Raw genomic sequence first — 111,907 nt, 5'->3', positions numbered from 1 at the left:
GTGACCTGCGCGGAGCTGACGGCCAGACCGCTGCCGTCCTCGGCGAGCCGGCTCGCGATGTTGCCGACGGTGGTGACTTCCAGGCCGTCCAGGATCCAGACCGTGCCGAGGCCGATGACGATCATCCAGTGCCAGCGGGACCAGGGCAGCCGGTCGAGACGGGCGGGCACGGCGGTGGTGACAGTGCCCTCGCTCGGGGCTTGAGGCGTGGCCGGGGCGTCTGGCATGGGTCCTCCTGGGGGATCCTTCACCGAGTCCCCCGCAGAGGCCGGACTACGCCGCCCCGTGCACCCGCTCAAGCCCCGTGCGCCCCCCTCAAGCCCAGCGCACCCGCTCAAGCCCCGTGCGCCCCCTCAAGCCCAGCGCAGCGTCACGCCCCCAACGCCCGCGACACCGCATAGATCGCGAGCCCCGCCAGCGAGCCGACCACCGTGCCGTTGATCCGGATGAACTGCAGGTCACGGCCGATGTGCGCCTCGATCTTCTTCGAGGTGTGCTCGGCGTCCCAGCCCGCGACGGTGTCCGTGATGAGCGAGGTGATCTCGTCGCGGTACGTCGTGACCACGTAGACCGCCGCGCCCTCGACCCAGCCGTCGACCTTCTGCTGCAACCGGCCGTCCGTCGCCATCCGGGAGCCGAGCGAGAGCAGCGAGGCCCGCACCCGAAGGCGCAGCTCGCTGCGCTCGTCCTCGGCGGCGGCCACGATCATCTGGCGGACCGCCGACCAGGCGGACGCGATCAGGTCCTGCACCTCGCCGCGGCCGAGCACCTCGCGCTTGAGGCGCTCGACGCGCTCGCGGGTGTCCGGGTCGGACTGGAGGTCGCTCGCGAAGTCGGACAGGAAGCGGTCCACGGCGCCGCGCGCGGGGTGCTCGGGCATGTCCCGCATCTCGGTGACGAAGCGGAGCAGTTCCTTGTAGACGCGCTCGCCGACCCGCTTGTCGACGAACCGCGGCGTCCAGCCGGGGGCGCCGCCCTGCACCGCGTCCATCACCGAGTCGCCGTGCTCGACCAGCCAGTCGTGGGCGCGTACGCAGACGAGGTCGACGACCCGCTTGTGGCCGCCGTCCGCGACGACCTTCTCCAGCATCTTGCCGATGCCGGGGGCGATCTCCTGGGCGTCGGCGCGGCGCGTGATGGCCTCGCCGACGACCGCCTGGACGTCGGAGTCCCGCAGCACGGTGAGGGCGCCGCGCAGCGCCGTGGCCAGCTCGGCGGTGACCCGGTCGGCGTGCGCGGGCTCGGCCAGCCAGGCGCCGAGGCGCCCGCCGATGCCGACGGCGTGCAGCCTGCCCCGTACGACGTCGGCGGAGAGGAAGTTCTCGCCGACGAACTCGCCGAGGGACGCGCCCAGTTGGTCCTTCTTGTTCGGGATGATCGCCGTGTGCGGGATGGGCAGGCCCAGCGGGTGTCTGAAGAGCGCGGTGACCGCGAACCAGTCGGCGAGGGCGCCGACCATGCCCGCCTCTGCCGCGGCCGCGACGTATCCGGCCCAGGCACCGGCGCCCGAGTTCTGCGCCCACTTCGCCAGGACGTAGACGACCGCGACGAAGACGAGCAGGCCGGTCGCGGTGATCTTCATGCGGCGCACCCCGCGCCGCTTCTCCTCGTCGGCGGCGCTGTAGGTGAAACCGCCCGGCGTCACCGGCCCCGCGGGCCCGCCGCCCCTTGCGCCATTGGTGGAACCCCCTACTCCGAACGGGGCGCCGCTTGAAGGGCGAACCTCGCGGGCATGCTGCCCCGCGTCCCTCTTGTCGGGTTCGGTCGCTTCCTCCGCGTTCATGCGTTCCACTGGGTCCACCTGGCCGTTCGCCTAGTCCTCATCCGCATTGTCCCCACGTCCTGTGTCGTACGCCCCACATGACCGACTCCTGGAACGGACGACAAGTTCCCGGCGTCTCACTGGGCGGAGGGGGGCAGTGTCGGCCGCCTCACGGCCCATGACGCATCATGGGGTGATCACATCGGAGCCTCGGGGCTCCCCCTGCCCGAGGAGAAAGAGCCCGCATGACCAAGCGACACGGTTATGCCCTTCTCGCCGCGGTCCTCGCGGTAATAGTGGTGATTTCCGGTGCCATATACCTCGGTGTCTCCGGCACCGACGACGGCTCGCAGGACACCATCAGCGCGAGTCCGCGCAGCCCTCGCAACTCCGCCGCCCCCGCCTCGTCCGGCGCCTGGGTCGGCTCCTGGTCGGCCTCCCCCGCGGGGTACGAGCCGGGCACCGAGCGCAAGGGATTCGCGGGCCGCTCGATCCGCAACGTCGTGCACACCAGCGTCGGCGGCAGCAGCGCCCGCATCACCCTTTCGAACCTGTACGGCACCACGCCGCTGAGCATCACGCACGCCTCGATCGCGATCGCGTCGGCCACCAACAACCCGACGGCCGCGCCCGGCACGCTGCGCCGCCTCACCTTCGACGGCAACACCTCGGTGGTCATCCCGCCCGGCGGCCAGGTCCTTAGCGACGCGGCCCGCGTGCGCGTCCCGCACGACGCCGACCTGCTGGTCACGACGTACTCGCCGACCCCGTCGGGCCCGGTCACCTACCACCCGCACGCGCGCCAGATCAGCTACGTCGCCGACGGCGACCGCACCGAGGACGAGCGCGGCGAGGCGTACACCGAGCAGAGCCCGTACTGGCGCTACCTGGCCGCGGTGGACGTACTGAGCAACGAGTCGGACGGCACCGTCGTCGTCTTCGGCGACTCCATCACCGACGGCATCTCCTCCACGATGGGCGCCAACCGGCGCTGGACCGACGTCCTCGCCGACCGCATGCGCGACGAGGCGGGCGCGCCCCGCTACGGCGTGGTGAACCAGGGCATCAGCGGCAACCGCATCCTCTCCGACGGGCAGGGACGGCCCGCGGTCAACCCGAGCGGCCTGTCCCGCTTCGACCGTGACGTCCTGACCCGCAGCGGCGTCAAGGCCGTCGTCATCGCCCTCGGCGTCAACGACATCCTGCGCAACCCGCACCAGAACAACCCGGACCGCATCGTCGAGGGCCTGCGCGAGCTGACCCGCCAGGCGCACACGCGCGGGCTGCGGGTCGTCGGCGCGACGCTGATGCCGTTCGGCGGCCACCGCGGCTACGAGCCCGCCCTGGAGACCGTGCGGCAGTCCGTGAACCAGCAGATCCGCTCCGGCCAGGTCTTCGACGACTACGTCGACTTCGACAAGGCGCTGCGCGACGGCTACGACCCGCGCAAGCTGCGGACGCAGTACGACTCCGGGGACCATCTGCACCCCAGCGACGCGGGCTATCGCCGGATGGCGGAGACGTTCAACCTCTCTCACCTGAAGGGGTCCGCCGCCGCGGAGCTCTGAGGCCTTCGTCCGGCTGCGGGCGCGTGGGGGCTGGTCGCGCAGTTCCCCGCGCCCCTTACGGGGCCCTCAGCCCCGGTCCCCCCGCTCCAGCCGCCGCTCCTCGCGCGCGTCCAGGCGCGCCTGGCGCCGCTCCTCCTTCATCCGCAGCTTCTCCATCCGGCGGATCTTGCGGTCCACGCCGACGCCGCCCATCAGGGCGAAGCCCTTGACGACCACGCGGGGCGAACCGGGAGTGCCCTCGCCGGTCGCCTTGTCGTCGAAGCCGCCCATGATGCCGAAGCCCTTGACCACGACGGTCATGTCCGGCGGCACGATGACCTGCATGCCGCCCATGATCGTGAAGCAGCGGATCTCGACCTCGGGCTCGGTGAACCGCGCCTCGCGCAGGTCGATCTCGCCGCCGCCCCACATCGCGAACGCGTTGAACTGCCGGCCGACGGTCCAGCTGCCCTTGCGGCTGAATCCGCTCCAGAAGGCGAAGCCTCCCGAGGACGAGGCCTCGCCGCGCACCATTCGCTCGGACCAGTCGATGACGGCCGGATCGTCGCTCACCGGGCGCTTCACCATGGACACCTTGGCCGCGTGGTGGGCGGGCAGGTCACGGGTGATGGGCGCCAACTCGCCGTACGTACGCGCCTTGTAGGTGGCGTCCAGGCGCTCCTCGAACTCCGTCATGTCGAGTCGGCCCTCGGCCATCGCGTCCCGGAGTTGCTCGGCGACCCGCTCGCGGTCGGCGTCGGAGGCCCTCAGGTCGGGGAGTTCGTCACTCATACGTGCACTTTACGAGGTCGCCTTCTCCGCGTACATCTTGGCGATGACCGCTTCGATGTCCGGCTCCCGCACCGAGAGGTCGACCATCGGGTACTCGGCGGCGATCCGCGCCACCAGCGGGGCGGCCGACGCCGCGGCGGGGAAGGCGAGCCACTGCCGGGGGCCCGCCACCTTCACCACCCGCGCCGACTCGATCTCGATGGGCGGCAGTTCGCGCTCCAGGTCCACCACGAGGGTGCGCTCGGACTCGCCCACCTCGTGCAGCCCGGAGAGCGCGCCGTCGTACATGAGGCGGCCGTGGTCGATGACCATCACGCGCTCGCAGAGCTGCTCGATGTCGGTGAGGTCGTGCGTGGTGAGCAACACCGTGGTGCCCGCCTGGGCGTTGAGGTCCCGCAGGAACCCCCGGACCTTCGCCTTGCTGATCACGTCGAGGCCGATGGTCGGCTCGTCCAGGTAGAGCACCTCGGGGTCGTGCAGGAGCGCCGCCGCGATGTCGCCGCGCATCCGCTGCCCCAGCGAGAGCTGGCGCACCGGCACGTCCAACAGCTCGCCCAGTTCGAGGAGTTCGACGCACCGGTCGAGGTTGTCGGCGAACCGCTTGTCCGGGATCCGGTACATGCGGTGCATCAGCCGGTAGGAGTCGATCAGCGGCAGGTCCCACCAGAGCGTGGTGCGCTGCCCGAAGACCACGCCGATGCGCCGGGCGAGGCGCGTGCGCTCGCGCGAGGGATCGATCCCCGCGACCCGCAGCCGCCCGCCGCTGGGCGTCAGGATGCCCGTGAGCATCTTGATCGTCGTCGACTTGCCCGCGCCGTTGGGCCCGATGTAGCCGACCATCTCGCCGCGCGGCACGGTGAAGGAGATCCCGTCCACCGCCCGCACCTGATGCTTCTCACGGCGCAGGAAGCCCGTCTTCTTGCGTACGTCGAAGACCTTCTCGACGCCGTCGAGCTCGATGAAGGCACTCTCCACTGCGGTTCAGCTCCCTGTGCTGCGGTACGAACGGAGGCCGGCGCGCCAGGCGAGACCGGCCAGGGTGAGACAGCAGGCGGCGACCAGCGGCGGCGTGAACGCCACCCACTGCGGCAGGTCGAGGGGGTAGGGCCGCCCCAGGACGTACAGCGCGGGCAGCCAGTTCACGAAGGCGAGCGGCAGCACGAACGTGACGCCGCGCACCAGCTCCTTGCTGAACAGCGTCGGCGGGTACTGGAGCAGCGTGTTCCCGCCGTACGTGAAGGCGCTCTGCACCTCGGCCGCGTCCTGCGCCACGAACTGGAAGGCGGCGCCCGCCACCCACACGGACGCGTAGATCCCCGCGCCGCAGAGCAGCATCAGCGGGATCATCGCGGCCTTCAGGAGCGTCCAGTCGATGTCCAGGACCACCAGCGCGTACGCCAGGACGACGGCGCCCTGGAGGACGCGGCCGATCCGGTGCAGTCCGAAGCGGTCGGCGGCGACCTGCGCGAGGACCGGCGCGGGCCGCACCAGGAGCGTGTCGAGCGTGCCGTCGCGCACCCGCCTGCCGAGCCGGTCCATCGAGCCGAGGGCGAGGTCCGTGAGCCCGAAGGCGGTGCCGGACGCGCCGTAGAGGAAGGCGATCTCCGCGAGCGAGTAGCCGCCGAGGCGGTCCACCTGGGAGAACATCAGCAGGATCGCGGCGAAGTCGAACGCGGTCACCGCGAAGTTGCCGAAGGCGGTCAGCGCGAAGGACACCCGGTAGGCCAGCAGGGAGCGGATCCACATGCCGGAAATCAGCCGGTAGGTTCGCCACCCTTCGCGCACCTGTGCCAGTTCAGCCACCCTGGACCACCACCCGTCGGGTCGCCGCGTTCTGGAGCAGCCGCCCCGCCGTGAGCAGCACCGCGGCCCAGCCGATCTGGAACGCGTACATCCGGACGAGGCCCGTGCCGGACCGGGTGCCGAGGAAGACGTCGACGGGCACCTGGAGCAGCGCCGACCAGGGCAGCGCGCGGGCGACCTCGCCGAGCGCGCCGGGGAAGACGTTCAGCGGCAGGAGCATGCCGGAGAAGAAGACCCCGGCCAGTGAGGCCAGTTGGGTGGTGCCCGCGCCGTCCATCAGCCAGAACGCGGAGAGCGCCACCAGGAAGCGGATCGCGAAGCTGACCACCACGCCGAGCAGGACCGCGACCAGGAACGCCACCCAGCGCAGCGCGTCCGAGGGGAACGCCAGGTCGAAGACGAACGCCCCGACCACCAGGGGCACGACGCCGCGCCCGAGCAGCTGGAAGCCGGCGCGCCCGATGTCGGCCGCCAGCCACCAGCTCTGCAGGTCGGCGGGCCGGTACAGGTCGACGGCGATGTCCCCGGTGCGGATCCGCTCGATCAGCTCGTTCTCGAAACCGCCGCCCATCAGGGCCATCACCGTGAGCAGCCCCTGGCCGAGCCACACGAAGGTGAGGGCCTGCGACTGGTCGTACCCGCCGAGCCCCGGCCGCTCGTCCCAGAGGGCGATGTAGGTGTAGGCGAGGATGATGCCGAAGACGGTGTTGGTGAACACTCCCGCCGCGGTCGCCACCCGGTAGGTCGAGTACCGCCGGAACCCTCCCCTGGCGACGGCCGCGTACAAACGGAACCGTCCTGCGCGCACGAGCATCCCTTTCAGCGTGAGCCTCGCCCCGAACCGGGCCAAAGCGCTGGAGCCTAGTGCGATCGGGGTCGCTCGTGCCAGGCATTTTCGGCCCGGGGGCGCGTGCCTGGTCGGGAACGGGTGTCACGACGGTGTGCAATGGGGGTTTACGAGGCGTACTGGACGTACGACGCTAACCGGGAGTTCCGCGAGACATGAGCGACGAGCCGCAGCAGCAGGGTTCCGCAGGGCACCAGGGCTGGGCGCCCCGGGAGCCCGGGGACACGCCCGCTGACGCCCCGAAGGGCACCCAGGAGGGCGCTCCTGAGGGTGGTGCTCCCGCGGGTTCTCCGGCCGGGGCGACACCGGGCGGCGCCGACGGCAAGGGCGGCAAGGGCAAGAAGCCCAAGCGTCCCAAGCGCAAGGGCTGGCGGCGGATCTTCCCGACCTGGCGCATGGTCCTCGGCGGATTCATCCTGGTCATCCTGCTCGGCGTGGGCGCGTTCATGACGGGCTACTTCCTCGTCGACATCCCGCCGGCGAACGCCGCGGCGACCAAGCAGAGCAACGTCTACCTGTACGCCGACGGCACCGAACTCGCCCGCGACGGCAAGGTCAACCGCGAGAAGGTGCCGCTCAAGCAGATCCCCCTGCACGTCCAGCGCGCCGTGCTCGCCGCCGAGGACCGCGACTTCTACAGCGAGTCCGCGGTCGACCCGAAGGCGATGATCCGCGCGGCCTGGAACACCGTCACCGGCAAGGGCAAGCAGTCCGGCTCCACGATCACCCAGCAGTACGTGAAGAACTACTACCTGGGCCAGGAGCAGACCGTCACCCGGAAGGTGAAGGAGTTCTTCATCTCGATCAAGCTCGACCGCGAGGTGAGCAAGGACGACATCCTGGAGGGCTACCTCAACACCAGCTACTTCGGCCGCAACGCGTACGGCATCCAGGCGGCCGCCCAGGCGTACTACGGCAAGGACGTCCAGAAGCTGAGCGTCGCCCAGGGCGCGTACCTCGCCACGCTCCTCAACTCCCCCAACGCCTACGACGTCGCCACCCACCCGGAGAACAAGCCGCGCGCGGCGGGCCGCTGGAACTACGTCCTGGACGGCATGGTCAAGGAGGGCTGGCTCGCCAAGTCCGACCGGAAGGGCATCGAGTTCCCCGTGCCCGACGAGGCCAAGGGCACCTCGGGCCTGTCCGGGCAGCGCGGCTACATCGTCAAGGCCGTCGAGGAGTATCTGACGGCCAACAAGATCATCGACGAGGAGACCCTCGCCAAGGGCGGCTACCGCATCACCACCACCCTCCAGAAGGACCACCAGGAGTCCTTCAAGAAGGCCGTCGAGGACCAGGTGATGTCCAAGGTCGACAAGAAGGCGCGCAAGGCCGACCGCAACGTCCGCGCGGGCGGCGCCTCCATCGACCCGGCCACCGGCAAGGTCGTCGCGATGTACGGCGGCATCGACTACACCAAGCAGTACGTCAACAACGCGACGCGCCGCGACTACCAGGTCGGCTCCACCTTCAAGCCCTTCGTGTTCACCTCGGCGGTCGAGAACGGCTCGGTCACCCAGGACGGCCGCACCATCACCCCGAACACCATCTACGACGGCACCAACAAGCGCCCCGTACAGGGCTGGAGCGGCGGCACCTACGCCCCCGAGAACGAGGACCAGGTCTCCTACGGCAACGTCACCGTCCGCGCCGCCACCGACAAGTCCGTCAACGCGGTCTACGCGCAGATGGCCGTCGACGTCGGCTCCGACAAGGTCAAGGACACCGCGATCGAGCTCGGCGTCCCCGACACCACCCCCGACCTCACCGCGACCCCCTCCATCGCGCTCGGCCCGGCCACCGCGAGCGTCCTGGACATGACCGAGGCGTACGCGACGCTCGCCAACCACGGCAAGCACGGCACGTACACGATCGTCGAGAAGATCACCAAGAACGGCGACGAGGTCGAACTGCCCGAACAGAAGACCCGGCAGGCCGTCACCCGCGAGGCCGCCGACACCACCACGTCGATCCTGCAGAGCGTCGTCGAGGGCGGCACCGGCACCGCGGCGCAGGGCGCGGGCCGCCCCGCCGCGGGCAAGACGGGCACCGCGGAGAACGACACCGCGGCCTGGTTCGCCGGCTACACCCCGAACCTCGCCACCGTCGTCGCCGTCATGGGCCAGGACCCCGACACCGGCGCCCACACCCCGCTCTACGGCGCGCTCGGCGAGCAGCGCATCAACGGCGGCGCCTACCCGGCCCGCGTCTGGGCCCAGTTCACCAAGGCCGCCCTCAAGGGCAAGCCCGTCAAGGACTTCGACCTGGAACTCGAACAGGGCGCCGACGTCCCCGAGGTCCCCGACCCGACGACGGGCGGCGTCGGGACTCCGGGCACCGGCGGCACCACGGACGGCGGAACCACCGACGGCGGCACGACGGGCGGCCCCACGACGGGCGGCCAGAACACCGGGGGCACCGCCGACGGCGGCCAGGACAACGGCGGCCAGACGGGGGGCCAGACCGGCGGCCAGAACGACGGAGGCGCCACCAACGGCGGCCCCACCGACGGAGGCACCACGGACGGCGGGGCCACCGACGGCGGGCCCACGGACGGGGGCGCCGCCCAGGGCGGCCCGACAGGCGGCGGCACCGACACGGGAGGCAACGGAGACCCCGGCGGCGGGGCGACGGACGGCGGGGCGCTGGGCGGACTGACGGACGGCTGAGGGGCGGGCGGGGCGCCCCTCAAGGGGCGCGGGGAACTGCACGACAAGCCCCCACCGGCCCGCGGCTCCCCGTCCCCGTCCCCGCCCCCGTCCGTCAAGGCCTAGTGGCCAGAGGTCGCCTTGAGGCCGACGACGGCCACGAGCAGCAGGCACACGAAGAAGATCCGCGCCGCCGTGACGGGCTCACCCAGAATCACCATGCCGAGCACCGCCGCACCCGCGGCGCCGATGCCGACCCACACGCCGTACGCCGTACCGATCGGCAGCGTCTTGGCGGCGTGCGACAGCAGCATCATGCTCGCGACGATCCCCGCACCCGTGAACACACTGGGCCACAGCCGGGTGAATCCCTCGGTGTACTTCATCCCGATCGACCAGCCCACCTCGAGCAGACCGGCGATGATCAGCAGAACCCAGGCCATGACGGCACCTCCGACACACGGAACGCGGAACGCGTTGCTTGAAAGGGGGTGCGTCGTCTTTGCGGAAGCCCGGTACGGCGCGTCTCGTCGGGGTCCCCCCAAGGTAGCAAAGAACGCGCAAAAGGGGCTGGTGACCATGGTCACCAGCCCCTCAGACGTACCGCTGCCTAGAGATAGAGCCCCGTCGAGTCCTCGGAGCCCTCGAACCGGTCGGCCGCCACCGCGTGCAGATCGCGCTCGCGCATCAGGACGTACGCCACGCCCCGCACCTCGACCTCGGCCCGGTCCTCCGGGTCGTACAGGACCCGGTCGCCCGGCTCCACCGCGCGCACGTTCTGCCCGACCGCGACCACCTCGGCCCAGGCGAGCCGCCGGCCCACCGCCGCGGTCGCGGGGATCAGGATGCCGCCGCCGGAGCGGCGCTCGCCTTCGCTGGTGTCCTGCCGCACGAGCACACGGTCGTGCAGCATGCGGATCGGCAGCTTGTCGTCGTGGTGGGTCTTCTCGCTCACGCCCCGAAACCTACCTGTCCCCCGCCCGGCCATGGGCCGCCGGGTCCGCCGTTGCCACCCGCCCGGTCAGCCGCTGCGGCGCCGCGAACTCACCACGAGGAGCCCCACGAGGCCCACCGCCACCAGAGCCACCGGGACGATCCGCTCGATGCGGGGCGCGCCGTCCTCCGTGACGAGCTGGCCCTTCACGTCCGAGACGAAGCGGTTCGCCCCCACGTACGCACGGCCCAGCGAGTTGTCCACGCTCGCGACGACCTTCGCCTTCGCGTCGCCGACGATCGTCTTCGGGTGGACGCGCACACCGATCTCGTCGAGGGTCTCGGCCAGCTGGCCGCGCCGGCGCTTGATGTCCGCCTCGATCTGCGCAGGGGTCCTGGCATCCGCATCCGACACCGCGCTGCCTCCGTGGTCGTGTCCGGGAGTCCGTGGAGATGTGCCCACGGTCTGTTGTCCCACAGTCTGTCAGCTTCGCGGTCCTCGCACCCCACGGCACCCCCATTACGCTCATGACGTCACTGCACCCCTTGCGAGGAGACCGAGAGACATGAGCGAGCGACTCACGCCGGGCGACACCGCCCCCGCCTTCACCCTGCCCGACGCCGACGGCAAGGACGTCTCGCTGGCCGACCACAAGGGCCGCAAGGTCATCGTGTACTTCTACCCGGCCGCCCTGACCCCCGGCTGCACCAAGCAGGCCTGCGACTTCACCGACAACCTCGACGTGCTCGCGGCCGCCGGGTACGACGTCATCGGCGTGTCCCCCGACAAGCCGGAGAAGCTCGCGAAGTTCCGCGAGCAGGAGAACCTCAAGGTCACGCTGGTCGGCGACCCCTCCAAGGCGACCCTTGAGGCGTACGGCGCCTTCGGCGAGAAGAAGCTCTACGGCAAGACGGTGACGGGCGTCATCCGCTCCACCGTCGTCGTGGACGAGGAGGGCAAGGTCGAGCACGCCTTCTACAACGTCAAGGCGACCGGACACGTCGCCAAGATCATCCGGGACCTCGGCGTCTGACCGGCGCGCGGCCGCCTTTCACCGTGTGACGAAGCCCCCCTCGCGGGGGGCTTTCGTTTGCGTCGGCCATCTTCGAGCAAGTGATCTCAGGGGGATCTGCCCGAAGAACGAAAGGAACCACTCCATGGCGGCCCACGAAGAGACCGAGGCCGATACCGAGGCGGTCAAGCGCCACCGGGCCCTGTTCCGGGCGGTCAGACGGCGCAAGAACCCGCCGCTGCGGCGCACCGACATCACGGTCACGGACGAAGCCGCGGTCAAGCGGGCGGTCAAAGCGGCCTCGCTCGGCAATGCCATGGAGTGGTTCGACTTCGGCATCTACAGCTACCTGGCCGTCACCATCGGCCACGTCTTCTTCCCGTCCGGGAACGACACGGTCCAGCTGGTCTCGTCCTTCGCCACCTTCGCGGTGTCGTTCCTGGTCCGCCCCATCGGCGGCATGGTCTTCGGACCCATGGGCGACAAGATCGGCCGCAAGAAGGTCCTCGCGCTCACGATGATCATGATGGCGATCGGCACGCTCGCCATCGGCCTGATCCCCTCCTACGCCACGATCGGCTTCTGGGCACCCGTCCTGCTGATCTTCTTCCGCCTGGTCCAGGGCTTCTCCACGGGCGGCGAGTACGGCGGCGCGTCCACCTTCATCGCCGAGTACGCCCCCGACAAGCGGCGCGGCTACTTCGGCAGCTTCCTGGAGATGGGCACCCTCGCCGGCTACACCGGCGCAGCGGGCCTCGTCCTCATCCTCAACTCCGCCCTCGGCTCCGACGCCATGGAGTCCTGGGGCTGGCGCGTGCCGTTCCTCGTGGCGGGCCCGCTCGGCCTCGTCGGCCTCTACCTGCGGCTCAAGCTCGACGAGACCCCGGCCTTCCAGAAGATGGAGGACGCGACCTTCCACGCGGCCTCCGAGGGCGCGTCCACCGTGGAGACCACGGCCAAGGGCGACCTCGCGAAGATCTTCCGCGACCACTGGCCGACGCTGATCCTCTGCATCGCCCTGGTCGGCGCGTACAACGTCACCGACTACATGCTCCTGTCGTACATGCCGACCTACCTCTCCGACGAGCTCGGCTACGACGACTCCCACGGCCTGCTGATCCTCATCGGCACGATGGTGATCCTGATGCTGATCATCACGCAGGTGGGGCGCCTCTCCGACCGCTTCGGCCGCAAGCCGCTCCTGATGACGGGCATGGTCGGCTTCCTGGTCGTCTCGATCCCCGCGTTCCTGCTCATCCAGCAGGGCAGTCTGCTCGCGGTCTCCGGCGGCATGCTGCTGCTGGGCCTCTCCCTGGTCTGCCTCCTCGGCACGATGTCGGCGACGCTCCCCGCGCTCTTCCCCACCTCGGTCCGCTACGGCTCCCTCTCGGTGGGCTACAACCTCTCCGCCTCCCTCTTCGGCGGCACGGCCCCCCTGGTCATCACGTCCCTGATCAGCATCACGGGCACGGACATGATCCCGGCGTACTACTCGATGGCGGCGGCGGTCGTCGGCGTCATCGCGGTGGCCTGCATGAAGGAAACGGCCCAGAAGCCCCTGTCGGGCTCGCCCCCGTCGGTGGAGACGAAGGAGGAGGCGGCGGAGATGGTGGAGGCACAGGCTCCGGCGCCGAGGTTCTGACACTCCCGCTCCGTCGCGGCCCGCCCCACTCCCCAGTGAGGCGGGCCGTCCGCGATCAACCGGAGCCGCCTGCCCGGTACGATGGCAGGCGACTAGCGGCGGTGGCGCAGTGGCGACGCAGCAGACTTAGGATCTGTGGCCCTTGATCGGGCTTGAGGGTTCGAATCCCTTCCGCCGCACAGTAAATGGCCTGCGAATCGAAGGATCGATCGCAGGCCATTGCCGTGCTTGCGTCAGCCCAACAACTCCCGCACCACCGGCACCAGCCCCCTGAACGCCTGCCCCCGATGACTGATCGCGTTCTTCTCGGCCGGGGAGAGCTCCGCGCAGGTGCGGGTCTCGCCGTCCGGCTGGAGGATCGGGTCGTAGCCGAAGCCGCCGGAGCCCGCCGGGGTGTGGCGGAGGGTGCCGGAGAGGCGGCCCTCTACGACGCGTTCCGTGCCGTCGGGGAGGGCGAGTGCCGCCGCGCAGGCGAAGTGGGCGCCGCGGTGGGCGTCCGCGTCGATGTCGCCGAGCTGGGCGAGGAGGAGGTCGAGGTTGGCCTTGTCGTCGCCGTGGCGGCCGGCCCAGCGGGCGGAGAAGATGCCGGGGGCGCCGTTCAGGACGTCGACGCAGAGGCCCGAGTCGTCGGCGACCGCGGGCAGGCCGGTGGCCTGGGCGAGGGCGTGGGCCTTGAGCAGGGCGTTCTCGGCGAAGGTGATGCCGGTTTCCCGGACGTCGGGGATCTCGGGGTAGGCGTCCGCGCCGACGAGGTCGTGGGTGAGGCCTGCGTCGGCGAGGATCGCCCTGAGTTCCGTGATCTTGCCGGCGTTGCGGGTGGCGAGGATGAGGCGGGTCATGTCCCCAGTATCCCGGGAGCGGACCCCGCCCGTTACGGCGTGCAGACCTTGGTGAGTTCGCCCGCCGCGTCCGTGACCGGCGAGACGTCGGGCGTCGCGTCGCCCTTCCTGATGGAGTCGCGGACGTTGTCGACGGCCTTGTCGAGGTCGTCGACCGCCTTGTTGACGTCGGTGTTGTCGGTCTTGTCGCCGATCTTGTCGAGGTTCTTGCCGATGTCGTCGAGTGCCTTGTCCGCCTCGGCCGGGTTGTCCCCGGCGTTCTCCACGGCTTGCTGGAGGTCGGTGACGCTGTCGGCGATCGTGTCGGCGGTCTGGACGCAGTCCAGGGCCTTCGACACGGCGTCGCAGCCGACGAGGCCGATGCCGCCGGGCACGGCGATCAGGACGGTGGCGACAGCGGTGACGATACGGCGGTGGCGCGCGGCCATGGTTCGGTCCCCTCCCCAGGGTGGTGCCGGGCGCGCGGCATTGCCCGCGCGTCCGTACTCATAACAACGCCCGGCGAGGGGCGGTTGGTTGCTTCCGTGGCCGACGTCGCCGCCGTGGCCCTCAGAGCGTGGCGTCGAGGGCCGCGCGCTGGAGGGCGGCGAGTTCGTCGCAGCCGCCGACGGCGAGGTCGAGCAGTGCGCCCAGCTCCTTGCGGTCGAAGGGCTCGGCCTCGGCGGTGCCCTGGACCTCGACGAAGCGGCCGTCGCCGGTGCAGACGACGTTCATGTCGGTGTCGGCGCGCACGTCCTCCTCGTAGCAGAGGTCGAGGAGGGGGGCGCCGTCGACGATGCCGACGGAGACGGCGCTGACGGTGCCGGTGAGGGGCTTGCGGCCGTGCTTGATCAGCTTCTTGCCCTGGGCCCAGGCGACGGCGTCGGCGAGTGCGACGTAGGCGCCGGTGATGGCGGCGGTGCGGGTGCCGCCGTCGGCCTGGAGGACGTCGCAGTCCAGGACGATGGTGTTCTCGCCGAGCGCCTTGTAGTCGATGACGGCGCGCAGGGAGCGGCCGATGAGGCGGCTGATCTCGTGGGTGCGGCCGCCGATCTTGCCGCGGACGGCCTCGCGGTCGCCGCGGGTGTTGGTGGAGCGCGGCAGCATGGAGTACTCGGCGGTGACCCAGCCTTCGCCGCTGCCCTTGCGCCAGCGCGGGACGCCTTCGGTGACGGATGCGGTGCAGAAGACCTTGGTGTCGCCGAAGGAGACGAGGACGGAGCCCTCGGCGTGCTTGCTCCAGCCGCGCTCGATGGTGATGGGGCGGAGCTGTTCGGAGGTGCGGCCGTCGATGCGGGGCGTAGGAGACATGCGTTGAGCCTAGCCTTTGCGCGGGGCCGGATTCTGCCGCACGTGGGGGCTTCGCCCCAGGCCCCCTGTCGCGCTTCGCGCTCGTCCTCAAACGCCGGACGGGCTGGATCACTCACGCCGAGGGGCCCCGACCTGATGTCAGGTCGGGGCCCCTCGGTGTGAGTTCAGGAACTCACATCATGTCTTCGATGTCCGCGGCGATCGGGTCGGCGTCGGTGCCGATGACGACCTGGACGGCGGTGCCCATCTTCACGACGCCGTGGGCGCCGGCGGCCTTGAGGGCGGCGTCGTCGACCAGTGCCGGGTCCTTGACCTCGGTGCGGAGGCGGGTGATGCAGCCCTCGACCTCTTCGATGTTGTCGATGCCGCCGAGCCCGGCAACGATCTTCTCAGCCTTGCTGGCCATGGTGTTTCTCCCTGGTTCTTAAAGGATGCGGCCTCGACGCACCGCAGGTCCGCTTTGTCACGGTAACGCACGGTTGGACCATCTTCGCGGGCGGTTACGGCAGTCGTGCCCAATGATGACGATCAAGGTGCCGTCCCTCATCGGGCGGCTCCCACCCGTTCCGCAACTGGTCTACACCAGTTTTCAACGACCGCCAAACCTGGCTTGTTCCGGGAGGGAACGCCGATGAGTTCCGATGCCGCAGCGGTGCCACAGAAGAAGTGGTGGAACGGCCTTTTCCAGGGCCTCCAGAAGATGGGCCGCAGCCTTCAGCTGCCCATCGCGGTGCTGCCCGCCGCCGGTATCCTCAACCGGCTCGGCCAGCCCGACGTGTTCGGCGACGACGGTCTGGGCTGGACGAACGTCGCGAAGGTCTTCGCGGCGGCGGGCGGTTCGCTGCTCGACTCCTCGCTCGGCCTGCCGCTGCTGTTCTGCATCGGCGTCGCGATCGGCATGGCGAAGAAGGCGGACGGCTCCACGGCGCTCGCCGCGGTCGCCGGCTTCCTCGTGTACTACGCGGTCCTGCGCGCCTTCCCCGACGACTGCCCGGCCGGCGCCGACTTCGCGGGCGCGGGCATGTGGAGCGGCCTGTGCGTGAACGAGGACGGCACGTCCGCGCAGGCCGGGTACCAGAATCCAGGCGTGTTCGGCGGCATCGTGATGGGTCTGCTCGCCGCCTGGTTCTGGCAGCGCTACCACCGCGTGAAGCTGGTGGACTGGCTCGGCTTCTTCAACGGCCGCAGGCTCGTACCGATCATCATGGCCTTCATCGGCCTGGTCTTCGCCGGGGTCTGCGTGTGGATCTGGCCGCCCATCGGTGACGCGCTGACCAGCTTCTCCAAGTGGCTCGTCGACCTCGGCTGGCTGGGCTCGGGCATCTTCGGTGTCGCCAACCGCGCGCTGCTCACGATCGGCCTGCACCAGTTCCTCAATACGTTCGTGTGGTTCCAGTTCGGCGACTTCACCAAGCCGGACGGGACGGTCGTGCACGGTGACATCAACCGGTTCCTCGCGGGCGACCCGACGGCGGGCCAGTTCACCTCGGGCTTCTTCCCGATCATGATGTTCGCGCTGCCCGCCGCGGCCCTGGCGATCACGCACTGCGCCCGGCCCGAGCGCCGCAAGGTGGTCGGCGGCATGATGCTCTCGGTCGGCCTGACGTCGTTCGTCACGGGCATCACCGAGCCCATCGAGTACTCGTTCCTCTTCATCGCGCCGCTCCTGTACGCGATCCACGCGGTGCTCACCGGTGTCTCGATGGCGGTGACGTGGGCGCTGGGCGTGAAGGACGGCTTCAGCTTCTCCGCGGGGCTGATCGACTACGTCATCAACTGGAGCCTGGCGACCAAGCCATGGATGATCATTCCGATCGGCCTGTGCTTCGCCGCGGTGTACTACGCGCTATTCCGCTTCGTCATCGTCAAGTTCAATCTGGCGACTCCGGGACGTGAACCGGAGGAGGAGGCAGAGGCCTTGGACAGGGAGCAGACCAAGGCGTAAATCATCGGTACGGGGAGGCTCCCCGCACCCTCCACAAGGCCCTCGGACCTCAGGTCCGGGGGTCTTTGGTCTGCCATATACGGATATGGCTCAGCCCACAGGAATCGCGGGTTCCTTACGTCACCTTCACCGTGCTACAACAGGTCTACACCACTAATTGGTGTAGACCACGCGGCCTTCTCGCCGCGTCCCCCGGAGACGCCGCCGTCCCCCACTTCCTTGTCCCAGGCGGCGCCTTGCCCACTGGAGGAAGTTGTGTCCACGGCCAGTGCCGCCCCCGCGGCCGCCAAGAAGAAGGGCTCCGGCGTGATGCCGGTCCTGCAGCGCATCGGCCGCAGCCTCATGCTGCCGGTCGCCGTGATGCCGGCCGCCGCGCTCCTGGTGCGGCTCGGCGCCGACGACATGCTGGGCCGGGAATCGTTCCCGACCTGGATCACCAAGATCGCCAGCTACATGTCGGCCGGCGGCGGCGCGATCATCGACAACATCGCGCTGCTGTTCTGCGTCGGCATCGCGATCGGCTTCGCCAAGAAGTCCGACGGCTCCACCGGCCTCGCGGCCGTCGCGGGCTACCTGGTCTTCCAGAAGGTGCTCGCCACCTTCACCGACAGCAACCTGCCGAAGGTGCAGGCCGTCGTCGACGGGAAGATCGTCGAGAACGCCGCCCCCGTCAACGCCGGTGTGCTCGGCGGCGTGGTGATGGGCATCGTCGTCGCCCTGCTCTACCAGAAGTTCTACCGGACCAAGCTCCCCGACTGGGCGGGCTTCTTCGGCGGCCGCCGTCTGGTCCCGATCCTGTCGTCCTTCGCGGGCCTGATCCTCGGCATCGTCTTCGGTCTGATCTGGCCGGTCCTCGGCGCCGGTCTGCACAACTTCGGTGAGTGGCTGGTCGGTTCGGGCGCCGTGGGCGCGGGCATCTTCGGTGTCGCCAACCGTTCGCTGATCCCGATCGGCATGCACCACCTCCTGAACTCCTTCCCCTGGTGGCAGGCGGGCGACTACAACGGCAAGCACGGCGACATCCCGCGCTTCCTGGAGGGCGACCCGACCGCGGGCCAGTTCATGACCGGCTTCTTCCCGATCATGATGTTCGCGCTCCCCGCGGCCTGCCTCGCGATCACGCACTGCGCCCGTCCCGAGCGCCGCAAGGTCGTCGGCGGCATGATGTTCTCGCTCGCGCTCACCGCGTTCGTCACGGGCATCACCGAGCCCATCGAGTTCACGTTCATGTTCATCGCGCCGGTCCTGTACGCGATCCACGCGGTGCTCACCGGTGTCTCGATGGCCCTGACCTGGGCGCTCGGCATGAAGGACGGCTTCGGCTTCTCGGCCGGATTCATCGACTACGCGCTGAACTTCGGCGCGGCCACCAAGCCGATCGGCCTCGCCATCGTCGGCCTCTGCTTCGCGGCGCTCTACTACGTGGTCTTCCGCTTCGCGATCACCAAGTGGAACCTGCCGACGCCGGGCCGCGAGTCCGACGAGGAGCTCGCCGAGCTCCAGAAGGCCGAGGCGAAGTAGTCTCCGCACGCATCTGGTGACGTAAGCCCCTCGCCGCAGGTACCAACGGCGAGGGGCTTCGTCATGTTCTGCGGCATACGGTCGAGGCATGACCGATATGACAACCACCCGCATCCTCGACCTCGACCGCGAACGCCTCGCCGCCCTGCGCGGGCGCGAGCTCACCGCCTCCGTCGCCGCCGCGGAGGGCCGCACGATGGTCGCCGAGGTCTTCGCCGACCGGGCCGCCCTGATCCCGATGCCGGGCCAGCCCGGTGTGCACAACGCCGAGCTGGTGGCGTCCTTCGGCGCCGACATCGTCGTCCTGAACCTCATCGAGCGCGCCTGGGACGGCGAGCGCCTGGACCTGCCGGGCCTCGGCACCTTCACCTCGATCGCCGACCTCGCCGCGTTCATCGGCCGGCCCGTCGGCATCAACCTGGAGCCCGGCGACGTCCCCGAGATCCGCCGCGCCAAGCCCGAGTACGCCAAGCGGCTGATCGACATGGGTGCGGCGATGCTCTGCCTGACGGCGAACCCGGGCACGGGAGGGTCCTACGAGGGGCTCGCGCGCGTCACCGAGGAACTGCGGGCCGGGCTCGGCGACGACGTGGCGCTGTGGAGCGGCAAGATGCACCACGCGGGGCACCCGGAGCGGGTCACCGTGGACCGGCTGACCTCGCTGGTGGACGCGGGCGCCGACGGCGTCGTCATGCCCCTGCCCGGCACGCTGCCCGGCGTCACCAAGGAGCTGGCCGCGCAGGCGGTGGCCGCGGTGCAGGACGCGGGCGCGGTGGTGATGGGCGCGATCGGCACCAGCCAGGAGGGCAGCCACGCCAACGTGGTGCCCCAACTCGCCCTGACCGCCAAGGAAGTGGGCATCGACGCCCATCACTTCGGCGATTCGTTCCTGCCGGGGATGTGCGACCCGGAGGTCATGTACGACTACTCGGTGGCGATCCGCGGCCGCCGCCACACCTGGAACAGGATGGCGCTCGGCGGCCGCGGGTACCGGCGTACGGCCGGGGCCTAGATCTCGTAGCTGGCGCCGGGGGCCGCGAGGGCGGTGGGTCCGCCGTAGGCCGCGCGCGCGTCGGCGAGGTTGACCTGCGGGTCCGTCCACGGCGGGATGTGGGTGAGCAGCAGCTTGCCCACGCCCGCGCGGGCCGCGGACTCGCCCGCCTCGCGGCCGTTGAGGTGCAGGTCGGGGATGTTCTCCTTGCCGTGCGTGAACGCCGCCTCGCAGAGGAACAGGTCGGTTCCCGCGGCGAGTTCGTCCAGTACGTCGCAGGTGCCGGTGTCCCCGGAGTAGGTGAGGGAGCGGCCCTCGTGCTCGACGCGGATCGCGTACGCCTCCACGGGGTGGCGGACCTTCTCGGTGCGCACCGTGAACGGGCCGATGTCGAACGAGGCCGGCTTGACCGTGTGGAAGTCGAAGACCTCGCTCATCGAGGACGCCGAGGGCGTGTCCGCGTACGCGGTGGTCAGGCGCTGCTCGGTGCCCTCGGGCCCGTAGACGGGGATGGGGGCGCAGCGGCCGCCCTCGTGCCGGTAGTAGCGCGCCACGAAGTACGCGCACATGTCGATGCAGTGATCGGCGTGCAGATGGCTGAGGAAGATCGCGTCGAGGTCGTAGAGACCGATGTGGCGTTGCAGCTCGCCGAGGGCGCCGTTGCCCATGTCGAGCAGCAACCGGAAGCCGTCGGCCTCGACGAGGTAGCTCGAGCAGGCCGATTCCGCGGACGGAAACGACCCCGAGCAGCCGACGACGGTGAGCTTCATGAAGCTGGAACCTCCGCGCTGGCAGGAGAGCTGGGGGGTGTGCGGTCCGTCGAGCGTAAGGCGCAAAAGCCCTGGTCGCTCCTCCGTCGCGGGCCGTTGTGGGGGAACTCACCTGCGGTGTCACCGGTTCGGGGGGCTTGTGGGGCGCCCGGGATGCGGTGGGCGGCGGGGGGCGTGCGCCGGTACCGTCGTCGGTATGGACACGTCCTGGTGGCTCGCGCTGGCCGCCGTGGTGGTGCTCGCCCTGGTGGTCACCCTGGTAGACGGGTGGGGGCGCGGGCACCGGAAGCGGAGTACCCGGCCGCCCGGCCGGACCCGCCCGCCGCGGGGGCCGCGGGGACGGCTGCCCGCGCCCAGGGCCGCGGAGATCTGGTGGGCGAACGTGCCCTACGAGGACGGGCCCGGCGGCAAGGACAGGCCCTGTCTCGTCCTGTCGGTGCGCGGGGAGAGCGCGCTGGTCGTGAAGATCACCAGCAAGTACCACGACGAGCGGCCGGGGGTGATTCCGCTGCCGCCGGGCGTCGTGGGCGACGCGCGGGGGCGCCCTAGTTTTCTGGAGACGGATGAGCTCCGTGATGTCCCTTTGTGGGAGTTCCGGCGCAGGGCCGGGGTGGTTGATCCGGCTCTCTGGGACCAGGTGCGGTACTTGGCGGACTGACCCGCCGCTCCGCCCCGGGGCTCCGCCCCGGACCCCGCTCCTCAAACGCCGGAGGGGCTGAAATTTCCCCACCCGGCGGGGGGAATTTCAGCCCGTCCGGCGTTTGAGGACGAACTCGGCGGAGCCGGTGACAGACAGTTCTCCGGGGCGGCTAAGCCCAGAGCTGCCCCTGCAACGTTTCGATGGCCTCCTCCGTGGTGGCCGCGGTGTAGACGCCCGTCGACAGGTACTTCCAGCCGCCGTCGGCCACGACGAAGACGATGTCGGCGGGCTCGCCCGCCGCCACGGCCTTGCGGCCCACGCCGATGGCCGCGTGCAGCGCCGCCCCCGTGGAGACGCCCGCGAAGATGCCCTCCTGCTGAAGGAGTTCGCGGGTGCGGGTGACCGCGTCCGCCGAGCCGACGGAGAAGCGGGTGGTCAGGACGGAGGCGTCGTACAGCTCGGGGACGAAGCCCTCGTCGAGGTTGCGCAGGCCGTAGACGAGGTCGTCGTAGCGCGGCTCGGCGGCGACGATCTTGACGTCGGGCTTGTGCTCGCGCAGATAGCGGCCGACGCCCATGAGCGTGCCCGTGGTGCCGAGGCCCGCCACGAAGTGGGTGACCGAGGGGAGGTCGGTGAGGATCTCCGGTCCCGTCGTGGCGTAGTGGGCGCCCGCGTTGTCGGGGTTGCCGTACTGGTAGAGCATCACCCAGTCCGGGTGCTCGGCCGACAGCTCCTTGGCCACCCGGACCGCGGTGTTGGAGCCGCCCGCCGCCGGTGAGGAGACGATCTCGGCGCCCCACATGGCGAGCAGGTCGCGCCGCTCCTGCGAGGTGTTCTCCGGCATGACGCACACGATGCGGTAGCCCTTGAGCCTGGCCGCCATGGCGAGCGAGATGCCGGTGTTGCCGGAGGTCGGCTCCAGGATCGTGCAGCCGGGCGTCAACCGGCCGTCCTTCTCCGCCTGTTCGACCATGTGGAGGGCCGGCCGGTCCTTGACCGAGCCGGTCGGGTTGCGGTCCTCCAGCTTGGCCCAGATGCGGACGTCGTCGGACGGGGAGAGGCGCGGCAGGCGGACGAGCGGCGTGTTGCCGACCGCGGCGAGCGGGGAGTCGTAGCGAGGCATCCCGGATCGGGCCTAGACCATGCCGCCGGCCACGGCCGGCAGGATCGTGACGCTGTCGCCGTCGGCGAGCTTGGTGGTGATGCCGTCCAGGAAGCGGACGTCCTCGTCGTTGAGGTACACGTTCACGAAGCGGCGCAGCTTGTCGCCGTCGACGATGCGCTCGGCGATGCCCGCGTGCCGCGAGTCGAGGTCGGTGAGGAGCTCGGCGAGGGTGTCTCCGCTGCCCTGGACGGCCTTCTCGCCGTCGGTGTAGGTGCGGAGGATGGTCGGGATGCGGACCTCGATGGCCATGGCTGAGGGCTCCTGTCGGGAGTCGGTGATGCGGGTGGCGGGCGCGCGGCGGCCCTGATCCTTGGGGTGCTGCGTACGAGGGTGCGACGCCGCGGCACACGGCCGTGCGGCGGAACGGTTCAGCGGGAACAGATCGCGCTGGCGAGGCGGCAGAGGTCGACGTGCAGGCGCGCGACAAGCAGCACGGGCGGCGCGCTCTTCGTCTCTTCGCTCACGTCATGGGGAACCATGCGGTCATCGTATCGATTCCCGGTCCGGATCCCGGAATGTGATCTCAGCTAGTGGACGGAATCCGTTCAGGATGCGGGCGGCGGCAGATAGACGACGGTCGGGGCGCCGGTCACCGGATGGGTGCTGACCTCGGCCGTCACTCCGTACACGGTGGCCAGCAGCTCGGCCGTGAGCACCTCCTCGGGCGGCCCGGACACGACGAGCCGGCCGCCGTTCAGGACGTAGAGGCGGTCGCAGTAGTAGGCGGCGAGGTTCAGGTCGTGCAGGGCGAGCAGGTTGGTGGTGCCCAACTCCCTGACCAGCGACAGGATTTCGAGCTGGTAGCGGATGTCCAGGTGGTTGGTGGGCTCGTCGAGCACGACCAGGGTGGGGCGCTGCACCAGGGCGCGGGCCATCAGCGCGCGCTGGCGTTCGCCGCCGGAGAGCGAGGGGAAGGAGCGGTGGGAAAGCGCCGCGACGCCGACCCGGTCGAGGGCGGCCCGCACCAGTTCCTCGTCGGCGGCGGTGTCCGCCTCCCAGAAGCGCTTGTGCGGGGAACGGCCCATGGCGACCACCTGCTGGACGGTCAGCTCGAAGGCGGCCTGCCCGTCCTGCGGCACGGTGGCCAGGCGCCTGGCGCGCGCCTTCGCGGGCATCGCGCCCAGGTCGTCGCCGTCGAGCAGGGCGCGGCCGCGCGAGGCGCGCAGGGTGCCGTACACGCAGCGAAGCAGCGTCGTCTTGCCGCTGCCGTTGGGGCCGACGACGCCGACGGTCTCGCCGGGCGCCGCGGTGAGGTCGACGCCGTCCACCAGGAGCTTGCCGTCGATCTCGTACGAGAGTCCCTCGGTGCGCAGCGCTCCGGCGGGCGCGGGGGTCTCGGGGATCTCGGGGGTCTCCAGGGTCATGCCGGGACTCCTTCGGTGCGCCGCCGCAGCAGCCAGAGGAAGAACGGGCCGCCGGTCAGCGCGGTGAGCACGCCGACGGGGATGTCCTGCGGGGCGGCGATCGTGCGCGCTGCCAGGTCGGCGGCGACGAGGAACACCGCGCCCATCAGGGCCACCACGGGGAGCAGCGGGCGGTGCGCGGCGCCGACCAGCATGCGGGCGGCGTGCGGCACCATCAGGCCGACGAACCCGATGGCCCCGCTGTAGGCGACCAGGACGCCGGTCAGGAGCGAGGCGAGGACGAAGACCGCGGCGCGGAAGCGCGCGGTGTCCAGGCCGAGGACGGTGGCGCCCTCCTCTCCGACGAGCAGCAGGTCCAGGGGGCGGGCGAGCGCCATCAGCAGGGCCGTGCCCGCGACCAGGGCGCAGCAGGGCAGGGCGAGCATGTCCCAGCGGGCGCTGCCGAGGCCGCCGAGCGTCCAGTACAGGACTTCCTTGAGGTGGTCCGCGCTGTCCGCGGTGACCAGGATGAGGCTGGTCAGGGCGGTCAGGATGTACGAGACGGCGACACCGGCGAGGATCAGACGGCCGGTCGCGAAGCTGCCGCCGCTCCTGGCCAGGGAGTAGACGAGGACCAGCGAGACCAGGGCGCCCGCGAAGGCGGCCGCCGGGATGGTGACGGTGGTCGCGAGGGCCGAGCCGACGCCGAAGGTGCCGCCGAGCACGATGGCGCCGACCGCGCCGACGGAGGCGCCCGAGGAGACGCCGAGCAGGAACGGGTCGGCGAGGGGGTTGCGGACGAGGGCCTGGAGGACGGTGCCGATGACCGCGAGTCCGGCGCCGACGGCTGCGCCGAGCAGGACCCTGGGGAGTCTCACGTCCAGCACGATGGTTCTGAACGGGGAGGGGTCGGCGCGGCCCGTGAGGATCTCCACGACGGTCCCTGGCGGGACGCGGACGGAGCCCAGGGCTAGGCCCGCGATGACCGCTGCCGCTAGGGCTGCGGTGAGTGCCGTCAGGATCAGTAGGCGCTGTCCCCGTGACCTGCGCCCATCGCCCTTCGGGCTCGTCCTCAAACGCCGGACGGGCTGAAGATCCCGCCCCTCGGGCTGAGGATCCCGTCCCTCGGGCCGAGTCCTCCGCGGCCGAGTCTGCTCGGAGTTCACAGCTGCGCCGCCAGCTTCTTCACCGCCTCGGGTGCTCGTACGCCCGTGACCATGTCCGACAGCGGCAGTACCGCGAAGCTCTTGTTCCTGATGGCGGGGACGTCGGCGAGGGCCGGGTCGTCGAGGAGGCGCTTCTTCTTCTGGGCGACCGTCGTGGCGCCGTAGTCGAGGATCACGATGGTCTCGGGGTGGCGGTCCACGACCGTCTCCCAGGAGGCGTCGGCGAAGGACTTGTCGACGTCGGCGAGGACGTTGCGGCCGCCCGCGCGCTTGATGATGTCGTTGCCGATGCCGCGGCCGCCGACCGTGAACGCCGTCTTGTCGCCGCTGTCGTAGACGAAGACGGACCGGGCCTTCTTGCCCTTCAGCTCCTTCGCCGTGGCGGCCAGTTCGCGCTCGGCGCCGCCGACCCACTTGTCCGCGCGCCCCCGCACCCCGAAGGTGGCGCCGACCTCGCGGACCTCGCGGAAGACGTCGTCCATGGTGACGGGGCGCTTCGCGCAGCCCTCGATGTTCAGGCGGCTCTCGATGCCCGACTTGGCGAGCGCGGGGCGGCCGCGGCCGTCGCCCGCGAGGAAGGCGCTCGCGTAACCGCCGTACACGAAGTCGGGGTTGGCGGCGAGCAGCTTCTCGTAGGAGGGGTACTCCTTGGCCACGACGGGGACCGACTTGTAGGCCTTGGCGTACTTCGGCAGGACCTTGTCGTCGAGGTAGGCGGTGCCCGCCATCCGGTCCTGGAGGCCGAGTTCCAGCATCACCTCGGTGGCGTGCTGGTTCATGGTGACGGCGCGCTCCGGCGGTGCGTCGTAGGTCGTCTTCACACCGCAGTTGGTGACGGTGTACGGGAATCCGGCGGCCTTGGCGGCGGGCGCGGAGTCACCGTCGGAGTCCGAGGCGGAGCACGCGGCGAGCGGGACGAGCAGGGCCGCGGCGGCCAGGGCGCGTATCGGGCGGGACATGGGGGTGCTGCCTCCTCCAGGGGATTTCCGCGTCCCCTGCGTTGCGTGGAGCAAGGCGGCAGGTCAGTTCCTGACTCCCCCGCCCCCGGTGGGGGTGGGGTCACAGTGGCGGGACCGCGCCGGATTCGCACCGGCTTCCTGGCTCCTGCCGCCTCGAGGTCGTGGAGGTCAGTATGCCTCTACGACCTGCACCTCTTCCTCGGTGACCGTGCCCTCGACGATCCGGTACGAGCGGAACTGGAAGGGACCGGCGTCGTCGGTGTCCGCCGTGGAGACCAGGACGTAGTGCGCGCCGGGCTCGTTGGCGTAGGTGATGTCGGTGCGCGAGGGGTAGGCCTCGGTCGCGGTGTGCGAGTGGTAGACGATCACCGGCTCCTCGTCGCGGTCGTCCATCTCGCGGTAGAGCTTGAGCAGGTCACCCGAGTCGAACTCGTAGAACGTGGGCGAGCGCGCGGCGTTCAGCATGGGGATGAACCGCTCGGGCCTGCCGGTGCCCGCCGGGCCCGCGACCACGCCGCACGCCTCGTCGGGGTGGTCCTGGCGCGCGTGCGCGACGATCTGGTCGTGGAGGGCCTGGGTGATGGTCAGCATGGCAGCCAGGATAAGCAGAGGGGCTCCCGCGTACCGAAGTGTGGTACGCGGGAGCCCGCATGCTGGACAGGGCCTGGGGAGGCCCGGCTGTCAGTCCTTGTCGATGCCCTTGGCCGGGGCCTCGTCGGCGGGGGCGGCGCCGGAGGCACCGACCTTCTGCCGGTTGAAGGCGGCGGCCTCCGGGTTGCGGCTCTTGAGGACCAGGTAGCAGACCGTGAGGATCGCGGCCCAGACCGGCGCGGCGTACAGCGAGATCCGCGCGTCCTTGTCGACGCCCATCATCACGATGACCATGCCGATGAAGGCGAGCGCGAACCAGCTGGTGAACGGGGCTCCCGGGGCGCGGAAGGTGGACTGCGGCAGCTCGCCGCGGTCGGCCTTGCGGCGGTAGCGGATCTGGCAGCACAGGATCATGATCCAGGCCCACATGCCGGAGATGGTCGCGAAGGAGACGACGTAGTTGAACGCCTCGCCCGGCCACTGGTAGTTGATCCAGACGCCGACCAGCATGAAGGCGGCGGAGACCGTGGTGCCGATCAGCGGCAGGCCGTTCTTCGTGAGCCTGGTGAAGAACTTGGGGCCCTGGCCGTTCATCGCCAGGTCGCGCAGCATGCGGCCCGTCGAGTACATGCCGGAGTTGCAGGAGGACAGCGCGGCGGTGAGCACCACGAAGTTCACGATGGCCGCGCCGACGCCGAGGCCCATCTCCTCGAAGGCCTTCACGAACGGGGAGACGCCCGGCTGGAAGGACGTCCACGGCACGACCGAGAGGATCATGATGAGGGCGCCGACGTAGAAGACGGCGATGCGCCACGGCACGGTGTTGATGGCCTTGGGCAGGACGGTCTTCGGGTCCTTGGACTCGCCCGCGGTGACGCCGACGAGCTCGACGGCGAGGAAGGCGAACATCACGATCTGCAGGGTCATCAGCGTGGAGCCGATGCCGTTGGGGAAGAAGCCGCCGTCGTCCCACAGGTGGGTCACGGAGGCGGTGTCACCGGCGTCGGAGAAGCCGATGGTGAGAATGCCGAGACAGATCAGGATCATGCCGATGATCGCGGTGACCTTGACCATCGAGAACCAGAACTCCAGCTCACCGAAGAGCTTCACGGAGATCAGGTTCGCGCCGTACAGAATGACCGTGAAGACCAGCGCGTACGCCCATTGCGGGAATGAGTCGTGTGTCCAGTACTGCATGTACTGGGCGGCCGCGGTGACTTCGGTGATGCCGGTGACGACCCAGAAGAGCCAGTACGTCCAGCCGGTCACGAATCCGAAGAACGGGCCCATGAATTCGCGCGCGTACTCCGAGAAGGAGCCGGACACGGGCCGGTACATGAGGAGCTCGCCGAGCGCCCGCATGATGAAGAAGATGACGAGGCCCGCGATCGCGTACGCAAGGATGAGGCTGGGCCCGGCCTTGTGAATGGCCTTGCCCGCGCCGAGGAACAGGCCGGTGCCGATGGCACCGCCGATCGCGATCATCTGGATCTGCCGGGCTCCGAGCCCGCGCTGATAACCCTCGCCCTCGCCGGACTGACCGGCGGCGGTCCGCCCGGCCTCATTGCCGTCGTGATGCTCTTCGACCTGCACTGAGGTCATGGTGACGCCTTTCTCCATGCTGATCCGCGCCCGCACATCTGCGTTGTGGCAGCGGGTCAGGTCCTGATCCCCCCGGATATGGAATGGAGTGCTACCGGCGGTCTGCCGGCTGGAGCGCCCTCGGCGACATGGGTGGCGTCACCGAGTGGTCGTGAAGATTTATCACGGCGGCAACAGTGATGCTTTGCGCCACATGTGGCGCACACCACTGGGAGAAGCGGACAAAGTTCTCTTGCGTCGCCATAAACGGGCATTGGCTTGACGCGATCGTTATTCGGATTTGAGCGTCCGCTGAGCGAACGGGCGCTGGGCGCCGCGGAATGCTGCTATATACACCGACTGTCGTCGTCGCGGCGACTCCACGGGACCCGCTACGGCTCCAGCAACGTCTCCACCAGGGTTTCCTGGAGTCCGCCGAGCCACAGATAGGCCATCACCATCGGCTTGCGCGGGTCGGCGTCGGGGAGGCGGTAGAGCAGATCCGCGTCCTCCTCCTCGGTGATCTCCAGGCGCGTGCCGATCGCGAGACGCAGGTCGTTGAGGGCGCCGAGCCAGTTGCGCGACTCCTCGACCGACAGTTTCAGGACAGCCCCGCCCTCGCCCGACGACGTCATCGCGTCGAGGGAGCGGATCACGACCAGGGCGTCGTCACGCTTCTTGGCCCGCAGGTCGTTCTCCGTGAACCGCCTGAACTCGGCCGAATGGGCGCGCAGTTCCTCCGGATCGCCGGCGGTGTCGTCCGTGCTGCCCGGCCCTCCGTAGGCGTCGGGCAGCAGCCGCATCATCACCGGGTCGCTGGGCGGCTCGCTGGGCCCCTCGGCGAAGAGCTCGGCGAGCGGGTCGTCGGAGGGCTCCCCGCCCGGCCCCGGGCCGATCAGTTCGAGGAGCTGCACCGCGAGGGAGCGGATGATCGAGATCTCGACCTCGTCGAGCGCGACGGCGGCGCCGCCCCCGGGGATGGGTTCGAAGTGTCCTGGCATCAGATGCGTCGCTGCTTCCGGTCCGTGCGCTGGCGGCGGTCCGCTACTTGCGGTCCTGCTGAAGGGTGGCCCACAGGCCGTAGCCGTGCATGGCCTGGACGTCGCGCTCCATCTCCTCGCGGGTACCGCTGGAGACGACCGCGCGGCCCTTGTGGTGCACGTCCATCATCAGCTTCGTGGACTTCTCCTTCGAGTACCCGAAGTACGTCTGGAACACATACGTCACGTAGCTCATGAGGTTCACGGGGTCGTTGTGCACGAGCGTGATCCAGGGGACGTCCGGCTCGGGGACGACGAGCGCCTCTTCGTCCGATTCGGGTCGGGTGATCTCTGCGGGAGCCGTACTCACACGCCCCATGCTGCCACCCGCAGGGGGGCCTCGCACAAATGGCCTCCCCCGCGCGCCTCGAAATCGTCAGAGTGACGAAATGCGGGGTAGCATCCTTCCTATGAACACAGCGGACCTTGGCCTGCCGGTGGATGTTCCGTCGACAGCGCTCTTCACGGACCAGTACGAGCTGACGATGTTGCAGGCCGCGCTGAAGGCGGGCACGGGCGACCGGCGTTCGGTCTTCGAGGTCTTCACCCGCAGGCTGCCCGAGGGCCGCCGCTACGGAGTGGTGGCCGGAACCGGGCGGGTCCTGGACGCCGTCGAGAACTTCCGCTTCGACGCCGACGTCATCAAGTTCCTGCGCGAGCGCGCCATCGTCGACGAGGCGACGCTCACCTGGCTCTCCTCCTACCGCTTCAGCGGCGACATCTGGGGCTACCCCGAGGGCGAGGTCTACTTCCCGGGATCGCCGATCCTGCGCGTCGAGGGCTCCTTCGCGGAGTGCGTGCTGCTGGAGACCGTGATCCTCTCCATCCTCAACCACGACTCGGCGATCGCGGCCGCCGCGTCGCGCATGTCGTCGGCCGCCGGTGACCGCCCCCTCATCGAGATGGGCGCGCGCCGCACCCACGAGCTGGCCGCCGTGGCCGCGTCCCGCGCCGCGTACGTCGGGGGCTTCGCGACCACGTCGGACCTGGCCGCCGGGTTCCGCTACGGCATCCCCACCGTCGGCACCAGCGCCCACGCCTTCACGCTGCTGCACGACAACGAGCGCGACGCGTTCCGCGCCCAGGTCGACTCGCTCGGCCGCGGCACCACGCTGCTCGTGGACACCTACGACGTGACCGAGGCCGTCCGCACCGCCGTCGAGGTCGCGGGGCCCGAGCTGGGCGCCGTCCGCATCGACTCCGGCGATCTGCTGCTCGTCGCCCACCGGGTGCGCCAGCAGCTGGACGAGCTCGGCGCCACCGAGACGAAGATCGTCGTGACCTCGGACCTCGACGAGTACGCCATCGCCTCGCTCGCGGCCGCGCCCGTCGACGCGTACGGCGTGGGCACCCAGCTCGTCACCGGCTCCGGGCACCCCACCTGCTCCATGGTCTACAAGCTGGTGGCCCGCGCCCACTCGGCCGACCCCAAGGCCCCCCTGGAGCCGGTCGCCAAGAAGTCGCTCGGCGCCAAGTCCTCGCTGGGCGGCCGCAAGTGGGCCGCGCGGCGGACCGACGAGCACGGCGTCGCCGAGGCGGAGGTCGTGGGCACCGGGCCCGTGCCCGCGGCGCTCGCCGACCGGGAGCTCCTGGTCGAGCTGGTCAAGGGCGGCGAGGTGGTGGCCCGCGAGCCGCTGGACGCGGTCCGCGACCGGCACGCCGCGGCCCGCGCGGGCCTGCCGCTCTCGGCGACCCAGCTGTCCCGCGGCGAGGCCGTGATTCCCACGGAATACATCTGACACGGGTGGGAAGGGGCGTCACCCTGGCCCCGTGGGCCCGCCATCCGCCCCCTCCCGCAACGTACGTGAAGTCTCTACGCTCGGTTCATCCGGCCGAGTCCCCCAACGATTCCCCGCCCTGCCGAGCCGAAGGAAACCCGTCATGCGCCGCGCACTGATCGTCGTCGATGTGCAGAACGACTTCTGCGAAGGCGGCAGCCTCGCGGTGGCCGGCGGCGCGGACGTGGCCGCCGCCATCACCGAGCTCATCGGCCAGGCACCGGCCGGCTACCGGCACGTGGTGGCCACCCGCGACCACCACGTCGACCCCGGCGGCCACTTCTCCGACCACCCGGACTACGTCGACTCCTGGCCGCCGCACTGCGTGGCGGGCACCGAGGGCGTCGGCTTCCACCCGAACTTCGCCCCGGCCGTCGCCTCCGGCGCGATCGACACGGTCTTCGACAAGGGGGCCTACTCGGCGGCCTACAGCGGCTTCGAGGGCGCGGACGAGAACGGCGTCCCCCTCGCGGAGTGGCTGCGCCAGCGGGAGATCACCGAGGTGGACGTGGTGGGGATCGCCACGGACCACTGCGTGCGTGCTACCGCTGTGGATGCGGCGCGGGAGGGGTTCAGGACCACCGTCCTGCTGGACCTCACGGCGGGGGTCGCCGCGGCCACCACGGAGGCGGCTGTCGCCGAGCTGCGGGCCGCCGGGGTCGAGCTCATCGGGAAGCCCGTCATGTGACCCGGGGTCCTGACTCGGGGCTCCGCCCCGGACCCCGCTCCTCAAACGCCGGAAGGGCTGGATTCATCGAGCGCCGGAGGGGCTGGATTCGCCTCTGGCGACCTGCGGTCGCGTCTGTCTCTTCAGTGCCCTGATCGGATGCCACAGCTCCCGCGCGTCATCCGGTGCCGTGCGCCATATGAGGCCGTCCGGGTGGTGCAGGACCGCCGTGACCTCGTCCGGCGTGGGGGGCTCCGCGTTGCCGCGGAGGTACACCGCCCGCATGCCGAGGTTGCGCAGCCGGGTCAGCGCCCTGGCCCGGTTCACGGCGTGCACGATCATGCGGACCGTGCCGCCGCCCGACGGGCTCGGCAGGGTCAGTGCCACCACCACGCTGCCGTTCGGCAGCTTGCAGAAACCTCCTGCGGACATGCTTCGTCACACCCCCGTGAGACATCGCGCGGGACCCCTGGCCGGGCCCCGCGTCAATAAGAAAGCCACAGCACGCACCTAAACACGATCGGCCGCCGCCCGCTAGAGGGCGACGGCCGATCATGGCTTGACCTGCGAAAACGCTAATTACTTCTTGGAGGGACCCACCTGGACCGTGATCGTCGAGCCGTCCTTGGGCTGCTTGATGATCTTGATCTGAGTGTTGGTGTCAGTGACCTTGACACTTCCCGTGGGGTTCTCCTTGTACCAGTAGGTGCCCTTGTGGTCGTCGAAGACCGGGACGCCCTTCTGGGACTTGATCTTCAGCGCGACGTCCGCGTTGTGGAGCGTGAGCTTGTCCGTCGCGAACTTGCTGAAGGGCGCGTCGAACGGCTGGATCTTGTTGCGCAGGATCGTGCCGTCCGACCACTTCAGCGGCTTGGCGTGGGCGTCCACCGGAAGGATCAGACCCTGGCCCGGGTGGGCGCTGGTGTTGTTGTCCTTCTGCGAGGTGTCCCACTGCCAGACCATCAGGCCGGTCTGGTACGGGTAGTGCTCGACCCAGTCGGGGCGCGACTGCGAGAAACCGAAGTTGTACGGGCCGACCTTGAGGGTCTTGTCGTACGAGACGTACTGACGGTTCTCGGCGAGGTAGTACTGGTCGTACTTCTTGGTGAAGGACTCGCCGATGCGCGAGAAGCCCTTCGCCGTCCAGCCGTTGTCGCCGCCCTCGGCACCGTCCTCGAAGAGCTTGGTGCCGTCCGCGGTGATCGCCAGGGCGTCGGCCGTGAAGCCCTTGCCGCCCGCGCCGCCGTCCGTGGAGTAGCGGAAGCGGACGTCGATCTTCTTGCCCGCGTAGGCGTCGAGCGGGAAGACCAGCTTCTTGTACTTCGCCGAGGCGCCGGTCAACGCGGGCTTGTCGCCGGCGTCACGGGTGATCGGCTTGCCGTCCGCGGTGCCGTCCACCGGCGTCCAGTTGGCGCCGTTGTCCGTCGAGACCTCGGTGTAGAGGTAGTCGTAGTTGGCCTCGATGTCCCACCAACCGTCAAGCGAGAGCTCGGCCTTGGACTTGCCGGTCAGGTCGACCGAGCGCGTCAGGGTGTTCTTGAGGTCGTCGCCCTGGTCGCTCCACCACTGCTTGGAGCCCTCGGTCGGCTTGGTGACCGTGGTGGTCACGGCCTTCTTCGGCAGGTCGACGACGAGCGCCTGGCGGTGCCGGGTGTTGTACTCGGAGACGCCCAGCTTGTGCTCGGACGTCGTCGCGGCCTTCGCCTTGGCGTAGTCGAGCCAGCCCAGCTGGAACTTGTCCCAGGCGGTCATGTCGCCCGGCAGGTCACCGATGGCGTCCTTGCCGGTGCCGAGCCAGGAGCCCGCCGACATCAGCGACCAGAAGCCGACCGAGTTCTCGCCCTTGCCCGAGGTGTCGTACAGGTCGGGCAGACCGAGGTCGTGGCCGTACTCGTGGGCGAAGACGCCGAGGCCGCCGTTCTCCGGCTGCATCGTGTAGTCGCCGACCCAGATGCCCGAGTCGCCGATCTGGGTGCCGCCGGCCTTGTTGTCCGCAGGACCGGTCTTGCCCGCGTCGTTGCCGTACGCGTACCAGCGGTGCGCCCACAGGGCGTTGGTGCCCTCGACGCCGCCGCCGGCCGACTCGTCCTCGCCCGCGTGGACGATCTGGAAGTGGTCGATGTAGCCGTCGGGCTCGTTGAAGTCGCCGTCGCCGTCGAAGTCGTAACGGTCCCACTGGTCGTACTTGGCGAGGTCCGTCTTGATCTGCTCGTCGGTGCGGCCCTTGGCCTTCTGGTCCTTGGACCAGGCGGTCACGCCGTCCTTGACCGCGTCCCAGACGTTGGGGCAGTTGGTGTCGCCGCAGTAGTTCGAGCCGTAACGGGCCTCGTTGTAGTCGACCTTGACCCAGTCGGAGACCTCACCGTCGACCGAGTACCGGCCGGAGGAGGTCTTCTCGTAGTAGGTCTTCAGGGACTCCTTGGTCTTGCCCTTGGAGTCCTTGCCCTTCCCGAAGTACAGGTCCTGGAAGTGCTTCTGGTTGTAGTCCTTCTGCCAGGCCGTGCTGTTGTCCTTGGCACGGTCCGGCTTGGCTATCTTGTTGTGCAGCGGTCCGGGCTTGCCGCCGTACTTCTTGACCGGCTGCTCGGGGCCCTCGGGACCGTCCGGGTCGTACATGGTCGTGTCGTCGACCTTGTCCCCGAACTCCACCAGGATCGTGAAGATCTTGTCGGTCTTCTCCCGGCCCAGCTCGACGTACTTCTTGTCGTCGAGCTTGACGACCTTGGAGCCGCCCTTCTTCTGGACCTTGGCGTCGCCCGCGACGACCTGCTGCAGGGCGGCCTTGCGCTGCTGCGCCTGCTGCTTGCTGAACGGTCCGTCCAGATCGTGGTCGACCTGCGCCTTGGCGCTCGACGGGTCCTGCCGGTCGACGGCCGGTGCCCCGCCCGAGGTGCCGGTGTCGGCCGTCGCGGTCGCCGCCGAGTACGTCGCGGCGGCCGCGGCCATCGCCACGGCCACCGCGGTGGCTCTGAACGTCCGTGTTCTGACTGTCACTTGATGCTGTCCTCCCCCGCGCCCGCGCGAGAATTGGCGGACCGAGATCCCGGTCGGAGGAGGTCCGCGCGCGATGTACGCGTCACAAGTGACGACATTCGACCGGAAGTACGGGAGAAAAGACAGACCTTGACTTGAACAGGCCAAGTGCACTATGCAGGCCGCCGGATCCGGTATCCGGACAGGGAGCACTCCCCCACCGAAAAGGCCAACGGGCGCGCCGTACCGTCCACTTGCTGGACGCCATGAACCCGTGCGCCCCCTGTGCTCCGGCACCGTGGGTTAGGTCACGCTTACCACCCGTTCCCGTCGGGCATGCAGCGGAATAGAGTCAATCGACGGTGCGCTACCGCGCGAGGCGTCACATCCCAAGTCGCCGCCGTCGAGCCCCCTTTGATTCGTATACAGCCGTTCATACATCCGCATTCACCCTCATGGCCAAAAGCGTGAGGGGATCACTGCCGAGGACGGATCACGTCATGCCTCGTCCCATGCCTCGTCCGACCACCGCACAGATCACCTACGGTTCCGTGACCGTCGTCTTCTCCACCCTCGCCATGCTGCTGCTCTCCCAGACCAGTTCCGGGGTCGGCATCGCGGTGATAGCCCTGGCCGCGCTCGGCCTCGGCCTCCTGGTGGCGCTGACGGTCCCGTTCCCCAAACCGGCCGCACCCGCGGCCAGGACCCTGGCCCCTCCCCCCGAGGAGCGCGTGCCTGCGCAACGCGGCGTGCTCGCCGAGTCGATGGCGAGCGAGTCCGCGCACCCGTAGCGAGTCCGCGGACCCCCCTGCGGGTCCGCGCCCCGTAACCGGGCAAGCGAAACGGCGGGCCCGTGGGAACGGACCCGCCGGATCAGGTGCCACCGCCGCACCTGGCGTCGGCGTCCTCGCGCCGACCGCCGCCGTGGTCAGGCGCTGACCACCACCGTCTTCGCGGCCTTGTCGTGCAGGCCCTGTTTGTAGGGCTTGTCGAAGAAGCTCCAGCCACCGCAGATCGCCGTCCAGATGCAGGCGCAGCAGAACGCGAACGGCAGCCAGAGGACGGCCGCGCGGGCCAGTGCCGTCTGGAGGGTGGGGGTCGCCCCGTCGTTGAGGTTCGCGACGCGCATGCCGAGCCACTTCTTGCCGAGCGTCTGGCCGCTCTTGGAGATCATGAAGCTGTCGTACGCGATGTAGAGCACGGCGGCCAGCAGGGACTGGCCGAACGACTTGCCCGTGTTCACCTTGTCCGGGTCGATGTCGTACTCGGACGTGCCGAAGAGCCACGACAGCAGGCCGACGACGATGCCCACCAGAATCATGTCGATGATGCGGGCCAGCACACGCTTTCCGCTGTCGGCGAGCGGCGGCATCCCGGCGAGGGGGTCCTGTCCGCCGTAGCCGCCGGGTCCGCCGCCGGACCCATACGGGTCACCCCCGTAGGGCGGGGGCGGCGGCGGAGTGCCGTAGGGGGAACCACCGCCGCCGTCTCCCGGGGGCGGACTCCCGTAGGGGGAGCCGCCGCCCGGTGGCGGGGTGTCGTACGGGGAGCCGCCGCCCTGCGGGGGCTGCTGCGGCGGCTGCTTCTTGAACGGGTCGTCGTCCGGGGGCGGGTATTGCGGCGGTTCGGTGCTCATGGCCCGAGTCGACCGTGAAGGACCACGCTCCGCATCCGGCGAGCGGCTGACCGGGTTACCCCGGCGGGCGTACGGGGGTCACGCCGCTGTCCCGCCCGCCGTCACCCGGCGACGAACGTATTGGCCGCCTTGTCGTGCCAGCACTGCTTCCAGGGCTTGTCGAAGAGGCACCACAGCACGCCCACGAGACCGATCACGAGGACGCCGGGCACGCTGTACACCAGCCACCGGCGCAGCGCCGCCCCGAACGAGGGCGTCTCGTGCCCCTCGATGTCCCGCACGTCGATCCCGCACACCTTCTTGCCGAGGGTGCGGCCCCACTTGGCGGTGGGCAGCGCCTCGTAGACGACGCCGAAGAGCAGCAGGACGGCGAGGATGAGGCCGAGGTAGCCCGCGGTGGTGCCGTCGAGGAGCCAGACCGTGGTCTGCTCGCCGGACATCTTCGCCGCGTCGATCTTGCTGTCGACGTGGTCGGCGGCCTTGGTGCCGAGCGGCAGCGCGGCGGCGCCGGTGACGGCGACGAGGACGACGGTGTCGATGAGCCGCGCCGCCAGTCGCCTGCCGAGTCCGGCCGGCCTGGCCGACGCCTGGGCCTGCGCGAGCGCGGCGAACGGGTCGCTGGCCACCGGCTTCCACGGCACGACGGGCTGTTCGTCGGCGCCCTGCGCCGGGGTCTGGCCGCCGGGTCCCGCGAGCTGGTGGACCTGCTGCGCCCAGGACGGCGAACCGCCGCCGGGCCCCGCGGTGACGGGCGAGGGGACACCGCCCGCGCCGACGGCACCGCCCTGCTGCGGCACGGAGTGCTGGGACTGGGGCTGGGGTTGAGGGGCCGCCGGCTGCGCGGGCGCCTGGGGCGGTACGGAGGCCTGCGCGGCGGCGGTCCCGGCGTCCCGTCGACCGGACTTGGGCCGCAGCGCGCGGATCGCCATGGTCCCTTCGGCGCCGCCGGAGGCCGCGGGCGTCGCGGCGCCGCCGGGCTTCGCCGCCGAGGGACCCGCGGGGGTCGCGGGAGTAGCGGGAGTGCCGGGGCTCGCGGGCCGCACGGGGCCCGTCGGGCGGCGGAACGTCACGGTGCCCTCGCCCGTGGGCGGCTTCGGGGCGCCCGGCCTTATGGCGCGGATCGCGACGGTGCCGGGGTTGCTGTGGTCGTCCGAAGGGGCGAGCGGCTCGGGGGCCTTGGGCATCTCCGGCGGCTTGGCGGCCTCGGCGGCGCCCGGTGCCACCGGCGTCCCCGCGGGCGTCCCTTCGTTCGGCACGCGCGGGTCGGCCTGTCCCTGCGCGCCCCAGGAGATCCGGCGCTCGGCCTCGCCGCCGAGGCCCGACTGCCGGGCGGCGTCGGCCTGCCAGGCGGAGGCGGGTTCGGGCCGCGCGCCGTGCTGCGCGGAGTCGTCGGCGGCAGGGACGGCGGCGGGTCCGGCGGCGGCCGCGGGCTCCTCGTCGAAGAAGACGGGCCCCGTCTCCTCCGCGGGCGCGGGGAACACCGGGGTCTGGACCGGGGCGGCGGTGCCCGCTCCGGGCGGGGGCGGCAGGGGTTCGCCGTCGGTCGGCGCGGGACGGCTCGTACCGGGCACCCAGGCGGCACCGTTCCAGTACCGGACATATCCGGGAATGGACGGATCCGGGTAGTAGCCTTCGCGGGGCCTGTCGTCGCCTGGGGCCGGAGTTGGGGCGCTCATGTCCGTCGTCCCGTATCTGCTCGGGGGTCTTTTAGGTGCTCCACATCTATCAGACCCCGGTGTCCCACTGGGCCGGTCCCGTCCTACGGACCACTTTCCGGGCACGCTCCCCACACATCCCCCGCGTGCCGCGCACCCCCGCCGGGCACCTCTTCGAAGTCGTCCGAAGAAACTTTCCGGAACTCGCGTAATGCTCCGGCGATCTCGCGCTCTCCACTCGTACGGGTCCGCTCCCAGCGGTCCCGCACGAGGAAAGGAAGCACCCGTCATGAACTCCGTGGTGGAACGCGAGCTCGAACTGAAGCTGGTCCTCTCGCCGGAACGGGCCATCCCCGTCCCGGCCCGCCTCACCTACCGCACCGACGACCCCTACGCCGTCCACATCGCCTTCCACATCGGCTCGGAGCACCCGGTGAACTGGACGTTCGCCCGCGAGCTCCTGGTGGAGGGGGTGTTCAGGCCCTGCGGTCACGGTGACGTGCGGGTCTGGCCGACGAAGGTGGAGGGGCGCAGCGTCGTCCTGATGGCGCTCAGCTCGCCGGACGGCGACGCGCTCCTGGAGGCCCCGGCCGCAGCCGTGTCCGCCTGGCTCGAGCGGACCTTGCGGGTGGTCCCTCCGGGCTCTGAGTCCGAGCAGCTCGGCATCGACGACGGCCTCGCCGAGCTGCTCGCACCCACCCCGGGCCGCGTCGACGAGCTGTGGCTGAGCGACCCCTGGCCCTCGGACGAGTCCAAGGACGGTGAGTGAGCTCCGCCGCCACGGGGGCGACCGCGGAGGACAACCGTCAGAAGAGCTTGCCCGGGTTGAGGAGCGAGTGCGGGTCGAAGGCCGCCTTGACGGCCTGCTGCATCTCCACTCCCACCGGGCCGATCTCGCGTGCCAGCCACTCCTTCTTCAGGACCCCGACGCCGTGCTCGCCGGTGATGGTGCCGCCGAGTTCCAGGCCGAGGGCCATGATCTCGTCGAAGGACTCGCGGGCGCGCCGTGCCTCGTCGGGGTCTGCCGCGTCGAAGCAGACGGTGGGATGCGTGTTGCCGTCGCCCGCGTGCGCGCAGACCCCGATGGTCAGGCCGTACTTCTCACCGATGCGTTCGACGCCGTCGAGCATGTCGGCGAGCCGGGTGCGCGGTACGCACACGTCGTCGATCATCGTGGTGCCCTTGACGGCTTCGAGTGCCGTGAGGGACAACCGCCGCGCCTGGAGCAGCAGTTCGGACTCGGCCGCGTCCTCTGCGGGGACCACCTGGGTGGCGCCCGCGGCGGTGCAGAGCGCGCCGACGGCGGCGAGGTCGGCGGCCGGATCGAGCGTGTCGAAGGCGGCGAGCAGCAGCGATTCGGTGGTCTCCGGCAGGCCCATGTGGGCCAGGTCGTTGACCGCCTTCACGGTCGTACGGTCCATCAGTTCGAGCAGTGAGGGGACGTGACCGCCCTCCATGATCTTGCAGACGGCGTCGCAGGCGGCCTTTGAGGAGCCGAACTCGGCGGCGAGGACCAGCTGTTGCGGCGGCTGGGGCTTCAGTGCGAGCACCGCGCGGACGACGATACCGAGGCTGCCCTCGGAGCCGACGAAGAGCCGGGTCAGGTCGTATCCCGCGACGCCCTTGGCGGTTCGGCGCCCGGTGCTCATCAGGCGGCCGTCGGCGAGGACGACGTCGAGCCCGAGGACGTACTCCGCGGTGACTCCGTACTTCACGCAGCACAGGCCGCCCGAGGCCGTGCCGATGTTGCCGCCGATGGTGCAGGTCTCCCAGCTGGAGGGGTCCGGCGGATAGTAGAGGCCGTGCTCGTTCACCGCGCGGGAGAGCGCGGCGTTGACGACGCCCGGTTCGACGACCGCGATCCGGTCGACGGGACTGATCTCCAGGATGCGGTCCATCTTGACGAGGGACAGCACGATGCAGCCCTCGCTGGCGTTGGCGGCGCCCGAGAGGCCCGTGCGCGCGCCCTGCGGGACGACGGGGACGCGCAGTTCGGTGGCGGTGCGCATGACGTGCTGGACCTGCTCGACGGTGCGCGGCAGGACGACCGCGGCGGGGACGCCCGCGGCGCAGAAGCTCGCCATGTCGTGGGAGTACGAGGACGTGACGTCGGGATCCGTGAGGACCGCTTCGGCGGGCAGGCCCTCGTGGAGGAGTTCGATGAGTGTGCGGCTCATGATCACAGCCTCGCACCCGGGGCCATCGGTGTGAACCCGTGTGCGACGCCGATCGGGCCGCCCGGGTGTGCTCGTCGTATTGACGCACAGTGAGGGTCATGGAGCCTTCGTTGCAGCCCTACGCGCAGCCCGCCGTGGAACCCGCGGGAGAGCCCACCGAGCAGCCCGCCCCGGCCCCCGCCGCGAGGCCCGGCATGCGGCCCGCGGTCAAGCGTGCCCTGCTCGCCGCCGTCGCGGGGAGCGTGGTGCTCGGCGGCGTCCTCGTCCTGCTGCCGGAGTCCGGCGGGAAGGCCGCACCGCCCGCGCTCGGACCCGCGGGGCGCGCCATGGTCGCCGTGGGCGCGGGCGTGCCCGCCGCGCTGCCCGATCTGACGGCGCTCATCGGGGAGCGCGAGGCGCAGGTGAAGGCGCATCCCCGTGACGACCAGTCCTGGGCGGTGCTCGGCTCGGCGTACGTGGCACGGGGCGCGCGGACCGCCGACGCCGCGTACTACCCGAAGGCGGAACGCGCGCTGCGCACCTCGCTCAAGGCCCGGCCGCAAGGCAACGCCGAGGCCCTGACCGGCCTGGCGACGCTGGCCAACGCCCGGCACGACTACCGCACCGCCCGCACCTGGGGCGAGCGGGCGGCCCGGCAGGCGCCGAAGCGGTGGACGGCGTACCCGGCGCTGATCGACGCCTACACCGGGCTCGGCGACGCGAAGGGCGTCGGCAGGGCCCTGGAATCGCTCCAGGAGCTGGGCGCGGGGCCCTCGGTGCTGGCGCGGGCGGGACAGGTCTACCGGGACCGGGGCTGGCGCGAGGACGCGGGCGCCGCGCTCGCCGACGCTGCGGCGCTGGCCGAGGCCCCCGCGGAGAAGGCGGCGTGCCTGGACCGCGTCGCCGATCTCGCCTGGGACCGGGGCGAGCCGGCGGAGGCACTGCGGTACTACGACGCGGCGCTCGCGGCCGACCCGGAGCAGCACGCGGCCCTCGCGGGCCGGGGCCGCGCCCTCGCCGCGCTGGGCCGCTCCTCGGAGGCGCTGCACGCCTACCGTTCGGCGCTCACCAGGCAGCCGATGCCCGAATACGCCCTGGAACTGGGCGAGTTGTACGAGTCCCTGAAGCTGATCCCGGCGGCGCGCGCGCAGTACGACGTGCTGCGGGCCCGGGTGAGGCAGGAGGGCGCGGGCGGGGTCAACAACGAGCGGGTGCTCGGCCTGTTCGAGGCGGACCACGGGGACGCGGACGCGGCGGTGGAGCGCCTGACCACCGAGTACAAGCGGCACGGCAGCCCGGCGACCGCCGACGCGCTCGGCTGGGCGCTGCACCGTTCCGGCGACGGCGAGGCGGGCCTGAAGCTGGTCACGAAGGCGATGGAGAAGGGCCCGCGCAGCGCCCTGTTCGCCTACCACCGGGGCCAGATCGAGCGGGAACTGGGCGAGTACGGGGCGGCGCGCCGTCACCTGGGCGAGGCACTGCGGATCAATCCGTTCTTCTCGCCACTGGCCGTACCGGCGGCGAAGGAGTCCCTGGCAGCACTGGGCGAACCGCCGGAGGGCGGCCCGGAGGAGATGTACGCGCCGCGCCCGGTGGCGCAGGCAGGCAGCGCCCCGTCAGGGGCGCGGGGAACTGCGCGCCCAGCCCCCAAGCCCCCGCAGGCGACAACGAACCTCAGAGAACCCCGGTCCCGATCAACGCGTTCCGGGTGACGAGGGCGGCCAGTTCCTCCTCGGCGAGCGCCTGAGTGCCCTCGGGCCGCCGCGGCAGCACCAGATACCGCGTCTCGGCGGTGGAGTCCCAGACGGTGATCTCCGTACGCTCAGGGAGCTCGACCCCGAACTCCCGCAGTACGGCACGGGGTTCACGCACGACCCGGGACCGGTACGCCTCGCTCTTGTACCAGCTCGGCGAGGGCCCGAGCAGCCGCACCGGGTAGCAGGAGCAGAGGGTGCACACGACGACGTTGTGGGTGTCGGCCGTGTTCTCGACGACGCGCAGCCGCTGCGGCTGGACGCCCCCGGCCGCGTAGCCGAGTTCGGTGACGGCGGTGGTGCCGTCGGCGAGCAGCCGGTCCTTGTAGGCGGGGTCGGTCCAGGCGCGGGCCACGACGCGGGCGCCGTTGAGCGGGCTCGCGCCGCTGAGGAACGCGTCGAGCAGCTCGTCCAGGGCCGCTCCCGCGACGATGCCGCGCTCCTCCAACAGGGTTTCCAGGCGCCGTACTTGACGTGAGATCAGCGCGTCCGCGTGCGTTCCGCTCATGACGTCCCGTCCTCCAAGTAGCTCTCCCACAGGTCGAGTACGACGTGGTGGTCGCCCTCGCCCCACAGCTCGCGGGCCGTGAACCGCACGGCGTACACCTGCTCGACGGGCGCGTCGTCCCCGCCCCGCGCGCGGACGTCGGCCAGCGGGTGGCGGCCCTCGGGCTCGACGACCACGCCGTGCTTGCCGCGGGCGTAGCGCGGCAGGCGGGTGTGGTGGGGCGGGTCGTGGTGCAGGGTGCGCACGGACGCGCCGGGCCGGAAGCGGTCACCCATCGAGCGCTCCGGGTTCGAGCACGCCCTTGCGTTCGAGCAGCGTGCGGATCGCGTGGAACCAGCGCTCGTAGTACGAGGCCGCCAGATACGCGGAGGGCTCCATCGTCTCGACGGCGTCCCTGAACTCGTCGAGGTTGTAGACGCCTTCCCGTACGAGTGCGCTGTTCAGGGCGAACACGCGCGCTTCCCAGTCGGCGTGGAAGGGCTCGGTGTCATCGCGGGTGTCGAGCGGCCCGAACCCCTGCATGCCACCGACGTCGTTGATCCTGGCCATGGCGGCACACTAGCCGCCCGGGAACGCACAATCGCCGTACAGGCACGAGGAGTTCGAGCCTGTCCGGCGATTGAGGACGAGCTGGGCGCAGCCCGCGACTGAGCCCGTTACAGATTGCCCCGCTTCTCCTGCTCCCGCTCGATCGCCTCGAAGAGCGCCTTGAAGTTCCCCTTGCCGAAGCCCATCGACCCGTGCCGCTCGATCATCTCGAAGAAGACCGTCGGCCGGTCCTGGACCGGCTTGGTGAAGATCTGGAGCAGGTAGCCGTCCTCGTCGCGGTCGACGAGGATCTTCAGCTCGCGCAGCGTCTCGACCGGCACGCGGGTCTCACCGGCCCACTCGCCGAGCGTGTCGTAGTAGGAGTCGGGGGTGTCCAGGAACTGGACTCCCGCCGCGCGCATGGTCCGTACGGACTCCACGATGTCGTTCGTGGCGAGCGCGATGTGCTGGACGCCGGCGCCGCCGTAGAACTCCAGGTACTCGTCGATCTGCGACTTCTTCTTGGCGATCGCGGGCTCGTTGATCGGGAACTTCACCTTGAGGGTGCCGTCCGCGACGACCTTCGACATCAGCGCGCTGTACTCGGTCGCGATGTCGTCGCCCACGAACTCCTTCATGTTCGTGAAGCCCATGACCTTGTTGTAGAAGCCGACCCACTCGTTCATCTTGCCGAGCTCGACGTTGCCGACGCAGTGGTCGATGGCCTGGAAGGTGCGCTTGGCCGGGGGCTCGACGATCGGCTTCGCGGGGCCGAATCCGGGCAGGTATGGACCGTCGTAGTCGACGCGCTCCACCAGCGTGTGCCGGGTCTTGCCGTAGGTGGCGATGGCGGCGAGCACGACGGTGCCGTTCTCGTCCTTGACCTCGTACGGCTCGGTGATGCCGCGCGCGCCGTGCTCGACGGCGTAGGCGTACGCGGCGCGCGCGTCGGGCACCTCGATGGCGAGGTCGACGACGCCGTCACCGTGCTCGGCGACGTGCGAGCTGAGGAAGTGGCCCCAGTCGGTGGAGGGCTTGATGACGGAGGTGAGGACGAAACGGGCGGCGCCGTTCGTGAGCACGTAGCTGGCGGTCTCGCGGCTGCCGTTCTCCGGTCCGGAGTAGGCCACGAGCTTCATGCCGAAGGCGGTGGAGTAGTAGTGCGCCGCCTGCTTGGCGTTGCCCACGGCGAAGACGACCGCGTCCATTCCCTTGACCGGGAAGGGATCGGCCTCGCGCGCGGTGTCGGGGGTGGTGTGGGTGGGGTTCGCGGAAGTTGCCATGGCCCGAGGCTCCCGCCGTTCCACAAGGTGCGCAATAGTTCGCGTTTTCAGTGGTCAATCTGCATAGCGACATACCAGTATGGGCGGGCTATCTGTACATCATGACCATCCCGGAGGCGGCATGGCGATCGATCATCTGGACGGCAGGCTCATCGTGCTGCTGGCGCGGGAGCCGCGTATCGGGGTTCTTGAGGCGTCCCGGCGGCTCGGCGTCGCGCGCGGCACGGTGCAGGCGCGGATGGACCGGCTTCAGTCCAATGGAGTCATCCGCGGATTCGGCCCGGAGGTCGATCCGGCCGCGCTCGGCTACCCCGTCACGGCCTTCGCGACGCTGGAGATCAAACAGGGGCAGGGCGCGGACGTACGGGCCCATCTGGCGGGCGTGGCCGAGGTGCTCGAACTGCACACCACCACCGGCCACGGCGACATGCTCTGCCGCCTGGTGGCCCGGTCCAACGCGGATCTCCAACGTGTGATCGACCGCGTCGTGGGTTTTGATGGCATCGTCCGGGCCTCCACGGCGATCGTCATGGAAAATCCCGTTCCGCTGCGGATCATTCCGCTGGTGGAACAGGCGTCCGAAGACCCCTGAGTCACGGACCCGTACGTCCGCGCCCCGGACCAATGGGTCCGGGGCTCAGCCCGTGAGTCCCTACGGAAGGACGAGGTGAGCACTTCAGTGAACTTCTGGGACTACCTCGGCAACCGTCATCAGCAGTTGCTGACGGACGCGTACCAACACGCCAGCGCCGTCTTCCAGTGCATGGTCGTGGCGACCGTCATCGGCGTACTGATCGGCGTCTTCACCTATCGCAGCGAGTGGGCAGGCAACTTGGCCACCACCGCCACCTCCACCATCCTCACCATCCCGTCGCTCGCCATGATCGGTCTGCTGATCCCGGTCGTGGGGCTCGGTGTCGCGCCGACCGTCATCGCGCTCACCCTGTACGGGCTGCTGCCGATCGTGCGCAACGCCATCGTGGGCCTGCGCGGCGTCGACCCCTCGCTCGTCGACGCGGCCAAGGGCATCGGGATGTCCAGGATCGCCCGGCTCTTCAAGGTGGAGCTGCCGATCGCCTGGCCGCCGATCCTGACCGGCATCCGCGTCTCCACCCAGATGCTGATGGGCATCGCCGCCATCGCCGCGTACGCGTCGGGTCCCGGACTCGGCAACGAGATCTTCCGCGGCATCGGCTCGCTCGGCTCCAAGAACGCGCTCAACCAGGTGCTCGCGGGCACGCTCGGGATCATCATCCTCGCGCTGCTCTTCGACGCCGCGTACGTCCTGATCGGCCGGCTGACGATTTCGAGGGGTATCCGTGTCTGAGACCACCACCGAGACCGCGAAGGACGAGGCCGCGGGGGCCTCCGGCAGCTCAGGGACGTCCGGCGCGACGATCGAGCTGGAGAACCTCACCAAGCGCTACCCGGGCAGCGCGGAACCGGCCGTGGACAGCGTCAACATGGAGATCAAGGCGGGCGAGCTCGTCATCTTCGTGGGGCCCTCGGGCTGCGGCAAGTCGACGACGCTGAAGATGATCAACCGCCTGATCGAGCCGACCAGCGGGCGCATCCGCATCAACGGCGAGGACGTCACCGACATCGACCCGGTGAAGCTGCGCCGCAAGGTCGGCTACGCGATCCAGTCGTCCGGCCTCTTCCCCCACATGACGGTCGCCCAGAACATCGCGCTCGTGCCGAAGATGATCGGCTGGGGGAAGTCGCGGATCACCGCGCGGGTCGAGGAGATGCTCGACCTGGTCGGCCTGGACCCGGGCGAGTTCCACGGCCGCTATCCGCGCCAGCTCTCCGGCGGCCAGCAGCAACGCGTGGGCGTGGCAAGGGCGTTGGCCGCCGATCCGCCGGTGCTCCTGATGGACGAGCCGTTCGGCGCCGTCGACCCCATCACCCGCGACCACCTCCAGGACGAGCTGATCCGGCTCCAGCACGAGCTGCACAAGACGATCGTCTTCGTCACGCACGACTTCGACGAGGCCATCAAGCTCGGCGACCGCATCGCGGTGCTGCGCGAGCGCTCGCACATCGCGCAGTTCGACACCCCCGAAGCGATCCTCACCAACCCCGCCGACGACTTCGTCTCCGGGTTCGTGGGCGCGGGCGCGGCCCTCAAGCGGCTCAATCTGACGCGCGTACGGGACGTGGAGATCGCGGACGTGCCCACGGTGACGATCGACGACCCGCTCCAGGACATCTTCAACAAGCTGCGCGCGGGCGGCACCAACGAGCTGCTGCTGCTCGACAAGCGCGGCCGTCCCTACAAGTGGCTGCGACGCGGCGACCTGATGCGCGCGAAGGGTTCGCTGGCGCGTGCGGGCACCCTCGTGCACGACACGGTGACCCGTGACGCCACGCTGCGCGACGCGCTGGAGGCGGTGCTCACGGACAACGCGGGCCGGGTCGCGGTGACCGGCAGGCGCGGCGAGTACACGGGCGTCGTCGACATGGAGACGCTGATGAACTCCGTGCACGAGATGCTGGAGGCCGACCGTCTCGACGCCGTGGAGCACCAGCACGAACTGGAGGAGCAGCGCGCCCAGTTGACCCACCAGGCGCAGGAGGGCGACGGCGGGGAGGCCCAGGGATGAGCCCGGACGCGCGTCGCCCCGAGGGCGAGCACGAGGTCAAGGGGCTCGCCTTCCGCGACGAGGGCGAGGCCGAACAGGAGGCCGCGCCACCGAAGGTGCCGGACAAGCAGCCACCCAGGGTGACCTGGCAGCGGCTGGTCTTCCTGCCCGCGGTGCTCGCCGTGATCCTGCTGCTCACCTGGTGGTGGTTCCAGCAGGCGGACCTCGACTCGATCTCGAAGAACGCGCTGGCCGACGGCAACGTGTGGCTCAGGCTCCGCCAGCACGTCCAGCTCACCGCGATCTCCACCTTCTTCGTGCTGATCATCGCGATCCCGCTGGGCATCCTGCTCACCCGCAAGAAGCTGCGCAAGGCGGCCCCGGCCGCGATGGCGCTGGCCAACATCGGGCAGGCGACCCCGGCGATCGGCCTGCTCGCGCTCCTGGTGATCTGGCTCGGCATCGGCGAGAAGGCCGCCCTGATCGGCATCATCATCTACGCCGTACTGCCGGTGCTCTCCAACACGATCGCGGGCCTGAAGGCGAACGACCCGACGCTCCTGGAGGCCGCGCGCGGCATCGGGATGTCCCCGCTCGGGGTGCTCGGCAAGGTCGAACTCCCGCTCGCCGTACCGCTGATCCTCGCGGGCGTGCGGACGGCGCTCGTCCTGAACGTCGGCACGGCGACCCTCGCCACCTTCGGCGGTGGCGGCGGCCTCGGCGACCTGATCACCACGGGCATGACCAATCAGCGCATGCCGGTCCTGATGCTCGGCTCGATCCTGACGATCGCGCTCGCGCTGCTGGTCGACTGGCTGGCGTCGCTGGCCGAACTGTTCCTGCGTCCGCGCGGGCTGGAGGTGCGGTCATGAGGGTCTCGACGCGTACGGCGGCGATCGGCGCGGTGGCCGTCTCGCTGCTCGCCGGGTGCGGGCTCACCAGCGGCAGCCCGATGGTCGACGACGTCAAGCCGGGTTCGGTCGGCAAGGGCCTGCCCCTGAAGGGCGCGGACCTGACGGTGACGTCCAAGGAGTTCACCGAGCAGCTTATCCTCGGCGCGATCATGGGCATCGCCTTCCAGGCGGCGGGTGCCGACGTGCTCGACCGCACCGGGATCCAGGGCTCGATCGGCGCGCGCGAGGCGGTCAAGAGCGGCGACGCGGACGCCATGTACGAGTACACGGGCACCGCGTGGATCACCTACCAGGGCAACTCCAAGCCGATCACCGACCCGCAGAAGCAGTGGCAGGCGGTGCGGGAGGCGGACCTGAAGAACGGCATCACCTGGCTGCCGCCCGCGACGCTCAACAATACCTACGCGCTGGCCATCAACAAGAAGAACGAGGCCAAGTACAAGCCGAAGACGCTCTCCGACGTGGCGGCCCTCTCCAAGTCGGACCCGAAGGCGGTGACGCTCTGCGTGGAGAGCGAGTTCGCCTCGCGGGACGACGGTCTGCCCGGCATGCAGAAGGCGTACGGGATGAAGATCTCGAACTCCAACATCACCAAGATGGACACCGGGATCATCTACACCCAGGTCTCCAAGGGGACGTGCACCTTCGGCGAGGTGTTCACCACCGACGGCCGCATCAAGGCGATGGACCTGTCGGTGATGGCGGACGACAAGCACTTCTTCCCCAACTACAACGCGGCTCCCGAGATCAACAGCAAGTCGCTGAAGGAGCACCCGGAGATCGCGGAGGTCCTCGCGCCCATCACCGCGAAGCTGAACAACACGGTCGCGCGGGACCTCAACTCCAAGGTGGACGTGGAGGGCCAGGACCCGCACGAGGTGGCGAAGGACTGGCTGATCAAGGAGGGCTTCGTCAAGGAGTGACCTTCCGGCCACGTCCAGAGTTGCAAAGACTCCGTTGCAAAAACTGTTGCAACGGAGTCTTTGCAACTCTACGCTGCCGTACATGCCGGAAGACCCGCAGCCGCCGCCCCGCAACGTCCACCACCTCAACCCGCGCTCACTGCGCGGCCTCGCGCACCCGCTGCGCATGCGCCTGCTCTCCTCGCTGCGCCTGGAGGGCCCGGCGACCGCGTCCCAACTCGCCGCGCGCCTGGGCGAGTCGAGCGGGGCGACCAGCTATCACCTGCGCCAGCTCGCGGAGTACGGCTTCGTCGAGGACGACCCGGAGCGCGGCAAGGGCAGGGAGCGGTGGTGGCGCTCGGCCCACCAGGGCACGCGCACCGACGAGGACCTCATCCGCGACCGCGACCCCGAGGTGCAGGGGGCGCTCTCCACCCTCCTGTTCGAGTACGCCACGCAGCGCGCGCAAGAGGTGACCACCTGGATCGCCACCCGGCACGAGTGGTCGCAGGAGTGGGACGAGGCGGCGGACACCAGCGACTTCACCCTGCACCTGACGCCCGCGCTCGCCCGCGAGCTGAGCCTCAAGGTGTCCGCGCTGATGGAGAGTTACCGCGACTCGGTGCCCGCGGAGGGCACGCCGGACGTCGCCCAGGTGCGCGTCCACTCGCACATCTTCCCCACCCGGCCGAGAGCCGACAAGGACTGAGAGGGGCACGCCATGCACGCCGACATCCACCTGATGCTGCACCACGACCGCGCCGGGGAATTACACCGCACGGCACCCGCCCGCAAGCCTCCGCGGTACGCGCTGCGCAGGCAACTGGGCTGGACGATGGTCGAGTTGGGCCTGCGCCTGGTCAGCAGCTCGGGACCTTCTCGCCCTTCTCCAGCGCCCGCAGCGCGTCAACCGTGCCCGTCAGCGTGGTGATGGGGATGAGCTTCAGTCCCTTCGGCAGCTCCGACTGAGCGTCGCCGCACTCCGCCTTCGGGACCAGGAAGACCGTCGCGCCGTCGCGCCGCGCGGCCTGCGTCTTCAGGGCCACGCCGCCGACCGGGCCGACCTTGCCGGAGTCCTTGATCGTGCCGGTGCCCGCGATGGTGCGGCCGCCCGTGAGGTCGTGTCCGCTGCCGTCGCCGTCGAGCTTGTCGATGACGCCGAGCGCGAGGAAGAGGCCCGCGCTGGGCCCGCCGATCTTGCCGAGGTCGGCCTCGACCTTCACCTTGTCGGTGCCGGCCACGCCGTTCGCCTTCAGATACGACAGGGCCGCCTTCGTGGCGTCGTCCTGCGATTCCTTCATGTCGCCGAGATTGTGCTTCTCGACTTCCTTCTCGTCGTCACCGACCGGGTAGACGGCCTCCTTGGGCATGACCGCCCGGTCGGTGCGGAACCAGCCGTCGATCACGTCGCCGAGACGGACGTCCGTCTGCGGCCCCGTGGCCACGATGGTCGTCATCCGCAGCTCGCCCTTCGTGTCCCGGGTGGGCGCGCCGGTGATCTTGAGGACCGGCTTCCCCTCGTACTCCCCGAGTACGTCCGCCGTACCGCCGGGCTGGGCCACGGCGAACGGCAGCGGCGCGAGGCCCGCGACGGCGAGCAGGGCCACGACGGGCAGGGCGCAGAGGGCGGTGGCCTGGAGACGGGTGAGGCGCGCGAGGGAGAACACAGGGCCAATCTAACGTGCGTCGCCGATCTGCCACGGGGCGCCGTCGATCGCCGGCTGCGCCGGGCTCGTCCTCGAACGCCGGACGGGCTGATACGCCTCAGCGCAACGCGTCCGCTACTTCTCGCGCCGCGTCGACCACCCGGGGGCCGACCCGCTCCGGCACCGAGTCCGACAGCATGACGACCCCCACGCTCCCCTCTATGCCCGTCACCCCGACCAGCGGCGCCGCGGCCCCGCTCGCGCCGGCCTCCAGCTCGCCGTGGGTGAGCGCGTAGCCGGGGTCGGTGACCAGGCCCTGGCGGGCGGCGAGGATCGCGCGGCCCGCGGCGCCGCGGTCCAGGGGGTGTCGGAAACCCGTGCGGTAGGCGACGTGGTAGTCGGTCCAGGTGGGTTCCACCACCGCGACCGCGAGCGCTTCCGTCCCGTCGACGAGGGTGAGGTGCGCGGTCGCCCCTATGTCCTCGGCGAGCGAGCGCAGCGCGGGCAGCGCGGCCTCCCGCACCAGCGGGTGCACCTGGCGGCCCAGGCGCAGCACGCCGAGGCCGACGCGGGCGCGGCCGCCCAGGTCGCGGCGGACGAGGGCGTGCTGTTCCAGGGTGGCGAGCAGGCGGTAGACCACGGTGCGGTTCACGCCGAGCTTGTTGGACAGCTCGGTGACCGTGAGGCCATGGTCGGTGTCGGCCAGCAGCTTGAGGACGCGCAGTCCTCTGTCGAGCGTCTGGGAAGTCTCCGCGGTCACGACGCCCACTCCTTAGGTGAGGGTCGGCGGCCCCCCTACGCGGCGGTTGCGTCGCCGGTCCCGTGGGCGACGCGCGTCAGAGGCCGCCGGTCGGAACACCGGCTGCGCTCCGCGGCGGCGCTGCCACGGGGCGTGTGCTTTGCGGGGACATTAGCGAGGCCGTCCCGCTGAGCGGAAGACTTCGTCCAGAATCCGGGCACCGCGGCGCCCCTAGCGCCCCCACTTGCCCCGTTACGCGGGGTGAATGCGCGGGAGGGCTTGCACGACCTCCGCACAAGCCCTCCGCAGTCGGAACATCCCGCTCCCCGGCCGCCGGGGCGGCCCGGGGTTCACTTCATGCGGGTGGCCCACTCCTGGACCTTCTCGATGCGCTGGCGCAGCTGCCCCGCCGTCGCCTCCGCGCTCGGCGGCCCGCCGCAGGTGCGCCGCAACTCGGTGTGGATCACGCCGTGCGGCTTGCCTGTCTGGTGGACGTACGCGCCGACCATCGTGTTGAGCTGCTTCCTGAGCCCGAGGAGTTCCTTGTGGGAGACCACGGGGCGCCGCTCGGCCGGGAGTTCGAGGAGATCGGCCTCGTCGTCCGGCTTCTTCTTGCTGTGGGCGATCTGCCGCGCCTGCCGCTTCTGGAGCAGCATCTGCACCTGGTCGGGTTCGAGGAGCCCGGGGATGCCGAGGTAGTCCTGCTCCTCTTCACTCCCCGGGTGGGCCTGCATGCCGAACTCGGCGCCGTCGAAGAGGACGCGGTCGAAGACGGCCTCGGACTCCAGGGCCTCGAAGGAGAACTGTTCCTGCTCGCCGGTGTCCTCGTCCTCCTGCTTGTTCGCCTCGTCCATCTCGGCCTCGGACTCGGCGTAGGGGTCCTCCTCGCCGTCCTTCTTCGGCTTGTCGAGCACGTGGTCGCGCTCGACCTCCATCTCGTTGGCGAAGCCGAGCAGGTCGGGGACGGTGGGCAGGAAGACGGACGCGGTCTCGCCGCGCCGCCTGGACCGCACGAAACGGCCGACGGCCTGCGCGAAGAAGAGCGGCGTGGAGATGGTCGTCGCGTACACGCCGACCGCGAGGCGCGGCACGTCGACGCCTTCGGACACCATGCGGACCGCGACCATCCAGCGGTCGTTGCCCTCGGCGAAGTCGTCGATTCGCTTGGAGGCGCCGGTGTCGTCGGAGAGGACGACGGTCGCCTTGGTCCCGGTGATCTCGCGGATCAGCTTGGCGTAGGCGCGCGCGGAGTCCTGGTCGGAGGCGATGACGAGGCCGCCCGCGTCCGGGATGGCCTTCCTGACCTCGGTGAGCCGCTTGTCGGCGGCCTTGAGGACGTTCGGCATCCACTCGCCGCGCGCGTCGAGCGCGGTGCGCCAGGCCTGCGAGACGGCGTCCTTGGTCATGGGCTCGCCGAGCCGGGCCGCGATCTCGTCGCCCGCCTTCGTGCGCCAGCGCATGTTGCCGGAGTACGAGAGGAAGATGACGGGCCGCACGACGCCGTCGCCGAGCGCGCTGCCGTAGCCGTACGTGTAGTCGGCCGATGAGCGCCGGATGCCGTCGTTGCCCTCCTCGTACTGGACGAAGGGGATCGGGTTCGTGTCGGACCTGAACGGCGTACCGGTGAGCGCGAGGCGCCGCGTGGCGGGCTCGAACGCTTCGAGGCAGGCCTCGCCCCAGGACTTCGAGTCACCGGCGTGGTGGATCTCGTCGAGGATCACGAGGGTCTTGCGCTGCTCGGAGCGGTTGCGGTGCAGCATCGGGCGTACGCCGACACCGGCGTAGGTCACGGCGACGCCCTGGTACTCCTTGCTGAGCGGGCCCGCGCTGTACTCCGGGTCCAGTTTGATGCCTATACGGGCGGCCGCCTCGGCCCACTGCTTCTTCAGGTGCTCGGTCGGCGCGACCACGGTGACCTGCTGCACGACGTGGTGGTGCAGCAGCCAGGAGGCGAGCGTGAGCGCGAACGTCGTCTTGCCGGCGCCGGGGGTGGCGACGGCGAGGAAGTCTCTCGGCTGCTCCTGGAGGTACCGCTCCATCGCGCCCTGCTGCCAGGCACGCAGCTTGTTCGCGGTGCCCCAGGGCGCACGCCCCGGGAAGGCGGGCGAGAGGTGGTGGGAGGAGTTGGCGGCGGCGCTGGTGGTAGTCACGGTCTCCGGGTTCGCGGGTCGGCGGCACGTATGACAACCGGGCCACCTTACCGGTGATGTGTTGACGTACCCGTGAGATCAGGGCGGGTGCCGGGACGGGTGCGACGGGTCTCACACGCTCACCTGCACGGACCTCTCAGAGTGTCCGTTCCTTGAGCCGCGTGCCGATCCAGGAGCCGGCGAGGGCGACCGCCGCCATGGGCAGGAAGACGGCGACGAAGGCACCGGGGTGGGACGCGCTCACGTCGGAGGCGCCGTGTGCCGTGCCGACCGTGCCGCCGCCGAGCGCGGCGAACGCGGCGCCGCCGACGGCGAGGAGCAGGACGTTCGAGAGCCCGTCGGAGATCTGGAGCGCGGCCGAGTTCGACCCGGCGTCGGCGGGCGGCGAGAGCCGGAGCAGCAGCACGCTGGTGGAGGCGATGACCATGCCCATGCCGAAGCAGCCGAAGGCCCAGGCGACCGCGACGATCCACACGGGCACGGACGCGATGAGGACGGTCGGCGCGGCGGCGATCGCGGCGGCGACGAGCACCATCCCGAAGGCGACGAGGCGGCCCCTGTACGGCTCCATGCGGGGCCTGGACTGGACGTAAGAGCCGAGGGCCCAGGTCGCACCGCCGACGGCGAGCGAGAGCCCGGCCATGGTGGGGCTGAGCCCGCGCTGCGTGACGAGCATCAGCGGCACGAAGGACTCGGCCGCGATGAACGACCCGGCGGCGACGCCGCGAAGCAGCACCACGGAGGGCAGCCCGCGCGCGGCCCGGTACGTCCCCTTGGGCAGCAGCCCGAGGACGGCGGGCACGAGGACGGCCGCGCCGACCGCGGCGGGCACCAGCGAGAGCCACCGCAGGTCCTGCCCCGCGTACTGGAGGAGCCCCGCCCCCAGCGAGATCCCCAGCGCGAGCCGGATACGGCGCCGGTCGAACGCGGCGACGGGCGCGGACGGGTCGACGGGCCCTGACGCGGTCCTGCGTATCGCGGGCAGCGCGAGGGCGAGCGGCGCGACGACGAGGACGGGGATGCCGACGAAGACCCAGCGCCACCCGAGGTGCTCGGTGACGGTCCCGGACACCAGCGGCCCGACCACGGACGGCACGACCCAGCTCGCCGCGAACGCCGCCATGATCGAAGGCCGCAGGTGCTCGGGGTAGGCGCGGCTGACGATCACGTACAGCGCGACGATGACGAGCCCGCCGCCGAGCCCCTGGACGGCGCGTCCGGCGATGAACAGCCACATCGCGCCCGCGGTGCCGCTGAGCATCAGCCCCGCGGCGAAGAGCCCGATCCCCGTGGCGAGCGGCCCGAGCGGACCTCGCCGGTCGGCCCACTGCCCGCTGAGCACCATGCCGAAGAGGCTGGTCGTGAAGTACCCCGAGAACGCGAAGGCGTACAGGGACACCCCGTCCAGCTCACGCGCGGCGACGGGCATCGCGGTCCCGACGGCGGTCGCCTCGAAGGCGATGAGGAGGACGACGGAGACGATGCCGACGCTGAGCGCACGGTAGTCCTTGCTGAGGACACCGCCGGTTCCCTGCGGGGCGGGCGGGGCCATGGGGTCGGCGGCGACGCCGGTGTCGGTCATGCGGCCAGGGTAAGAGGCGTGCCCTGCTTTTGCCCCTGTCGGGAGGTGGGGTCGGACTGGTCCCTTGGTCTTACGTCTTACTGGCCCCTGGGCCTTCAGCGTTGGGTGTGGTTGATGAAGGCGGACCAGGCGCTGGGGGTGACGGTGAAGTGGGGGGCGGTGGGGGTTTTGGAGTCGCGGATGTGGATGGCTTTAGGGGTGGCAGCGACCTCTACGCAGTCTTCGCCGTTGCTGCTGTCGCTGTAGCTGCTCTTGCGCCACTCAAGCGCGACCTCGACGCAGTCGTCGCCCTCGCTGCTGCTGCTGTAACTGCTCTTGAACCACTCCAGCTCGGAGGCGTTCCCGGCAGAAGCCTTGCCGATCATGTTTCTCCCAGCATTCGCTCGATGAAGGCCAGCGACTCCCGTGGCCTGAGAGCCTGGGTCCGGATCATTCCATAGCGCAACTCCAGGATCCTGAGCTGCTTCGGATCGGACACAGGGTGGCCGCTGAAAGCCCCGTCGGAGCGCCCGACTCCCGTGCCGTCGCGGAACTTCAGCACTTCGATCAGGCCTCCCATTCCGGAGTGACTCTCGCAGTCGAGCGGCATCACCTGGAAAGTGACGCCTCTCAACTGGGCCACCTCCGCGAGGTGTTCCAGTTGTCGCCGCAGGGCCATTGTCCCTCCGATGGTGCGGCGCAGCGTCGCCTCTTCCTGCACGAAGTTGAGGGCAGGCGCAGGCGAGCGCTCGAAGATCACTCGCCGGGCCATACGGGCCGCCACGAAACGCTCCACCTGGTCCTGCGAGTCGACGTCCCAACCAGGCTCATCCACACCGTCGTTGCGTTCTTCCACCACGCCCACCTCCGCCGTACCGTCCAAGCCCAACGCGCACTCGTACCCGGGCGGCACCCGGGACAGCCGGGACAGGCCCGGACAAGCGTGGGACAAACTCCGTACGCACCTCCCGCACCACTGTGCACGGAATGCGCGCGCGGCCACGCTGAGTGACATGAACCAGGAATTCACCCGCCTGCGGACACTCAACCCCGCACACCAGTTCACGATCCTGCTCTCGGCGACGCGCAGGGGCGCGCGGCTGGCGCGGCTGCTCACGCGGGAGCAACTCCGCAGTTGGGGAACGCCGTTCGAGGACGGCGAGCAGATCGTCGCCGAGCTGGCGAACAACGCCGTGCTGCACGGCCACGTACCCGGCAGGAGTTTCCGGCTCGTGCTGACGCTCGCGGCGACGGACACGCTGCGTATCGAGGTCACGGACGCGCGGGCGGAGGAACTGCCGCGGGAGGCCGGGCTCCCGGTCGCGGACGCGGAGTCGGGCCGGGGCCTGTTCCTGGTCGAGGCGTACGCCGACCGTTGGGGGACGGAGCCCGGCCCGGCCCCCTGCAAGACGGTCTGGGCGGAGATCGACGCGGTGGCGGCGGGCCGCGGGACGTGACCGGCTCAGCCCATGGTCCGGGAGCCGTCCAGGGACTCGCGGATGATGTCGGCGTGACCGGCGTGCTGCGCGGTCTCGCCGATGACGTGGAGCAGGACGCGGCGGGCCGACCACCGGGTGCCGGGCTCGAACCACGGGGCGTCCGGCAGCGGGTGGCTCGCGCCGAGGTCGGGCAGGGAGCGGACCAACTCGTCGGTGCGGAGCGCGACTTCCTCGTACGCGGCGAGGACACCGGCCAGCGTCTCGCCGGGCAGCAGCCGGAACCCGTCGGCGCGCCGGGCCCGGTCCTCCTCGGTCATGTCGGTCACGCCGCCGAGGGCGGAGGTGCCTTCCAGGATGAAGGCGGCCCAGACCCGCTCGACCGCCGTGACGTGCTTGACCAGACCGCCCAGGCACAGCTCGCTCACGGTGGTCCGCCGCCCGGCCTGCTCGTCGGTGAGGTCGCGGACGGTGAATCGCAGGCTGCGCCGGTGCTGGGCCAGCGTCGTCAGCAGGTCTGCGCGCTCGCCGGTGGCGTCCGTCGTCCCGCTCATGGCCGCACTCATGGTCTCGCTCATCGTGTCTGCCTTCCGTTGCACCGGTACGTCGCCGAACAGGTGCGACGTTAGACGGCAACTAGGTCAGTTCATGGCCTAGTTGGAAAGTGACGCGACCGCACCCGCTCACGGGCCGAACCCGGATCGCGGAGCCGCGCACCCCGGCCGCTCCCGACGCCAAAGACAAAGAACCAGGGAAAGAACCAACCAACCCCGCCCCTCCCCCGCCGCATCCACTCAACTGTGCGCTCGCACGCGCGATCACTCACACGGGTGATCGATGCCAACTTCGCCGGCGATCAAGGGATTTGGTCGGGCAGGGTCGGCGCAGACACACCGGACGGGTGTCACCGACAACCGCACACATGAGACGGCCCCCGCAGGGACTGCAATCCCACGCGAGGGCCTGACCACCAAGGAAGCGAGACCTTCCCGATGGCTGAGCAGCAGCTTAACGCGCCCCCGCGCGCCCGGTCCGCCCGTTCCCACCGCTCTCACCGCTCTCACCGCTCTCACCGCTCTCACCGCTCTCACCGCTCTCACCGTTCTCGAAACGGAGTCGGTCATGTGACCGAAAACCACCCGGATCAATTCACCGTCGTAGGCGACCACCTGACCCAGCACCCGGACCTGAGCCTGACCGCGCTCGGCCTGGCCGCTCACATCCAGTCGCTTCCCGAGGGCGCACCGGTCGGCATCAAGGCCCTGGCGGCGAAGTTCCCGGAGGGCGAGACCCGGATCGCGGCGGCCCTGCGGGAGTTGGAGGCGCACGGCTATCTGGCCCGCATCAAGGAACGCATGCCGTCCGGCCGGATCGTGACCCGCACCATCTCGTACAACAAGCCCCAGCCCCGCCCCGCCGCCGCCACACCGCGCCGCGAACCGGCGCCCGAGCCCGAGGAGCCGGAACCAGCGGCGTCACCGGACCCCTCCCTGGAGGGGCACCGCGCGGCCACGGAACTCCTCACGACCCTGCGCCGCGACGACCCCCGCCTGCTCCTCTCCGAACGAGACGTACGCCGGCTGGCCCCGGCGACGACGGCGTGGCTGGACCGGGGCATCACCCCGGAGGCGGTACGTCACACACTCACGGCAGGCCTGCCCACGGCACCGATCCACCGCCCGGCGGCGCTCCTGGCCCACCGTCTGACGGAGTTCCTGCCACCCCCGCTCCCGGCACCCCCGCAGCGGCCCGTCCCACTCCAGAACCGCGACGGCTGCGACCGCGCCTTCCGCTCACCGGAGCCGGGCCACTGCCCGCCGTGCCGTACCCGGAACCGAGCTGCCGCCTAGCATGAAAGTCATGACTCCTGCCTCAGGCGAGCGACGACGAGGAGCGAACGACATGACCATCGCCCCGGACAGCAAGCGCACGGCCAGCCACACGTACCGGGCCATGCGGGAGTTCGTGCAGTCGATGGACGACACCCTCCCCGGCAAGTTCGAGATCACCAAAGAAGGAATCGTCCACGACATGATGTCGCCGACCGGCCCTCACGAGCTCACCGCTCTGCGTATCCGGAAACGCCTGGAGAAGGTCATGCCGGAAGAGCTGGTGGCTCACACGGGCACTCCGGACGTGGAAGACCTGCCGGAGGGGATCATGCGTCACCCCGACGTCATGGTGATCGCCGAGGCCGACATGGAAATCCAGGGCGCCTTCGACCCGCGCACGCTCGTCGCGGCCATCGAGGTCGTCTCCCGCTCCAACCCTGACAACGACTGGGTGGGCAAGATGCGGGACTACCCCCTCGTGGGCATCCCCGTGTACGTGATCTTCGACCCGCGCACCGGCTCGGGCGCGGTCATGACCGACATCCATCCGACCCCGGACGGGCCCCGCTACGCGACCCGCAAGGACTTCGTTTACGGCGAGCCCGTGACGATCACGGACTGGACGATCCCCACGGAGAACCTGCCGCGGTACGTCTGAGTGCCGAGTGCGCGAGGTCGACACCGACCCGGCCGGGGGCGTACCGCTGTCGTGGGTGGGGGCGGGTGGGTGGGACGAGGCAGCGGCGGCACGGTTCAGAGCCTGGCGGCCTACACGGACCGGCACGGCGCGGACCGGCTGGACCGGCACGACGCGGACCGGCTCGACCGGTGCGGCGCGGATCGACTCGACCGGTGCGGAGCACATGCGCCCGCGTGTCGCGGAGAGGCGACGTTCAGGCCCGGCGCCCAGCCCGACGTACAGCCGTGCGGTGATCTACGGGGCTCTGTTACACGACCTACAACCGGTCGTAATGGTGGGTGATTTACCTTTATTCCGCACTCGCCGGACAGCACCGGACGGCAGAGGGCAAAACGTCTGAACCGTGCGGACCCACCGGACCAGTGGACCCGCGCCGTGCGAGAGCACACCACCGCATCGTGATAGGGGAACACGCCGTTATGCGCACCATCACCCACCGCCGCAACGCCCTCCGTACCGCCGCCGTCTCGGTCATCGCCGGTACGGCCCTGCTGGCCCCGGCCGCCGCCGCCCTGGCGAGCACGCCCGCGCCGCAGAGCCCCGCCGTCGCACGGGCCGCCGCCGCGAAGGACGTGAAGATCGACATCGGTGCCGGTGTCACCATCACCGTCAAGGGCGGCAAGCCGTACTACAACGGCAAGGTCATCAAGCCGGGCGGGACCGTGAACGACGGCATCTACGTCCACCTCAGCGCCGACGGCAAGCGCCTGTACAGCAAGACGCAGGGCGGCGGCGTCCCGTACACGATCTGGGACGTCAAGACCGGCAAGCGGCTCGGCAGCCAGCAGACCAGCCCCACCGCCAAGGCGAAGGCCGCGCTGACCGCGAAGCCGTCCGCGACCTCCGTGAAGGCCTGGCAGGAGCTGCGCGTCAGCGGCAAGGCGACGGGCATCAAGGCCGGCAGCAAGGTGACCCTCCAGCAGAAGCAGCGCGGCACCTGGAAGTCGCTGCCCGCCAGCACGACCGTCAACAAGTCCGGCGCGTACTCCCTGCGCGTCAAGCTCGGCCTGAAGGGCAAGAACGACCTCCGCGTGCAGAGCGGCACCACCCTGTCGCCGGTCTTCAACGTCACGGTGCGCTAGAAGCCAACCCCTGATGCGCTGCGGCGCATTCCCCCAAGGCGGGCGGTCGCGGAATCACCGGCAGGTGGTCCCGCGGCCGCCCGTTCTAGCGTGCCGTGCCCGTCCAGGTGACCGGCAGCTCGTGTACGCCGTAGATGTTCATGTCCGTCCTGAGGCGCACCTCCTCGGCGGGGACGGCGAGCTGGAGGGTCGGGAAGCGGCGCAGCAGGGCGTCGAGACCGGCCCGCATCTCGATGCGGGCCAACTGCTGGCCCAGGCACTGGTGGATGCCGTGACCGAAGCCCGTGTGGCCGCGGGCCCCGCGGTGGATGTCCAGCACGTCGGGGTGCTCGAAGCGCTCCGGGTCGTGGTTGGCGGCGAGCAGCGAGACGACGACCGTCGAGCCCTCGGGGATGGTCTCGCCGCAGAGCTCGATGTCCTCCGTGGCGTAGCGGTAGAAGATGTCGGCGACGGACAGATAGCGCATGAGTTCCTCGACCGCGCCGGGCATCAGCTCGGGCGCCGCGCGCAGTTCCGCCAGCTGGCCGGGGTTCTCCAGCAGCGCGAACGTACCGAGCGACAGCATGTTCGCCGTGGTCTCGTGGCCCGCGAGCAGCAGCAGGAAGGCGATGCCCGTCAGCTCCTCGATGGTGAGGTCCTCGTGGCGGGCCAGGTCGGACAGGATGTCCTCGCCGGGCTCCGCGCGCTTGGCGGTGACGAGCCCGGCCAGGTACGAGGTCATCGCGCCGTACGCGCCCATCTTCTCGTCGAGCGTCACGTCCTTCTCCATGAACTTGGCGGAGTTGACCTGGAACGTCGCCCGGTCCGCGTACGGCACGCCGAGCAGTTCGCAGATGACCAGCGACGGCACCGGCAGCGCGAACTCCTTGACCAGGTCGACCGGCGGGGCGAGCCGCGCGAGCTCGTCCAGCTGCCGTTCGGTGATCTCGACGATGCGCTCTTCGAGCTGCTTCATGCGCTTCACGGTGAAAGCACCCGTGAGCTTGCGCCGCAGCCGGGTGTGGTCCGGCGGGTCCATGGCGATGAACAGGCCCGGGATCTGCGGGGAGGGCTCGGTCGGCGCGGGCATGCCCGTCATCTCGTACGGCACGTGGATGACGCCGAGGTCGGGCCGGGAGCTGAACCGCGTGTCGGCCAGAAGCCTGCGGACCGCCTCGTAGCCGCTGACGAACCAGCCCTCGTGGCCGTCGGGGAAGAGCACGGGGCTGACCGGGCGGGTCTCGCGCAGGCGGGTGATGCCGGTGGGCGGCGCGAAGGGACCCGCGTCCCGGTCCACGGGGAGGCCGTTCGGGGTGGCGGGCGGGTGCTGGCTCATCTCAAGTCCTTCGGATGCGGGCGGCTGTCGCGGTCGGTGCGCCCACCTTGGCCCCGGGCGCGGACATACCGCTGACACGGCGCTGACACGGCCGCTCCGCCGCCGGCCGCGACCGTTCATGAACGCCGCATGGCAGTCCCGTTGCACGGCCCCGTGATCCCTTGAGCCCGCCCGCTGGCCCCGGTTACGTTCGAGGAGCCAGGTCAGCGAGCCACGCTGAGGCGACTTGGCCGTGTGCCCGAGTGGTTCAGGGACTGGACTGCAAATCCAGTTACGCGGGTTCGATTCCCGCCACGGCCTCCGGCGAGCGAACAGAGGGTGCCCCCGCATCGGGGACACCCTCTGTTCGTCGTGTCAACTTCTGTGTACGACTGGTCCGTTGCCCTGATCCGCACGCCTCATCGGCGCCACAATGGCACCGGGGACGCGTGCGGGCCACGGGCGAGAGGTTCCGGGTGGAGGTTGGCGACTACATCACGACGGCGATCGCCGTCGGCGCCCTGGCCATCACCTGGTGGCAGGCCCGGACGGCCCAGCGGGCAACCGACGCCCAACTCCGTGCGCAGCGCGAACAGCGGGACCAGGAGAAGGCGGACCGGGACAGGACGGACTGCCCGCAGTTCATCGTGCAGGAGACCGATGTACGCGGGGGCGAGGGCGACGTCCTCGAAGTGATCGCCGTCATCAAGCAGACCGCGGGCTCGGACCTGGACGAGGCCAGGGTCACCGTGCATCTGAACGAGAAGCCGGCCCATGTCATCGGCGGCGCCGACGACGGCACCCTGCTCTGGCTGCACACGGGCACCAACGCCCTGCGCCATCTGAAGCTCTTCGCCCCGGACGGGCCCGGCCGGCACCTGGAGATCCGCGTCGACCTCGTGTGCCGCGAGAGGGGTGGCGGGCGCTCGTGGACGTGCCGGGTGTTCGGCTATCCGCAGGCCGAGTGGGAACGGATCCTGGGAAGCGTGGCAGCACCGGAGGCGCCACCCGCGCCGCCGTCCTCGCCGGCCGCCGGCGGTGCGGGCGGGGTGGGGCGTGCGGGTGGGGTGGGGTCTACGGATGGCGCGGGGGGTGTGGGTGACGCGGGCGGCGCGGGTGACTCGGGTGACCGGGGCGGGTACGCCGGGGTGCTGGAGGGGCCTGGGGACGTCAGGGCCCTCACGGATGATGGGGATGACGCGGACGGGTTGAACGGCGCGGGCGACGCCGACGGGCTGAACGGCGCGGGCGGCGCGGACCTCCCTGGCCCCCCAGACGCCGCGCACACCGCGATCCCCACGCACACCCCCCGCACCTCCACAACCTCCGACACCAACCGCCTCCCCGGCCCCACCCGTCGCCCGGAGTCCCTGAGCATGGCGCACTGGCAGCCGCCTCCGCCCCACTCGTCCGCCGTACCCCGCTCGCCCGCCGTAGCCCACTGGCCGCCGTACCCCGAGACCGTGTACCCGACCCTGGTCCACCCCGAGGACGTCGGCCTGCTGGCCGTGACCCCGGTGGCGGTCCCGAGCTACGAGGACTACGAGGTCGACACGGGCGGCGCGGACGACGCCGACGGCGGCGACGTGATCTGGTAGCGCCCGGCCGACCCCAACACAGCCTTCCAGGAACGGACTTCCCGTTCGATTCCTGTAACAGCCCTCTGATCATGACCCATTGCACCGCCATACTCCCGAAGCAGGACTCCCGTCACAGGAGTTCACAGGTTTCACACGGTTCCATGCCGTTGCACACGGCTTCAGGGAGGAAACTTGCGCGACCACGTGAAGAGAGCATGCGCGGCGACCGTCGCCACGGCCGCCGCCATGGCGCTCACGGCGGGCATGACAGGTCCCGCGTCGGCCCAGCGGAACGGGCCCTTACGGCCCGGCGACACGGGTGCACGGGCGACCGGCACCGCACAGGATCACCACCGCATCACCCTCATCACCGGCGACCGCGTCACCGTCGACGCGGAGGGGCGCGTCATCGGGTTCGCCCCGGCGAAGGGCCGCGAGCACATACCCGTCCGTACGCACCGCTCGCCGAACGGCCACACCCTCGTACTCCCCGCGGACGCCCAGCGCCTGATGGCCGACGGCCGGATCGACCAACGCCTGTTCGATGTCACGGAGTTGAACAAGAAGCGCAACCGCGCGGCCCAGGCCAAGGGCCTCAAGGTGATCGTCGGCTACCGGGGTGACGCCCAGGGCGCCGCGAAGGCCGGCGTCCGGGACGCCGGTGACACCACGCTCCGCCGGTCCCTGAAGTCGCTGAACGCCGACGCCCTCACCACCCCCGAGCGGGACGCGGGCGACCTGTGGAAGGCCCTCACCGGCGCGCGGAGCGGGGCCCGCACCACCGCGTCCGGCATCGCGCACGTGTGGCTCGACGGCATCCGCAAGGCGACCCTCGACAAGAGCGTCAAGCAGATCGGCGCCGACAAGGCGTGGGACGCGGGCTACGACGGCAAGGGCGTCAAGGTCGCCGTCCTGGACACCGGCGTGGACGCCACGCACCCCGACCTCAAGGACCAGGTCGCCGCCGAGAAGAACTTCACCGGCTCCGCGGACGCCAAGGACCACTACGGCCACGGCACCCACGTCGCCTCCACCGTGGCGGGCACCGGCGCCAAGTCGGGCGGCACGTTCAAGGGCGTCGCCCCGGGGGCAAAGCTGATCAGCGGCAAGGTCCTCAGCGACGACGGATTCGGCGACGACTCCGGCATCATCGCGGGCATGGAGTGGGCGTCCGCCGAGAAGGCCGACGTCGTCAACCTCAGCCTGGGCGGCGGCGACACCCCCGGTGTCGACCCGCTGGAAGCGACGGTCAACAAGCTCTCCGCGGACCAGGGCATCCTCTTCGCCATCTCGGCGGGCAACGAGGGAACGCCCGGCTCGGTCGGCTCCCCCGGCAGCGCCGACGCCGCGCTCACCGTCGGCGCGGTCGACGGCGACGACGAGCTGGCGGACTTCTCCAGCCAGGGCCCCCGCGTCGGCGACGGCGCCATCAAGCCCGACGTGACCGCACCCGGCGTGGACATCACGGCAGCGGCCGCCCCCGGTTCCGTCATCGAGAAGCAGGTCGGCCAGAACCCCGAGGGCTATCTGACGATCTCCGGCACCTCCATGGCAGCGCCGCACGTCGCGGGCGCCGCCGCGCTGCTCAAGCAGCAGCACCCGGACTGGAAGTACGCCGAGCTCAAGGGCGCCCTGACCGGCTCCACCAAGGGCGGCACGTACACGCCGTTCCAGCAGGGTTCGGGCCGCGTCGCCGTCGACAGGGCCATCGGGCAGACGGTGATCGCCGACCCCGTGTCCGTCAGCTTCGGTACGCAGCAGTGGCCGCACACCGACGACAGGCCGGTCACCAAGAAGGTCACCTACCGCAACCTCGGCAAGGACGACGTCACCCTCGACCTCATCCTCCAGGCCACCGGACCGGGAGGCGACCCGGCCCCCGCCGGGTTCTTCACCCTCGGCGCGGACAAGGTCACCGTCCCCGCGGGCGGCACCGCGTCCGTCGACCTGACCGCCGACTCCAAGCTGGGCGCGGGGCTCGACGGCGCCTACTCCGCGTACGTCGTGGCGAGCGGCGGCGGCCAGTCCGTCCGCACGGCGGCCGCGATCGACAACGAGGTCGAGCGGTACGACGTGACGCTGAAGTTCGTCGGCCGCGACGGGCATCCCACGCCGAACCACCAGAGCTCGTTCTCGGCCATCACCGGGGCCGACAAGGGCCTCAACCTCTTCCCGAACGACCCGTCGGGGACCGACACCTTCCGGGTGGCCAAGGGCAGTTACCTGCTCGACTCGGCGATCTACGTCGACCCCGAGGACGGCGACAAGGGCGTCGACTGGCTCGCGGGACCGAAGCTGTCCGTCGACAAGGACATGACCATCACCGTCGACGCCCGCACGACGAAGCCCGTCGACATCACGGGCCCCGACCCGGCCGCCGACCTGGCGTTCATGGACGGCCGCTACTCCTACCAGGGGTACGAGCTCGGCGCCCTCAACGTCACCTCCTTCCAGAGCATGCGCACCGCCCACCTCGGCCCCGAGGTGCCGACGGGCCTCGGCCAGCAGTGGCTCGGCACGTGGCGCAAGGGCGCGGACACGCGGTACGACATGCTCGTCGGCGGCGCCGTCAAGAAGCTCGCGACGGGCTACGAACGGCACCTGAAGCGAGCCGACTTCGCCACGCTGAAGGTCGGCATGGGCGCCTCCTCACCGGGCCGCACCGGCGCCCTGTCCGTCGCCGGATACCTGCCGCTGGCGGGCGGCATCTCGCCGGTCTTCCCTGGGCAGGAGCTGCCGCGCACCCAGACGGTGTACGTCTCCGCGCTCGACGGCACGCGGTGGGGCATCGACTTCGACCAGTACGGCGACAAGAACGCGGAGGGCGAACCCGCCTGGGACGGCGCCTACCGGATGCCCCCGGAGACCTTCACGGCGGGCCGCACGTACGCGAAGTCCTTCAACACCGGCGTCTTCGGCCCCGCACTCGACGTCCCCGGCGCGGGCATCTCCCGCGAGGGCGACAAGCTCGGCGGCAGCCTGCCCGTCGTCGCCGACGGCGCGGGGCACGCGGGCTGGACCACGTACGCGTCGGCGAAGTCGACCCTGTACCGGAACGGCACGAAGATCGCCGAGAACGGTGACCCGCTGACCGGCGCGGAGACGTTCACGGTCCCGGCGGAGGACGCCGAGTACAGGCTGACGACCTCGGTGCGGCGCGACCCGAAGATCGCCTCGGTCTCGTCCCGCACCGACGCGAGCTGGACGTTCCGCTCCAAGAGCGTGACCGCTCGGACCCAGCTCCCGGCGTCCACCGTCCGGTTCGCCCCCGCTCTCGACCTGAAGAGCCGGGCCCCGGCAGGCGCGACCCAGTCCGTCCCGGTCCAGCTCCACGGCTCGGCGGCGGGCCCCGGCAACCTCAAGTCCCTTTCGGTGTACGTGTCGTACGACGCGGGGCGGACCTGGCAGAAGACGCCGGTCCGGGCCGGGAAGATCTCCGTGCGGAACCCGGCGAAGGATGCGGGCATCTCCTTCCGCGCGAACATCACGGACAAGGGCGGCAACAAGTCGACCCTGTCGGTCATCGACGCGTACGTCGGCAAGTAGCGCCGGAGGCGGTCGACATGAGCGCGGCCCGCCGGAACCTCGCGGTTCCGGCGGGCCGTGGCCGTTCTCTGAGGCTGGTCCGACATCCGCGGACGGCTGTGGCTGGTCGCGCGGTTCCCCGCGCCCCTTACCCCACCCGCGCCTCGTCGAGTCGCGCCAGGATCTCGTCCACCGTCTGGCCGACCGTCAACTCCGAGCTGTCCAGCCAGAGTCCGAGCTTCGGGGTGGTCTCGCGCAGGCCCGTGTCCAGGTCCTCGACGGTCCACGCGCCGTAGCCCGTCTTGCCGCGTCCCGCCTCGCGGGCGGCGACCGCTTCGGGGCGCGGGGCCAGCACGACGACGTAGGCGGGGCGGGTCCTGATCAGCTCGACGTACGCCTTCAGGGGCGGGCCCAGGATGACGTCCTGGACGACCGCGGTGAACCCCGCGGCGGCGTACGCGTCGGCCGTCGAAGTGGAAAGCCGGTAGCGCAACAGGAGTTGGGCCTCCGCCTCACCCCCGGCATCGGGCTCGTACTCGACGCCACCGGAGACGATCATCCGCCGGTAGACGTCCCCGCGCACGTGCACGGCCTTGTCCAGCCGCTCGGCGAGGGCCTGCGCCACGGTGGACTTGCCGGACGCCATGATGCCGGTGATGACGATGACGCCGCGCGGCCCGTCCGTCACACCTGCCACTCGCTCGCTCTCCATGTCACAAGACTCTCAGGAGAGCCAGCCCTCCGGCCACCGAGAATATGGCCCCGCCGACGCGCACGGTCGTCACGCTCTTCGGCCACATCCGCTGCTGGTAGGACATCATCTGAAACCAGTCGGCCGCACGGAACACGTTGGTGGCGAGGACCGTGCCGCGCACGAAGGTGAAAAGCCCCCAGCCCGTCACGCCGACCGCCCGCGCTACGCCGAGGGGGCGGCCACCGCCGCCTGCGGGCGGATCGGCAGGCGGTTGACCGGGCGGCCCGTCGCCGCGCGGACCGCCGAGGCGATGGCCGCCGGGGACGTCACGACCGGCACCGCGCTCGCCGCCTTCGCGCCGAACGGGGCCACGACGTCCCGCTCCTCGACCAGCTTCACGATGCGGATGTCGGGGGTGTCCAGGGCAGTCGGCAGCGCGTAGCCGGTCAGGTCGGGGTGGCGGACGATGCCGCGCGGGGTGCGCAGGTTCTCCGTGAGCGCCGCGCCCACGCCCTGCGTGACGCCCGCCTCGATGCGGACCTTCAGCTGGGCGGGGTTGAGGATGCGGCCCACGTCCTGGGCGACGGCCAGTTCGACGACCCGGACCGAGCCGATCTCGATGTCCACGTCGACCACCGCGCGGATCGCGCAGAACGCCATGCCCACGAAGGCGTCGCCCTGCCCGGCCTCGTCGAGCGGCTCGGTCGGATGCGGACGGCACTGCGCCGTGGCCCACAGCTCCTTGCCGTCCATGGCCTCGGTGACGGTCGTGGAGAGCACCCCGTCGTACGAGGTGATCTTGCCGTCGGTGATCTGGAGCAGCTCGGTGGACATGCCGAACTTGTGGGCCAGCGGCTGCAACAGCTGTGTGCGGACCATCTTCGCCGCGCGCTCCACCGCACCGCCGGACACCCACGTGTGGCGGCCCCGGCAGCTCGGCCCGGCGGGCGGCTGGTCGGTGTCGACGGGAGCCACCCGTACGTCGTCGATGCCGAGCGTCTCCTGGACGATCTGGCGGGCCAGCGTGGTGAAGCCCTGGCCGGTCTCGACGGCCGCGCAGATGACCGTGGCCGCGCCGTCGTGGACCTTCACGGTGGCCGTGGAGACCTCGTCCGCGCCCTCGGCGCCCAGGAGCTGGACCATGCCGAGGCCGTAGCCGACGCCGCGCCGCACGGCGGCGGGCTCGCCCGCGCCCTCGGGTCCGCCGGGCAGCAGCCACTCGTCCTCGGGGGTGTCCTTGGGCAGCTCGGGCAGCGGGAAGTCCCGTACGGCGGCGAGGAGTTCGGCCACCGGCGCGGGACAGGTCACCGTCTGCCCGGTGGGCAGGATGTCGCCGGTCGCCATGACGTTGCGCATCCGCAGCTCGGCCGGGTCGACGCCCAGCTTCTTGGCGATCTTGTCCATCTGGGCCTCGTACGCCGCGCACACCTGCATGGCGCCCTCGCCCCGGACGTGGCCCGAGGGCGGGTTGTTCGTGCGGACGGCCCAGCCCTCGATGAACGCGTTCGGTACGACGTAGGGGCCGCAGGCGAAGGAGACCGCGGCGGCCAGCGCCTCCGATGACGTGTCCGCGTACGCGCCCGCGTCGAGCAGGATCTGCGCCTCGACCTTGACCAGCCTGCCCTCGGCGTCCGCGTGGTGACGGTAGCGGAGCAGCGTGGGGTGCCGGTGGGCGTGCCCGAGGAAGGACTCCTCGCGGGTCGCGGTGAGCTTGACGGGGCATCCGGTCCGCAACGCGAGGAGCCCGAGCGGGAGTTGGAAGCCCGCGTCCTCGCGATCGGCGGTCGCGCCCGGCACCCCGGTGACGACGATCTTCACCTGGTCGGGGGCGAGGCCGAAGCAGGCGGCGGCCCTGTCCCGGTCGGCGTGCGGATCGGTGGAGGCCAGATACAGCTCCACTCCCCCGTCCGGACGCGGCACCGCGAGCCCGGCCTCCGCGCCGATGGGCGCGGGGTCCTGGCGGCCGATGCGGTAGAGGCCCTCGACGACGAGCTCGCCCGCCGCCTCCGGGTCGCCGTGCCGCAGCGGGATGTGCCGGATCAAGTTGCCGTCGGGGTGCAGCGGTTCGGCCTCGAAGGCCTTCTCCGGGTCGGTGACCGGTTCGAGCACCTCGTACTCGACGATGATCGCGGCGGCCGCCATCCGCGCCGTGTCCGGGTGGTCGGCGGCGACCGCGGCGATGGGCTCGCCGTGGTGGCGTACGACATCGGCGGCGAAGACCGGACGGTCCGCGGTCCTGCGCCCGTGCAGCGCGTCCCCCGGCACGTCCTCGTGCGTGACGACGGCGTGCACGCCGGGCATCTCGCACGCGTGCGTCGTGTCGACGGAGACGATGCGGGCGTGCGCGTGCGGCGAGCGCAGCACGGCGGCCCACAGCAGGCCCTCCGCCCACAGGTCGGCGGCGTACGGGAAGGTGCCCTCGGTCTTGGCGCGGCACTGCGCCGACGGCAGCGAGGAACCGATGCCGTGCGGCGGCTGCCCGGACTCCCGCGGTCCGGCGGAGCTGGTCGCGGTGGCGGCTTCGTTGCTCACGCCTGGCCTCCGTCCCGGCCGTACGGCCCCTGGGGTCGTTCGGGATCCTCGTGGGCCGGCTCGTACGCCGACTCGTGCGCCGCCTGGTGGACGCCGCCCGCGCCGGGGCCCGCCTGGTGCGGGATGCGGGCCTCCTCGCCCTGCTCGTCCGCGGCGTCCGCGGCCGCCGACGCCGCGCGCTCGGCCACCACCTCGTGGACGGCGTCGAGCACGCCCCGGTAGCCGGAGCAGCGGCAGAGGTTGCCGCACAGCGCGCGGCGGGTCTCCAGGTCGCTGGGGGCGGGGTTGCCCTCCAGGAGGTCGTGCAGGGTCATGGCCATGCCGGGTACGCAGAAGCCGCACTGGACCGCGCCGCACGCGCCGAGAGCGCGCTGCACGTCGGAGGGCTGGCCGTCCACGGCGAGGCCCTCGACGGTGCGGACCTCGCTGCTCGCGGCGGTCGCCGCGGGCACCAGGCAGGAGGCGACGAGCCGGCCGTCCACCTGGACGTTGCAGGCCCCGCACTCGCCCTGCGAGCAGCCGTCCTTGGCCCCGGCGAGACCGAGCCGCTCACGCAGCACGTAGAGCAGCGACTCGCCGATCCAGGCGTCGGTGACGGGCCGGTCGGCGCCGTTCACCCGCAGGACGTACGAGACGAGGGGGTGGTCGTCGTGGAGGGGGGCGGAGACGACGGCCGGTGCGTCGGGTTCGGCCTCGGCGGGCTCCTCGGCGCCGGGCTCCGCGTCCGCGTCGGCCTCGGGGGCCACGGTCACGTCGTCGGCGACGGGCGCGGGCTCCGGGGCGGTGAACTCGCCGTGCGCGTCGGGCTGTTCGAGGACGGGCTCGGCGGGGGCGTCGGCTTCGGGCTCGCCCGGGTCGGCGGGGTCGGTGAACGCGGCGGGGTCGGCGAACTCGGCGGGTTCGGCGAACTCGGCCGGTTCGACGGCCGCGACGGCCTCGGTGGCCTCAGCGGTTTCGGTGACCTCAGGGGTCTCGGGGACCTCAGCGACCTCGACGGCCTCCGGAGCGTGCGTGGCCTCGGCCGCCACCGGGGCCTCAGGAGCACCAAGGGCCTCAGGAGTACCAGGAGCGTCCGGCGCCTCCAGGGCCTCGTGCGCCTCGTGGGCCTCGTGCGCCTCCCCGGCCGCCGGATTCTCCGCGGCCGCACGCTCGGCGGCGCTCGGGATCCGCACCGCCCGCAGCAGCGTCGTCTGCTCGAACTGGTTCTCCGGCTCGGGGGCGTGGCCCTCCGGAGCGTGGTGTTCCGGGACGTGATGCTCCGGAGCGTGGTGTTCCGGAGCCGCGTAATCCGGCACGTGGCGCTCAGGAACGTGGTGCTCAGGAACGTGCCGCTCCGGCGCGTGGCTCTCCGGGGGCGCGGTCGCGGCCTCCGGCTCCAGGACGGACGCCTCCTGGGCCTGCGCGCCCCACGGCGCACCGGCCCCCGCCCCCGTCGCCCACGGCGCGGGCGCGCCGCCGGGCAGGGTCGCGGGCGGCGTGCCGCCCCACGTGGCGAGCGAGGACGTCGTGAACTCGCCCGACTCGTCCGGAAGATCACCGTCGGCGACGGGGATCGACCACTGGCCGGTGACGTCGGACGCGGCCGCGTGCGGCTGCTCGTACCCGTGCGCGTGCTCGTGCCCGCCCCCGTGCGCGTAGCCCCGCTCCGCGGCGTCGGCCTCGGGGAAGCTCCACTGACCGGTCGCCCGGGGGTCGTACGCCTGGTCCTGACTCTGGCCGTGGCCCTGACCCTGCTCCGGCTGGCGCACCTGCGGCCGCGCCGTGCCCGCCTCGGGCCAGCGCACCGCCTGGCCGCCGCCCTGCGCTCCGGTGATCTCGGGCGGCATGACCCAGGTGCCGGTGGCCGCCGGGTCGGTGGCGTCGGCGGTGGTCGGGGTGACCGTTATCTGCGGCGGCACGTAGCCGTGCCCGGGAGCGGCGAGCGGGACGTCCAGCATGCCCTCGGGGAGCTGCACGAACGCCGTCGCGTCCGAGTCGTACTCGCCCTGCGGGTGCGGCTGCCAGCCGCCGCCGTTGTGGGTGTTCTGGTCGTCGCTCACGACAGCGCCCTCCCCAGTGCTCGTCGGGCCAGTGCGGCGACGGTGCGCCGCAGGTGCAGTACGGCGGGCGGCAGCGGCTGTTCGGTGCCGTCGGCCGCCGGGGGCTGTTCGGGGATGCACGCGGCCGCGACGTACTCGCCGAAGGCGGTCACCGCTTCCGGCACCAGGCTGCCGCGCTCGCCGTCCCAGTCGATCAGCGAGGCGACCCACTGCTCGGCCTCCAGGGGGCGCAGTGGCATCGGGGCTATGGCGCCCACCGCACAGCGCACGCCCCGGCGCGCGGGATCGAGGACCAGCGCGACGGATGCGGTGGCCCGCCCGGGGCCGGTGCGTCCCGTCGCCTTGAGGAAGACCTGGGGGGCGTGCAGGAGCGGCACGCGGACGAAGCCGATGAGCTCGCCGGGGCGGAGCATCTCCATGCCCGCGAGCAGATGGGAGACGGGGATCTCACGGCGGACGCCGCCGGGTCCCGCGATGATCAGGACGGCTTCGAGGGCGGCGAGCACGGGCAGGGTGTCGCCGGTCGGCGCGGCCGATGCGATGTTCCCGCCGAGGGTGCCCGCGTTGCGGATCTGCGGCGGTCCCGCGGCACGCGCGGCGGCGGCCAGCGCGGGGATCAGCGCGGCGAAGTCGGGGCGGCCCATGCGGGCGTGGGTGAGACCGGCACCGAGCAGCGCGTGACCGTCCTGGTACTGCCAGCCGCGGATCTCGCTGATGCGGCCGAGGCCCACCAGGGCGGCGGGCCGCAGCTGTCCCGAGTTGACCGAGGCCATCAGGTCCGTGCCGCCGGCGACGGGCACGGCGGCGGGCATGGCGGCGAGTGCCGCCACTGCCTCGTCGAGCGTGGCGGGCAGCTTCACCGACTGCGGTGCCTGTGCCGCCCGCGGTGCGTGCGTGGTCAAAACCGGCTGCCCCTTCCCGATGCCCGGCCGCGTACTTCACGTACTCGCCGTTCGCGGTGTTCGCTACGTTTCCGACGTCACACCGTTACGCCTGTTCCGCCGTACGGTACGTGCTCACAACCCGGACGTGGCAACTCTGGCACATCTTCCCCGGGCCCCGGCGCGGGGGTCCGCTAGGAGGCATTCGTCCGGGGACCAGGGGGATGTACTGGTTTCGCATGCCCTCACCGGTCGGTGCGAATTGCCCCTGTCCGGTGACTCCTGGGCGGCTTCTTCCGGCCGCCGCTCCCCGCGGTCCGCACCGATGGCGCGGACCGCGGGGAGCACCCGCCCGTAAGGGGCCTCACACGTTCGGGGGCGCCCCCTCGATCGGGCGGCCGAGCACGCCGGGGCGCTGGTGGCGCGGCAACGGGCCGCCCGGCGGGCGGTAGTCGACGCCGAGGGCGTCAAGTCGGCCGTAGTGCGCGGTCATTCGGCGCTCGAAGTCGGCGAAGTCACGCTCGGCGGAGGCCGGAAGGTCACGCCAGGCCACCTCGGCGAAGGCGGCGAGGCGCGGGAAGACCTGGTAGTCCACGCGCTGCTGGTTCTCCGTCACCTCGGTCCAGACGTTGGCCTGGGTGCCGAGCACGTGCGCGGCCTCCTCCTCGGTCAGTTCCGCGGGGACGGGTTCGAAGCGGTAGACGTCCTCCAGGGTGCGGACGAACGCGATGGGCATCGGCTCGTCGGGGCCGCCGTCCTCCCGGAAGTTCAAGTACACCTGCTGCTCGGGGCACATGACGACGTCGTGGCCTGATCTGGCCGCGTCGATGCCGCCCCGGTAGCCGCGCCAGGACGAGACGGTGGCGCCCTCGGCGAGGCCGCCCTCCAGGATTTCGTCCCAGCCGATCAGCCGCCGCCCGCGCGCGGTCAGCCACCGGTCGAAGTGCCGGATGAACCAGCTCTGCAACTCGTCCTCGTCGGCGAGCCCCAGCTCCTTGATGCGGGCCTGGGCGGCGGGCGACGCCTTCCACTGGTCCTTGGGGCACTCGTCGCCGCCGACGTGCACGAAAGTGGAGGGGAAGAGGTCGAGGATCTCCTCGAAGACCCCTTCGTAGAAACGGAGTACCTCCTCGGTGGGCGCGAGGACGTTGGGGCTGACCCCCCAGGAGTCCCAGACCTGCATGGCCTCGGTGTCCACGACGTCGCTGTTGCCGAGGTAGGGGTAGGCGGTGATGGCGGCCTGCGAGTGGCCCGGGATGTCGACCTCGGGGACGACGGTGATGTGCAGGGAGTCCGCGTACGCGACGATCTCGCGGATGTCGTCCTGCGTGTAGTAACCGCCGTGCGGGTGCTCAAGCCAGAGCGGCGACGCGCGGTGGCCCCACTTGGTGCGCGAGCGCCACGAGCCGACCTCGGTCAGCCTGGGGTGGCGCTTGATCTCCACCCGCCAGCCCTGGTCGTCGGTGATGTGGAAGTGGAAGACGTTGAGCTTGTGCGCGGCGAGCAGGTCGAGGTAGCGCAGCACCCCGTCCTTCGGCATGAAGTGCCGTGACACGTCGAGCATCATGCCGCGCCAGCCGAAGCGGGGAGCGTCCTCGACGACGCCCGCCGGTACGGAGTGCGTCGCGCCGGGCCGCAGCGCCGCGCGCCGGAAGGCGTCCGCGCCGAGCAGTTGACGCAGGGTCTGGGCGCCCCAGAAGACGCCCGCGCCCGCGCCGCCCGCGATCTCGACGCGGTCCTCGCCGATGGTGAGCCGGTACGCCTCGGGCTCCAACGAGCCGTCGACGCGCAGGGAGACGGAGCCGGCCGCGCCCTCGTCCGCGGGGCGCAGCGGCAGGCCGAGCGAGCCGCCGAGCGTGGCACGCAGCCAGCGTTCGGTGGACTCGGTGCCCGGACCGGCGGCGAGGGTGGTGGCGGAGTCGATGACGAAGGAGGAGCCCTGAGTGGCCTCGGCGCGTGCGGGCGCCGGGATGAGTTGCTCGAAGGTCATGAAGCCAGAGGCTGCCATGCGATTGCGCAACGCAAAAGGGGCGTTGCGGCACGCGCAACGCCCCTCGGGCGAAGGGGTCTCACCAGGGACGAAAAGGGACTACTTCTTGCCGCCCTTGCCGTCCTTGCCACCCTTGTCCTTGTCGCCGCCGGCGCCCATGGACTCGTAGATCTCCTTGCACATGGGGCAGACGGGGTACTTCTTCGGGTCGCGGCCGGGGACCCACACCTTGCCGCAGAGCGCGACGACGGGCGTGCCGTCCAGCGCACTCGCCATGATCTTGTCCTTCTGGACGTAGTGCGCATAGCGCTCGTGGTCGCCGTCACCGTGCGACACCTGTGGCGTCGGCTCTACGAGGGTCCCCGTACCTGCCCCGCGCTCGGGCTCGGGCTCAAGAGTGCTCATAAGGGCCAAGGGTACTCACGCCCGGCGCGTCCCGGCAGCGGCTGTCCCGCGGAGTTCACCGGGCCCCTTCCGGCGGGTCCTGGTCGTCACCAGATGCAGGACGAGCCCGGCCGCCGCGACCACGGCCGCCGCCCACGGCAGATCGCGCGGCGCGAGCCCGCCCGCGAGGGCGAGCCCCGCGAGCGCGGAGCCGACCGCGCTGCCGAGGTAGAGGGCGGAGTTGTTGAGCGCGAGCGCCACGGTGCCGCGCTCGGCCCGCAGGGCCAGGAGCCGGTGCTGCTGCGGGACCTGGAAGGCCCAGCCCGCCGCGCCCCAGACGACGAGCGCGGGGAAGGCGGCGGCACCGAGCAGCGGCAGGGCGCCGATCGAGACGGCCAGGGTCGCGACGATCCCCGTCACCAGGGCGACCACCCGGCCCGTGCGGTCCACCAGGGGCCCGGCGAGCACGCTGCCGAGCACCCCGCCGATCCCCCACGCCCACAGGTACGGCGCCACCGCGCTCTCGCCGACGCCGCCCGACGATTCGAGCACCGGTGCGAGGTAGGTGTAGAGGCCGAGGCTGGCCACGGCGCCCAGGAAGGAGACGCTCACGACGGGCAGCACCGTGCGGTCCGCGAGCGCGCCGAGCCGCGCCCGCACCGGCACGGAGGGTCCCGCGGGAACTTCCGGCAGCCCCACCGCGAGACCCACGAGGGCGACCGCGCCGAGGGCCGTCACCAGCCACATCGTGACCCGCCACGAGGTGTGGTCGGCGAGCACCACGCCCAGCGGAACACCGAGCACCGTGCCCGAACTCATGCCGCCCATCACCAGTGCGAGCGCCCGGCCGCGGCGCTCCTCGCCCGCCAGCGAGGCGGCGGCCGCCGTGGAGAGCGCCGAGTAGACGCCCGCGCCGACCCCGGCCACCGCGCGCGAGAGCAGCAGCACGGCGAGGCCGGGCGCGAGCGCCGTGAGCCCGTTGCCGAGCGTGAAGACGGCGAGGGCGGCGATGATCAGCACGCGCGGGCGTACGCCGGACAGGAGCCCGGCGACGAGCGGCGCGCTCACCGCGTACGCGAGGGTGAAGACGGTGACCATCTGCCCCGCCAGCGACACGGTCGTGTCCAGATCTCCCGCGACGACGGGCAGCAGGCCCGCCATCACATAGGCGTCGAGCCCCAATGTGAAGGCCCCCAACATCAACAGCCACACCTTGCGCACGCCGTTCAACTCCCTTGCTCGTGCCCGCAGCTTCCCCCGGTACGTCCACCGGCCGACCCGGACCGTAGGCAGCCTCCGGTTCCGTGGGGAAATGCCGACGAGGTGCATTTATGCTCGGGAGGCATGGATCACGTACGCCTGGTGGACCGCCCGCGCGCGGAGGCCGTCGAACTGCGGCACCTGCGCGGTTTCCTGGCCGTCGCCGACGAGTTGAGCTTCACGCACGCCGCCGACCGGCTCGGCGTGGGGCAGCCCGCGCTGACCCGTACCGTGCGCGCCCTGGAGGAGAGCATCGGGACGCGGCTGCTGGAACGCACCACCCGCCACGTCGAGCTCACCGAGGCCGGGCGCCGCCTGCGCGACGACCTGGCCCCGCTCCTGACCCGCGTCGACGCCGCCCTGCGCACCGCGGCGGGCGCCGAACCGCCGCTGCTCAGGCTCGGCTTCACCTCGGTCCTGCCCGAGGTGTGCGTGCCGCTCACCAACGCCTTCAAGGAGGCGACGGGCGCGGGCGTACGCCTGGTCAGGCGCGACGCCCCGCTCGCGGGCCTGGCATCGGGCGCCTGCGACGTGGCGGTCGTCCGCGGCGAGATCCCGGCGGACGGCGGGGTGCGCTCGCGCGTCCTGCTGCGCGAGCCCCGCACCGCGGTCGTCGCCCGCGGCGCCGCCGAGCTCGCGGGCCGCCGCGTGGTCGACTGGTCGGAGCTCGCCGAACTGCCTCTGGTCGTCAACACGGTGACCGGCACCACCCGCCCGGAGCTGTGGCCCGAGGGCCGCCGCCCCCGCATCGCCTGCACGGCCGACAACTTCGACGAATGGCTGGAGGCGGTCGCGGCGGGCCACGGCGTGGGCGTGGCGACCGAGCCGGTGGCCCGCAGGCACTCCCACCCGTCACTGCGCTACGTACGCCTGAAGAACGCCCCGCCGGTCACCGTCCACCTGGCGATCCCCGCGCGCGACGCCCATCCGCTGGCCGAGCGCTATCTGGCTCAGTTCAGCGACGGGTCGTCCGGGTAGGTCGCCACCATCGCGAGCTCGCTGCGCTGGCGCCGAAGGACCGCGCGCCACAGCTGCTCCGGGTCCGGCGAGGAGACGTCACCGGGCTCGGACTCGACCACGTACCAGGCGCCGTCGCCCAGCTCGTCCTCCAGCTGGCCGGGGCCCCAGCCCGAGTAGCCCGCGAAGATGCGCAGCGAGCCGAGGGCGGAGGCGAGCAGCTCGGGCGGGGTCTCCAGGTCCACCAGGCCGATCGCGCCGTGCACCCGGCGGAAGCCGATGGGCTCCCCCTTTGCCGCGCGCCGCCGGGACGCCGGGGACAGGCCCTCCTCGCCGGGGATCACCGCGACGCCGAGCGCCGAGTCGAGCGAGACGGGTCCGCCCTGGAAGACGACGCCGGGCGCACCGGCGAGCTCGCCCCAGCCCTCCAGGATGTCGGCGACGCCCACCGGCGTGGGCCGGTTCAGGACCACGCCGAGCGAGCCCTTCTCGTCGTGGTCGAGGAGCAGCACCACCGCGCGGTCGAAATTCGGGTCCGCCAGGGCGGGCGTGGCCACGAGCAGCCGCCCTGTGAGCGAGGACACCTCCGTCATGAACGACATGATCCCGCATCTTCGCCGTACGCGGGGAGGCAATGGCGGTACGTGAGCCAACGCAGTTCAGGGCGCATCAGCGCACCTGGAGCGCACATCGGAGGCGGTGACCCGGAGTGTCCGGTTCCGAACGGTTCGTGTTGTGGCGAACTCATGACGTGCTCCGCGCCCCCTCGGCCTTACAGAAGGGGGGTACGCGGCCATTACGCTTGCCCTTTGGTCCCCCCGTCCATTCAATCGGAACGCGAGATTCATGACCGTCACCGATGATGTCCTGCTTGTCCACGGCGGAACCCCGCTCGAGGGCGAGATCCGTGTCCGCGGCGCGAAGAACCTGGTGCCCAAGGCCATGGTCGCCGCGCTGCTCGGCAGCGCCCCGAGCCGGCTGCGCAACGTCCCCGACATCAGGGACGTCCGAGTCGTGCGCGGCCTGCTGCAGCTGCACGGCGTGACGGTCCGTCCGGGTGAGGAGCCCGGCGAGCTCATCCTGGACCCGTCGCACGTCGAGAGCGCGAACGTCGCCGACATCGACGCCCACGCCGGCTCCTCGCGCATCCCGATCCTGTTCTGCGGACCGCTCCTGCACCGCCTCGGGCACGCCTTCATCCCGGGCCTCGGCGGCTGCGACATCGGCGGCCGGCCCATCGACTTCCACTTCGAGGTGCTCCGCCAGTTCGGCGCGACCATCGAGAAGCGCGAGGGCGGCCAGTACCTGGAGGCCCCGCAGCGCCTGCGCGGCACCAAGATCAAGCTGCCGTACCCGTCCGTGGGCGCCACCGAGCAGGTCCTGCTCACCGCCGTGCTCGCCGAGGGTGTGACCGAGCTCTCGAACGCCGCGGTCGAGCCGGAGATCGAGGACCTGATCTGCGTCCTGCAGAAAATGGGCGCGATCATCGCCATGGACACCGACCGGACCATAAGGATCACCGGTGTCGACAGCCTGGGCGGCTACAACCACCACGCCCTCTCGGACCGCCTGGAGGCCGCCTCCTGGGCTTCCGCGGCCCTGGCGACCGAAGGCAACGTCTACGTCCGGGGCGCCCAGCAGCGCTCGATGATGACGTTCCTGAACACCTACCGGAAGGTGGGCGGTGCCTTCGAGATCGACGACGAGGGCATCCGCTTCTGGCACCCGGGCGGCTCGCTCAACGCGATCGCCCTGGAGACGGACGTGCACCCCGGCTTCCAGACCGACTGGCAGCAGCCGCTGGTCGTCGCCCTGACGCAGGCCGCGGGCCTCTCCATCGTCCACGAGACGGTCTACGAGTCCCGGCTCGGCTTCACCTCGGCGCTCAACCAGATGGGCGCGCACATCCAGCTCTACCGCGAGTGCCTGGGCGGCTCGGACTGCCGCTTCGGCCAGCGCAACTTCCTGCACTCGGCGGTCGTCAGCGGCCCCACCAAGCTGCAGGGCGCCGACCTGGTCATCCCCGACCTGCGCGGCGGCTTCTCGTACCTGATCGCGGCCCTCGCGGCGCAGGGCACGTCCCGCGTCCACGGCATCGACCTGATCAACCGCGGCTACGAGAACTTCATGGACAAGCTCCAGGAACTGGGCGCGAAGGTCGAGCTGCCTGGCAAGGCGGCGCTGTAGGTAAGCGAGCCCGGCCGGCGTTTGAGGCCATCTTTTAGGGACGCAAGCAGAAGGGGCAGTCACCCACCGGGTGACTGCCCCTTCTAGCTGCTCAAGGGTTACTTGCCCTTGGCCGCTTCCTTCAGCTTGGAACCAGCCGAAACCTTGACGCTGTAACCGGCCGGAATGTTGATCGGCTCGCCGGTCTGCGGGTTGCGGGCGGTGCGAGCGGCACGGTGGGTGCGCTCGAAGGTCAGGAAGCCGGGGATGGTGACCTTCTCGTCGCCCTTGGCAACGATCTCGCCGACGGTCTCGGCGAACGCGGCCAGCACGGCGTCGGCGTCCTTGCGGGTCACCTCGGCGCGGTCGGCCAGCGCGGCCACCAGCTCACTGCGGTTCATGTTTGTACTCCCGTGTTCTTTTGCCGTTGAGGCGTGCCACGCGGCAGAGCCGCATGATGGGCACAGCGAAGACGATGCTGCCAGGGTCCTCGGACAGTCCCCGGACCCGGGTCTGACGTCAGACCCTCGCGCCCGATTACGCATCCTGCCCCCACCTGCGGCGGGAAAGCGAATCCGGCGCCCGTGGGGGTCACACGAAAAGCGTCCGCCGCCCCTCGAAAGAAGGGGCCCGGGGGGCTTGCTTGCTGCCAAGCCACCCTAGAGGGGCCCCTCGGGCCGTTGTCCGGCGACGCGCCGTGCGGCTAGGCCGTGGGACCCGTCACAGCGGCCCCCGCCGCCTTCGCCGCGGTGCGCACGGCACCGGCGACGGCGCCCGCGACCTTGTCGTTGAAGACGCTGGGGATGATGTAGTTCCGGTTCAGCTCGTCCTCGGCGACGACGTCCGCGAGGGCGCCCGCGGCGGCCAGCATCATCTCCGTGTTGACCGTGCGCGACTGGGCGTCGAGCAGGCCGCGGAAGACGCCGGGGAAGACCAGGACGTTGTTGATCTGGTTCGGGAAGTCCGAACGGCCGGTCGCCACGACTGCCGCCGTCTGACGGGCGATCGCCGGGTCGACCTCGGGGTCCGGGTTCGCGAGCGCGAACACGATGGCACCCTCGGCCATGGCGGCCACGTCGTCGCCGTTCAGCACGTTCGGAGCGGAGACGCCGATGAACACGTCGGCGCCGACCACGGCCTCCTTGAGGGTGCCGGTGAGGCCCTCCGGGTTGGTGTTGTCGGCGATCCAGCGCAGCGGCGAGTCCGCGTCGGCGCTGACCAGGTCCTCGCGGTCGGCGTGCACGACGCCGTGGATGTCTGCCACGACGGCGTTCTTGACGCCCGCGGCGAGCAGCAGCTTGAGAATGGCCGTACCGGCCGCTCCGGCGCCCGACATGACCACGCGGACGTCCCCGATGCCCTTGCTCACCACGCGCAGGGCGTTGGTGAGCGCGGCCAGGACGACGATCGCGGTGCCGTGCTGGTCGTCGTGGAAGACGGGGATGTCGAGGGCCTCGCGGAGGCGGGCCTCGATCTCGAAGCAGCGCGGCGCGGAGATGTCCTCCAGGTTGATGCCCGCGAAGCCGGGGGCGATGGCCTTGACGATCTCGACGATGGCGTCGGTGTCCTGGGTGTCCAGGCAGAGCGGCCAGGCGTCGATGCCGGCGAAGCGCTTGAAGAGGGCCGCCTTGCCCTCCATGACCGGCAGCGCGGCCTTCGGGCCGATGTTCCCGAGACCGAGAACGGCCGATCCGTCCGTTACGACCGCAACGGAATTACGCTTGATGGTGAGGCGGCGCGCGTCCTCGGGGTTCTCGGCGATCGCCATGCAGACCCGGGCGACACCCGGGGTGTAGATCATGGAGAGGTCGTCACGGTTCCTGATGGGGTGCTTGGACGCCATCTCGATCTTGCCGCCGAGGTGCATCAGGAACGTACGGTCGGAGACCTTGCCGAGGGTGACGCCCTCGATGGTGCGCAGCTGCTCGACGATCTCGTCGGCGTGCGTCGTGGAGGTCGCCGCGATCGTGACGTCGATCCGCAGCATCTCGTGCCCTGAGGCCGTGACGTCGAGGCCGGTGACCGAGCCCCCGGATGACTCGACGGCCGTGGTGAGCTGGGAGACCGCGGTTCCGCTCGCGGGCACCTCCAGCCGGACCGTCATCGAGTAGGAGACGCTGGGCGCCGTTGCCATGGCCGACTTCCTCTGCTTTCACCTTGTAGCTCTTGCCGTCCGATGGTCGCACCTACCGCCGAGTACGTGGTAGCCGCCCCGGATTGAGAACGTTTTGTTCACCGGCCAGTGCGCTGCGCTTTTGGAAACTTGTTTCCACCATACGAGAAGTTGGGGCTTCTTGGAAGGGCCTCCCGAAAACGAGAAGAGGTCCACGTCACGGTGTGACGTGGACCTCTTCCGTTCGTTCAATGACACCGACCCGCCATGCTCGCCTCGCGGCAAGTGGTCGCTCGTAGCGACGAAGGTTGGGCCCGGGGGCTTGGATCGGGCCGGTGCCACATCCAAGGTAACAAACGATCCCCGTAAGGCAATTCCCGTCCCCACGGGCAAAAGTGTTCAGTCCCTGAGCAGGTCCGGCACACCGTCCCCGTCGGGCTCGTCGCGCTCCCCCGAAAGGACCGTGAGCTGCTGCGTCGCGCGCGTCAGCGCCACGTACAGGACGCGCAGGCCCGCCGGGGACTCGTCGGCGATCTCCGCGGGCGAGACCACGACCGTCGCGTCGTACTCCAGGCCCTTGGCCTCCAGGCTGCCGAGCGCCACCACCCGGTCGCCGAGCCCGGCCAGCCAGCGGGCGGCCTGCTCGCGGCGGTTCATCGCCACCACGACGCCGACCGTGCCGTCGACCCGGTCGAGCAGCAGCGCCGCCTCCTCGCGCACCGCCCCCGCCAGGTCCCCGTCGCGCACGACGGAGAACCGCGGCCGCACCCCCGTCGAACGTACGGCCGAAGGGGACTCGGAGCCCGGCATCGCGAGCGCGAGGACCTTGGCCGCGAGCTCCGCGATCTCGGCGGGGTTGCGGTAGTTGACGGTGAGCGTGAAGCGGCGGCGCGGGCGGGTGCCGAGCGCCTCGTCGCGGGCCGCCGCCGCCTCGTCCGGATCGGACCAGGAGGACTGCGCGGGGTCGCCGACGACCGTCCAGGTGGCGTGCCTGCCGCGGCGGCCGACCATGCGCCACTGCATCGGGGTCAGGTCCTGCGCCTCGTCCACGATGACGTGGGCGTACTCGGTGCGCTCCGCGGCGAGCCGCTCGGCGCGCTCGCGCTGGGACTCCTCGCGCTGCGGCATCAGCTCTTCGAGCCCGGTGAGCAGGTCGAGCGGGTCCAGGTCGCGCTTCTTCTTGGGGCGGTGCGGGGTGCCGAGGATCGCCTGGAGCTCGTCCAGCAGCGCCACGTCGTGCACGGAGAGGCCGTCGCGCTTGAGGGAGCGGGCGGTCTTGCGGACCTCGGAGGGGTTCAGGACCCGGCGGGCCCAGCGGCCCAGGCACCGCTCGTCCGACATCGCCGAGAGCACCCCGCGCGGGGTGAGCTCGGGCCACCAGGCGTCCAGGAAGTGGAGGAAGTCGTCCTCGGACGAGATGTCGTCGTCGAAGGACGAGCGCAGCTCGGCGGCGAGCTCGGGGTCGGTGTGCCGGCCCGCGGACCCCGACTGCGACCACAGGGCGTCGAGCAGCAGCTTGCGGGCGCGCGGGCGCAGCAGGTTGACGGGGGCGGTGCCGCCGAGCGCGTTGCGGCGGATGCGGTTCAGCTGGTCGGTGTCGAGTTCGAGGCGGCGGCCGAACGCGACGACGCGCAGCCGGGTGGTGTCGACCCGCTTCGGCCCTTCGTCGTCCCCGTCCTGCCAGGACTCCGCGCCGTCCTCGCCGTTCGCGCCGTCCTCGTCGCCGAAGGCGAGCTGCCCGTCGTCCCGCCGCGGCGGGCGCGGGACCGCGGGACCGGCCCCCGGCCCCTGCTCCAACGCCCCCCGCGCCGCCTTCCGCAGGACGTTCAGCATCCGCGCGGAGCCCTTGACCCTGGCGGCCGCCGGGGAGTCGTAGAGCGTGGCCTCCACGCCGTCGACCAGGGAGCCGACCGCGCGGATCGCGACCTGGCCCTCCTCGCCGAGCGAGGGCAGCACGCCCTCGGTGTAGGCGACCAGGAGCGGGGTCGGCGAGACGATCAGGATGCCGCCCGCGTACCTGCGGCGGTCCTGGTAGAGCAGATACGCCGCGCGGTGCAGCGCCACCGCGGTCTTGCCGGTGCCGGGGCCGCCCTCCACGTACGTCACCGAGGCGGCGGGCGCGCGGATCACCATGTCCTGCTCGGCCTGGATGGACGCGACGATGTCCCGCATGGAGTGGCTGCGGGCCTGCCCGAGCGCCGCCATCAGGGCGCCGTCGCCGATCACCGCAAGCTCCTCGCCCTTGAGCAGGGCGGTGATCTCCGGGCGCATCAGGTCGTCCTCGACGCCGAGCACCTTGCGGCCCTTGGAGCGGATGACGCGCCGGCGCACGACCCGGCCGGGGTCGACCGGCGTCGAACGGTAGAACGGCGCGGCCGCGGGCGCCCGCCAGTCGATGACCAGCGGGGAGTAGTCCGCGTCCAGGACGCCGATGCGCCCGATGTGCAGGGTCTCCGCGATGTCGGCGGTGTTGTTCGGGCGCACGGCGCCCTCGGCGGGCTCGACCGCGGTGTACGCGCCGTCGGGGCCCTTCTTGCCGTCCTTGCCCTGGAGCAGGTCGATGCGTCCGAAGAGGAAGTCCTCGAACTCGTTGTTGAGACGGTTGAGATGGACCCCGGCCCGGAAGACCTGCGCGTCACGCTCGGCGAGCGCGCCCGGCGTACCGACCTGGGAGCGCTTGGCCGCGTCGTTCATCAGGAACTCGGCCTCGTGGATCTTCTCCTCGAGACGTCGGTAGACCTGGTCGAGATGTTCCTGTTCGACGCTGATCTCGTGGTCGCGTACGTCGGCCACCGAGGCCCCTTTCAAGACGTGCTGCTCGCCCGTAATGAGCAGCCGTCCACCGTACGCGAAAGGGGGCCCCCTTGTGCACTCCTCCCGCGCACTCGTGGGCGTTACGCGTCCACCGTGACCAGGCGTTTGCCGTCGAAGGTGGTCACCTCGAAGTGGTCGATGTCGTTGCGGTCCATGGCCGCTCCCCCGTGGACGTACAGGGGACCGCGGGCCCATTTGTTCGGGCTGTCCTTGATGCCGTAGCCCCACTTCGGCACCGACCAGGTCGTCACCGTCTCCTTCTCGCCGTCCTTGCCGACCGCGATCAGCGAGCACTTGAGCGGGCCCTTGACGTTCTTCAGCTCCAGGACGGCGTGCGTGCCCCAGGCCTTCTCCTCCGTGCCGACCGTGGCGCTGACCTTGGTCTTCGGGTCCGTGGCCCGGTACTTCTCCGCCATGTGGTGGAAGAAGGCGTCCTCGGCCGGGCTGGTGGAGTGCGGGTCGGCGGCGACCTCCTTCGAGCCGCCGTCGTCGGTGACCGCGAGGACCGTGAGCGGGCCCCCGACGATCAGCGCGGCCGCCGCCGCGACCAGGTACAGGCCGCGCCTGCGCCGGCGCTCGCGCTTGACGGTCACCTCGTCGACGAGCCGGTCGGCGAGCCGGGGGCTCGGCCGGGCCGCGAGCTGTTCGCCGATCTCGGGCAGACCGCGCGGACCCGGCAGGTCCGCGAGCGCGGCCAGCATCGGTTCCATGCCGGAGAACTCCTCCAGCTGGTGCTGGCAGATCCCGCACCCGGCGAGGTGCTCCTCGAACCGCGTCGCGTCGGCGTCGTCCAGGACGCCGAGGGCGTAGGCACCGACGGTCTCGTGGATGCTGTCGTCCTGCCGCGCGCCATGCTGGCCGTAGGACTCGGTCATGCCGTCACCCCCCGCTCCTCGAGCGCCAGCTTCATCGAGCGAAGCGCGTAGAAGACCCGTGAACGGACCGTGCCGCTGGGGATGCCCAGCGTCTGAGCCGCCTCATTGACCGTACGCCCTTTGAAGTAGGTCTCGACAAGTACCTCCCGGTGCGCGGGAGTCAGGTCCTCCAGCGCGTCCGAGAGCGTCATCAGCCACAGCGCCTTATCGATCTCGTCCTCCGCGGGGATGACCTCCAGCGGCGACGGATCGACCTCCTGCGGCCGGGCCTGCCGGCTGCGGTGGCCGTCGATGACGATGCGCCGGGCGACCGTCACCAGCCAGGGGCGGACCGAACCGGTCGCACGGTTGAGCTGACCGGCGTTCTTCCAGGCACGGATGAGCGTCTCTTGTACGACATCTTCGGCGCGCTGCCGGTCCCCCGCCACCAGGCGGAGCACATAGGCGAGCAGCGGACCCGCGTGCTCGCGGTAGAGCGCGCGCATCAACTCCTCGTCCGGGCCCTTGGGTTGACCTAGGCGATGTCGGGGCGAGGGCGGGCGTTCATCGGCCACGGCGGAATCCTTGCGCACGCGCACCTCCGGTGTCCGCGCTTCGGGCGCTTCGGACGGGTCTCATGCCGGAGGTACGTAGACGGGGCGTGGGGCGTTCAACGCGGTTTACCTGCTTGTGCGTTGGCGTGCACGGTCCTTGCGTGTCGGCGAGCGCGGGATCAGCCCCGCACCTGGGCGCGTGCGGGAACGTTCTTGCGCGTCTGCGCGGGGGCTCGCGGTCAAGTGCGGGCGAGCGCGGCCCTGCGGCGGTGTCTGGCCACCCGCTCCCGGTTGCCGCACACCTCGCTGGAGCACCAGCGGCGGCGGCGCCCGCGGGACGTGTCGAGGTACACGATGGGGCAGTTGTCGCCCTCGCACTGGCGCAGCAGCGCGCGGGCCGCCGGGTCGGTGAGCAGCTCGACGGCGTCCCGCGCGACCGCGGCGACCAGGGCCGCGCAGCCGGGCTCGCCGCACAGGACGCGGACCAGGGCGCCCTCCGCGGTGCGGACCGCGCGCGGGGCCGGGGGCGCGGCGGCGGCCAGCGCGTTGACCCGGTCGAGCGCGGCGTCCGCGGGCCTGCCGTCGATCTCGCCGTGCACCAACTGGGCGACCTGGGCGCGCAGTTCGTGAAAGGCGGTGAGCCATTGCGGGCCCGCGTCGGGCAGCCGCGCGCTCGGCGGCACGAGCCCCGCGCCGGTCAGCCAGGCGCGCAGCCTGCCGACCGAGTCGAGCCGTTCCACGGGGTGGTTCGTCGCCACGAGGTCCAGGCAGCTCCGCCCGGAGTCGAATCGCAGCTCGTACGGAGCCGGGGCCGTGCCCAACGCCATGCGCCTGTCACCGCCTTGGGGGTCACCGGTGAGTGAGTGCCGTTGCGTACCCCTACAGTGCCCTTCCCCGGGCGGGTCCGGAACCCCTGCCACCGGGACGGACGCGGGACCGGCACGTGAATCGGCACGTGAATCGGCACATGGACCGGAACGTGGACCGGCACGCGGACCGGCACGTGATGCGCTCCGCGGGGCCGTCGGACGCGAGACCCTCGCGCATGACGGTGCGACGCGAGGCCATGGTCGCGGGTGCCCCCGTCCGGTTGACTCCTCCCCATGACGCAGACGACACAGAATCACATGACGGCACGTCAGGGACGTGTCTCCGCAGGGGCGGTGCTGGGTACGGCCGCGGTGGCCATGGGCCTGATGGCGGGCACCTTCTACGCCTTCACGTGCGCCGTGATGCCCGCGCTCGCCCGCAGCGGCGACCGCGTCTACATCGAGGTCATGCAGAACATCAACGACGTGATCGAGAACCCCGTCTTCTTCGCGGGCTTCTTCGGGGCGTTCATCCTCACCGCCGTCGCCGCGCGGCAGCTGCGCCGCACGTCGCTGCGGTGGTGGGTGTACGCGGCGCTGCTCGTGTACGCCGCCGCCTTCATCCTCACCTCGGCCGTGAACGTCCCCCTGAACAACGACCTCGCCGACGCGGGCGACCCCGCGAAGATCGCCGATCCGGCGGCCGTGCGCGAGCGGTTCGAGGACGCGTGGGTGGCCTGGAACATCGTGCGCGCCACGCTCTGCACGCTGGCCTCCGCGCTCCTCGTACGGGCCCTGGTGCTGCTCGGCAGGGAGCGCGCGGATCAGTCCGCGTACTTGGACCCGGCCGCCGCGTCCACCGCGAGCCGGTAACCGCGCTTGACCACCGTCTGGATCAGCTTCGGATCGCCGAGCGCCGCACGCAGCCGGGCCATCGCCGTCTCCACCGCGTGCTCGTCGCGGCCCGCGCCCGGCAGCGCGCGCAGCAGCTCGGCGCGGGCCACCACCCAGCCGGGGCGGCGCGCGAGGGCCCGCAGCAGGGCCATGCCCGCGGGCGGCAGGGGGCGCAGCTCCTCGTCGACGACGGCCGCGTGGCCGCGGATCTCGACGCGGCGGCCCGCGACGGGCAACACCCTTGCCCGGGACGGCAGTTCGCGGCAGATCAGCTGGACGAGCGGCCCGATCCTGAACCGCTCGGGCTGCACCGTCGCCACACCGAGCGACTGCAACGGCAGCGCGGTGACGGACCCCACGCACGCGGCGAGCACGTCGTGGCCGAGGGCCGCGAGCAGCTCGTCGCGCATGCCCCGCTCCTCGGCGCGGGCGAGCAGCGAGGCGGCGGCGGGAGCGCTGGTGAACGTCAGCGCGTCCACGCTCCGCGCGACCGTCGCGTCGAGCAGCCGGTCCACCGGGGCGAGGTCCTCCGGCGGCAGCCACCGGTAGACGGGCACCACGACGACCTCCGCGCCCCCGGCCCGCAGCGCCTCGACGAAGCCGGGCAGCGGTTCCCCGTGCAGCTGGAGCGCGACGCGCCGCCCTGCCACGCCCTGGCCCAGCAGCCGGTCGAGCACCTCCGCCATCGACTCGGAGGACGGCGACCACTCCTCGGTGAGCCCGGCGGCCCGCACCGCGCCCTTCACCTTGGGCCCGCGCGCGAGGAGTTCGACCCCGCGCAGACACCCCACGAGCGCCTCGCCGAGCCCCCACCCGTCGGCGGCCTCGATCCAGCCGCGGAACCCGATCGCGGTGGTGGCGATCACGACGTCGGGCGCGTGCCCGATCAACTCCTTGGTGGCGGCGAGGAGTTCACTGTCGTCGGCGAGCGGCACGATGCGCAGCGCGGGCGCGTGCAGGACGGTGGCGCCGCGCCGCTGGAGGAGCGCGCCGAGCTCGTCGGCGCGGCGGGCGGCGGTGACGCCGACGGTGAACCCGGCAAGCGGCCCGTACGCGTCCGTGCCCTCTGGAGTGCGATTCCCTGACGTGCCGTCCCCGGAAGTACCGTCCCCTGATGTGCCGTTCCCTGAAGTGGTGGCGTGCATCCTCTGCTCTCGTCCCGCCTGTAGTTCGTGGCCCAGCGGACGACCGAGCCTGCCAACGGTGCGTGACGGGCCGGGACCACCGTGATGTCCACCGTGTTACGTCACACCTCGGCGTACCTGAGCTGCGCTTTCGTCTCCCTGTCCGGCTCGTCACCGCTCCTGCCCGCACCCCGTCGAAGGTATACGGACCAGGTCACGAGCGAGCACAGCGCGTAGAAGCCGAGGAACGCGACGAAGGCTCCGGTCCCCGACCCCACCGTACGGAAGGACTGCCGCAGCGCGAGGTTGATGCCGAGGCCGCCGAGCGCGCCGACCGCCCCGATGAGCCCCATCGCGGCCCCGGACAGCCGCCGCCCGTACGCCGCGGCCGCCTCACCCGCGAGGCCCCGCCCCTCGGCCTGGGCCTGGAAGATCCCCGGGATCATCTTGTACGTCGAGCCGTTGCCGAGCCCGGTGAGCACGAACAGGGCGACGAACGCGCCGACGAACAGGGGCAGCGACTCCCGTACGGAGGCGACGACGACCACGCCGGTGGCGGCCGCCATCGCCACGAAGTTCCCCAGCGTGATGCGCGCCCCGCCGAACCGGTCGGCGAGCCGCCCGCCCACCGGCCTGATCAGCGAGCCGAGCAGCGGCCCGATGAAGGTGACCTGCGCGGCCTCCAGCGGCGTACGCCCGAACTGCGTCTGGAGCACGAGCCCGAAGGCGAAGCCGTACCCGATGAAGGAACCGAAGGTCCCCACGTACAGCAGCGCCATGATCCAGGTGTGCGCGTCGCGGGCGGCGGCCTTGGCGGCGCCGGTGTCGTTCCGTACGGAACTGATGCTGTCCATGTACCGGAAGGCGCACACGGCGGAGACGACGACGAGCGGAATGTAGATCCCCAGCACGAGCCGGGGCCCGCCACCGGCACCGATGGCGGCGAGCCCCACCAGCTGCACGACCGGCACCCCGAGGTTCCCGCCCCCCGCGTTGAGCCCGAGCGCCCACCCCTTCTCCCGCAACGGGAAGAAGGAGTTGATGTTGGTCATGCTGGACGCGAAGTTGCCCCCGCCGACGCCGGTGAGCAGCGCACACACCATGAAGGTGGCGTACGAGGTCCCCGGCTCCATGACGACGAAGGCGGCGACGGTCGGCAGCAGCAGGAGTGACGCGGCGAAGACCGTCCAGTTCCGCCCGCCGAACCGGGCGACGGCGAAGGTGTAGGGCACCCGGACGACGGCCCCCACGAGCGTCGCCATCGACACCAGGAAGAACTTCCCCGCGGCGTCGACCCCGTACTCGGGCCCCATGAACAGCACCATGACGGACCACAGGCTCCACACGGAGAACCCGATGTGCTCGGACACCACGGAAAACGCCAGATTCCGCCGCGCCACCCGCTCCCCACCCCCCTCCCAGAACCGCTCGTCCTCGGGCTCCCACCGCTCGATCCACATCACATGCCTCCACGGTCCGTCCACGCCCAACGGCTGATGTGGCGAAGGTAGGGACCCCGGATTTCAGCCCTGTGCCGGTCGGTGACCTTCGGGGAACGTTGGGCTCACGGTGGGGGGTGGGGGGTGGTGAGGAGGGTGCTCAGATGTCGCGCTCAGCTCGCGCCCGTTCGCTGTGCCGGGACGGTCTGTACGCCTTCGCCCGAGAGCGCCTCGGCGATCGGTGCGGTGTGGGCCGTTCGCAGCTCGATGGCGTCACCGGAGCGCAGGAGCAGGTCCAGGGTCGGGTCCAGCCAGGCTGCTGAGCTGGCGATGCACACCACGCCCACGAGATCCGCGAAGGGAATGTCGAGCGAGCCACCGTCGACGCCACGAAGGTGAAGTACACCCGTGCCGATCGCCAGTACGCCCGCACGCGGCGATTCACGGTCCCAGGCGGCCGGCCCGTCGGCCACACCCTGCTCGACGGGACCACCGAGGCCGTAGCGGATGGGGTAGGCAGCCGTGTCCTGGGCGAACGAAGTCATCAGAACGCTCGTGGCTTCGGCGAGGTCGAGCCCGCTCCCGGTTCCGTCCGAGTGCGACCTTCGGAAAGCCGATCAGCAGCACGGCCAGAGCGATCAGCCCCACCACCAGAAGGCCGAGCACGTTCTTCGGACGGGCGATCGCGAAAACCACCGCGACGATGACGACGGGGGCGAACAGAGCGATGTACAGCAACGCGGGACGGATGCCCGCCCCTTGGGCTTCCACGGCCGTGTGCAGCCGCTCTCGATTCTGGAGCCGCCTGCGCTCTCGCCCTCGGATCACGTTCTCCCGTGAAGCCCAGCTGTATCGGTCCGCGTACTTCCTCACCGTCGCCCACGCGAAGCAGCCTGCTGCCACCAGGCCCGGGAGCATCACCAAGACGTCCGGATCGGACACGTCCGCCAGCACCAGCGCGGCCAAGAGGAACGCCACTACGAGGATCACCGCGGCATTGATGAGCCGAGAGTGCGGGACGCCCTGCGAGCCGTAGCCCGAGGGAAATTCCGATTCACAGCCGCGATCGGCCGCGGCCCACTGGCGCAACAGACGGGCTCGTCTCTGCCCTCGTCCGCGCAGAGAACGCAGGACCACCAGCGCCGAGAGCGCGACGACCACAAACAGAACAAGGGCTCCGGCGACCGTCACGGCCACGTCGGTGCTATCGCTGTCCTCACCGGTGACAGAGCCGACCACAAGGACCGGGGCCGACAAGGCAACCAGGGTCACCAGCACCGAGCACGCGAAGAAGACAAGACCGCGCCCGCGCGAGAGGTCCTCACGGACCAGAGTCTTGAACGCCGTCGACTGTGCCTGCAGCAGGGCCCCACGATCCGGCCAGCCGCCGGCCGGACCGGGCGCGTCGGGAAGCGGCGCGGCGTGAAAGAACGAACCCTGAGGGGGCGGGCTGGAGTTGGCGGTATTCGTCATGCCCGTTCCGAATGTCCGTTCCGATTTCCCCGCGATGACGGCCACCAGAGCGGCCAACTCCCTCACCTGATGCGGGTTCAGACAGGTTCCGATGACAAGGAGGCCCCTGCCCCCCCTCCGGCGGCAACGCCCGGCCCTCCGCTCACCGGTTGATGGACTGAACCTCCTCAACCGTCACCTGCTGCTCCTCACCGAACTCACCGTTGGGCAGATCCCCGCCCTCACCGGTGGTGCTGGTCCAGGTGATCTCCCAGGTGACGGTGGCCTGGAGGTTGTACGAGCCGTCGCCCGACGACCGCAGATACCTCACGCCACACGGCGGCGCCGTGTCCACGGGCGTGCCCTTGGGGCGCGGCGTGCCGATCTTCCCGTTCTCGATGGGGCACTCCCCCGAGGCCGGGTACGTCTCGGCATCGTCCGTGCCCGGAGCGAGCGTGAGAGCCACGGGCTTGGCGGTGGTGGTCGCGGAGAGGCCCGAGCCCGGGATGCTCGCGGTGACCGACACCTCCTTGAACTTCGCCTTGTTCAACCAGACCCAGGTGGGGAAGTTGACCTTCGTCGTCCCCTCCGGCGCCATGTCGATCTCGGTGCCGGGGACGGGGAGTTCGTCGTAGGCGTACTCGGCGAGGATCTTCGGGCTTACGGCGAGGGGCTCATCGGGCGTCTCACCCTCGTCCACCCAGAAGGGCTGCTTGTCGCAGGCGCTGGCCTCGGGGTCGTCCTTGCGGTTCGGATTGACCGCTGCCGCCCAGAACATCCCCTTCCCCTGCTTGTCCAGGTTGTAGTCCTTGTACGGCTTGCCCTCTTTGTAGCGGCTGTCGAGGAAGTCGCCGACGAACTCCCCGACTCCGTCGAAGAGCGGGACACCACCGCCGAAGCCCCGCCATGCCTTGACGGTCTCCTCGATCTCCTTGGGTGAGAACGCGGGCTCGTACCAACACGCAGGCGGGTTCCAATTGCTGTCAGCCGAGGAGAGGTTGCCCGTCCTCGCCGAGTTCGCGTTGCCGTTGGTCGAGGTCTGGACCTTGGTCTCGACGGTGATGGTACGGCCGCTCTTGCCGCCCTTCGACTGCTTGCCGTCGGTCTGGTCCGTCCAGCCGGCCCATGCCTGCGGGACTGCCTGGGTGACGACGACCATGGCAGCGAGCGCGGCGAACGCCACGTTCCGTCGGCTCAGGGCTGGCACTGCGCGCTCCCCATCTCCGACGTGCTGTTGGTCAGCTGCCACACGCCGTCCGCGTTCTTGCGCAGACGATCGTTGTAGAGGATGTAGGAGTCCTTGGAGGCCGGGGTGACGTTCTTCTTGTGCGTCTTGCGGTCCTTCGTGTACCCCTTGGACTCGTCCGAGCAGTAGGTGAGACCCGCCGAACCGTCCTTGCTAAACGTGACCTTGCGGTCGGTGAAGCGGACCGTGCCGGCCAGCGTCATATCGGACTTGATGAAGTTGCCGGACCACTCGATCGTCCCGAGCAGACCCGCGCCCTTGCTGTAGAACCTGACGGGCTCCGACTTCGGGTCCTGCTTCTCGATCGAGTCGATGATGGCCCGCCAGTACTCCGCGTTGTCCCGGAGCACGGCGTCCGTCTTCTCGTCCCCCGCAGCCTCGGGGGTGAAGACCAACTTGACGTCTTTCGGCACCACGATCTTCGGCCGGTCGACACTGTCCGAGGGTGCCGTCGCCGAGGGGGCCTGAGACTCCTTCGCCTCGTCGCCCGAATCGGCTCCGGCAATCTTGTCGTTGCCCTTCGAATCACCCTCACCTCCTCCGCAGGCAGAGAGCGCGAGGGCCGCGGCAACGGTCAAGGTGGCCGCTGCGAGCAGGGCGGGTCGGCGGTTCACAGTCGGCTCCTGGTGAGGCGAGGGTTCTCTTGAGTGAACCAAGCTATCCATCAGGCAAAGCCGAGGTCATGTCGAGTGCGATCCCGCACAGGGCATACGTGCACATAGCGGCCGCCGAATCTCACTGTTGGCGCAAACTGATCGCCAGGCGCAGCGGTTTGATCACTCAATGCCACGGGAGACATCTTCACTCCCACCCTCCAACGCCTGCGAAAGCAACGCCCGTCACCCCAAATGGGTATCCCCCAACGAAACCAACAGCCGCCGCAACGCCCCGTCGAGCGCCGCCCGCTCGGACGGAGTGAGGGCAGCTAGCATGCGTTCCTCGTTCGCCACGTGGTCGACCACCGCGCGGTCGACCAGGTCCAGGCCCGCGTCGGTGAGGCGGACGCGGATGGCGCGGCGGTCGGTGGGGTCGGGGTGGCGTTCGATCAGGCCCTTGCGTTCCAGCTTGTCCAGGCGGTTGGTGATGGCGCCGGAGGTCACCATCGCGGTCTTGATCAGGCCGCCCGCGGTCAGCTCGTGCGGGGCGCCGACGCGGCGCAGCGTGGCGAGGACGTCGAACTCCGCGAACTCCAGGCCGTATTCGACGAAGACCGTCTTCATGCCCTTGCTCAGCAGGTGGTCCGCCCGCTTGATGCGGCCGACCAGCGCCATCGCGTCCAGGTGGGCGAGCTCCAGGTCCGGGCGCTCGCGGCGCCACTGACCGCGCAGTTCGTCTATGGCGTCCGAGCCGACGCCGCCGCCCGCGACCCCCGCGACGTCGACGTCGACATCGGCGCCCGCGCCGGCCGCCCGCCCCTTCGCCTTCCGCTCAGCCATTCCCGCACCTCTCCCTAATAGAGCCAGTAGAGCCAGTAGAGCCCGATCTCTCAACGTTCAGATACTTGACGTTCGCAGATCCGAGGTCCATATTTATCTCAACGTTGAGAATAACAGCGTTCAGGGGAACAGCGAGGGGAAGCGTCATGTCCGTGACCAGCGGCACCGCCACCACCGACAGCACCACCACGACCGGCAGCAGCAAGGGCAAGAGCGCAGGCACGGGCACGGGCAACAGCACGAATCGCACCACCGCCAAAGCCGCCGCAGGCATCGCCGCCCTCGCCGCCATCGGCCCCGCCACCTGGGGCACCACCTACGTCACGACCACCGAACTGCTGCCCCCGGACCGCCCCCTCCTCGCCGCCGCCCTGCGCGCGCTGCCCGCCGGTCTGATCCTGCTCGCCCTCACCCGGCGCCTGCCGCGCGGCGACTGGTGGTGGAAGGCGGCCGTACTGGGAGTGCTCAACTTCGGGGCGTTCTTCCCGCTCCTCTTCTTCGGCGCGTACCGGCTCCCCGGCGGCGTCGCGTCCACGATCAGCGCGGTCATGCCGCTGCTCGTGGCGGGCTTCGGCATCGGCGTACTGAAGGTGCGGCCCACCCGCCGTACGTTGATCGCGGGACTCGTCGGCGTCGCGGGCGTCGCCCTGCTCGTCCTGCGCGGCAGCGCCGCCGTCGACCTCGCGGGCATCGCGGCGATGCTCACGGCGACCACCCTCATGGCACTCGCCGTCGTACTGAGCAAGCGCTGGGGCCGCCCCGAAGGCGTCTCCCTGCTGACGCTGACCGGCTGGCAACTCACCGTCGGCGGCCTGGTCCTGGCCCCGATCGCCCTGACCGCCGAGGGCCTGCCCGACCACTTCACCGGCGCCAACATCGCCGGATACGCCTACCTCGGCATCATCGGCACGGCCATCGCGTACGCCCTCTGGTTCCGCGGCATCGAGCGCCTCCCCGCCTCCTCCGTCTCCTTCCTCGGCCTGACCAACCCGGTCGTCGCCACCCTCGCGGGCCTGCTGTTCCTGGGCCAGACCCTGACCGTGTGGCAGCTGGCGGGACTGGTCCTGGTCCTGGCGAGCGTGCTGCTCGGCCAACAGCGCCGCACAGCCGGCCGCACACCCCGCCGCACGGCCTGACCCCCTCCCTCCCTCACCCAACCTCCCTCCCTCCCTCACAAGGAGTCCCCATGCGCATCACCGTCTTCGGAGCAGCCGGAAACTCGGGCCGCCGCGTCGTCGCCGAGGCCCTGTCCCGCGGCCACGAGGTCACCGCCGTCGTACGCGACGCCGCCCGCTTCACCGAACTCCACCCCGACGCCACGCACCGCACGGGCGACGCCGGAGTCCCGGACGACGTACGGCAGTTGAGTACGGGCCAGGACCTCGTGGTGAACGCCACGAGACCGGCGCCGGGCCGCGAGGCCGAGCACCCCGCCATCACCAGGTCACTCCTGACGGGCCTCGCGGGCACCGGCGTCCGCCTTCTGATCATCGGCGGCGCGGGCAGCCTGACGGTCCCCGGCACGGAGGGCCGCCTGGCGATCGACGACCCGAGGTACGTCCCCGCGGCCTGGCGGCACATAGCCGAGGCCTCCAACGCGCAGTACGACGTGGTCCGCACGACGGAGACGGACGTCGCCTGGACCTACCTGAGCCCCTCGGCCCTCTTCGAACCGGGCCCCCGCACCGCCGAGTTCCGCCTCTCCAAGGACGAACTCCTGGTGGACGCGGCGGGCAACTCGGCCATCTCCATGGAGGACCTGGCCATCGCCCTCCTGAACGAGGCGGAGCGACCGGAGCACCACCGGGGGCGGTTCACGGTGGGGTACTGAGCCCAGAACCAAGAAAGCGGTCACGCCCCACCCCGAAGGGCAGAGGCGTGACCGCCGCACGACGCCGCCGTGTCAGACCGCGGGCCCGTGAAGTCGGGCTACTTCGCCGCGAACTTCCAGATCACCGGGTCCCCGTCCTCCTTCTCGGCCCAGTGGACCTCGAGGGACTTCGAGCCCGCCGGGATCAGGTACGTCTCGCAGAGCACGTGGCTCTCGCCCTTCTTCCAGCCTTCGAGGTCCAGCTTGTCGTCGCAGCCGGCCGCGTCCTCCGCGGCGCCGATCAGGAGGCCGCCGCGGGCGCCGTCCGCGTAGATCTCCGTGGTGTCGGCGGCGTCCGGCGTGTCCTTGAGGGGGGCGCCCGCCTTGTGCGTGAACTTCAGGTGCGCGACCGCGGGGACCATGCCCTTGGCCTTGCTCGGGTCCTGGACCAGCTTCTTGGTCTCGGCCTCCGTGCCGACGTCGATCTTCTGCGCGGCGACGTCGTACGTGACGGTGGCGTCGCCCTCCTTCACCTTGCCGGTGGTGCTGTCGCCGGCCGCGAGGGCGGGCGCCTCCTTCGGCTTGGTCTGCGACTTGGGGGCGTCGGCCTTCTTGTCGTCCGACTTGTCGTCGTCACCGCCGCCGCAGGCGGTCAGCGCGAGGGCGAGTACGGCGGCGGGCGCGGCGAAGCGCAGCGCGGTCTTCTTGCGGAGCAAAACGTTCTCCCGGCAGGTGTGGGGCCCCGCCGCATGACGTGCGGTGTTCCACGCGTGCGGCCGGTTGAGATCATCACCCTAGGAGCGGGCCACGTATCGCGTCGAGGCCGTTACGGGCGTCAAGCCATTGCGCGTTAGCGGCAGTTAAGGGCATACGCGCATACCAGGCACAGAGCGGAGTTCATTGGTTCGCTTCGGCGAATTCACCGTCCGGCAGCGACACCCGTACCCCCGACGCCCCGCCCGAAACTGCCCGGCAAACAAGGACATGTCGACCCTCCTCACGCCCTCTCCACCCCTCATAACGGTTGCACAACGCGTCTGTACGGTCACCACAGGCGACCCCCCCGACGCGCTGAACACACTCACCACGCTCACCGCGCACGCCGCCCCTTCGCCCCGTTCGGCCACAGCCTCGGACGCCGCTTCGCCGCCAGGTCCTCCACCCAGCCCACCGCCAGCACCATCAGGCCTATCAACGGCCAGACGAGCAGCGTCATCCACAGCATGTACGTCGTGTCGAGCGCCGAGCTCCAGCGTTCGTCCTCCATGAAGGGGAGGTCGTACGCCATGTCGATGATCGGGACCGTCGCCATGATGAGGAGGTTGTGCCAGAGGTAGATGGTGACTGCCCTGTTGTTGGAGAGGGTCACCAGCTTGTCCCACTTCGCCAGTCTGCCCGGCAGCTCCTGCCACGACGGGGAGTACTGGAGCAGGATCACCACGAAGCCGAACGACCAGGTCGCCTGGGCGAGCGGGATGTCGTTCAAGTCCCAGCCGTCCGGGCCCAGATGGCCCGACGCCCACCACAGGCCGAAGGCCATGACCAGGGCCGAGGCCGACACCGCGAGGTAGCGCGGGACACGGGCGAGCAGGCCGTCCTGGTGGGCGAAGCCGAGGACCCAGCAGCTGCCGTACATCGCGAAGTCGCCCACCGCGTTGCCCAGTTCGCCCGGGATCGTGACGACGCCCGTGCCGACGACCGCGGTCAGTGCGAGCGGGGCGAGCAGCGTCGCCCACGGGAGCCTGCGGAACGCCCAGAGGAGAAGGGGGGACGCGATCACGAACCACAGGTACGCGCGGATGTACCAGAGCGGGCCCGCCGCCTGCGCCGGCCAGGTGTCCTCCAGGAGGCCGGCCTTGTCGCCCAGGTGCCAGGGGAAGGGCGGCGCGCCCACCGGGAACACGTAGTTGAGCACGCTCACCAGGCCCCAGGTGCCCCCGTGGTCGGGGTCCTCGCGCACGTTCCAGCCGCCCGCGAAGAGCAGGAAGAGGACCACCGCGCTGAACACCCACATGGGAGGCAGGAGTCGGCGGACTCGGCCCCTGATCACGCCCCACGCCGGGCGCTTGAGCGAACGCGCCATCAGCGAGCCCGCGAGCGCGAACATCACGCCCATGGAGGGGAAGGCGATCGTCAGCCAGGCCCAGCCGAACAGGTGGTAGACGACCACGCGGACGAGCGCGAGCGAGCGCAGCAGGTCCAGGTAGCGGTCACGGCCGCCGGACGGCTTGGCGGGCGGGTTCGCGGGGCCGGGAGGAGCCGCGGGGCCGGGAGGAGCCGCGGGGCCGGGAGGGACCGCGGAAGCGGCGGTGCCCGCCGGGGCCGGCGGTCCGGGTAGGGGAGATCCCTGAAATCCCTGCGCCGCCCAAGGCGACGCCTGCCGCGCCCCCTCGGGCAGATAGCTGTGGCTCATACGACGCTGCTCCGTTCATTGCCGCCCGTCCGCTGCCTCGGGATGGATCCGGGCGTCGGCGAGCCTGGTGCTCCGAGGACCCCCGTGCGCCGGAGCTTCTGCCAGCGCAGGCGGCCTCCGGTGAGCGCGGTGATCCAGGACTGCAGCAGCACGACGTACATCAGCTGCCGGTAGAGGATCTGCTGGAGGGGCAGCGAGATCAGATGGGTCATGCGTTCGCGGTCGAGCCGGAAGGCGTAGGCGGCGCAGACCGCCTGCACCGCGAGGACACCGAGCCACGCGGCGACGGTCTTCTGGGTGGGGCCGAAGACCAGGCCGTAGAGCAGGAACACGTCGATGAGCGGGGCGAGGAGAGGGGCGAGCACCATGAAGAGGGCGACGAGCGGGAGGCCGACCCGGCCGAAGCGGCCGGAGGGGCCGCGCTCGACGACCGCGCGGCGGTGCTTCCAGATCGCCTGCATCGTGCCGTACGACCAGCGGTAGCGCTGGGACCACAGCTGCTGGACCGACTCCGGGGCCTCGGTCCAGGCGCGGGCGTTCTCCGCGTACACGACCCGCCAGCCGTCGCGGTGCAGGGCCATCGTGATGTCGGTGTCCTCGGCGAGCGTGTCGTCGCTCATGCCGCCGACCCGCTCCAGGGCCGAACGCCGGAACGCGCCGACGGCGCCCGGGATGGTCGGCATGCAGCGCAGCATGTCGTACATCCGGCGGTCGAGGTTGAAGCCCATCACGTACTCGATGTGCTGCCAGGCGCCGATGAGCGAGTCGCGGTTGCCCACCTTCGCGTTGCCCGCGACGGCGCCCACGCGCGGGTCGCCGAAGGGCTGCACCAGTTCGCGTACGGTCGACCGCTCGAAGACGGTGTCGCCGTCCATCATCACGACGATGTCGCAATGGGCGTTCGCCAGGCCCCTGTTGAGGGCGGCGGGCTTGCCCGCGTTGTGCTGGCGGACCACGCGTACGTTCGGCAGGCGCAGCCCTTCGACGATGCGTGCCGTGCCGTCCGACGAGCCGTCGTCGATGACGATCACCTCGATGGGATGGTCGCTCGCCATCAGGGAACGGACCGTCGCCTCGATGCACTTGGCCTCGTTGTACGCGGGGACAAGGACCGAGACCGGTTCGGCGATCCCGGGGCCCCAGCTGAAGCCTCGCCCGCGCACCCGGCGGGCGTGCACCGCGGAGAGCAGCAGCATCAGGCCGAAGCGGGTGAACACCAGGACGCCGATGACGGCGAGCACCACGACGAGCCCGTCGGTGATCCGGTCGGATGCGCCGACCAGGAAGACCCAGGCCTTGCCCTTCCACAGCTCGACGCCGGTGACCTCGGTGTGCGCGCTGGGCGCGCCGAGTGCCTCGGTCAGATTGCCGAACTCGTAGCCCTGCTTCTGCAGTTGGGGCAGGAAGCGGTCAAGGGCTGCGACGGTCTGCGAGCGGTCGCCGCCGGAGTCGTGCATGAGGACGATGGCGCCCCTGCCGCCGTGCGGCGTCGCCCTGCGGATGATCTCGTCGACGCCGGGGCGCTTCCAGTCCTCGCTGTCGGTGTTGTTGACGACGGTGAGGTAGCCGCGGCTGCCGATGTACTTCGTGACCGGGTACGACTTGTCGTCCATCGCGTCGGCGAACGAGGAGTACGGCGGCCTGAAGAGCGAGGTGCGGATGCCCGCGGCCCCGGCGAGGGCGAGCTGGTTCTGGGAGAGCTCCCAGTCGATGCGGCTCGTGGACTGGTAGGAGAGGTCGGGATGGTTGAAGGTGTGCAGGCCGACCTCGTGGCCCTCGTCGACCATGCGTCGGACCAGGTCGGGGTAGCGCGAGGCCATGGTGCCGGTGACGAAGAAGACGCCGTGCGCGTGGTGTTCCTTGAGGACGTCGAGGACCTTGGGGGTCCACTCCGGGTCCGGGCCGTCGTCGAAGGTGAGCACGAGCCGGTGGTCGGGCACGCTCAGCGTGGACTCGCGGCCGCCCCGGGTGTCGATGACGGGGCCGCCCTCCAGGATCTTCTCCGGTACGTGGCCGGTGGGCGCGGGCGGCCGGACGCGGTGGTCGGCGAGGATCTCGCTGTGCACGTACCCGCGCAGCATCAGCATCGCGAGCAGCGCGACGAGCAGCAGCGAGGGCAGCAGGTACCGCATGGGCAGCCGACGGCGCCTGAGGGAGCCAGGCGCCTTGGCGCGGCGACGGCCGCCCTTGCCGCGACGGCCCTGACCTGCGGGTCCTGCGGGGGCGTGGGTACGCGGGGCGTGAGCGTTCGGAACGGGAGCGTTCGGAACGGAACCACCCGGAGCGTGAGCGTTCGGGACGGGACCATCCGGGGCATGCCCCCCGAAGACGGGACCGCCCGGGACAGGACCGTTCGGCGTAGAACCGTGCCCGATCGGGGCGTGACTGTGCCGGGGGCGGTCGGACCGGCCCCTGTTGGTGCGGGAGTTCATCGCCGTGCGTCCTCCGGGGACGACTGGTCGCCGGCGGGACCGTGCGGGGCCGCCGGGGTGTAGCCGACGGGGACATCGCTACCGCCGCCACCCGCGCCACCGCCACCGCCACCCGCACCGCCACCGTTCCCACCCGTTTCCGGGGCCTCGGTGGAGGGGTCGGTCGGCGAGGTGGTCGGGGCCGTGGGGTCCGGGTCCGGGTCGGGTCCTGGACCGGGGCCGCCGGTCGGGTCCGGGTCGGGTCCTGGGCCGCCCGTCGGGTCGGGCCCGGGGTCGGGCCTGCCGCCGCCGTCCGTGGGGTCGGGGTCGGCCGACGCGCCGGGCTTGCCGCCGGTGTCGCCGCTGCTCTCGGGGGCGGGCCCGCCCGTGGCAGCGGGGTCCGTCGTGCCTTCGGCGCCGTCCGAGGCGCCCGCCGACGGCGTCGCCGCTGAGCCCGCGGTCGGGGCTATGGCGTCCGCGGGCCGGTCGGGCGTGTCCACCTTGCTCGCGGGGCGGTCGCCGTCGGGGCCCTTCACGGGCAGCCAGGGCGCGCTGGAGTTCCCCGAGAGCAGGGTGCCCACGATGATCACGGCATAGACCGCGCAGGCGATGCCGACCACCACACCGAGCCTGCGGTACCTACGGCTGCGGCGGCCCGTCTCGTCGACGAAGACGGGCCCCTCGGCGGCCGCCTCCTGACCGGGCTCGACGGGAGGTTCCGCCAACTGCCGCCCCATACCGTCCAGTTGGCGGCCCAAGCCGTCGATCTGGACAGTGACTTCGTTCGGATCGTGAGTGTGACCTGATAGGTCATCTTCTCGCCAAGTTTGCATGCGTGCGCACAACCCCCCACATAACGGACCTGGGCGCGCATACGACTCCGGATACCCGCCGTCCGGACCGGGCCCCCACCCGACCCGAGCGCTCCCCCTATCACACCGCACCCGGACCACGAATGTAGCGCACGGCGGTGACAGGTGTTGTTCTCCGTCAGATCTGACTCATCATGATGAGTGCATCTGTGGCAGGAACCCATCCGTCCGCCGGTTTCTCCAGCCATCCTTCCGCCGCCGAGAGTTCCGCGGCCGCGGCCCGCAAAGCGGTAACACCCGGATGAACCAGGCCCTTTCGCCACACCAGTGACACGGGCGAGAGCGGTACGGGGTCGACCAGCGGCCGCAGCTCCGTGCCGGGCATGGCCGGAAAGCCCACCACGGCGAGGACCGGAATCCGCTTCTTCGCCATCAGCCGCCCGAACTCCTCGGTGCCGACAGCCAGCGGCGCGGGTGGCGCGATCTCGATGCCGCGCCCCTCGAAGAGCGACCGCGCGAGGTCGGTCCACTCCGGGGTGCGCGGATTGCCCGCCCCCGCGTACACGGTCTCGCCCGCGAGCGCGGCCAGCGGCACCGCGTCAAGGCCCGTCAGCGGATGCCCCTCGGGGAGGAGCACGGCCATCGGCTCGTACCGCACCGGCTGCTGGGCGAGGCGGGCCCGCAGCGCGGGATCGAGCCCCGCGAACCGTCCGAAGGAGGCGTCGATGCGCCCCGCCGCCATCTCGACGGCGGCGCCGGTCAGGCCGCTCTCGAAGCGGGCCATCAGCTCGCAGTCGGGGGCGAGTTCGCGGGCCCGGTCGAGGACCCGCCCGAAGCTCAGCCCCGGGCTGTTCAGATCGACGAGCAGCGGCCGCGCCCCGCCCGCGAACGCCCCGAAGGCCGTGACCAGCTCGTCCTGCGCGGCGAGCACCCGCAGCGCGTACGGCAGCAGCCGCTCGCCGTCGGCGGTCAGCGTGACCTGCCGGGTCGTACGCACGAAGAGCTCGGCGCCCAACTCCCGCTCCAAGCGCCGGACATCACGGCTCAGGGCCTGCTGCGCGACGTACAGCCGCCCCGCCGCCCGCGTGAAGTGCAGCTCCTGGGCGACCGCGACGAAGCCGCGCAGCAGCCGCGGGTCCACATCACGGCGCACGAGGGAGGAGCCCGGCCAGTCCGCGGGCCCTGCCGGATCTGTCGGATCGGAGGTCATCGCAGGAACCTACAACGTGAGTGCGTGAATGGGCACTTGGCAGGTGTTGGACCCCGCCGACCGACCCCGGCGAGGGTGGCCGCATGCCCCACAACCCCTACGCCCGCCTCTTCGCGATACCCGGCGCCACCGCCTTCACCGTCGGCAACCTCATCGCCCGCCTGCCCATGGGCATGTTCAGCGTCAGCGCCGTGATCATGATCTCCGGGGCCCGCGGCTCCTACGCGCTGGCCGGCGCCGTCACCGCCACCGGCCTCGCGGCGACCGCCGTCGTCGCGCCGTGGACCGCGCGGCTCGTGGACCGGCACGGCCAGGCGCGCGTCGCCGTCCCCGCCACCGCCTTCGCCGCGCTCGGCTCGCTCTCCCTGCTGCTCTGCGTGCGCTACGGAGCGCCCGACTGGACCCTCTTCGCCTCGTACGCGGCGACGGCCACCACCCCCAACACGGGCGGCATGTCACGGGCCCGCTGGGCGCATCTGCTCCAGGGCGACGCGCCTGCCGTGCACACCGCCAACTCCTTCGAACAGGCCGCCGACGAGCTCTGCTTCATGCTCGGCCCGGTCCTCGCCGCCTTCCTCTGCGGCGCGCTCTTCCCGCAGGCGGGCACCCTCATCGGCGTGGTCCTGCTGCTGACCGGCGTGCTGGTCTTCGCCGCCCAGCGCGCGACGGAACCCCCGCCCCATGGACGTACGCACGCGTCCGCGAAGAGCCCGTCGCCACTCCGCGCGCGCGGGATGCCCGCCCTGCTGGTCGCCTTCCTCGCCACCGGCGCCGTCTTCGGCTCCCTCGAAGTGGTCACGATCGCCTTCGCCGACGCCCAGGGCCACAAGTCGGCCGCGGGCGCGGTCCTCGCCCTCCAGGCCGCGGGTTCCTGCGCGGCGGGCCTCGTCTACGGTGCGGCGAGACCGCGCGGCCCGCTGGTCCGCAGACAGCTGTGGTGCGGCGCGGCGATGGCGGCCCTGATGACGCTGCCGCTGCTCGCCGTGACGGTCACCGATTCGCTGATCGCCCTCTCCGGAGCGCTGCTCGTCGCCGGGATGGCGACGGCGCCCACCATGGTCACCGGCATGACGCTCGTCCAGGAGCGCACCCCCGATGCCCGGCTCAACGAAGGCATGACGCTCGCGGTGACCGGGCTCCTCGGGGGCATCGCGTGCGGCGCGGCGGGCGGCGGCTGGGCGGCGGAGCACCTGGGCCCCGCCGCGGGCTACACGGTGCCGGTGGCCGCCGCCTGCTGCGCCCTGCTCGTCAGCAGCGCGCGGGCTTGCGCCACGCGCACTCCGTCGCGCCGTCCCGCTCGGCGACGACCCCGCGTGTCGAACGGGGCCTGACCGGTACGGCCCTGTCCTTCGTCGAGGAGGCGAGGGTGACCGCGATCGCGTCCTCCAGGGGCTTCACCGAGGCGGCCAGATAGTTGTTGAGGACGATGCTGAAGACCAGTTCACGGCCGTCCTTGTCCGTGACGTAGCCGGACAGCGCGGACGCGCCCGTCAGCGAGCCGACCTTCGCGCGGACGTTGCCCGCCGCGGGCGTCCCGCACATCCGCGAACGCAGCGAACCGCCGACGAACTTGTCGGGGACGCAGGCCACCGAGAGGGACGTGTACCAGTCGGCGAACCACGGCTCGCCGCGCACCGCGCGCAGCAGCTTCACGTACTGGCCGGCGGAGGCGAGGTTCTTGCGCGAGAGCCCCGAGCCGTCGACCTGGCGCAGCTCGGCCGGGTCGACGCCGATGCCCTTCAGATAGCCGCCGATCGCCGTGGTCCCGTCGCCCCAACTCCCCGGCCTGCCGGTCGCCTTGTATCCCATGGCCTTGGTCAGGGACTCCGCGTGCATGTTGTTGGACAGCTTCATGAAGGGGATCAGGAGGTCCTTGAGCGTCATGGAGTCGTGCGCGGCGAGCCGCCGCGCGTCCTCGGGGGCCGCGGTCCCGGTCCTGGTCGGCCCGCTCACCCGTACCCCGTGCGCGGCCAGCGCGTCCCGGAAGACGGCCGCCGCGTACCCGGTCGGCTCCCAGACGGTGACCCACTCCCTGGCGGGGTCCGCGCCGACCGGGACGGTGCCGCTGACGGTGATGGTGTTCTCGCCGTGCCGCCGCTCCACCGTGAGGGCGTCGGCGCCGCCCGCCGCGACGGTCTTCGCGCGCAGATCGATGTCTACGTAGTCGGTCCTCGGCGTCACGGAGACCCGTGGCCCGTCACCCGCCCGCTTGCCCGGCGCGACCTCGACGATGACCGTCCCCGTGTCGTAGTCCGTGTCCGGGGCGACGCTGAGGGCGCTGATCTGCGCCGCGTAGTACGACGACTCGTCGTCGCCGCCCCAGGTGTCGCCGATGCGCCGGTCGTCGAAGCGGGTGTCGTCGGCGACGAGCCGCCCCGAGACCTTCCTGATCCCCGAATCGGCGACCTTCGCGGCGAGTTGGCCGTAGTCCTTGGCGAGCGTCGTCGGATCGCCCGTGCCGCGCAGGTACAGGTCGCCCTTCAGGACCCGTCCGTGCCGCTCGCCGTCGGCCAGGACGTCGGTGGTGAACCGGTGGTCCGGGCCGAGGCGCGCCATGGCGGCGGCCGAGGTGAGCATCTTGGTGCTGGAGGCGGGCACCAGGCGCGTGTCGGGCCCGCGCTGGTAGAGGACGTCGCCGGACGCGGCGTCGGCGACCACCACGCTCGCCGTGCCGCCGGCCATGCGGGGGTCGCCGAGGATGGTGTCGATGGCTTCGGGCAGCCCGCTGCGGTCGGAGTCGGCCCCGGCGGGCGAGCTCCAGGTGAGGGTGGCCGCGGCGACGCCGAGGACGGCGGGCCAGATCCAGTGGCGCAGGCGGGCGGGGACGCGTCTCACGGGTCTACTCATGGCCCTGGAGCATCCCGGAAGAGACGCGGACGCAACAGAGGCCCGAAGGTCGTGTCGACCTCGGGCCTCTGTTGTCACATGGGGTTTGTGGAGATGGCGGGAATCGAACCCGCGTCCAACGGTGCAGAATCAGGGCTTCTCCGTGTGCAGTTCGCTGCGATTTTCTCGGCCCCGGCAATCTCGCGAACAAGTCGCCGACGGGCCCAGCCACTGTTTGATTTCCTCCTAGGCCCCGTGACCGGGTCTAGAAGTTTAGTTCCCTAGCTGATGCCAGGATCCGGGTCGGGAACAGCCCCGGGCTGACACTTCGCAAGTCGCTACTTAGGCAGCGAGGGCGAAGGAATCGCGCTTGGTATCGGCGATTATTTTTTGCGACATATGGTTTACGAGATCATTGCCGCTTCCTCGACACGCTTCCCCTGCTTCGACATCCGCTGTCGAAACCGATCATCCCCATGTTGATTTTTCAAGGTGGGCCTTTCGACCCGGCGCCCCTACGAGAGGGACTTGGTGTCCCTGCCTGAGGGACGTTGTCCATCGTACGTGACCAACGGCCGACCGTGCCAGCGTATTCCTGGGGCCCCAGGAGCTACGCGATCCCCTGCCGCCGCCGCACCGACGAGATCGCGCGGTTCGTCTCGCGGGTGTCCTGCTTCTCGCGCAGCGTCTGCCTCTTGTCGTACTCCTTCTTGCCCTTGGCCAGAGCGATCTCGACCTTGACCCTGCTGTCCTTGAAGTACAGGGCGAGGGGCACGATCGTGTGACCCGACTCCTGGGCCTTCGACTCCAGCTTGTCGATCTCGGCCCTGTGCAGCAGGAGCTTGCGCTTCCGCGTGGCCGAGTGGTTGGTCCAGGTGCCCTGGACGTACTCCGGGACGTGGATGTTGTGCAGCCACGCCTCGTGGCCGTCGATGTGCACGAAGCCGTCCACCAGGGAGGCCCTGCCCATCCGCAGCGACTTGACCTCGGTGCCCATCAGCACCAGGCCGCACTCGTAGGTGTCCAGGATGTGGTAGTCGTGCCGCGCCTTCTTGTTCTGCGCGATCATCTTCCGTGCCGGGGCCTTCTCGTTGGCCTTGGCGGCCTTGCGCTTTACCTTTTCCTTCGCCATAGTGCGGTCATTTTCGCACTACGAGGGGGGTCCGAGGCCAGTCAATACTGTCTCGGCCTGCCCCTCGGCCCCGTCCTCGACCTCCAGATCGGGGGTGATGCCCCGTCCGTCGACGGCCCGGCCCGAAGGGGTGCGGTAGTGGCCGACGGTCAGCTCGGCGACCGAACCGTCCGGCAGCCGGCTCGGCATCTGGACCGATCCCTTGCCGAACGTCTTCGAGCCCACCACGACCGCGCGGCCGCGGTCCTGAAGGGCGCCCGTGAGGAGCTCGGCCGCGCTCATCGTGCCGCCGTCGACGAGCACGACCACGGGTCTGGACGTGTCGCCGCCCCGCTCGGCGTGCAGCGCCTTCTGCTCGCCCCGTACGTCGTACGTCGCCACGAGACCCCCGTCGACCAGCGCGGATGCCGCCGTGACCGCCTCGGAGACCAGACCCCCTGAGTTCCCGCGCAGGTCCAGGAGGAGCCCGGTGCCCTTGGGGGCGTCGCGGATCGCGGACCGCACGGCCTCGCCCGAGCCCTTGGTGAACGCGTCGACCTTGATCACCGCGGCGCCGTCGGGGAGCCGGCCGACCGTGACGGAGTCGGTGGAGAGCCGGGCCCTGTGCAGCGTCCTGCTCCACGCGCGCGTGCCGCGCTCCATGCCGAGGACCACCGGGGTGCCCGCCCGCTCGCCGCGCAGCAGCGCGACTACCTCCGTGACGGGGCGGCCCGTGACGCGCTCGCCGTCGACGGAGCGCAGCCGGTCGCCCTCGCGGACACCGGCCCGCGCGGCGGGGCCGCCCCGCTGCACCCGGGCGACCTCGATGCGGCCGTCGGCCGCGCGCCTGGTCCACAGCCCGACGCCCGTGTACGCGCCGTCCAGGGCCTGCTCGAACTCCTTGAACTCGCCCTGCGAGTACACCGACCCCCAGCGGTCCCCGCTGCGGCTGACGGCGTCCTCCGCGGCCTCCTTGCCGGACTTGCCGTCGGCCATGGCCTCGGCCGCGGCGTCGGCGGCCTCCCGCGCCGTGCCCGCGTCGCCCTTCGGGGGGCCCGCGGCGTCCGACCGTACGGAAGGAGGGGACGGTTTCCGGCCCGCGTCGGCCGCGTCGCTCCAGGAGCCGGTGGCCGCGCCGGTGGCGAGGACGCTCGCGAAGACCAATGTCAGGGTCGCCCCGCGGCGGACGCGGCGGGACGGGGAGAACCGGTCGACGAACCGGTCGGGGCCTGACATGACGGTGAGTCTAGGACAACGAAGGGCGCCGTACGGCTCGTTGAACCGTACGGCGCCCTTACGTGCGGGGGTCTCTTGTCACACCTTGAGGTACTTGCGCAACGCGAAGAACGCGGCGAGCGCGGGCATCAGCAGGCCGATCGCGAGCACCAGCGGCAGCTTCGCGAGCACGGCGTCCCAGCCGATGAAGTTGATCAGGTTGATCTTCTCGGAGAGTTCGAGCCCGTGGTCGATCATGAAGTAGCGGCCGACGAGCAGCATCGCGCAGGCGACGCCGCCGCCGATGAGACCGGCGACGGCGGCCTCCATGATGAACGGCATCTGGATGTAGAAGCTGGACGCGCCGACCAGTCGCATGATGCCGGTTTCCCGTCTGCGGCTGAACGCCGAGACGCGCACGGTGTTGACGATCAGCATCAGCGCGACCACCAGCATCAGCGCCATCACCGCGACCGCGGCCCAGTTCATGCCGTTCAGGAGCCCGAAGAGGTTGTCCAGATAGCCCTTCTGGTCCTGCACGGACTGCACGCCGTCACGGCCCGAGAAGGCCGTCGCGACCACCTGGTACTTCTCCGGGTCCTTCAGCTTGATGCGGTACGACTCCTGCATCTGGTCCGGAGTCAGCGAGCTGGACAGCGGGGAGTCGCCGAACTGCTCCTTGTAGTGCTTGTACGCCTCGTCGGCCGACTCGTGCGCGACCTTGTCCACGACGGGCATCTTCTTCAGATCGCCGAGGATCTGGTCCTTCTGCTCGTTCGTGACGGCGCCCTTGGCGCACTTGGGGTCCTGCTCGGCGTCGGCCTTGTTGCACAGGAAGATCGAGACGTTGACCTTGTCGTACCAGTAGCCCTTCATCGTGCTCACCTGGTCACGCATGAGCAGCGAGCCGCCGAACAGGGCGAGTGAGAGCGCTACGGAGACGATGACCGCGAAGGTCATCGTGAGATTGCGGCGGAGACCGACGCCGATCTCCGACAGGACGAACTGGGCGCGCATGGCGGCCTTTCAGTGGATCAGGTGGATCAGACGGTACGGGCGAGGGATCGTCAGTGCTGGTAGCCGTACACGCCGCGCGACTGGTCGCGGACGAGGCGGCCCTTCTCCAGCTCGATGACCCGCTTGCGCATCTGGTCCACGATCTGCTGGTCGTGGGTGGCCATCACGACGGTGGTGCCGGTCCGGTTGATCCGGTCGAGCAGTTTCATGATGCCGACCGAGGTCTGCGGGTCGAGGTTGCCGGTCGGCTCGTCGGCGATCAGCAGCTTGGGCCGGTTGACGAACGCGCGCGCGATCGCCACTCGTTGCTGCTCACCACCGGAGAGCTCGCCCGGCATCCGGTCCTCCTTGCCGCCCAGACCCACGAGGTCGAGGACCTGCGGCACGGACTTGCGGATCTCGCCGCGGGACTTGCCGATGACCTCCTGCGCGAAGGCCACGTTCTCGCCGACGGTCTTGTTGGGCAGCAGGCGGAAGTCCTGGAAGACGGTGCCCAGCTGGCGGCGCATGTGCGGCACCTTGAAGTTGGACAGGCGCGCGAGGTCCTTGCCAAGGACGTGCACCTGGCCGTGACTGGTGCGCTCCTCGCGCAGGATCAGCCGCAGGAAAGTGGACTTTCCGGAGCCGGAGGATCCCACCAGGAAGACGAACTCGCCCTTCTCGATCTCTAGGGAGACGTCCCTGAGCGCGGGGCGGGACTGCTTCGGGTAGGCCTTGGAGACGTTGTCGAATCGGATCACGGATGCACCACGGGTTGCCGGGGGTAGGTGTGCGTGACCATACGCGAAGGCGGTGCGGGAGCGCAGTCGGCGTCCAGAGTTGCGCGGATTGTCTCGGAAGTACCAGGGAACCACCAGGGAACGGAACAGTCGGAAACCGTCGACAGGGGGCGGGCCGCGCCGAAATCCGCGGAAGCTGGCACAGTGGTAGGGGGAACGATTGAGTTCCCCGTAGCGTTGGGCAGGCTGAGACTGTGCGGGAGGAGAAGCGCATGACCCTAGACCGGTTGGTATGCGCGAACTGCGCAGCGCCCGTGAGTGAAGGCCGCTGCCCCGTGTGCCGGGCAAATCGCGAGCGCCTGCAACAAGAGGGGCCCTTCGCGGGGCTCAATCCCGCGGCACTGATAGCGCTCCTCGTGGTGCTGATCGCGGCGGTGGCGCTGCTCGCCCACCAGACCGCGTAGCGGCGGCACACGAGGCGGTACGGCTCACAGAGCGGTACGACTCACAGAGCGGTACACGGAGAGTCACGAGACCGATACGTCTCACCGGCACGGGTGACCCGTCCAGGCACCCGAAAGGGCCCGGAGCTTCGGAAAGCTCCGGGCCCTTCGTCGTACGTCGCGCACCTCAGGTACGCCGCACGCGGTGCCGCCCTCGTCAGGCAGCGGCGCCGCGGTTGCCGACCAGGCGCGGCAGGATGCGGAAGCCGATACCGCCGGCGATCATCGTCGCGGCACCGATCACCAGGAAGGTGGTCTCGGCGGCACCGGTCTCGGCCAGCTCGCCCTTCTCACCCTTGTTGCCGCCCTGCTCGACCGGCTTGGAGCCGGTGTCGTTCAGGCTGTCCTTGCCCTTGCCCTGCTCGACGGGGACGGAGCCGCCGTCGGGGTCGGTGTCGTTGCCACCGTTGCCGCCGCCGTTCCCGTTGCCCGGGTCGCTCGGGTCACTCGGGGCGGAGGTGGGCGGGGAGGTCGGGTCGTCCGTCGGGTCCGGGTCCTCGGTCGGGTCCGGGTCCTCGGTGGGCTCGGTCGGCTCCTCGGTGGGCTCGGGCGGGTCCGTCGGCTCCGTGGTGGGCGGGTCCGTCGGCTCCGTCGGGATCTCCGTGGGCGGGTCGGTGGGCTCGTCGTCGTCCGCACCCGGGGTGTCCACGTCGACACCGACGCCGCTCTCGTCGGCGTGGGCGCCGACGCCCACACCACCGAGGTCGACACCGACGTCGAGGGCCGAGGCGGCACCCGCGGCGGTCAGCGAGGCACCTGCGGCGATCACCGCACCGGCGGCTATCCGCGCGACACGGATCCGCGTCTTCTTGGTCATCTGGCTGCTACCCCCAGTAGCTGAATCGTCAGTGAGGCAGCGTCCGGGGCGGGATTCAGCGCGGTCACCGGGGACGATCGATCGGCCCCCACCGCTCACACGCGCCCCAGGAATACGCATGCCGCGCGCTAGCCTTTCCAGTTTTCACAGCAGCGTCAAGGTCGTTGCGTGCGCGATGTCCGATATCGGGGCAGTTGACCGTCGTACGGAGATACGACTGTGACGCAAAAGGCAACTGCCGCCCTTGGGGCGGCAGTTGCCTTGTCGATAAAGCCGCTCGGGGCGGTATTTACTTCTCCTGCTGCTTGCGCCAGCGAATTCCGGCTTCCAGGAAGCCGTCGATCTCGCCGTTGAAGACGGATTCGGGGTTGCCGACCTCGAACTCCGTCCGCAGGTCCTTCACCATTTGGTACGGGTGCAGGACGTACGAACGCATCTGGTTGCCCCAGGAGTTGCCGCCGTCGCCCTTCAGGGCGTTCATCTTCGCCTGCTCCTCCTGACGGCGGCGCTCGAGGAGCTTCGCCTGGAGGACGTTCATCGCGGTCGCCTTGTTCTGGATCTGCGAGCGCTCGTTCTGACAGGAGACGACGATGCCGGTCGGCAGGTGGGTCAGGCGGACCGCGGAGTCCGTGGTGTTGACGCCCTGGCCGCCGGGGCCCGACGAGCGGTACACGTCGACGCGCAGTTCGCTCTCGTCGATCTCGACGTGGTCGGTCTGCTCGACCACCGGGAGGATCTCGACACCGGCGAAGGACGTCTGGCGGCGGCCCTGGTTGTCGAACGGGGAGATGCGTACGAGGCGGTGGGTGCCCTGCTCGACGGAGAGCGTGCCGTAGGCGTACGGGACGTTCACGGCGAAGGTGGTCGACTTGATGCCGGCCTCTTCCGCGTACGACGTCTCGTACAGCTCCGTCTTGTAGCCGTGGCGCTCGGCCCAGCGCAGGTACATGCGCTGGAGCTTCTCCGCGAAGTCGGAGGCGTCGACGCCACCGGCCTCCGCGCGGATGGTGACGACGGCCTCACGGGCGTCGTACTCACCGGAGAGGAGAGTCCTTACTTCCATTTCGTCCAGCGCCTTCTTGACGGCGGTGAGCTCGGATTCGGCCTCGGCACGGGTGTCCGGGTCGTCCTCCTCCTCGGCCATCTCGAAGAGGACACCGAGGTCGTCGATGCGACCTCGCAGGGCCTCGGCCTTGCGGACCTCCGCCTGGAGGTGACTCAGCTTGCTGGTGATCTTCTGTGCCGCTTCCGGGTCGTCCCACAGGGACGGCGCGGCCGCCTGCTCCTCGAGCACGGCGATATCGGCCCTCATCTTGTCGAGGTCCAGGACGGCCTCGATCGACTCCATGGTCGAGGAGAGGGACTTGAGCTCTTCGGAAACATCGACGACTGCCACGGCTCCAGCGTAACGGCTGCGGCAACCGGGGCGGGCCCTGCGGGGCTGGGGCGGGGGCTGGGGGCTGGTCTGGGCGTCTGCCCCCTGGCGCGGGCGGGGGTCGTTCCACGGCGGGCGGGTGGGTGGGGTGCGGGTCTGGAGCCGCCGCTGCGCGGCGAATGCTTTTCCCCGGCCGGGGGGGGGGGCGCCCCCCCCCCCCCCCCCCCCCCCCCCCCCCCGGGGCGGGGCGCGCGCCCCCCCCCCCCCCCCCCCCCCCCCCCCCCGGGGAGACACAATTCAAGTGCCGCGCTACGTAAA

General features: G+C 70.8%; 106 protein-coding genes, 2 tRNA genes, 1 other RNA gene, 1 pseudogene and 2 riboswitches (1 of these 112 cut by a window edge). Of the genes and pseudogenes, 34 read left to right on the top strand and 76 right to left on the bottom strand.

The features are described 5' to 3' along the window. Positions 1-227: the 5' end (the start) of an MFS transporter gene (locus ACIO9J_RS36410; RefSeq protein ID WP_402009045.1), read on the bottom strand. Its footprint begins 1,243 nt before the window's first position; 227 of the gene's 1,470 nt are visible here — the first part of the coding sequence; the start codon lies at positions 225-227; its stop codon lies off the left edge, out of view. A 143-nt stretch (positions 228-370) separates the two neighbouring features. Then, positions 371-1,783, bottom strand: a complete 1,413-nt coding sequence (locus ACIO9J_RS36405; RefSeq protein ID WP_402009042.1) for a DUF445 domain-containing protein — start codon at positions 1,781-1,783, stop codon at positions 371-373. A 224-nt stretch (positions 1,784-2,007) separates the two neighbouring features. Here ACIO9J_RS36405 and ACIO9J_RS36400 point away from each other — a divergent pair, with 224 nt between their 5' ends. Then, positions 2,008-3,330, top strand: coding sequence for an SGNH/GDSL hydrolase family protein (locus ACIO9J_RS36400; protein WP_402009039.1), 1,323 nt, complete (start codon positions 2,008-2,010; stop codon positions 3,328-3,330). A 66-nt stretch (positions 3,331-3,396) separates the two neighbouring features. On the opposite strand, the gene ACIO9J_RS36395 is transcribed toward ACIO9J_RS36400, so the two are convergent. Genes ACIO9J_RS36395 through ACIO9J_RS36380 form a run of 4 tightly spaced genes read right to left on the bottom strand, consistent with a single transcriptional unit; the run spans position 3,397 to position 6,718 of the window. Further along, complete coding sequence (locus tag ACIO9J_RS36395) at positions 3,397-4,101, bottom strand: DUF1707 domain-containing protein (RefSeq protein ID WP_402009036.1); 705 nt, start codon at positions 4,099-4,101, stop codon at positions 3,397-3,399. Between the two features lie 9 nt (positions 4,102-4,110). After that, complete coding sequence (locus tag ACIO9J_RS36390; protein ID WP_402009033.1) at positions 4,111-5,076, bottom strand: ATP-binding cassette domain-containing protein; 966 nt, start codon at positions 5,074-5,076, stop codon at positions 4,111-4,113. 6 nt (positions 5,077-5,082) lie between these two features. After that, positions 5,083-5,847, bottom strand: coding sequence for an ABC transporter permease (locus ACIO9J_RS36385; RefSeq protein ID WP_402009373.1), 765 nt, complete (start codon positions 5,845-5,847; stop codon positions 5,083-5,085). 49 nt (positions 5,848-5,896) lie between these two features. Continuing rightward, positions 5,897-6,718: an ABC transporter permease gene (locus ACIO9J_RS36380; protein ID WP_402009030.1), complete on the bottom strand. Its 822-nt coding sequence runs from the start codon at positions 6,716-6,718 to the stop codon at positions 5,897-5,899. Positions 6,719-6,906: 188 nt separating this feature from the next. Here ACIO9J_RS36380 and ACIO9J_RS36375 point away from each other — a divergent pair, with 188 nt between their 5' ends. Further along, on the top strand, positions 6,907-9,420 hold the full coding sequence (locus ACIO9J_RS36375; RefSeq protein WP_402009028.1) for a transglycosylase domain-containing protein: 2,514 nt from the start codon (positions 6,907-6,909) through the stop codon (positions 9,418-9,420). A 101-nt stretch (positions 9,421-9,521) separates the two neighbouring features. Here the strand turns inward: ACIO9J_RS36375 and ACIO9J_RS36370 are convergent, their stop codons facing one another. The 3 genes from ACIO9J_RS36370 to ACIO9J_RS36360 form a co-directional block, all read right to left on the bottom strand. Continuing rightward, positions 9,522-9,842 carry a multidrug efflux SMR transporter gene (locus ACIO9J_RS36370; protein WP_098242774.1) on the bottom strand — a complete coding sequence of 107 codons (321 nt, stop codon included), beginning with the start codon at positions 9,840-9,842 and terminating at the stop codon, positions 9,522-9,524. Positions 9,843-9,889: 47 nt separating this feature from the next. After that, a riboswitch (guanidine-III (ykkC-III) riboswitch) is annotated at positions 9,890-9,951 on the bottom strand. A gap of 58 nt (positions 9,952-10,009) precedes the next feature. Then, positions 10,010-10,354: a co-chaperone GroES gene (locus ACIO9J_RS36365; protein WP_199843091.1), complete on the bottom strand. Its 345-nt coding sequence runs from the start codon at positions 10,352-10,354 to the stop codon at positions 10,010-10,012. A 66-nt stretch (positions 10,355-10,420) separates the two neighbouring features. Next, positions 10,421-10,747: a DUF3618 domain-containing protein gene (locus tag ACIO9J_RS36360; RefSeq protein ID WP_402009024.1), complete on the bottom strand. Its 327-nt coding sequence runs from the start codon at positions 10,745-10,747 to the stop codon at positions 10,421-10,423. 151 nt (positions 10,748-10,898) lie between these two features. Between ACIO9J_RS36360 and bcp the strand changes: the two genes are divergently transcribed. From bcp to ACIO9J_RS36345, 3 genes are all read left to right on the top strand, one after another. Beyond that, positions 10,899-11,366 (top strand): thioredoxin-dependent thiol peroxidase, encoded by a 468-nt coding sequence (bcp, locus tag ACIO9J_RS36355; RefSeq protein ID WP_402009021.1) that lies wholly within the window; start codon positions 10,899-10,901, stop codon positions 11,364-11,366. Between the two features lie 124 nt (positions 11,367-11,490). Next, positions 11,491-12,987, top strand: a complete 1,497-nt coding sequence (proP, locus tag ACIO9J_RS36350; RefSeq protein WP_402009018.1) for a glycine betaine/L-proline transporter ProP — start codon at positions 11,491-11,493, stop codon at positions 12,985-12,987. A 95-nt stretch (positions 12,988-13,082) separates the two neighbouring features. Then, positions 13,083-13,166, top strand: a tRNA-Leu gene (locus tag ACIO9J_RS36345). 54 nt (positions 13,167-13,220) lie between these two features. Here the strand turns inward: ACIO9J_RS36345 and rdgB are convergent. The 4 genes from rdgB to ACIO9J_RS36325 form a co-directional block, all read right to left on the bottom strand. Then, entirely contained in the window at positions 13,221-13,826 is a 606-nt protein-coding gene (rdgB, locus tag ACIO9J_RS36340; RefSeq protein WP_402009016.1) for an RdgB/HAM1 family non-canonical purine NTP pyrophosphatase, read from the bottom strand. Positions 13,827-13,858: 32 nt separating this feature from the next. After that, positions 13,859-14,254: a hypothetical protein gene (locus tag ACIO9J_RS36335; protein WP_402009013.1), complete on the bottom strand. Its 396-nt coding sequence runs from the start codon at positions 14,252-14,254 to the stop codon at positions 13,859-13,861. A 121-nt stretch (positions 14,255-14,375) separates the two neighbouring features. Next, positions 14,376-15,116, bottom strand: coding sequence for a ribonuclease PH (gene rph, locus ACIO9J_RS36330; protein WP_402009010.1), 741 nt, complete (start codon positions 15,114-15,116; stop codon positions 14,376-14,378). Positions 15,117-15,288: 172 nt separating this feature from the next. Continuing rightward, the gene (locus tag ACIO9J_RS36325; protein WP_055553187.1) at positions 15,289-15,522 is read right to left on the bottom strand and encodes a glucose PTS transporter subunit EIIB; all 234 of its coding nucleotides are present in this window, start codon (positions 15,520-15,522) and stop codon (positions 15,289-15,291) included. Positions 15,523-15,747: 225 nt separating this feature from the next. Here ACIO9J_RS36325 and ACIO9J_RS36320 point away from each other — a divergent pair, with 225 nt between their 5' ends. From ACIO9J_RS36320 to ACIO9J_RS36310, 3 genes are all read left to right on the top strand, one after another. After that, positions 15,748-17,061, top strand: coding sequence for a PTS transporter subunit EIIC (locus tag ACIO9J_RS36320; protein ID WP_402009007.1), 1,314 nt, complete (start codon positions 15,748-15,750; stop codon positions 17,059-17,061). Positions 17,062-17,316: 255 nt separating this feature from the next. Further along, positions 17,317-18,582 (top strand): PTS transporter subunit EIIC, encoded by a 1,266-nt coding sequence (locus ACIO9J_RS36315; RefSeq protein WP_402009004.1) that lies wholly within the window; start codon positions 17,317-17,319, stop codon positions 18,580-18,582. A gap of 88 nt (positions 18,583-18,670) precedes the next feature. Further along, entirely contained in the window at positions 18,671-19,594 is a 924-nt protein-coding gene (locus tag ACIO9J_RS36310; protein WP_402009001.1) for a hypothetical protein, read from the top strand. Here the strand turns inward: ACIO9J_RS36310 and ACIO9J_RS36305 are convergent. Beyond that, on the bottom strand, positions 19,591-20,343 hold the full coding sequence (locus ACIO9J_RS36305; RefSeq protein ID WP_402008998.1) for an MBL fold metallo-hydrolase: 753 nt from the start codon (positions 20,341-20,343) through the stop codon (positions 19,591-19,593). The genes ACIO9J_RS36310 and ACIO9J_RS36305 overlap by 4 nt on opposite strands. Positions 20,344-20,539: 196 nt before the next feature. On the opposite strand from ACIO9J_RS36305, the gene ACIO9J_RS36300 reads away from it, so the two are divergent. After that, the gene (locus ACIO9J_RS36300) at positions 20,540-21,001 is read left to right on the top strand and encodes a type II toxin-antitoxin system PemK/MazF family toxin (protein ID WP_402008995.1); all 462 of its coding nucleotides are present in this window, start codon (positions 20,540-20,542) and stop codon (positions 20,999-21,001) included. A gap of 151 nt (positions 21,002-21,152) precedes the next feature. On the opposite strand, the gene ACIO9J_RS36295 is transcribed toward ACIO9J_RS36300, so the two are convergent. From ACIO9J_RS36295 to clpS, 10 genes are all read right to left on the bottom strand, one after another. Further along, positions 21,153-22,106, bottom strand: a complete 954-nt coding sequence (locus ACIO9J_RS36295) for a PLP-dependent cysteine synthase family protein (protein WP_402008993.1) — start codon at positions 22,104-22,106, stop codon at positions 21,153-21,155. A 12-nt stretch (positions 22,107-22,118) separates the two neighbouring features. Continuing rightward, positions 22,119-22,397, bottom strand: coding sequence for a MoaD/ThiS family protein (locus tag ACIO9J_RS36290; protein ID WP_402008990.1), 279 nt, complete (start codon positions 22,395-22,397; stop codon positions 22,119-22,121). Between the two features lie 119 nt (positions 22,398-22,516). Next, positions 22,517-22,627 (bottom strand): putative leader peptide, encoded by a 111-nt coding sequence (locus ACIO9J_RS36285; RefSeq protein ID WP_317987168.1) that lies wholly within the window; start codon positions 22,625-22,627, stop codon positions 22,517-22,519. Between the two features lie 66 nt (positions 22,628-22,693). Further along, positions 22,694-23,512, bottom strand: coding sequence for an ABC transporter ATP-binding protein (locus ACIO9J_RS36280; RefSeq protein ID WP_402008987.1), 819 nt, complete (start codon positions 23,510-23,512; stop codon positions 22,694-22,696). Beyond that, complete coding sequence (locus ACIO9J_RS36275; protein WP_402009371.1) at positions 23,509-24,516, bottom strand: FecCD family ABC transporter permease; 1,008 nt, start codon at positions 24,514-24,516, stop codon at positions 23,509-23,511. Before ACIO9J_RS36275 ends, ACIO9J_RS36280 begins: the two co-directional genes overlap by 4 nt. Before the next feature lie 137 nt (positions 24,517-24,653). Then, a complete protein-coding gene (locus ACIO9J_RS36270; RefSeq protein WP_402008984.1) occupies positions 24,654-25,616 on the bottom strand; it encodes an ABC transporter substrate-binding protein in 963 nt (320 codons plus the stop codon). 43 nt (positions 25,617-25,659) lie between these two features. After that, a riboswitch (cobalamin riboswitch) is annotated at positions 25,660-25,821 on the bottom strand. After that, positions 25,785-26,207 carry a Mov34/MPN/PAD-1 family protein gene (locus tag ACIO9J_RS36265; RefSeq protein WP_402008981.1) on the bottom strand — a complete coding sequence of 141 codons (423 nt, stop codon included), beginning with the start codon at positions 26,205-26,207 and terminating at the stop codon, positions 25,785-25,787. It overlaps the preceding riboswitch by 37 nt. Positions 26,208-26,297: 90 nt before the next feature. Beyond that, positions 26,298-27,809, bottom strand: coding sequence for an amino acid permease (locus tag ACIO9J_RS36260; protein ID WP_402008978.1), 1,512 nt, complete (start codon positions 27,807-27,809; stop codon positions 26,298-26,300). Positions 27,810-28,180: 371 nt separating this feature from the next. Then, entirely contained in the window at positions 28,181-28,789 is a 609-nt protein-coding gene (locus ACIO9J_RS36255; protein ID WP_402008975.1) for a DUF2017 domain-containing protein, read from the bottom strand. A 43-nt stretch (positions 28,790-28,832) separates the two neighbouring features. Then, positions 28,833-29,147 carry an ATP-dependent Clp protease adapter ClpS gene (gene clpS, locus ACIO9J_RS36250; RefSeq protein ID WP_402008973.1) on the bottom strand — a complete coding sequence of 105 codons (315 nt, stop codon included), beginning with the start codon at positions 29,145-29,147 and terminating at the stop codon, positions 28,833-28,835. Between the two features lie 91 nt (positions 29,148-29,238). Here clpS and ACIO9J_RS36245 point away from each other — a divergent pair, with 91 nt between their 5' ends. Both ACIO9J_RS36245 and ACIO9J_RS36240 read left to right on the top strand, forming a co-directional pair. Further along, positions 29,239-30,567 (top strand): nicotinate phosphoribosyltransferase, encoded by a 1,329-nt coding sequence (locus tag ACIO9J_RS36245; RefSeq protein WP_402008970.1) that lies wholly within the window; start codon positions 29,239-29,241, stop codon positions 30,565-30,567. A gap of 142 nt (positions 30,568-30,709) precedes the next feature. Beyond that, positions 30,710-31,294 carry an isochorismatase family protein gene (locus ACIO9J_RS36240; RefSeq protein ID WP_402008967.1) on the top strand — a complete coding sequence of 195 codons (585 nt, stop codon included), beginning with the start codon at positions 30,710-30,712 and terminating at the stop codon, positions 31,292-31,294. A 63-nt stretch (positions 31,295-31,357) separates the two neighbouring features. Here the strand turns inward: ACIO9J_RS36240 and ACIO9J_RS36235 are convergent, their stop codons facing one another. Further along, on the bottom strand, positions 31,358-31,705 hold the full coding sequence (locus tag ACIO9J_RS36235; protein ID WP_402008964.1) for a hypothetical protein: 348 nt from the start codon (positions 31,703-31,705) through the stop codon (positions 31,358-31,360). 147 nt (positions 31,706-31,852) lie between these two features. After that, entirely contained in the window at positions 31,853-34,219 is a 2,367-nt protein-coding gene (locus ACIO9J_RS36230) for an immune inhibitor A domain-containing protein (RefSeq protein WP_402009370.1), read from the bottom strand. Positions 34,220-34,758: 539 nt separating this feature from the next. Between ACIO9J_RS36230 and ACIO9J_RS36225 the strand changes: the two genes are divergently transcribed. Next, on the top strand, positions 34,759-35,037 hold the full coding sequence (locus ACIO9J_RS36225) for a hypothetical protein (RefSeq protein ID WP_402008962.1): 279 nt from the start codon (positions 34,759-34,761) through the stop codon (positions 35,035-35,037). 137 nt (positions 35,038-35,174) lie between these two features. Here ACIO9J_RS36225 and ACIO9J_RS36220 read toward each other — a convergent pair whose 3' ends face one another. Together ACIO9J_RS36220 and ACIO9J_RS36215 are read right to left on the bottom strand one after the other, a co-directional pair. Then, entirely contained in the window at positions 35,175-35,882 is a 708-nt protein-coding gene (locus ACIO9J_RS36220; protein WP_402008960.1) for an RDD family protein, read from the bottom strand. Between the two features lie 101 nt (positions 35,883-35,983). After that, a complete protein-coding gene (locus ACIO9J_RS36215) occupies positions 35,984-37,558 on the bottom strand; it encodes an RDD family protein (RefSeq protein ID WP_402008957.1) in 1,575 nt (524 codons plus the stop codon). Positions 37,559-37,826: 268 nt separating this feature from the next. Between ACIO9J_RS36215 and ACIO9J_RS36210 the strand changes: the two genes are divergently transcribed. After that, on the top strand, positions 37,827-38,306 hold the full coding sequence (locus ACIO9J_RS36210; RefSeq protein ID WP_402008955.1) for an SsgA family sporulation/cell division regulator: 480 nt from the start codon (positions 37,827-37,829) through the stop codon (positions 38,304-38,306). Positions 38,307-38,343: 37 nt separating this feature from the next. On the opposite strand, the gene ACIO9J_RS36205 is transcribed toward ACIO9J_RS36210, so the two are convergent. Continuing rightward, on the bottom strand, positions 38,344-39,714 hold the full coding sequence (locus ACIO9J_RS36205) for an FAD-binding oxidoreductase (RefSeq protein ID WP_402008952.1): 1,371 nt from the start codon (positions 39,712-39,714) through the stop codon (positions 38,344-38,346). Positions 39,715-39,812: 98 nt separating this feature from the next. Here ACIO9J_RS36205 and ACIO9J_RS36200 point away from each other — a divergent pair, with 98 nt between their 5' ends. Continuing rightward, a complete protein-coding gene (locus tag ACIO9J_RS36200; protein ID WP_402008949.1) occupies positions 39,813-41,405 on the top strand; it encodes a tetratricopeptide repeat protein in 1,593 nt (530 codons plus the stop codon). Here ACIO9J_RS36200 and nthA read toward each other — a convergent pair. From nthA to hppD, 4 genes are all read right to left on the bottom strand, one after another. After that, a complete protein-coding gene (nthA, locus tag ACIO9J_RS36195) occupies positions 41,368-41,955 on the bottom strand; it encodes a nitrile hydratase subunit alpha (protein ID WP_402008946.1) in 588 nt (195 codons plus the stop codon). The two genes, ACIO9J_RS36200 and nthA, sit on opposite strands and share 38 nt — an antisense overlap. Beyond that, complete coding sequence (locus tag ACIO9J_RS36190; protein WP_402008944.1) at positions 41,952-42,230, bottom strand: SH3-like domain-containing protein; 279 nt, start codon at positions 42,228-42,230, stop codon at positions 41,952-41,954. Before ACIO9J_RS36190 ends, nthA begins: the two co-directional genes overlap by 4 nt. Then, the gene (locus ACIO9J_RS36185) at positions 42,223-42,504 is read right to left on the bottom strand and encodes a hypothetical protein (RefSeq protein ID WP_402008941.1); all 282 of its coding nucleotides are present in this window, start codon (positions 42,502-42,504) and stop codon (positions 42,223-42,225) included. The genes ACIO9J_RS36190 and ACIO9J_RS36185 overlap by 8 nt, the downstream gene beginning before the upstream one ends. A 107-nt stretch (positions 42,505-42,611) precedes the next feature. Further along, positions 42,612-43,766: a 4-hydroxyphenylpyruvate dioxygenase gene (hppD, locus tag ACIO9J_RS36180; RefSeq protein WP_402008938.1), complete on the bottom strand. Its 1,155-nt coding sequence runs from the start codon at positions 43,764-43,766 to the stop codon at positions 42,612-42,614. A gap of 121 nt (positions 43,767-43,887) precedes the next feature. Here hppD and ACIO9J_RS36175 point away from each other — a divergent pair, with 121 nt between their 5' ends. The 6 genes from ACIO9J_RS36175 (at position 43,888) to ACIO9J_RS36150 (ending at position 48,876) form a co-directional block, all read left to right on the top strand. Further along, positions 43,888-44,358 carry an Lrp/AsnC family transcriptional regulator gene (locus tag ACIO9J_RS36175; protein ID WP_055549677.1) on the top strand — a complete coding sequence of 157 codons (471 nt, stop codon included), beginning with the start codon at positions 43,888-43,890 and terminating at the stop codon, positions 44,356-44,358. 87 nt (positions 44,359-44,445) lie between these two features. Continuing rightward, positions 44,446-45,093, top strand: coding sequence for an ABC transporter permease (locus tag ACIO9J_RS36170; RefSeq protein WP_402009369.1), 648 nt, complete (start codon positions 44,446-44,448; stop codon positions 45,091-45,093). Then, positions 45,086-46,372, top strand: coding sequence for a betaine/proline/choline family ABC transporter ATP-binding protein (locus ACIO9J_RS36165; RefSeq protein ID WP_402008936.1), 1,287 nt, complete (start codon positions 45,086-45,088; stop codon positions 46,370-46,372). The genes ACIO9J_RS36170 and ACIO9J_RS36165 overlap by 8 nt, the downstream gene beginning before the upstream one ends. Beyond that, entirely contained in the window at positions 46,369-47,223 is an 855-nt protein-coding gene (locus ACIO9J_RS36160) for an ABC transporter permease (protein WP_402008933.1), read from the top strand. Before ACIO9J_RS36165 ends, ACIO9J_RS36160 begins: the two co-directional genes overlap by 4 nt. Beyond that, entirely contained in the window at positions 47,220-48,188 is a 969-nt protein-coding gene (locus ACIO9J_RS36155; protein WP_402008930.1) for a glycine betaine ABC transporter substrate-binding protein, read from the top strand. The genes ACIO9J_RS36160 and ACIO9J_RS36155 overlap by 4 nt, the downstream gene beginning before the upstream one ends. Before the next feature lie 82 nt (positions 48,189-48,270). After that, positions 48,271-48,876: an ArsR/SmtB family transcription factor gene (locus tag ACIO9J_RS36150; protein WP_402008927.1), complete on the top strand. Its 606-nt coding sequence runs from the start codon at positions 48,271-48,273 to the stop codon at positions 48,874-48,876. Between the two features lie 151 nt (positions 48,877-49,027). On the opposite strand, the gene ACIO9J_RS36145 is transcribed toward ACIO9J_RS36150, so the two are convergent. The 6 genes and pseudogenes from ACIO9J_RS36145 to ACIO9J_RS36120 form a co-directional block, all read right to left on the bottom strand. Further along, complete coding sequence (locus ACIO9J_RS36145) at positions 49,028-49,834, bottom strand: S16 family serine protease (protein WP_402008924.1); 807 nt, start codon at positions 49,832-49,834, stop codon at positions 49,028-49,030. Positions 49,835-49,931: 97 nt separating this feature from the next. Continuing rightward, on the bottom strand, positions 49,932-50,573 hold the full coding sequence (locus ACIO9J_RS36140; protein ID WP_384549237.1) for an IclR family transcriptional regulator: 642 nt from the start codon (positions 50,571-50,573) through the stop codon (positions 49,932-49,934). Between the two features lie 329 nt (positions 50,574-50,902). Continuing rightward, positions 50,903-52,702 (bottom strand): DEAD/DEAH box helicase, encoded by a 1,800-nt coding sequence (locus tag ACIO9J_RS36135; RefSeq protein ID WP_402008920.1) that lies wholly within the window; start codon positions 52,700-52,702, stop codon positions 50,903-50,905. A gap of 136 nt (positions 52,703-52,838) precedes the next feature. Beyond that, positions 52,839-54,284 (bottom strand): MFS transporter, encoded by a 1,446-nt coding sequence (locus tag ACIO9J_RS36130; protein WP_402008917.1) that lies wholly within the window; start codon positions 54,282-54,284, stop codon positions 52,839-52,841. Positions 54,285-54,379: 95 nt separating this feature from the next. Beyond that, complete coding sequence (locus ACIO9J_RS36125; protein ID WP_402008914.1) at positions 54,380-54,649, bottom strand: DUF397 domain-containing protein; 270 nt, start codon at positions 54,647-54,649, stop codon at positions 54,380-54,382. After that, positions 54,646-55,062, bottom strand: a pseudogene (locus ACIO9J_RS36120) (DUF5753 domain-containing protein); the annotation flags it as partial. The pseudogene ACIO9J_RS36120 and the gene ACIO9J_RS36125, both read right to left, overlap by 4 nt. Before the next feature lie 214 nt (positions 55,063-55,276). Between ACIO9J_RS36120 and ACIO9J_RS36115 the strand changes: the two are divergent. Next, positions 55,277-55,720, top strand: coding sequence for an ATP-binding protein (locus tag ACIO9J_RS36115; protein ID WP_402008912.1), 444 nt, complete (start codon positions 55,277-55,279; stop codon positions 55,718-55,720). Between the two features lie 5 nt (positions 55,721-55,725). Here the strand turns inward: ACIO9J_RS36115 and ACIO9J_RS36110 are convergent, their stop codons facing one another. Next, positions 55,726-56,277, bottom strand: coding sequence for a DinB family protein (locus ACIO9J_RS36110; RefSeq protein ID WP_402008909.1), 552 nt, complete (start codon positions 56,275-56,277; stop codon positions 55,726-55,728). A gap of 414 nt (positions 56,278-56,691) precedes the next feature. On the opposite strand from ACIO9J_RS36110, the gene ACIO9J_RS36105 reads away from it, so the two are divergent. From ACIO9J_RS36105 to ACIO9J_RS36095, 3 genes are all read left to right on the top strand, one after another. Beyond that, positions 56,692-57,549, top strand: a complete 858-nt coding sequence (locus ACIO9J_RS36105; RefSeq protein ID WP_402008906.1) for a helix-turn-helix domain-containing protein — start codon at positions 56,692-56,694, stop codon at positions 57,547-57,549. A gap of 52 nt (positions 57,550-57,601) precedes the next feature. Beyond that, positions 57,602-58,189: a Uma2 family endonuclease gene (locus tag ACIO9J_RS36100; RefSeq protein ID WP_402008903.1), complete on the top strand. Its 588-nt coding sequence runs from the start codon at positions 57,602-57,604 to the stop codon at positions 58,187-58,189. Between the two features lie 461 nt (positions 58,190-58,650). Beyond that, positions 58,651-59,313: a hypothetical protein gene (locus ACIO9J_RS36095; RefSeq protein ID WP_402008901.1), complete on the top strand. Its 663-nt coding sequence runs from the start codon at positions 58,651-58,653 to the stop codon at positions 59,311-59,313. 85 nt (positions 59,314-59,398) lie between these two features. Here ACIO9J_RS36095 and ACIO9J_RS36090 read toward each other — a convergent pair whose 3' ends face one another. Next, positions 59,399-60,628: a cytochrome P450 gene (locus tag ACIO9J_RS36090; RefSeq protein ID WP_402008898.1), complete on the bottom strand. Its 1,230-nt coding sequence runs from the start codon at positions 60,626-60,628 to the stop codon at positions 59,399-59,401. Between the two features lie 228 nt (positions 60,629-60,856). On the opposite strand from ACIO9J_RS36090, the gene ACIO9J_RS36085 reads away from it, so the two are divergent. From ACIO9J_RS36085 to ACIO9J_RS36075, 3 genes are all read left to right on the top strand, one after another. Further along, a tRNA-Cys gene (locus tag ACIO9J_RS36085) sits at positions 60,857-60,928 on the top strand. Between the two features lie 155 nt (positions 60,929-61,083). Next, entirely contained in the window at positions 61,084-62,205 is a 1,122-nt protein-coding gene (locus tag ACIO9J_RS36080; protein WP_402008895.1) for a hypothetical protein, read from the top strand. A 228-nt stretch (positions 62,206-62,433) separates the two neighbouring features. Then, on the top strand, positions 62,434-65,733 hold the full coding sequence (locus ACIO9J_RS36075; protein ID WP_402009367.1) for a S8 family peptidase: 3,300 nt from the start codon (positions 62,434-62,436) through the stop codon (positions 65,731-65,733). 127 nt (positions 65,734-65,860) lie between these two features. Here the strand turns inward: ACIO9J_RS36075 and ACIO9J_RS36070 are convergent, their stop codons facing one another. From ACIO9J_RS36070 to ACIO9J_RS36035, 8 genes are all read right to left on the bottom strand, one after another. Further along, on the bottom strand, positions 65,861-66,424 hold the full coding sequence (locus ACIO9J_RS36070) for an AAA family ATPase (protein WP_402008892.1): 564 nt from the start codon (positions 66,422-66,424) through the stop codon (positions 65,861-65,863). Between the two features lies 1 nt (position 66,425). Continuing rightward, on the bottom strand, positions 66,426-66,614 hold the full coding sequence (locus ACIO9J_RS36065; protein WP_402008889.1) for a hypothetical protein: 189 nt from the start codon (positions 66,612-66,614) through the stop codon (positions 66,426-66,428). A gap of 14 nt (positions 66,615-66,628) precedes the next feature. Then, positions 66,629-68,938, bottom strand: a complete 2,310-nt coding sequence (locus tag ACIO9J_RS36060; RefSeq protein WP_402008886.1) for a xanthine dehydrogenase family protein molybdopterin-binding subunit — start codon at positions 68,936-68,938, stop codon at positions 66,629-66,631. Next, positions 68,935-70,977 carry a 2Fe-2S iron-sulfur cluster-binding protein gene (locus tag ACIO9J_RS36055; protein WP_402008884.1) on the bottom strand — a complete coding sequence of 681 codons (2,043 nt, stop codon included), beginning with the start codon at positions 70,975-70,977 and terminating at the stop codon, positions 68,935-68,937. Before ACIO9J_RS36055 ends, ACIO9J_RS36060 begins: the two co-directional genes overlap by 4 nt. Continuing rightward, positions 70,974-71,879 carry an FAD binding domain-containing protein gene (locus tag ACIO9J_RS36050; protein ID WP_402008881.1) on the bottom strand — a complete coding sequence of 302 codons (906 nt, stop codon included), beginning with the start codon at positions 71,877-71,879 and terminating at the stop codon, positions 70,974-70,976. The genes ACIO9J_RS36055 and ACIO9J_RS36050 overlap by 4 nt, the downstream gene beginning before the upstream one ends. 343 nt (positions 71,880-72,222) lie before the next feature. Then, positions 72,223-73,848 (bottom strand): beta-N-acetylhexosaminidase, encoded by a 1,626-nt coding sequence (locus ACIO9J_RS36045; protein ID WP_402008880.1) that lies wholly within the window; start codon positions 73,846-73,848, stop codon positions 72,223-72,225. A 99-nt stretch (positions 73,849-73,947) separates the two neighbouring features. Then, positions 73,948-74,253 carry a DUF3039 domain-containing protein gene (locus ACIO9J_RS36040; RefSeq protein ID WP_055550135.1) on the bottom strand — a complete coding sequence of 102 codons (306 nt, stop codon included), beginning with the start codon at positions 74,251-74,253 and terminating at the stop codon, positions 73,948-73,950. 15 nt (positions 74,254-74,268) lie between these two features. Next, the gene (locus tag ACIO9J_RS36035) at positions 74,269-75,453 is read right to left on the bottom strand and encodes an MFS transporter (protein ID WP_402008878.1); all 1,185 of its coding nucleotides are present in this window, start codon (positions 75,451-75,453) and stop codon (positions 74,269-74,271) included. 123 nt (positions 75,454-75,576) lie between these two features. On the opposite strand from ACIO9J_RS36035, the gene ACIO9J_RS36030 reads away from it, so the two are divergent. Next, a complete protein-coding gene (locus ACIO9J_RS36030; protein ID WP_402008875.1) occupies positions 75,577-76,470 on the top strand; it encodes a LysR family transcriptional regulator in 894 nt (297 codons plus the stop codon). Here ACIO9J_RS36030 and ACIO9J_RS36025 read toward each other — a convergent pair. Beyond that, positions 76,443-77,042 (bottom strand): YqgE/AlgH family protein, encoded by a 600-nt coding sequence (locus tag ACIO9J_RS36025; protein WP_402009365.1) that lies wholly within the window; start codon positions 77,040-77,042, stop codon positions 76,443-76,445. The genes ACIO9J_RS36030 and ACIO9J_RS36025 overlap by 28 nt on opposite strands. Before the next feature lie 253 nt (positions 77,043-77,295). On the opposite strand from ACIO9J_RS36025, the gene murA reads away from it, so the two are divergent. After that, on the top strand, positions 77,296-78,636 hold the full coding sequence (gene murA, locus ACIO9J_RS36020; protein WP_402008872.1) for a UDP-N-acetylglucosamine 1-carboxyvinyltransferase: 1,341 nt from the start codon (positions 77,296-77,298) through the stop codon (positions 78,634-78,636). A 98-nt stretch (positions 78,637-78,734) separates the two neighbouring features. Here murA and ACIO9J_RS36015 read toward each other — a convergent pair whose 3' ends face one another. The 6 genes from ACIO9J_RS36015 to ACIO9J_RS35990 all read right to left on the bottom strand — a co-directional run bounded on the left by ACIO9J_RS36015 (position 78,735) and on the right by ACIO9J_RS35990 (position 85,777). Further along, complete coding sequence (locus tag ACIO9J_RS36015) at positions 78,735-79,016, bottom strand: HU family DNA-binding protein (RefSeq protein ID WP_016645140.1); 282 nt, start codon at positions 79,014-79,016, stop codon at positions 78,735-78,737. Between the two features lie 302 nt (positions 79,017-79,318). Beyond that, on the bottom strand, positions 79,319-80,749 hold the full coding sequence (locus ACIO9J_RS36010) for an NAD-dependent malic enzyme (RefSeq protein ID WP_402008868.1): 1,431 nt from the start codon (positions 80,747-80,749) through the stop codon (positions 79,319-79,321). Between the two features lie 378 nt (positions 80,750-81,127). Next, complete coding sequence (locus ACIO9J_RS36005) at positions 81,128-83,521, bottom strand: HelD family protein (protein ID WP_402008865.1); 2,394 nt, start codon at positions 83,519-83,521, stop codon at positions 81,128-81,130. Positions 83,522-83,622: 101 nt separating this feature from the next. Beyond that, a complete protein-coding gene (locus ACIO9J_RS36000; protein WP_402008862.1) occupies positions 83,623-84,417 on the bottom strand; it encodes an anti-sigma factor family protein in 795 nt (264 codons plus the stop codon). Further along, positions 84,414-84,995: a sigma-70 family RNA polymerase sigma factor gene (locus ACIO9J_RS35995; RefSeq protein ID WP_402008859.1), complete on the bottom strand. Its 582-nt coding sequence runs from the start codon at positions 84,993-84,995 to the stop codon at positions 84,414-84,416. The genes ACIO9J_RS36000 and ACIO9J_RS35995 overlap by 4 nt, the downstream gene beginning before the upstream one ends. Before the next feature lie 194 nt (positions 84,996-85,189). Then, positions 85,190-85,777 (bottom strand): CGNR zinc finger domain-containing protein, encoded by a 588-nt coding sequence (locus ACIO9J_RS35990; RefSeq protein ID WP_402008856.1) that lies wholly within the window; start codon positions 85,775-85,777, stop codon positions 85,190-85,192. Positions 85,778-86,077: 300 nt separating this feature from the next. Between ACIO9J_RS35990 and ACIO9J_RS35985 the strand changes: the two genes are divergently transcribed. Then, positions 86,078-86,632 (top strand): DUF1772 domain-containing protein, encoded by a 555-nt coding sequence (locus tag ACIO9J_RS35985; protein ID WP_402008853.1) that lies wholly within the window; start codon positions 86,078-86,080, stop codon positions 86,630-86,632. Here the strand turns inward: ACIO9J_RS35985 and ACIO9J_RS35980 are convergent. The 7 genes from ACIO9J_RS35980 to ACIO9J_RS35950 all read right to left on the bottom strand — a co-directional run bounded on the left by ACIO9J_RS35980 (position 86,584) and on the right by ACIO9J_RS35950 (position 93,350). Continuing rightward, complete coding sequence (locus ACIO9J_RS35980; protein WP_402008850.1) at positions 86,584-87,798, bottom strand: uroporphyrinogen-III synthase; 1,215 nt, start codon at positions 87,796-87,798, stop codon at positions 86,584-86,586. The two genes, ACIO9J_RS35985 and ACIO9J_RS35980, sit on opposite strands and share 49 nt — an antisense overlap. Before the next feature lie 101 nt (positions 87,799-87,899). Further along, on the bottom strand, positions 87,900-89,237 hold the full coding sequence (locus ACIO9J_RS35975; RefSeq protein ID WP_402008848.1) for a nitrate/nitrite transporter: 1,338 nt from the start codon (positions 89,235-89,237) through the stop codon (positions 87,900-87,902). A 152-nt stretch (positions 89,238-89,389) separates the two neighbouring features. Further along, complete coding sequence (locus ACIO9J_RS35970) at positions 89,390-89,689, bottom strand: hypothetical protein (RefSeq protein ID WP_402008845.1); 300 nt, start codon at positions 89,687-89,689, stop codon at positions 89,390-89,392. After that, the gene (locus ACIO9J_RS35965) at positions 89,658-90,746 is read right to left on the bottom strand and encodes a hypothetical protein (protein WP_402008842.1); all 1,089 of its coding nucleotides are present in this window, start codon (positions 90,744-90,746) and stop codon (positions 89,658-89,660) included. The genes ACIO9J_RS35970 and ACIO9J_RS35965 overlap by 32 nt, the downstream gene beginning before the upstream one ends. A gap of 85 nt (positions 90,747-90,831) precedes the next feature. Continuing rightward, on the bottom strand, positions 90,832-91,875 hold the full coding sequence (locus ACIO9J_RS35960) for a hypothetical protein (RefSeq protein ID WP_402008840.1): 1,044 nt from the start codon (positions 91,873-91,875) through the stop codon (positions 90,832-90,834). Continuing rightward, complete coding sequence (locus tag ACIO9J_RS35955) at positions 91,863-92,528, bottom strand: hypothetical protein (RefSeq protein WP_402008837.1); 666 nt, start codon at positions 92,526-92,528, stop codon at positions 91,863-91,865. The genes ACIO9J_RS35960 and ACIO9J_RS35955 overlap by 13 nt, the downstream gene beginning before the upstream one ends. Before the next feature lie 225 nt (positions 92,529-92,753). Beyond that, entirely contained in the window at positions 92,754-93,350 is a 597-nt protein-coding gene (locus ACIO9J_RS35950) for a MarR family winged helix-turn-helix transcriptional regulator (protein WP_402008834.1), read from the bottom strand. Positions 93,351-93,496: 146 nt separating this feature from the next. On the opposite strand from ACIO9J_RS35950, the gene ACIO9J_RS35945 reads away from it, so the two are divergent. Both ACIO9J_RS35945 and ACIO9J_RS35940 read left to right on the top strand, forming a co-directional pair. Continuing rightward, positions 93,497-94,486, top strand: coding sequence for an EamA family transporter (locus ACIO9J_RS35945; protein WP_402008831.1), 990 nt, complete (start codon positions 93,497-93,499; stop codon positions 94,484-94,486). A 50-nt stretch (positions 94,487-94,536) separates the two neighbouring features. Next, positions 94,537-95,181 carry an NAD(P)-dependent oxidoreductase gene (locus ACIO9J_RS35940; protein WP_402008828.1) on the top strand — a complete coding sequence of 215 codons (645 nt, stop codon included), beginning with the start codon at positions 94,537-94,539 and terminating at the stop codon, positions 95,179-95,181. 98 nt (positions 95,182-95,279) lie between these two features. On the opposite strand, the gene ACIO9J_RS35935 is transcribed toward ACIO9J_RS35940, so the two are convergent. The 5 genes from ACIO9J_RS35935 to ACIO9J_RS35915 form a co-directional block, all read right to left on the bottom strand. After that, positions 95,280-95,876, bottom strand: a complete 597-nt coding sequence (locus tag ACIO9J_RS35935) for a hypothetical protein (RefSeq protein WP_402008824.1) — start codon at positions 95,874-95,876, stop codon at positions 95,280-95,282. Positions 95,877-96,250: 374 nt separating this feature from the next. Then, the gene (locus ACIO9J_RS35930; RefSeq protein WP_402008821.1) at positions 96,251-97,573 is read right to left on the bottom strand and encodes an acyltransferase; all 1,323 of its coding nucleotides are present in this window, start codon (positions 97,571-97,573) and stop codon (positions 96,251-96,253) included. Further along, complete coding sequence (locus tag ACIO9J_RS35925; RefSeq protein WP_402008818.1) at positions 97,570-99,705, bottom strand: glycosyltransferase; 2,136 nt, start codon at positions 99,703-99,705, stop codon at positions 97,570-97,572. Before ACIO9J_RS35925 ends, ACIO9J_RS35930 begins: the two co-directional genes overlap by 4 nt. A 296-nt stretch (positions 99,706-100,001) precedes the next feature. Further along, positions 100,002-100,709: a hypothetical protein gene (locus ACIO9J_RS35920; protein WP_402008815.1), complete on the bottom strand. Its 708-nt coding sequence runs from the start codon at positions 100,707-100,709 to the stop codon at positions 100,002-100,004. A 265-nt stretch (positions 100,710-100,974) separates the two neighbouring features. Next, positions 100,975-102,006, bottom strand: a complete 1,032-nt coding sequence (locus ACIO9J_RS35915) for a LysR family transcriptional regulator (protein ID WP_402008813.1) — start codon at positions 102,004-102,006, stop codon at positions 100,975-100,977. 83 nt (positions 102,007-102,089) lie between these two features. Here ACIO9J_RS35915 and ACIO9J_RS35910 point away from each other — a divergent pair, with 83 nt between their 5' ends. Further along, positions 102,090-103,337: an MFS transporter gene (locus ACIO9J_RS35910; protein ID WP_402008811.1), complete on the top strand. Its 1,248-nt coding sequence runs from the start codon at positions 102,090-102,092 to the stop codon at positions 103,335-103,337. On the opposite strand, the gene dacB is transcribed toward ACIO9J_RS35910, so the two are convergent. The 6 genes from dacB to ftsE form a co-directional block, all read right to left on the bottom strand. After that, positions 103,255-104,853 (bottom strand): D-alanyl-D-alanine carboxypeptidase/D-alanyl-D-alanine-endopeptidase, encoded by a 1,599-nt coding sequence (gene dacB, locus ACIO9J_RS35905; protein WP_402008808.1) that lies wholly within the window; start codon positions 104,851-104,853, stop codon positions 103,255-103,257. The two genes, ACIO9J_RS35910 and dacB, sit on opposite strands and share 83 nt — an antisense overlap. A gap of 85 nt (positions 104,854-104,938) precedes the next feature. Further along, positions 104,939-105,308, bottom strand: a transfer-messenger RNA (tmRNA) gene (gene ssrA / locus ACIO9J_RS35900). A gap of 134 nt (positions 105,309-105,442) precedes the next feature. Then, positions 105,443-105,964 carry an SsrA-binding protein SmpB gene (smpB, locus tag ACIO9J_RS35895; protein WP_402008805.1) on the bottom strand — a complete coding sequence of 174 codons (522 nt, stop codon included), beginning with the start codon at positions 105,962-105,964 and terminating at the stop codon, positions 105,443-105,445. Between the two features lie 18 nt (positions 105,965-105,982). Continuing rightward, entirely contained in the window at positions 105,983-107,179 is a 1,197-nt protein-coding gene (locus tag ACIO9J_RS35890) for a S41 family peptidase (RefSeq protein ID WP_402008803.1), read from the bottom strand. A 78-nt stretch (positions 107,180-107,257) separates the two neighbouring features. Beyond that, on the bottom strand, positions 107,258-108,175 hold the full coding sequence (gene ftsX, locus ACIO9J_RS35885; RefSeq protein ID WP_402008800.1) for a permease-like cell division protein FtsX: 918 nt from the start codon (positions 108,173-108,175) through the stop codon (positions 107,258-107,260). Positions 108,176-108,225: 50 nt separating this feature from the next. After that, positions 108,226-108,915, bottom strand: a complete 690-nt coding sequence (ftsE, locus tag ACIO9J_RS35880) for a cell division ATP-binding protein FtsE (protein ID WP_266866377.1) — start codon at positions 108,913-108,915, stop codon at positions 108,226-108,228. A 251-nt stretch (positions 108,916-109,166) separates the two neighbouring features. Here ftsE and ACIO9J_RS35875 point away from each other — a divergent pair, with 251 nt between their 5' ends. Beyond that, positions 109,167-109,358, top strand: coding sequence for a hypothetical protein (locus ACIO9J_RS35875; protein ID WP_402008797.1), 192 nt, complete (start codon positions 109,167-109,169; stop codon positions 109,356-109,358). A gap of 196 nt (positions 109,359-109,554) precedes the next feature. Here the strand turns inward: ACIO9J_RS35875 and ACIO9J_RS35870 are convergent, their stop codons facing one another. Continuing rightward, positions 109,555-110,214 (bottom strand): LPXTG cell wall anchor domain-containing protein, encoded by a 660-nt coding sequence (locus tag ACIO9J_RS35870; RefSeq protein ID WP_402008794.1) that lies wholly within the window; start codon positions 110,212-110,214, stop codon positions 109,555-109,557. Positions 110,215-110,503: 289 nt separating this feature from the next. Continuing rightward, positions 110,504-111,610 carry a peptide chain release factor 2 gene (prfB, locus tag ACIO9J_RS35865; protein WP_402008791.1) on the bottom strand — a complete coding sequence of 369 codons (1,107 nt, stop codon included), beginning with the start codon at positions 111,608-111,610 and terminating at the stop codon, positions 110,504-110,506. Between the last annotated feature and the right edge of the window lie 297 nt (positions 111,611-111,907).

This window comes from Streptomyces sp. NPDC087300, from assembly GCF_044744425.1.
Lineage (GTDB): Bacteria > Actinomycetota > Actinomycetes > Streptomycetales > Streptomycetaceae > Streptomyces.
This window is presented reverse-complemented; position numbering and strand designations above follow the sequence as displayed.

Excerpts from the sequence above, each read along its gene's own strand:
- ACIO9J_RS36210 (WP_402008955.1), top strand. The coding sequence starts at position 37,827 with ATGAACTCCGTGGTGGAACGCGAGCTCGAACTGAAGCTGGTCCTCTCG.
- ACIO9J_RS36040 (WP_055550135.1), bottom strand. The coding sequence starts at position 74,253 with ATGAGCACTCTTGAGCCCGAGCCCGAGCGCGGGGCAGGTACGGGGACC.
- ACIO9J_RS36030 (WP_402008875.1), top strand. The coding sequence starts at position 75,577 with ATGGATCACGTACGCCTGGTGGACCGCCCGCGCGCGGAGGCCGTCGAA.
- ftsX (WP_402008800.1), bottom strand. The coding sequence starts at position 108,175 with ATGCGCGCCCAGTTCGTCCTGTCGGAGATCGGCGTCGGTCTCCGCCGC.
- ACIO9J_RS36280 (WP_402008987.1), bottom strand. The coding sequence starts at position 23,512 with ATGACCCTGGAGACCCCCGAGATCCCCGAGACCCCCGCGCCCGCCGGA.
- rdgB (WP_402009016.1), bottom strand. The coding sequence starts at position 13,826 with ATGACCCGCCTCATCCTCGCCACCCGCAACGCCGGCAAGATCACGGAA.
- ACIO9J_RS36110 (WP_402008909.1), bottom strand. The coding sequence starts at position 56,277 with ATGAGCGAGACCATGAGTGCGGCCATGAGCGGGACGACGGACGCCACC.
- dacB (WP_402008808.1), bottom strand. The coding sequence starts at position 104,853 with ATGAGTAGACCCGTGAGACGCGTCCCCGCCCGCCTGCGCCACTGGATC.
- ACIO9J_RS36265 (WP_402008981.1), bottom strand. The coding sequence starts at position 26,207 with ATGCTGACCATCACCCAGGCCCTCCACGACCAGATCGTCGCGCACGCG.
- clpS (WP_402008973.1), bottom strand. The coding sequence starts at position 29,147 with ATGGGGCGTGTGAGTACGGCTCCCGCAGAGATCACCCGACCCGAATCG.
- ACIO9J_RS36285 (WP_317987168.1), bottom strand. The coding sequence starts at position 22,627 with ATGGTTCCCCATGACGTGAGCGAAGAGACGAAGAGCGCGCCGCCCGTG.
- ACIO9J_RS36150 (WP_402008927.1), top strand. The coding sequence starts at position 48,271 with ATGCCGGAAGACCCGCAGCCGCCGCCCCGCAACGTCCACCACCTCAAC.
- ACIO9J_RS35910 (WP_402008811.1), top strand. The coding sequence starts at position 102,090 with ATGCCCCACAACCCCTACGCCCGCCTCTTCGCGATACCCGGCGCCACC.
- ACIO9J_RS35985 (WP_402008853.1), top strand. The coding sequence starts at position 86,078 with ATGACGGCACGTCAGGGACGTGTCTCCGCAGGGGCGGTGCTGGGTACG.
- ACIO9J_RS36100 (WP_402008903.1), top strand. The coding sequence starts at position 57,602 with ATGACCATCGCCCCGGACAGCAAGCGCACGGCCAGCCACACGTACCGG.
- ACIO9J_RS35990 (WP_402008856.1), bottom strand. The coding sequence starts at position 85,777 with ATGGCGTTGGGCACGGCCCCGGCTCCGTACGAGCTGCGATTCGACTCC.
- ACIO9J_RS36175 (WP_055549677.1), top strand. The coding sequence starts at position 43,888 with ATGGCGATCGATCATCTGGACGGCAGGCTCATCGTGCTGCTGGCGCGG.
- ACIO9J_RS35940 (WP_402008828.1), top strand. The coding sequence starts at position 94,537 with ATGCGCATCACCGTCTTCGGAGCAGCCGGAAACTCGGGCCGCCGCGTC.
- ACIO9J_RS35875 (WP_402008797.1), top strand. The coding sequence starts at position 109,167 with ATGACCCTAGACCGGTTGGTATGCGCGAACTGCGCAGCGCCCGTGAGT.
- ACIO9J_RS36025 (WP_402009365.1), bottom strand. The coding sequence starts at position 77,042 with ATGACGGAGGTGTCCTCGCTCACAGGGCGGCTGCTCGTGGCCACGCCC.
- ACIO9J_RS36295 (WP_402008993.1), bottom strand. The coding sequence starts at position 22,106 with ATGCCTCGCTACGACTCCCCGCTCGCCGCGGTCGGCAACACGCCGCTC.
- ACIO9J_RS35915 (WP_402008813.1), bottom strand. The coding sequence starts at position 102,006 with ATGACCTCCGATCCGACAGATCCGGCAGGGCCCGCGGACTGGCCGGGC.
- ACIO9J_RS36000 (WP_402008862.1), bottom strand. The coding sequence starts at position 84,417 with ATGACCGAGTCCTACGGCCAGCATGGCGCGCGGCAGGACGACAGCATC.
- ACIO9J_RS36160 (WP_402008933.1), top strand. The coding sequence starts at position 46,369 with ATGAGCCCGGACGCGCGTCGCCCCGAGGGCGAGCACGAGGTCAAGGGG.
- ACIO9J_RS35930 (WP_402008821.1), bottom strand. The coding sequence starts at position 97,573 with ATGAGCCACAGCTATCTGCCCGAGGGGGCGCGGCAGGCGTCGCCTTGG.
- ACIO9J_RS36090 (WP_402008898.1), bottom strand. The coding sequence starts at position 60,628 with ATGAGCCAGCACCCGCCCGCCACCCCGAACGGCCTCCCCGTGGACCGG.
- ACIO9J_RS36310 (WP_402009001.1), top strand. The coding sequence starts at position 18,671 with ATGACCGATATGACAACCACCCGCATCCTCGACCTCGACCGCGAACGC.
- ACIO9J_RS36290 (WP_402008990.1), bottom strand. The coding sequence starts at position 22,397 with ATGGCCATCGAGGTCCGCATCCCGACCATCCTCCGCACCTACACCGAC.
- ACIO9J_RS36405 (WP_402009042.1), bottom strand. The coding sequence starts at position 1,783 with ATGAACGCGGAGGAAGCGACCGAACCCGACAAGAGGGACGCGGGGCAG.
- ACIO9J_RS35870 (WP_402008794.1), bottom strand. The coding sequence starts at position 110,214 with ATGACCAAGAAGACGCGGATCCGTGTCGCGCGGATAGCCGCCGGTGCG.
- ACIO9J_RS36325 (WP_055553187.1), bottom strand. The coding sequence starts at position 15,522 with ATGGCCAGCAAGGCTGAGAAGATCGTTGCCGGGCTCGGCGGCATCGAC.
- ACIO9J_RS36385 (WP_402009373.1), bottom strand. The coding sequence starts at position 5,847 with ATGTGGATCCGCTCCCTGCTGGCCTACCGGGTGTCCTTCGCGCTGACC.
- ACIO9J_RS35950 (WP_402008834.1), bottom strand. The coding sequence starts at position 93,350 with ATGGCTGAGCGGAAGGCGAAGGGGCGGGCGGCCGGCGCGGGCGCCGAT.
- ACIO9J_RS36185 (WP_402008941.1), bottom strand. The coding sequence starts at position 42,504 with ATGGCCAGGATCAACGACGTCGGTGGCATGCAGGGGTTCGGGCCGCTC.
- ACIO9J_RS36370 (WP_098242774.1), bottom strand. The coding sequence starts at position 9,842 with ATGGCCTGGGTTCTGCTGATCATCGCCGGTCTGCTCGAGGTGGGCTGG.
- ACIO9J_RS36200 (WP_402008949.1), top strand. The coding sequence starts at position 39,813 with ATGGAGCCTTCGTTGCAGCCCTACGCGCAGCCCGCCGTGGAACCCGCG.
- ACIO9J_RS36235 (WP_402008964.1), bottom strand. The coding sequence starts at position 31,705 with ATGTCCGCAGGAGGTTTCTGCAAGCTGCCGAACGGCAGCGTGGTGGTG.
- nthA (WP_402008946.1), bottom strand. The coding sequence starts at position 41,955 with ATGAGCGGAACGCACGCGGACGCGCTGATCTCACGTCAAGTACGGCGC.
- ACIO9J_RS36225 (WP_402008962.1), top strand. The coding sequence starts at position 34,759 with ATGCCTCGTCCGACCACCGCACAGATCACCTACGGTTCCGTGACCGTC.
- smpB (WP_402008805.1), bottom strand. The coding sequence starts at position 105,964 with ATGGCGAAGGAAAAGGTAAAGCGCAAGGCCGCCAAGGCCAACGAGAAG.
- ACIO9J_RS35890 (WP_402008803.1), bottom strand. The coding sequence starts at position 107,179 with ATGTCAGGCCCCGACCGGTTCGTCGACCGGTTCTCCCCGTCCCGCCGC.
- ACIO9J_RS36070 (WP_402008892.1), bottom strand. The coding sequence starts at position 66,424 with ATGGAGAGCGAGCGAGTGGCAGGTGTGACGGACGGGCCGCGCGGCGTC.
- proP (WP_402009018.1), top strand. The coding sequence starts at position 11,491 with ATGGCGGCCCACGAAGAGACCGAGGCCGATACCGAGGCGGTCAAGCGC.
- ACIO9J_RS36260 (WP_402008978.1), bottom strand. The coding sequence starts at position 27,809 with ATGACCTCAGTGCAGGTCGAAGAGCATCACGACGGCAATGAGGCCGGG.
- ACIO9J_RS36130 (WP_402008917.1), bottom strand. The coding sequence starts at position 54,284 with ATGACCGACACCGGCGTCGCCGCCGACCCCATGGCCCCGCCCGCCCCG.
- ACIO9J_RS35925 (WP_402008818.1), bottom strand. The coding sequence starts at position 99,705 with ATGCGGTACCTGCTGCCCTCGCTGCTGCTCGTCGCGCTGCTCGCGATG.
- ACIO9J_RS36045 (WP_402008880.1), bottom strand. The coding sequence starts at position 73,848 with ATGACCTTCGAGCAACTCATCCCGGCGCCCGCACGCGCCGAGGCCACT.
- ACIO9J_RS36395 (WP_402009036.1), bottom strand. The coding sequence starts at position 4,101 with ATGAGTGACGAACTCCCCGACCTGAGGGCCTCCGACGCCGACCGCGAG.
- ACIO9J_RS36215 (WP_402008957.1), bottom strand. The coding sequence starts at position 37,558 with ATGAGCGCCCCAACTCCGGCCCCAGGCGACGACAGGCCCCGCGAAGGC.
- ACIO9J_RS36240 (WP_402008967.1), top strand. The coding sequence starts at position 30,710 with ATGCGCCGCGCACTGATCGTCGTCGATGTGCAGAACGACTTCTGCGAA.
- ACIO9J_RS35975 (WP_402008848.1), bottom strand. The coding sequence starts at position 89,237 with ATGTGGATCGAGCGGTGGGAGCCCGAGGACGAGCGGTTCTGGGAGGGG.
- murA (WP_402008872.1), top strand. The coding sequence starts at position 77,296 with ATGACCGTCACCGATGATGTCCTGCTTGTCCACGGCGGAACCCCGCTC.
- ACIO9J_RS36075 (WP_402009367.1), top strand. The coding sequence starts at position 62,434 with ATGGCGCTCACGGCGGGCATGACAGGTCCCGCGTCGGCCCAGCGGAAC.
- bcp (WP_402009021.1), top strand. The coding sequence starts at position 10,899 with ATGAGCGAGCGACTCACGCCGGGCGACACCGCCCCCGCCTTCACCCTG.
- ACIO9J_RS36010 (WP_402008868.1), bottom strand. The coding sequence starts at position 80,749 with ATGGCAACGGCGCCCAGCGTCTCCTACTCGATGACGGTCCGGCTGGAG.
- ACIO9J_RS36400 (WP_402009039.1), top strand. The coding sequence starts at position 2,008 with ATGACCAAGCGACACGGTTATGCCCTTCTCGCCGCGGTCCTCGCGGTA.
- ACIO9J_RS36125 (WP_402008914.1), bottom strand. The coding sequence starts at position 54,649 with ATGATCGGCAAGGCTTCTGCCGGGAACGCCTCCGAGCTGGAGTGGTTC.
- ACIO9J_RS36095 (WP_402008901.1), top strand. The coding sequence starts at position 58,651 with ATGCGCACCATCACCCACCGCCGCAACGCCCTCCGTACCGCCGCCGTC.
- rph (WP_402009010.1), bottom strand. The coding sequence starts at position 15,116 with ATGTCTCCTACGCCCCGCATCGACGGCCGCACCTCCGAACAGCTCCGC.
- ACIO9J_RS36115 (WP_402008912.1), top strand. The coding sequence starts at position 55,277 with ATGAACCAGGAATTCACCCGCCTGCGGACACTCAACCCCGCACACCAG.
- ACIO9J_RS36300 (WP_402008995.1), top strand. The coding sequence starts at position 20,540 with ATGGACACGTCCTGGTGGCTCGCGCTGGCCGCCGTGGTGGTGCTCGCC.
- ACIO9J_RS36375 (WP_402009028.1), top strand. The coding sequence starts at position 6,907 with ATGAGCGACGAGCCGCAGCAGCAGGGTTCCGCAGGGCACCAGGGCTGG.
- ACIO9J_RS36220 (WP_402008960.1), bottom strand. The coding sequence starts at position 35,882 with ATGAGCACCGAACCGCCGCAATACCCGCCCCCGGACGACGACCCGTTC.
- ACIO9J_RS36245 (WP_402008970.1), top strand. The coding sequence starts at position 29,239 with ATGAACACAGCGGACCTTGGCCTGCCGGTGGATGTTCCGTCGACAGCG.
- ACIO9J_RS36255 (WP_402008975.1), bottom strand. The coding sequence starts at position 28,789 with ATGCCAGGACACTTCGAACCCATCCCCGGGGGCGGCGCCGCCGTCGCG.
- ACIO9J_RS36335 (WP_402009013.1), bottom strand. The coding sequence starts at position 14,254 with ATGGCCGCGCGCCACCGCCGTATCGTCACCGCTGTCGCCACCGTCCTG.
- ACIO9J_RS35980 (WP_402008850.1), bottom strand. The coding sequence starts at position 87,798 with ATGCACGCCACCACTTCAGGGAACGGCACATCAGGGGACGGTACTTCC.
- ACIO9J_RS36270 (WP_402008984.1), bottom strand. The coding sequence starts at position 25,616 with ATGTCCCGCCCGATACGCGCCCTGGCCGCCGCGGCCCTGCTCGTCCCG.
- ACIO9J_RS36155 (WP_402008930.1), top strand. The coding sequence starts at position 47,220 with ATGAGGGTCTCGACGCGTACGGCGGCGATCGGCGCGGTGGCCGTCTCG.
- ACIO9J_RS36305 (WP_402008998.1), bottom strand. The coding sequence starts at position 20,343 with ATGAAGCTCACCGTCGTCGGCTGCTCGGGGTCGTTTCCGTCCGCGGAA.
- ACIO9J_RS36380 (WP_402009030.1), bottom strand. The coding sequence starts at position 6,718 with ATGCTCGTGCGCGCAGGACGGTTCCGTTTGTACGCGGCCGTCGCCAGG.
- ACIO9J_RS36320 (WP_402009007.1), top strand. The coding sequence starts at position 15,748 with ATGAGTTCCGATGCCGCAGCGGTGCCACAGAAGAAGTGGTGGAACGGC.
- ACIO9J_RS36190 (WP_402008944.1), bottom strand. The coding sequence starts at position 42,230 with ATGGGTGACCGCTTCCGGCCCGGCGCGTCCGTGCGCACCCTGCACCAC.
- hppD (WP_402008938.1), bottom strand. The coding sequence starts at position 43,766 with ATGGCAACTTCCGCGAACCCCACCCACACCACCCCCGACACCGCGCGC.
- ACIO9J_RS35945 (WP_402008831.1), top strand. The coding sequence starts at position 93,497 with ATGTCCGTGACCAGCGGCACCGCCACCACCGACAGCACCACCACGACC.
- ACIO9J_RS36205 (WP_402008952.1), bottom strand. The coding sequence starts at position 39,714 with ATGAGCCGCACACTCATCGAACTCCTCCACGAGGGCCTGCCCGCCGAA.
- ACIO9J_RS36015 (WP_016645140.1), bottom strand. The coding sequence starts at position 79,016 with ATGAACCGCAGTGAGCTGGTGGCCGCGCTGGCCGACCGCGCCGAGGTG.
- ACIO9J_RS36105 (WP_402008906.1), top strand. The coding sequence starts at position 56,692 with ATGGCTGAGCAGCAGCTTAACGCGCCCCCGCGCGCCCGGTCCGCCCGT.
- ACIO9J_RS36230 (WP_402009370.1), bottom strand. The coding sequence starts at position 34,219 with ATGGCCGCGGCCGCCGCGACGTACTCGGCGGCGACCGCGACGGCCGAC.